Below are 115,343 nucleotides of genomic sequence, written 5' to 3'. Positions count from 1 at the left end.
CCTGCAGAACATTCAGGCTCGTGTGCGGGCTCCTGCCATCTGGATGCTGGCCAATATCAGAAACGCCTTGTTGCTGGCGACTTCTAACCGAAGCGAGGCAGCGGTGGGCTACGCCACCATGGATGGCGACACGGCTGGCAGTATTTCCCCGATTGCAGGTATAGACAAAGCTTTTATCCGCCAGTTCCTGATCTGGATGCAGGAGGAGCTGGGCTATCTGGGGCTGGACTATGTGAACAACCTGCAGCCAACCGCCGAACTGCGCCCTTCTTCCGAAAACCAGACAGACGAGAAGGACCTGATGCCATACGAAATCCTGAATATGATCGAGCGCCTGGCCTGGTACGACCGTCTATCGCCGCAGCAGGTGATGGACCAACTGGAGAAAGAGAACGTAGCGCCTGTTCAATCGCTGAAGGAGTATGTGCACAAGTTCTATACCTTGTGGTCGCGCAACCAGTGGAAACGCGAGCGCTACGCCCCGGGCTTCCACCTCGACGACTACAACCTGGACCCGCGCAGTTGGTTGCGTTATCCGATCCTGAGCGGTGGATTTCGGGAGGAGCTGAGCAAGCTGAAATAGAAGCAGAAACTTATACCTGTAAAAGGCACCAACCTACACCTGTGAGCGCAGGCAAGTGTGGTGCCTTTTGATTTTGTGGCTATACCTGTGGATAAAAATACCTATACCTGTCAGATGCTGATTTTTTCGCTTTGCTAAATATTGTAACTTTGGCAGAACCATACCGCTGTATATGAGCATTCTGAATTATATAACCTGGGATGTAAGTCCCTCCATCTTTTCCATTGGCTCTTTTGAAGTGCGCTGGTACGGGCTCCTGTTCGCGCTGGCTTTTGTGTTCGGGCAACGCATCCTGACCAAAATTTACGTAGCCGAAGGACGCACAGAAGGGGATGTGGACATCATCACCCTGTACATGATCGTTGGTACGGTAGTAGGCGCTCGCCTGGGCCATACCCTGTTTTACCAGCCTGAGTACTACCTGAGCAATCCGATCGAGATTCTCAAAATATGGGAAGGCGGACTGGCCAGCCATGGCGCTACAATCGGTATACTACTGGCTTTGTGGCTGTTCAGCCGCAAGCATCATTTTGATTACATGTGGGTGCTGGACCGGATCGTGATCGTGGTGGCGCTGGGTGGCGCACTTATCCGACTGGGCAACCTGATGAATTCTGAGATTTTCGGCAGACCTACTGATCTGCCTTGGGGCTTTATATTTGTGCGTCAGAGCGAATACTCCCACGTGCCGCGACACCCGACGCAGTTATACGAATCATTCAGTGTGTTCCTGCTGTTCGTGCTGCTTTACTGGCTCTGGAAGAAATACAAAGAGGCACTGCCAAAGGGTTTGCTGTTCGGCATTTTCGTGACGGCTCTGTTCACTTTCCGTTTCCTGGTAGAGTTCCTGAAAGAGGTGCAGGTAGAAAAAGAGGCGACAATGGCGCTGAACATCGGTCAGCAGTTGAGTATCCCCCTGATCATTATCGGTTTGATCATACTCTTCAGGGTATGGCGCAATCCTAAGCCGGCCCTGCCTGGCGGGAAGCCTGCCCGGGAAGTAGCCCGGAAGTAAATTTTTGTATAGAAACAGAAACGGCCAGCAATCATTGCTGGCCGTTTCTGTTTTAATAGGTTCATGCAGTTAGTTGAGGCTATACCTGAACAAGCCACCGTCTTCGCTGGTGATCACAAGGGTGTTTTCATTTTCAAATGCCACCGCCTCGGTTTGCCCGGCTTGCTTGATATTCACCTTCTGGTAGTCGCCTTTGTAGAAAGCAGCCGGATCGCTCACGTTTTGGAAAATGTGCAAGCCACCCTCACTTACAAGTGCCACCGTGCTGCCATCAGCGCTGCTGCCTGCGCCGGTCACCGGTACACCCAGTTTGTGACTGCCTAGCAGCCTGGCCTTGTACTCGCCACCGTTGTCCGGCAGTTCGTATACCTTGGCTGTCTCTTTCATGCCTCTGTCCTTCGATACCAGGTATAGCTTGCCACCATGCCAGAAAATGGCTTCCACATCATAATTCATGTCTTTTTTAGAAGGTGGGAAAGCCTTCTGGTCTTCGTAGGTGAACCGGATGGCCTCTATTTTATCGGGTTTGTCTAGCTGGACTTTGTAAATGGCCAGTTCTTTTCGCTTGTTGTTGTTATTGCCCGTATCGGCGATGTAGATGTTCCCGTCACTGTCGCGCGCCAGGTCTTCCCAGTCCACGTTGGGCAGATTCAATTTGATAGTTTCCATTAATTTGCCTTTACGGTCGACTATGTAGAGGTGCGGTTTATTTCCTGCGTCGTTATGGGTGATATAAGCGTCCCGTTCAGGTATAAACTCAACGCCGGAGCTTTCGCTGATTGGGGAAGGAAGTTTTGCCAGCCTGACTAGCTTGCTGGTTGCAGCTTCTGAATTGGTAACGGTATCGGCAGGTCGCCCCAAAAAGTAAAAGAGGGCTACCAGCACAGGTATAAAAAAGGCAAGAATTTTCAGCATGAGCTTCATAGAGGTTTTTTAACGCAGTAGACGCATTATGATATAACGGAAAGCAAAAGCACTGTGGTTGCGTACAAACTGGAAATACCTGCTTTTTTGCCGGTTTATGGTTTTTAAAGCGAAGCGATGGAGATAAAGAAGATAAAAGAAACCTGCCTTTACATAGCAGACCTGGAGCGCAGCCGCCAGTTTTACAATGAAAAGTTGGGACTGCCTGTGATCGGGGAGGTGAAGGACCGGCACATTTTTTTCAGAGCCGGAGGTTCGGTGCTGCTCTGCTTTTTAGCAGAGGCTTCCAGAAAAGGAGGGACGCTGCCACCCCACTTTGGCTCCGGCCAGCTGCACCTGGCTTTTGAGGTAAGCAGGGAAGAGTATGGCGGCTGGAAAAGCAAAGTTGAGAAGGCAGGTATACCTGTTGTGCAGGAGTACGATTGGGGAGGTGGCTTCCTGTCGTTCTACTTTCGCGACCCTGACCAGCACTTGCTGGAGGTGGTGATGGAAGGGATGTGGGAAAAAGACTGATACCTCACGGCCCAGGTATAGCCTGTAAATAAACAAAGCCCCGGCATGTTGGCCGGGGCTTTGTCGTGTCTCAAGATAAGGAAATGACTTACTGCAGTCGCGCCTGAATCTCCTCGATCAGACCGTCGTAGCGCTTCAGCAGACGACCCCAGTCTTTGAAGTCTTCATCGTCTTTCACACTAATGTTGCGCGCTGTGTTGTTCTCACGCTCATGGCGCTGGCTTACGATCTTCACCACATACGTCAGGTCGTTGGAGTTACCGCCGCTGCTTACGATCACACGGGTGCGGATCATGTTGGCGCCGTTGAAGTTTTGCACCTGCCAGGCGCTGGTCAGGTAACCTGTATTGTAGTCCACCGTCTCCAGCACATCAAAACGCTTGGTGATGATCGAGCTCAATATTCTCCAGGCATCTGCCGGGTCTACGGTTTTGTTTATAGGGATTGTGATGCGCACATTGGCCATATCCGAAGAAATAGAAGAGGTATAGGCCTCGTCCACTGCCAACTCCACAAACTCGGTAGGCTCCGGAGCCTGCATGTTTTCCTGGTTGCAGTAGTTTTTGATGTAGCGCAGGAAACCGTCTTTGGTCACGCGCACTTCCACACAGCCGTTCTTAGGTACTTTCAAATCATATTTTCCTACACCAACCACCTTGCCGGCTACTTCGATGTTGGCATCAGCGGGGGAGGAGGTGATTTTCACCAGTCGGTCCTCGAGCAAGGCGCGGCTGCGAAGTGGAGGAAGCGGGTCGGTGGCTGGCTTGTTGCAGTATACCTGCACCACTTCAGCAAATCCTTCTTTTGTGACGGTCACCGTTACGCACGTGCCGAAAGGTACGCTCACATCGGTATTGCCACGGCCGTTTACCACCCCGTTCAGCGCTACCGAAGCATCTGCCGGAATTACCTCCAGGCGCACCTGGCGATCTTTTAATTCAAAAAAGTCTTTTACAGGAGGCGCTTCCCGGTCCTTCTGGTTATAGTACACCTTGGTTTGCGGTGCAAAGCCAGGCTTCTTTACTTCCACGTTCAGGAACTTGTCTTTCTCCACGATCAGGTTGATGCGCTTCGTGCCAGCCAGGCGACCGTCCACATAAATTTCCGCGTCGTAAGGCTCCACGCTTATGTCGATCAGGCGGTTAGCCAGCTCCACCTTCTGTTCTTTATCCCACTTCATGGTGCGGGGAAACTCACGGATCACCGGCTCGTAGCCTTCTTTCACGATCGCAATGCGATTACGGGAGTCTTTGTTTAGCTTCAGCTCAATACTTCCGACGCCAAGCTCAGTTACAGTGCTGTTGTCTGCATCGTTGAGCAAAAAGAATTTAGCATCAGGAAAGTTAGCCGCGACATTGATCTTGCTCTGTGCGAACGCAGAAAATGCCAGGAAACAGAAAAGAAAGGATAAGTAGAGAATTCTCCTCATAGGAATAGAGTAAAGTGGGTGGAAATATAAAATAGGTTGGTAGCGGTTTATCGCCACAAATTTAAATAAAACTTATTAAAATTTATATATAACGATTTGTACATCCCTAAAAATACCCAGAAGTGGGTATTCCATGATCGTCCTTGATGCAAGTGCAGGGGATGTTACGGGTGTGATATAGATAGAAAGTAAGCGTGGGGGTACGTTTGGATAAGCGCATGTTTGGCAGATTCCGCCTTATGACTTTAACTTTTGCAGCAGCTCTGGGAAAATAGTGTGTCCTCCTTCGTAGGTATGGACTTGGGGCGAAATGCCGAGGCCCTGCATGATATCCTGTTGGTGCTGGAGCTTCTCTGGTGTGATAAACTCGTCCTGTGTGCCATACACCACATCCACCGCTATACCTTCAAACGCCGCTTTGCCTGATTCAAAAGCAATGTCCTCAGGAAAGGAGGCAGCCCAGAGCATAAGGTGTTGGCATGGCACTTTATTGGTAGCAAGCCAGCGGCATACTGTAGCGCCCCCTTGCGAAAAGCCCAGCACATGCACCCGCACGCCAACTGGTACTTGCTGCAGGAGTTTCTGTAGTAGTAAGTTCAGGTAGGTCGATTGGTCCTCTATTTCAGAGAGCCGGTCTTCCTTCGTCATCCAGGTAGCGCCGACCCGTCCCGAAAAGCCATCCAGGTAAAAGCGGGAAAGTGCCTCTGGTGCCACGACCACGGTATTGCCATCATCCAGCACGGCAAAGTGGCGCAGAAAATAACGGGCCAGCTGACCATAGCCATGGCATACCACCCACAAGTCGCGTGTCTGCTCTGAGGGCGTTCCCAAGGTATAGTAGCGGGCTGTACGCGGCACTATCAGCTTATGCTCCATGGTGGAATTGATTGAGTGATTTAGTGATTTAGTGAATGAGTGGTGGAGTGATTTTTAGATTGTTGAATGGTTAAATTGTTGAGGGTTGGGTGCACGATTCGAACAGGTTGCGATTTGCCTCCACAAGTGTTTACGTTTGCTATACCTGCCCTCGAGGCCGTTGGCTACCCTCACAAGACGTTATGGTATAACGTCGCTACAATTAAACTCTCAAACTCCTCAACTCTCCAACCCCCAAACTTACAAATGTTCTTTATTGAACTGGAAGGGCAGCAGGTCGCCTACAGAGCGGAGGCGGTAGAATTTACCTTCGGGGCCCTGCAGTAGTACAGGTATGGGATCTCCCTGTTTGTGCTCATACTCGGCCATCACCTGGCGACAGGCACCGCATGGCATGGCTGGGAGGAAATGCTGTTCGCTTCTGCGACGGGCAGTCACGGCGATCAGCTTTATTTTTTTGTTCGGATAATGGGCGCTCATGGCGAACAGGGCAGTACGCTCAGCGCAGAGGCCGGAAGGGTAGGCGGCATTCTCCTGGTTGCTGCCTTTGAACATGGTGTCGTCTTCCAGGACCAAAGCGGCGCCGACCAAAAAGTTAGAGTAAGGGGCGTAGGCATCGTTTGCCGTTTCTTGAGCAAGCACTATCGCGTCGCGCTCCTGTTGGGTAAGTTCTTCTGCCGAGTCCAGTACGTCAATGCAGATATGTATATTCAGCTCACTTGCCATTTAAGACCTTGTAGGTATAAAAATTAGAAAAGGGCTATAAATTTAACGGAATATTCTGATAAAACAATGCAAAAGGTTGGCCTTGCAGGTGGTTATTGCTAAATTCAAACGCAACGACACGAATGCTATGAAAAAAATACTCCTACTCGGGGCCGGTCGCTCCGCCTCTTCACTTATCCAGTACCTGTTACAAAACGCGCCTTCCGAAAACTGGCACATCACCATCGGCGATATCAACGTGGATCATCTTCGGGACAGGATCGCGCAGCTAGACTTTGCAGAGGCAATTGTTTTTAACGTGCACGACGAGGCGCAACGGGCTGCTGAGGTAAGCAAAGCCGACCTCGTGATATCGCTTCTGCCAGCGATCTTTCACATTGAGGTTGCCCGTGAGTGTATGAAGCAGGAGAAGCATTTGATCACCGCCTCCTACGTTTCGCCGGAATTCAGGGAACTGCATGAAGAGGCCAAACAAAAGAACCTCACCATTCTGATGGAGTCGGGTTTAGACCCAGGTATAGACCACATGTCGGCAATGGCGGTGATTCGGCGGGTGCAAGGGATGGGTGGCAAAATAACTTCCTTCAAATCGTATACTGGCGGACTGGTGGCGCCTGAATCAGATAACAACCCCTGGAACTACAAGTTTAGCTGGAACCCGCGAAACGTGGTGCTGGCAGGGCAGGGGACAGCCAAATACATCAAGAACGGTGAATACAAGTACATTCCGTATCACCAGCTATTCAAACGCACCGATGAACTGTACGTGGAGGGCTACGGCCACTTCGATGGCTACGCCAACCGCGACTCGCTCAGCTACCGGGAACATTATGGTCTAATGGACATCCCGACCATGCTGCGGGGTACGCTGCGCCGTATTGGCTATTGCGCCGCCTGGGATGTGTTTGTGCAACTGGGCCTCACCGACGACAGCTATGACTTGGAAGGTGTGGACAGCATGACGCACCGCAGTTACCTGGAGGCTTTCCTTCCGCCGGCTGCCTTTGCTGAAGAGACACCGCAGCAGCGGCTGTGCCGCTACATAGGTATAGCCCCTGAGGGTGAGATCATCAGTAAACTGGAGTGGCTCGGTTTGTTTGAAGAAACGCCCCTCGGGATGCAAGCCGCCACACCGGCGCAGGTGTTAGAAAAGATACTGGTTGGCAAATGGAAACTGGAAACCGGCGACAAAGACATGATCGTGATGCAGCACCTATTTGAATACGAACTGGACGGTGAGCAGCACGAACTCACTTCTTCGCTGGTCGTGTTGGGCGACGACGAGGTGCAGACTGCCATGGCCAAAACCGTGGGTCTGCCGGTAGGTATACTGGCAAAACTCCTGCTGCAAGGTAAAATCGACCGTCGGGGAGTCGTTATCCCCATCTACCCGGACTTATACGAGCCTGTGCTGGAAGAACTCAAGGCGTATGGGATTGACTTTGTGGAAGTCGAAAAGGTAAAAGCAACCCATTAGCAGGTATAGCTTCTGGCTGTTTTAGAAGATCAGGTAGTAGTCCCGTAGCAGTGCTATAAAGTCTGCGGTATAGGTTTTCCCGTCTTCTTTGCGGATGTTGAGGGTTTTAGTAACTGCCTGCCTTGTCGGCTCGAAGGTATAAGCCTGGACATGGCGAATGCACTTGCCGCCAGTGCGGGTATATACCTCCAGGGTTTCGGCCAGGTATAGCGCGTGCGCTTTGGCAATGTCCGCAAAGTGATTTGCCTCTGCTGGCGGGAGTAACAGGTATAGCCTTCCTTCCGGCGCCAGGTGTTTTTGTGCAAAGGCCAGAATGTCTTCAAAGAGCAGGTCACCGGTATGTTTGGCCGTGTTCTTAGCGGCATCATCAGACTTGAGCGAAGCCAGAAAAAAAGGCGGGTTCGACATAACCACATCGTATTGCTGGGTGCAGCTTTTTGCAAAGTCCTGCAAGGGCATGGGATGCAGTTTCAGACGTTCCGGCCATGGGCTTTCGGCAAAGTTCTGTGCTGCCTGTACCTGCGCCCCCGGGTTTATCTCTACGGCTTCCACCACTGCCTCCGACCGCTGCGCCACCATCAGCGCCAACAAGCCCGTTCCCGCTCCGATATCTAATATCTGTTTCGCCTGACGCGCCTGCACATAGGCCCCAAACACACAGGAGTCCGTGCAGACCTTCATCGCGCACTGGTCCTGGTTGATTCGGAACTGTTTGAATTGGAAGTAGATATTGGGCAAGGCTTATTAATGAACAGTGGGTAATGATTAATGAGTAGTTGTGAGGGCAAAGATAGGGGGTTTCTACTTTCTTTTGTCAGAATCAGGATTCACAGGATTAAAGGATTTTCAGGATTTTCTTGCACGATTGACATTCCCCTACCCCCTTTTTTGTCGAGGGCCCATACCCCCAAGGGCGACTTCTGCTACTAACAATTTCTCTTTGTCATCCTGAAAGGATCTTGGTTGAAGGGAGGTTAAGCAGTTGCTATTACACACCCCTGCCCCTCTCAAGAGGGGAATCTCCTGCCACTGTCATTGCTAAGATGTAAGCCCGATGGTTTCTGTTGCAAATACCGGGTCCAACCACCCCTAACCCCTCCTTGTCTAAGGCGGGGAATCTGTAGCTGCTATTTCAAAGGTATAAGCGCTGTAGTTCACAGGTATAAGTGCTGTTGTTTCCTCTACTACACACCACTGTCAGGTATAACAAGGCTTACTTGCACGCCCACGACGAAAACATAGCTGTGCCAAGTGTACAAACGACGATTTTGTGTTGGGGGTGCAGGGGTCCCCTGTCAAGAGCGTTCAGCGAGTGGGGGGAGGGGCCCCGATTTGGAGTGTATTGATTTTTTGCCTACTGAAGGGGGCCCCTTTCTTTCCATCAAGGAAAAAAGTAGGTGACCGCCGCACAGGCGAAGCGATAGATGGTATACCTGCAACAGCAGTTACTATAAAGCAATACAGATCGCTATACCTGAAAAGCCACCGCTACGCCAGTTGCAAACCCAGCTAAAGCAAAAAGTTTACTATTTTGAATTAAACTGCCCCGACTCAAACCCCTCGTCTATCAGCAAATTCGGAGACAGGGCACTGGCAACCGCTAGTTCATCGCAACGCTCGTTCTCGGGATGGCCGGCGTGTCCTCTAATCCAGACGAAGCGGACGTTGTGTTTGGCGTATACCCGTAGGAAACGTGCCCAAAGGTCGCCGTTGGCTTTGCCGGAAAAGCCCTTCTTCTGCCAGCCAAAGACCCAGCGCTTTTCCACGGCATCCACCACATATTTAGAGTCAGAGTAGACTGTGACAGGTATGCCCGGCTTGGTGATCGCTTCGAGCCCCACAATCACAGCGAGCAATTCCATGCGGTTGTTCGTGGTTTTGCGAAAGCCGGCAGTCAGTTCCTTCTCGTGGTTTTTCCAACGCAGTATGGTCCCATACCCACCCGGACCCGGATTCCCTCGTGATGCACCGTCTGTAAAAAGCTCGATCATGTTTTAATTTTTGAATGAGTGATTGTGTGGATGAGTGAGTTTCTATTTAGTGAGTTAGCGGTTGAGTGAATGAGTGGGGGATTTGATTGTGTGAATAACGCCAGGTCTGGGAGTGTGGAGTTATTTTCTAATGGATGAATCATCAAGACATCATTAAAAGAATTAAATCACTCATCCACTCCATCACTCATTCAAAAATTAATAACAATCAATCATTCACTTAATCACTAATTTAAACAGGGAGGTTCGTTTTGAATAGTTTGATGGCGATGGCCAGCAAGATAACGCCGAACACTTTGCGGAGCACGTTGGCACCCGCCTTGCCAAGCTTGCGTTCCAGCCAGGGCGAAGCTTTTAGAACGATGTAGACGAACATGAGGTTCAGGACGATACCTACCAGCACGTTCGGCAGCGAGTAGGCTGCTCGTAAGGACAGTAGCGTGGTCATGGTGCCGGCCCCTACAATAAGCGGGAAAGCCAGCGGCACGATGGAGCCGCTCTTCACCTCCGGGTCGGAGTGGAACAGGTCTTTCCCCAAAATCATCTCCAAACCGATGAGGAAGATGATGATAGCACCTGCCATTGCAAAAGACTCAAAATCGATGCCGAAGAGCTTCAGGATGCCATCGCCCACAAATAGAAAAGCGATCATCAGAACACCTGAAATGATCGTAGCTTTCTCAGACTCAATCTTGCCTTCGCGCTTGCGGAGGTCGATGATGATGGGAATGGAGCCGAGGATGTCGATTACCGCGAATAGTATAAGTGTGACAGACGCGATTTCCTTGAAACTGAACATTTCCTGAATCATTGCTTTGTTAGTTGTTAAACTGTTTGAAACACAAACAATTAGGTGTAGGTATACACTGAACTGCTACTAGCAATTCAGCTAACAAGCCGCAAAGGTATGATTCCTAGGCGTAATAATGCAGGAAAAAGCGCTTAAGCTCTTCGTACTCCTCGTTGCCGATGGCTGGGAAGTTGGCCACCCGGAAGGTGTTGCGCTGCCATGGCCCGTAGCCGTTGCCCAGCCGGATGTTGTGATGCAAGGCCCTTTTTTTGATGTCCTCCACCAGCCGCTCGTTTGCTTCCAGTACCAGTACTGTTTTAGAGCGCACCTCTTCGTTTTCAATCAGCAGCTTGAAGTCAGTAAACTGCCCGAAAAACTCATACAACGCATTGGCTCGGTCAATCAGGTCAATGTCGAGTTGCTTGATGAAAGGCCTGTCCTCGAGCATGCGCTTGAGCAAGTAGATGTTGAGTGTGTTCGGCGTGTGCACCGTCTGGTAGTTCAGCATTTTCTCGTAGAGCGACACCAGGCTGTTGTAGTGGTTGCGCTCATTCATTTGCTTGGCCCGGAAGATGGCACGCGGCGAGCAAATGAGTATACCCAAGCCCGGCGGCAATCCAAAACACTTCTGCACAGAGGCAAACCAGATGTCAGCTTTTATGTACTTGAGGTTAAGGCCCGCCATGGAAGAGGTGGCATCCACGGCCGTAAGCGTATCGCGGAAGCGGTTGTGCAGGTTAAGAATTGAAGCTGCCGTTACCTGCGTCCCGTTGGAGGTTTCGTTTTGGGTAATACAGATCAGTTCGGTATCGGTGCCGATGTTAAGTTCTTCCACTGGCATAGCTTCGTTGATGCCAAAACGCACGCCAGCTGCCTCCGGACGAATTTTTTTGGCGTACTCAAACCATTTTTCGCCAAAAGAGCCATTGTAAATGTGGAAGCTCTTCTTTTTGGTTAGGCTTTGGATCAGGACCTCCCAGCACTCAGTGGCAGAGGAGGTAAAGAAAATAGAGTAGTCCTGCGGAATGTTAAGCCGGCGCTTGAGCGAGCCCACCACGGCACGGGAAAGCTGTACAAACTGTTCTCCGCGGTGCGGAGCATCCATAATCCCCTCGTCGTACGCATCTGTCAGGTAGCTGCGCACTTCCGGGTATATCTTCGACGGTCCTGGAAAGAAATTCAACATGGAGGGTAATATAAAGAATTATAGTAAGGCTACTATAGCAAAAGGTAAATATTTAGTGAACGGAATCCGCGTGTAAGAACACTATTTTTTAGACCCAAAACCGATTTGCTTGGGCTTCATGCGCTCAAAATACTGCAGTGCCAGTCGATAACTCTCCAGTCCAAAACCCGTGATCACCCCTTTGCAGAAAGGCGCCAGCATGCTTTTGTGGCGAAAAGCGTCGCGGGCGTACACGTTGGAAATGTGCACTTCAATTACCGAAGCTTCGATCGCCTTAATGGCGTCAGAAAGAGCCAGGGAGGTATGGGTGTAGGCACCACCGTTAAACACGATGCCTTTGTAACTGAAACCAACTTCATGCAGCTTGTCGATCAGCACGCCTTCTGTGTTTGATTGGAAATAGGACAACTCCATGGCCGGGAAAGCCTCCTTGAGTTCTTCAAAGTAGGACTCGAACGATTCAGAACCGTAGACAGATTTCTCGCGGACGCCTAAAAGATTCAGGTTGGGACCGTTCAGGATGAGGATTTTCATAGTATTGAGGTGAAGTTGTGATTCTGGTGCAATTAAGCGGTTGCAATTTAAGGATTAACTATCTTTGCTTTGATTTTTTGACAAAAGAAAGTTTTTGTCAGCTACTCTTTTGCCTTAATACCAACCTATGAAGTGGTCCATCTGCATTACCCAGTTTGAACAGTATTTGCGCCTCGAAAAGTCGCTTTCAGGGAATTCTGTTGAAGCATACCTGCGCGATATCCGGAAGCTGACAGATTTTATGGATATAAAAGGTATAACGGTGCAGCCCGAGCAAATGACGCCGCCTATACTTCGTGAGTTTCTGGAGTGGGTAGCCGAGTTGGGGATGACGCCACATTCGCAGGCACGCACGCTGTCAGGTATACGGGCCTTCTACAAGTTCCTGATCATGGAAGACATGCTCACTGCCGACCCGACCGAGACCATCGAAGCCCCGAAACTGAGCCGCAAGCTACCCGACACGCTGCACTTCCACGAGATCGAGCAACTGCTGGCCGCCATCGACTTGTCCACACCGGAGGGGACGCGCAACAGGGCCATGCTGGAGACACTCTATAGCTCCGGACTGCGTGTATCGGAGTTGCTGGACCTGAAGCTAAGCAATCTTTACGAAGACATGGGCTTCCTGAAAGTGGCCGGTAAAGGCGACAAAGAACGACTGGTTCCCATCGGGCGCGATGCGCTCAAGCACATCCAGCTTTACCGCGAAGGCGTGCGCTGTCACCTCACCATCAAGAAAGGCCACGAAGATTATGTGTTCCTGAACCGACGCGGCGCCAAACTCACGCGGGTAATGGTGTTCACCATCATCAAAGATCTGGCCGCCAAGGCAGGTATACAGAAGACGGTGAGCCCCCATACCTTCCGTCACTCCTTCGCTACACACCTGATCGAAGGTGGTGCCGACCTGCGGGCCGTGCAGGAGATGCTAGGCCACGAGTCCATCACCACCACCGAAATCTATACACACCTCGACCGCGATTACCTCAAGCAGGTGATCAAGGATTACCATCCGAGAAGCTAGGGAGATTAGGAATTGGAGAGTTGAGGAGTTTGGGAAGTATAGTTTGCCGGGACAGATCGTGATCCTCGGCCTTCCACTTCAGAATCGAATAAGCTAAGGTGTCATCTCAAAAGAATGGAGGGATTGGAGCTATTTCAGGGTTTCACATTGTTACAGATTTCTCTCAAAACGAAGGCCCCAGGGTCAAAATGACATAAGCATATTAAGTTGTCGGCACTTAAACACACTGCTCTTTCGGATTTATCAATCCGAAAGTAAACTGTAGGGGATTTCCTAATCCCCGTTTGCAGGTATACGCGGGTTAATGGCCCGAATCAACTATTCAATACCAAAGCCATTAAACCAAGCGTTCCACCAGCAGTCAATTGACAACATTTCACAATCATCCACATGCGATCTACCTTTTATATAATACTTACTACTACACTACTTTCCCTGTCCATACCTTTCCTTAGTGGTGCTCAATCCGTCGACGACGTCACGCCTATACCTGTAGAGGTGATCAAAGAGGGCAGAGGGCACGTCACAATTGATGGGAAAACCCAGATCGTGTTCGACAAACAGTATGGAGCCCAGGCCGAATTCATGCGGGAGATGCTCGCCGCACAGACCGGGCTGAACTTGCCCGTATACCCGAATACAGCAACCAAGCCCAAAGCCAGTCACCACATCCGACTGGTTTTCGATAGCAAGGCCATTGACAAAGACGAGATGTATACCTTAACAGTATCCGGCAAAGACGTGACCATACGCGCCAAAGATACCGGCGGCATGGTATACGGCATCCAGACCTTGCTGCAACTCTTCCCTGTTAAGCAGGTGCGTGAAGTGAAGATCCCGGATGTGCAGATCAAAGACTATCCGCGTTTCGCTTACCGGGGCATGCACCTGGATGTGGTGCGGCACATGTTTCCCGTGGAGTTCATCAAGAAGTACATCGACTACCTGTCGTTCCATAAGTTCAACACCTTCCACTGGCACCTCACTGACGACCAGGGCTGGCGTATCGAGATCGAATCATACCCGAAATTGAACACAGTTGGCTCCTGGCGTAAAGAAACGCTCATCGGGCATTTCAAAGACCAGCCAGCCCGGTATGACGGAACCCGCTACGGTGGCTACTATACCAAGGACGAAATACTGGAGGTGATTAACTATGCCTCCGTGCGGGGCATCGACATCATACCTGAGATCGACATACCCGGCCACAGTCGTGCCACCATTGCCGCTTATCCGGAGCTCAGTACCCGCCCCGATACCACCTGGGACGTGGCCACTACCTGGGGCATGTACAACCGCCAGAACAACGTGCTGCAGCCAAATCCGGCCACTTTCCAGTTTCTGGAGACGGTATTTCAGGAAGTAGCGGACCTGTTCCCTTCGGAGTATTTTCATTTGGGCGGCGACGAAACCAGCAAGATATGGTGGAAGGCCGATCCGGTGTCGCAAGCTTTCATTAAAGAACACAATTTGAAAGATGAGAAAGGCCTGCAAACTTATTTTGTGGAGCAGGTAGCCAGCTACCTCGCCGCGAAGGGTAAGAAAGTTATTGGTTGGCACGAGATTTTGGAAGGTGACCTGAGCAAGTCCACGCTTATCATGAACTGGGGAGGGGAGAAGGAAGGTATAGCTGCCGCCAGGCGTGGCCATCAGGTGATCATGTCGCCGGGTAAGCCATTGTACTTCGACCACTACCAGTCCAAAGACCCGAACGACAGCCTGGCCATACACGGCTACAATCCCTTGGATGCGGTGTACGCTTTCGAACCGGTGCCTAAAGCCCTGCGCGAGCAGAAACTGGGCCACTACATCATTGGTGCGCAGGGAAATTTGTGGACAGAGTACATCGGCAGCCAGGCCAAAGTGCAGTACATGATCTTCCCGCGCATGACGGCCCTGAGCGAGGTGCTTTGGTCACCGGTTGAAAAAAGGAACTACACCGATTTTAAAAGCAGGCTGAAAAGCGCCATTATTCCGCGCTATACCTTCTGGGAGGCAAGTTACTTCCCTCACTATGAGCAGTGGACGGCTGAGAAATAGAGTTGAAAAATTTGTAAAAAAAAAAGGTAGATATAGTTAATAACTGAAATTTACTATATTTAATAGCTGTAATAACACAGGCTGTGTTCTATGCATGGCCTGTGTTATTTTTTTCAATCATTTTTAACCTATTTCCAGGCTTTTATGACAACAACTTTACTCGAAAAAGAAAAGCAGACTACCCACTTTTCATTCACCGGCAGAGGCTCCGAATACTTTGCCATCGAAATTGTAAACCTCCTGCTCACAGTTTTTACGCTCGGGCTTTACTATCCTTGGGCAAAGGCCAAATCGATGCAGTACCTGTACCGCAAAACCGAGCTGGCCGGCACGCCGTTCGTTTTCCATGGCACCGGCAAAGAGATGTTTATCGGCTTCATCAAAGGAGTAGGTGCGTTTATTCTGCTCTACGCCGTTCTGATGTATGGTGTCATTTCAGAGGATCTTAGCACACTGCTGATCACATATGCTGTGTTTATACTAGGTTTCCTGGCGCTGATCCCTGTGGCATTGCACGGCATGATGCGCTACCGCACGTCCCGCACGAGCTGGCGAGGCATCCACCTGGGCTACCGGGGCGAACTATCCGACATGTATTCAACCTACCTGATCGGTTTCTTCCTCACCATTCTTACATTTGGCATCTACGGCTCGTGGTTTGTGGTGAAGCTGCGCAAACAGATGATCGATAACGTGCGCTTTGGTAACGCGAGCCTCCGCTACGTGGGCGATGGAGGTGACCTGTTCCTGATTCATCTCAAAGGCTACTTCCTGTCTATCTTTACGTTGGGAATTTACCTTTTCTGGTATACCAAAAATCTGCTGCACTTCTATGTGAACAACATTGTGGTGCTGCAGGAAGACGGCAGCTACAGTCGCCTGCAGTGCGATGTTTCTGGCTGGGATGTGCTGAAGCTGACGGTTGGCAACATTTTGATCGTTGTATTTACGCTGGGCTTGGGTATACCGCTCACAACCACCCGCACGATGTCACTCATCATGAACAACACCGTTATGCGCGGGGACTTCGATGCCGACGCCCTGGTGCAGACCGAAGAAGCCTATGATTCGGCTACCTACGAGAGCATGACGGATATGATGGACATCGGTGTGATCTAACATGACATTTGAAGGGAAATACTATAACGGGCAAAGCTCCAAAGGCATGCCGGCGCATATTGCTTTGCTGCCAGATGGGCTGCGCATCGACTACTGCGCAGATGAGGCATGTGGCTCGGTGCATTGGGAGTTGGCAGGTATACACCAGTCGGAGTTCAACGATGCGACCACGCTGCTGCGTTTTGGAAAATTCCCGCAACAGAGTATTTCAGTTGTAGACAAAGGATTTAAGGAAGCGCTGCAACAGCAGTACCGCGGGGCAGCCTTCCTGAAGTCCGGCTACAACAGTGTGTTAAATTTGGGCTTCTCAGGTATAGCCCTTATGGCCTTGGGCCTGCTGGGGCTGCTGGTGGCCTTTGTGATCTGGGGTGTGCCGGCGCTTGCCGACCGGGTGGCCATGCACTTTCCGCAAAGTTACGAGCGCACTTTGGGAGAGCAACTCTACACAAAAATGCTGCAGGGCTACCAGGTGAATGAGGAGAAAACAGCTGCATTAAACGATTACCTGCACGCACTGGACACCGACCTCGATTACCCGATAACGGCCGCCGTTGTGAGCAGCGAAGAGGTAAACGCCTTTGCCATACCGGGTGGCTATGTGGTAGTGTATGAAGGTATACTCGATAAAATGGAGCATCACGAGGAGCTAGCCGCCTTGATGGGACACGAACTGGCGCATATCCAAAACCGACATTCCCTACGTGCCATGGCCCGCAGTTTATCTTATTACATGCTGGCCTCGGTACTCTTCGGTGATGTGAGCGGAGTGGCCGCCGTGCTGGTAGATAATGCCTCGGCGCTACGCAACCTGGAGTACAGTCGCAGCCTGGAGCTGGAGGCCGACCGGGAGGGACTGGAACTGCTGCGCCGAAACGAGTTGAATCAACAAGGCATCGTCTTGTTGATGGAGCGTCTGCATATGGGAAGTGAATATGAAATGCTTGCTTTTGTAAGTACGCATCCCAACACAGGAGACCGCATCAAAGTGTTAAATGAATTGATAGGGGAGCGAAACCAGCCTTATAAGAAGAACCCGGAACTGCAGCGCCATTGGGAAAAGTTGACACGCTAACCATAGTGTGCCGACAAAGACCTTGCAGTCTGCGCAGCACCTGCGAGGAGCTAAATCAATGATAGAAGGTCCCCGGAAACAAGGTATAGCTGTTGCTCTCACACGTGACCCCCACGAGTGTAAGTGCCTGTGAGCTCAATATAAAACCTCACGCCAGAATTCTCAAGCGTTGTATGGTTTCGCTTTCTATCTTTGCGGGCAGCAAACCTTAACCAAACCCGCCCGTGTATAAGAGCCTCCTTCGTCCGCTGCTTTTCAAACTAGACCCCGAGAAAGTTCACTACCTCACCACCGACGCCCTGCGCATGGCTTTTAGTCTGCCCTTTACCAAGAGCATCAGCCGTGGCATGTTCCGGGTCGAGGACAAGCGATTGGAGCGGGAGCTGTTCGGCCTGAAATTTCCCAACCCGGTAGGCCTAGCCGCTGGTTTCGATAAGGATGCCAAGCTAGTAGACGAGTTGGCAGAGCTTGGTTTTGGCTTCATCGAGATTGGGACGCTTACCCCAAAACCACAGGAGGGCAACCCAAAGCCACGTCTCTTCCGCTTGCCCGAAGACCAGGCCATCATCAACCGGATGGGTTTTAACAACGAGGGCGTAGAGGCGGCTGTGAAGCGCCTGCGGGAGCGCAAGAGCAACATCATCGTAGGCGGCAACATCGGCAAAAACAAAGTCACTCCAAACGAGGAAGCGCTCAACGACTACCTTTACTGCTTCAAGGCGCTGTATGATGTAGTGGATTACTTTGTAGTGAACGTGAGCTCCCCCAACACCCCCGACCTGCGTGCCTTGCAGGAAAAAGAGCCGCTGCAGCAGTTATTGATGGCGCTGCAGGAGTTGAACAGCTCAATGCCAAAAGCCAAACCCCTGCTTTTGAAAATCGCCCCGGATCTGAACGAAGCTCAGTTAAATGATATAATCGAGATTGCCATAGCGGCCAAGCTGAGTGGTATTATTGCCACCAACACTACGATCAGCCGAGACGGGCTGCACACCTCTCCTAACCGCGTTTCAGAGATCGGAGCAGGAGGCCTGAGCGGCAAACCCCTTACCAAGCAAGCCACCGAGATTATCCGCTACCTCCGACAGCACCTGCCGCAGCACATCAAGCTCATCGGTGTAGGTGGTATTATGACGGCTGAGGATGCCCAGGAGAAACTGGATGCCGGTGCCGATCTGGTGCAGTTGTACACTGGTTTTATTTATGAAGGTCCGGCGCTGGTTGCAGCGATTAACAAAAGTTTACTTGGGAAGTAAGGACTGTTCACAACTTATTGTGATCGGCAGTTCTTAACTGGCGTAGCTTCAGCTGCTACAGGTATAGCGAACTGCTTTGTTTCATTGCTTCGCCTGTGCGGCGGGCACTCACTTTTTTCCTTGATGAAAAAAGTAAGCAAAAAAATCAAGACGCTCCAAACTCGCTGAACGCTCGAACAGTGGAGCGCCGCAAAGTGCACCTGGCTAATGCTGTTTGTTTTGTAGTCCAAGGGGCAAGTTAGCCTTGCTATACCTGCCGGGGGTTGTATGCTACAGCGCTTATACCTGCAAGTTGGCAGTTACAGACTCCCCTCCTTGGATAAGGAGGGGCAGGGGTGGTTGGATCCGGTACAGCAAAGCATGACCTGTAACCACGAAACTTATACCTACCAATTGGTAGCGGCGGCAATTACCCTCTGGGGGTAGGGGCCCTATATGTAAAGTCAGACAATTATCCAGGCAACTACAACCTCCTTCTCTTCAGCCTCTTCCTCTAAACAGCTCTATTTTCCAAACTTTCTGGCTTATCACTTCTTATTCTTAATTTTTAGCACATTTCCTGAAAAGCCTTCGGATTTGCTGAGCGGCGTGTGCCGAAAAAATGTAAATTTGGAATCTTAATTAGTCGAAGGGTATGGCAAAGAACACTTACAGAAACGATGCGGTGAGCACGGGAAGGGCGAGGAATGAGGTGCGTGGACGTAATGAACCACGCGGCACTGCCTCTACCACTGAAAAAACCAAACAGAAGAAACCAAAGAAGCCTTTTTTTAAGCTGCCGTCTTTCCGGTTCAGCCTAAAGGCGCCCGCTTTTCTGACGGACCGCCGATTTAAGCTGTTCATTGGCTTCTCCTTTCTGCTCATCGCCTTCTTCATGACCATCGCGTTCGTATCCTACCTGTTCACAGGGCAGGCTGATCAGAGTGTTGTAGAGTCGGTGCAGGGCACGGGGCTGAAGGAATCAGGGCAGGAGGCTGAGAACTGGTTGGGACTGTTTGGTGCCTGGGTTTCCCATTATTTTATCTATGACCTTCTCGGCGTCGGGGCTTTTTTCCTGATCCCGATTGCTTTCTTTGCCGGCAGCCGTATCGTGTTTCGCTGGAAGTCCATCTCAATGTCCTATGTGCTGGGTCTCTGCACCTTCTCGATGCTGTGGCTGAGCCTGACACTGGGCTATATCGTGCTCACGACAGGCATGGTAGGCAAATTGGGCTTTTTGGGCGGAGGCATCGGTATCGAAACTGCCACCTGGCTAAGCAGTCTGATTGGTTGGGGCAGCGGCCTGTTACTGGGCTTCCTGTTGCTTGTCTTCCTGGTGTTCTTCTTCAATATTACGAGCATCAACTGGAGCAAACCTACTGCTGAAGAAGCCGGTGATGTAGAAGTTGAACGTGGTAGTGCTTCGTCGCTGCGCGATGTGGTGCACGGATCAGCCCGCAACATCAACCATAATGCTGACCCGACGGCTTCGCTGGATGCCGAGGAAGAGGAGGACCTATACCTGGCCGAAGAGGAGGAAGAGGCGATCAACCGTGCCCTGGAAATGGAGCTGAGTGCGCTTAAGCCAGAGCCGCCAAAGTCTCCTACACCTGCTCCAGCGCCTACATTGGAACTCGACATAGAAACTGAGCTGGACGAAGAACTGGCAGAGGCAGAGTTTGATACCGCTGAGGGCGAAGAAGAGCTCGACCTGCAGATTGAAAAGACGCCGGAAGAGGAAGCGGCCGACGTGCTGGCCACCGAAAACTACGACCCAACACTGGATTTAGCCCGTTACCAGTACCCGACCATCGACCTGCTTAACGACTACGGCGCCACTAAAGTGTCGGTAACCAAAGAAGAACTAGAAGCGAACAAAGACAAAATCGTGGCCACGCTTGGTCACTACAATATAGGTATAGCGAGCATCAAAGCAACCATCGGCCCGACGGTGACGCTCTACGAAATCGTGCCGGATGCGGGTGTTCGTATCTCCAAGATCAAGAACCTGGAAGACGACATCGCCCTGAGCCTGGCAGCACTAGGTATACGCATTATCGCGCCTATACCGGGCAAGGGCACGATTGGTATAGAAGTGCCAAACACCAAAAAGGAAATGGTTTCGATCAAGTCGATCCTGTCCACAGAGAAGTTTATGAAGAGCGAGATGGACCTGCCGATAGCTTTTGGTAAGACCATTACGAACGAGGTGTTCATCACCGACCTGGCTAAAATGCCGCACTTGCTGATGGCGGGTGCCACGGGTCAGGGTAAGTCTGTTGGCCTCAATGCCATCCTCACCTCACTGCTGTACAAACGCCATCCTTCGCAACTCAAATTTGTACTCGTGGACCCGAAGAAGGTGGAATTGTCGCTGTTCAACAAGATAGAGCGCCACTTCCTGGCCAAACTGCCGGACACTGACGAGGCCATCATCACGGATACCAAAAAGGTAGTGAACACGCTTAACTCGCTCTGTATGGAGATGGACATGCGCTATGACTTGCTCAAAGATGCTGGCTGCCGTAACCTGAAGGAGTACAACCGCAAGTTCGTGGAGCGCAAGCTCAACCCGAAAAAGGGGCACAAGTTTATGCCCTACATCGTGCTGGTGATAGACGAATTGGCCGACCTGATGATGACAGCCGGAAAAGAGGTGGAGACACCGATTGCCCGTCTGGCGCAGCTGGCCCGTGCCATTGGTATACACTTGGTAGTAGCTACGCAGCGACCGTCGGTGAACGTAATCACCGGTATTATCAAAGCCAACTTCCCGGCGCGAATTTCCTTTAAAGTGACTTCTAAAATCGACTCGCGCACCATTCTGGATGCCGGTGGTGCGGACCAGCTGATTGGCCAGGGGGACATGCTCTTCTCGATCGGTTCGGACATGATCCGTATTCAGTGTGCCTTCGTGGACACGCCGGAGGTGGACCGCATTTGCGACTTCATTGGCGAGCAGCAGGGCTACAGCGACGCCTACCTGTTGCCTGAGTTTGTGGGCGATGAGAGCGGTAATGAGAAAGCTGACTTCGATTCGAGTTCTAAAGACCCGATGTTTGAAGAGGCAGCCCGCATTATTGTGCAGCACCAGCAGGGCAGTACCTCACTGTTGCAGCGTCGCCTCAAGCTGGGCTACAACCGTGCAGGCCGTCTGATTGACCAATTGGAATCGGCAGGTATAGTGGGCCCGTTTGAGGGGAGCAAGGCCCGCGAAGTTTTAATTCCGGACGAGTACAGTTTGGAACAGTTATTGAATACGCTGTAGAAAGAACGAAACAAGACACCTAATAACATGAAACGAGTACTATCCCTATTGCTGGCCGTAATGCTGTTTGCTAACCTGGCGCATGCGCAACAGGACCCCAAAGCAGGCAAGATACTGGACCAGATGAGCCAGAAGTACAGAAGTATGAAAGCTTTTAAAGCAACTTTTGCACAGACACTGGAGAATCCTTCTTCTAAGGTAAAGGAAACTATGGAGGGCGACATCCTGGTGAGCGGCCCCAAATACAGACTGGCTGTAAGCGGACAGGAGATTATCAGCGACGGTAAACTGATGTGGACCTACCTGAAAGAGGTAAATGAAGTGACCATCACGGAGACCGACGCAGAGGCTGAGGCCATGGCACCGAGCAAGATTTTCGATATGTACAAGAAGGGCTACAAGTATGCCTACGCCGGCACAGAGAAGCAAGGCGCTGATACGTATGATGTGATCGAACTGGCGCCGGAAGACCGCAGCAACCCGATCTTTAAGGTCCGTCTGCACATCAACCAAAAGGACAAATCGCTGAAAAGCTGGCAGATGTTCCGCAATAACGGCAACCGCTATACCTATACCATCAAGAATTTCCAGGCCAACCCGGAGCTGGCTTCCGATGCCTTTAGCTTCAACAAAGCCAAGTACAAAGGCGTGCAGGTGATAGACTTACGATAACCCAACCAATTTATGATAAAAGGAAAGAGCTGCTCTGTTGGGCAGCTCTTTTTTGTTGCTGGTTTACAAAGATGCTTAAGGGGCCCCGACTTCTATGATTTTGGTAATGAACCCCACTTGAGGGGTGGAGCGGAGCCTGAAGGTATAGGTTCCTGCTTCGGTCGGGCTGAAGGTATAAGTGGCCATACGGATAGGCAGATCATCGGTGCAGATATTTCCCTTATACTTTGCCACAACCCGTATGACCGTTTCTTTGCCGGAAGAATTTACATCAAAAGAGCCAAACTCACCACAGCCTCCGTTAACCTGAAAGTAAACATCAATAGTCACGGTTTTCCCTACCTGTGCCGTTGCAGGAGCTTCTACACGTATAACGGGAGCTGGCCGCTCCTGTACTGCAGGTTCAGCATCCTCCTTAGTACAGCCGGAAGCGAACATTAGAATGAAAGCGAAGAGGCACAGAAGTCGTTTCATGGTGTTTTATGAGATGTGTCTACTATACCGAGCCGTTTTATGATAAAATGGTTGCAAGGCATGGCAGATTTAGCAATGCGATTCAATTAGTGCTTGGAGCTGGTATAAAAAATTTGTAGCTGCCTCTAAATAAACTAGCTTTGCTATACCTGAACCTAAGCTCCTATACCTATCATGACCAGAGAAAAGCTGTTTGAGCAAATACTCCAGAAAAAGTCCTACCTGTGCATCGGCCTCGACACCGACCCCAAACGCCTGCCCGAGCACCTGCTCGACCACGAAGACCCGGTGTTTGAGTTCAACCGCCAGATAGTGGAGGCGACCGCCGACCTTTGTGTGGCCTACAAGCCAAATATTGCTTTTTATGAAGCGCAGGGACCTAAGGGTTGGGTGAGTCTGGAGAAAACGCTGGAAGTTATACCTGAAGAAATATTTACCATAGCTGACGCCAAGCGCGGTGACATTGGCAATACCTCGGAGCTTTATGCCCGTGCCTTTTTCGAAACCATGAACTTCAACGCCGTGACAGTAGCACCTTACATGGGCTCCGATTCGGTGAAGCCTTTCCTGGTGCAGCCGGGCCGTTGGGTTATTTTGCTAGCACTCACGTCTAACCCGGGCAGCAAGGATTTCCAGATGCTGAAGCTGTCGGACGGCAACGAGGAATATCTGTTTGAACAGGTGCTACGCGAAAGTGCCAACTGGGCCAGCGTAGGGCAAATGATGTATGTAGTTGGTGCCACGCAGGGCGAGTACATTGAGCGGGTGCGGGCCATCGTGCCAAACCACTTCCTGCTGGTACCGGGCGTTGGTGCTCAGGGCGGCAGCCTCGAAGAAATTTCCCGCTTAGGTATGAACCAGCAGTGTGGCCTTTTGGTCAACTCTTCGCGCGCCATCATCTACGCCTCCTCCGGCCACGATTTCGCTGACAAAGCCAGAAAAGCTGCCCTGGAAGTGCAAAAAGAGATGGAACAGTATCTGGAGCAGTATGTGACGCATTTGTAGGATGATACAATTTAATTAGAAACCGTCATCTCCATACTCGGCTACGCCTCATTCGTAGTAAGTACTAATCTGTTAGAGAGAATAAACACAAGCGTTTGAAAAAATCAAAAGTCAATAACAGGCAAATCTTTTTAGAGGCTTTCTTCAGCGCTTTAGGTGCACGTGAGATTCTATGGATTTTTCAGGATGAGGCCTGCATTGCTGGTACGGTTGTATATGACCCCGCGAATCCCGATGAGCGGCAAGACTTTATTTGGTACATTGAAGAAGATAAAACCCCAGGAGAGGATGCAAGGACTTTACTCAACCACCTGCAAGAGTATAATCTCCTGCACATGGACAAACTCAAATTTCCTGTATCAGCTTTAGTCATTCCAGGTATGAACGCACAGACGAAACAGAAAGCCTTTGACGAACTTACAAAGGTACAGGTCAGCACGGTAGATGATGGCGAAGAGTCCGGTTATTACCGAATACACGAATAGGCAAAACCTAAGTCAACAGAAGGCAACTTTTGCATCAAGTTTATCCCAATACACCCTACTATAAAACGAAGAGGGCTATACCTACAGGTATAGCCCTCTTCGTTCTTAGCGGTACAGTCAGCTATTACTTTGTAGCAGACCTTTCAATCTCCCGTAGGTTCTCCATTTTTTTGTTTTTGAGGAAGCCATTGATGTCCTCGAAGTGCTCGCGCACCCGCTTGTTACCGAACTCAAATACCTTGTCGGCCAGCCCGTCCAAGAAATCGCGGTCGTGCGACACGAGTATGATAGTGCCGTCGAAAGCCTTCAGCGCATCTTTCAGGATGTCTTTGGTTTTGATGTCGAGGTGGTTGGTCGGTTCGTCGAGGATGAGCAGGTTAACTGGTTGCAGCAACAGCTTGATCATGGCAAGGCGTGTCTTCTCACCTCCTGAGAGTACCTTCACCTTCTTCTCGATGGTGTCGCCGCTGAACATGAAGGCACCCAGCAGGTCTTTTACACGGGTACGGGCATCACCTACGGCAATCTCGTCGATGGTCTGGAATACGGTCAGTTCGCCATCGAGCAGGGCGGCCTGGTTCTGGGCAAAGTAGCCGATCAGGCAGTTGTGGCCCAGTTGCAGCTTGCCTTCAAAATCGATCTCGCCCATGATGGCTTTTACCATCGTCGACTTACCCTCGCCGTTCTTCCCTACAAAAGCTACTTTCTCACCTCGGTTAATGGTCATGGAAGCATCTTTGAACACCGTATAGTCACCGTACTTTTTGGTGAGTTCCTCCACGATAACAGGATAGTTGCCCGAGCGCGGCGCTGGTGGGAACTTGACATTCAGAGCCGAGGTATCTACTTCGTCTACCTCCACAATCTCCATCTTCTCCAGCATCTTCACACGAGACTGCACCTGCAGGGTTTTAGAGTAGGTGCCCTTGAAGCGGTCAATGAAAGTTTGGATATCGGCAATCTCTTTCTGCTGGTCGTCAAACTGCTTTTGCTGCTGCTCACGGCGCTCTTTGCGCAGTTGCAGGTATTGGCTGTAAGTAACCTTGTAGTCGTAAATGCGGCCCATCGTCACTTCAATGGTGCGGTTGGTGATATTGTCCACGAATGTCTTGTCGTGCGAGATCACGATTACGGCCTTGGCGTTGTTCACCAGAAAATCCTCGAGCCACTGGATGGACTCGATGTCAAGGTGGTTGGTTGGCTCGTCCAGCAGGATCAGGTCCGGCTTCTGTAGCAGGATCTTGGCCAGCTCGATGCGCATGCGCCAGCCACCGCTAAACTCGGTGGTAGAACGCGTAAAGTCTTCACGGGTAAAGCCTAGCCCTTTTAGGGTAACCTCTACCTCCGCATCGAAGTTGATCTCTTCGATGGAGTAATATTTTTCGCCCAGTTCCGATACCTGCTCGATGATCTTGTAATAGTCGTCGGAGTCATAGTCGGTGCGGGTTTCCAGTTCAGCATTGAGGGCATCCATCTGCTTTTTCATGTCGAGGACCTTGGCAAAGGCTTTGGAGGCCTCCTCGAACACGGTGCAGTTGTCTTCGGTGAGCAGGTGCTGCGGCAGGTAGGCGATCACGGCATCCTTCGGGGCCGACACCTTGCCACGGGTAGGCTTGCTGGCACCCGCTATAATTTTGAGCAGAGTAGACTTTCCCGCTCCGTTTTTCCCCATGAGGGCAATGCGGTCGTTCTCGTTGATGTTGAAAGAAACATTGCTGAAAAGGGCCGCACCATTGAACTCCACGCTCACCGCGTCAACTGAAATCATAATCGTTTAATTTTAAGGGGGCAAAGATAATGAAGTTTGGGAGTTAACTCCCAAACTTCTAAACTCGTAAAACTTTCCCAACCACAACCAAGGCGCATGAAAGAAGAGTTCCTGCACTACATCTGGCAGCATCAGTATTTCGACAAGACTAACTTATTGACGGTAGAAGGGGAACCGGTGCAGGTGCTGCGGGTGGGGATGTACAACACCGATGCAGGCCCTGATTTCAAGGAAGCAATTATCAGAGTAGGAGAGGTGGATTGGTCGGGCAGTGTGGAGATTCACCTGCGTGGCTCAGACTGGCGGCGGCACCAGCACCAGCTCGACTTCAAGTATAATCAGGTGGTGCTGCATGTGGTGTGGGAAGCCGACGAAGCCGTGCGCCGCACCGATGGCACGCTTATACCTACGCTGGAGTTGAAAGCCAGAGTAAACCTGGCTATGCTGCAAACCTACGAGCAGCTGCGACGGGCACCCTACGCTATACCTTGCGCCATCTTCTGGCCACAGGTTCCTGACATCACCAAAACCATGATGCTGGGCCGCGCCCTCACCGAGCGACTCGAACTTAAAGGAGAAGAGGTACTGCAGGTATACCGTCAGTTGGGCAATGACTGGGAGGCCACTGCTTTTCAGGTGCTCTGCAAAGCCTTTGGGTTTAAGATTAACCAGGAGCCTTTTGAACGACTGGCCCGGGCACTGCCCATGCAAGTGGTGCGCAAGCATCAGCACGACTTATTTCAGCTGGAGGCCCTGCTTTTCGGACAGTCTGGCTTTCTGACAGAGCCTGTGGACGATTATAGTGCTAAACTGGCCAATGAACATACCTATCTCAGCCATAAGTACAATCTGCAGGAACTGGCGATGCCCCGTCACCACTGGAACTTCCTGCGCATGCGCCCCGCTAACTTTCCAACCGTGCGGCTGGCGCAACTGGCGGCCTTGCTTCATAAGCACAAAAGCCTCTTTTCCACCATTATCCAAACCGAGGGAGTCAAAAACTACGATGCGCTGTGGCAGGCGCCCGTGTCGGCTTATTGGCAAAAACATTATACCTTTGGAGCGGAGTCGAAGGCGGTGCAGGTACAACTGGGCAAGTCGAGTGCGCAGAATCTGACGATCAATGTGGCTGCGCCCTTCTTAGCAGCCTATGCTGTGCACACTGATCAGCAGGAGCATCTGGATAAAGCGGTTGATCTGCTCGAAAAGGTAAAGGAAGCCAGTAACCGCATCACGCGGCAGTACGAGGAACTGGGCTGGAAAGCCGCCTCGGCCGCCGACAACCAAGCAGCCCTCGGACTCTACAAGCGCTATTGCCAGCCAGTCAATTGCCTGCGCTGCGCTATTGGCAACAAGATTATGAAGCAAAATCTACCAACTACGTGAGTATACTGATCTACGGCCTGAACCTGCTGGTGCTGGCTGGGCTAATCTGGTGGCTCTGGAAACAGAACTGGAACGCCAAATTGCGTCCTTACTTTTTCCCGACGCTGCTGCTCAAACTGGCCTGCGGTCTGCTGATCGGGGTGTTGAGCTTTTACGTGTTCTACAAAGGCGGACACGCAGCTTTACTACAAGCGGGCCCTCCTGATGACCGACCTGGCCCACGAGCAAGGTATAGGCACTTACCTGCATTATCTTCTCTTTAACGACCCAGCAGGCACACCGCTCCAGGGACTGCAGAAGCCATTTTACGAAAGCGCCTGGAACATGCCGCGCTTGCTGAGCGTGCCCATGCTGCTAACGGACGGCAACTACTACCTCAGTTCGATCTACCTGTCACTGTTTAGTTTTGCCGGGCTTTGGCTCTTTGTGAATGCCCTGGCCCGGTATTTTCCAACAACCGCTATACCTGCCGTAGTGGCTTTTCTGGTGTTCCCCTCTGTGGTATACTGGTCGTCGGGCGTGCTAAAAGAGAGTGTGTTAATGGGAGGGATGGGGCTGCTGCTGGGTAGTAGCCTATACCTGCTGTTCGGGAAACTGAGACGCAAGCCGGTGCTATGCCTGTTGCTGGCATTGCTGGGCCTATACCTGATTTGGCTCGTGAAATACTTTGTGGCCGTGGCGATTGCGTTGACGCTGGCTTTGGCCCTGCTCCTGAGGCTGATCTTCTACAACCCAAAGCTGGCGCACATCCACTGGCTGCTGAAGGGATTGGCCATACTGGTGCTAATTTCAGGTATAGCCTGGCTCGGTACGCAACTCAATCCTAATCTGAACCTGGAGGTACTGCCGGATGTGGTCTACAAAAACTACCAGGTCAGTCTGCTGGCCTCGCAGGGCAAACCCCGTATCGATTTTCCATTCCTGGAGCCGACTTATCTGAGCTTTGCCCTTCACTCGCAACTGGCCTTTATCGGCATGCTGTTCCGTCCCTTTATCTGGGAGGTATACAATGTGCGCACGTTTGTGGCAGCGCTCGAAAATACGCTGCTGCTGCTGTTGGCTTTCGGTTTTTTGCGCGACCTTTTTGAAGCGGGTCGGGTGAAGTGGCGCTTTGGTTTCCTGCTCACGGCACTGCTTGTTTATGTGCTTGTGATGGGCGTTTTGTTGGCGTACAGTATGCCGAACCTGGGCACACTCAACAGGTATAGGGTAGCGGTGCTGCCTTTTGTGGTATACCTGCTGCTGCTCTGCAAAACCAACAGTCACCTGCTCCGCTACCTGATACCTGCTCGTCAGCACGAAGAAGACGAACCTGCACAAATCGCTGCAGATTAGCGCTAATCTTCGTACATTTGCACCTTATTTGAAATAGGCTATGCAAAATCCAGTGATCATACTTGGTGCCCAAAAACTGGGTACGGCAGCTCTCGATATTTTCAACAGCAACAACGTGGTGGTGTACTGCTTCCTCGACGACAGCAAGGAACTGCAGCAGCAGGAACTGAACAACGTGTCGGTGATGAGCAGCACAGAAGACAATGAATTCCTGAAACTGATCGGTAAGAAATGCGACGTGTTTGTGGCCGTAGAGGACTCAGCCGCCCGCAAAGGTCTGATCAAGATGCTGAAAGACGAATACAAAGTGGTGCCTGTCAACGCCATTCACAAATTCAGTGCCGTGTCAGAGTTTGCCTGGCTCGGCCACGGTAACATGGTTGGCGCAGGAGCGATCGTAAACAACAATACCAAAATTGGCAACTACAACATCATCGAATCCCGTGCGCTGGTAGATACCAAAGCCGAAATTGGTGACAACGTGCATATCGGTGCGGGCGCCGTGATTAACTCGGAAGTGGTTGTAGAAGACGGAGCCTTCGTCGGTACAGGCGCTGTGATTGTGTCTGGTGTGAAGATCGGCAAGAACGCCCGCGTAGGCGCAGGCTCTGTAGTAGTAGCCAACGTGCCTGCCAAAGCCACCGTGTTCGGCAACCCTGCCGCTCCGGTAAAGTAATTTTATACCTGTCCTGTTTTCGAAAACCGAACTGACTAAAGTCATTTTTGGTTAAAAAGAAAAGCAGGAAGTTTGACGTCAGTTAAAAAGGCAGAAGGGTATAGGTTAGAAAGTTGACTTGTAGGGATAGGTCGCGACCTGTCCAATCGTGCACAAACAACAATTTAACCATCAACAATCAAACAATTTAAATCAAACACTTAGCTGAAACTAAGCAGTTATGAACAAACCATACAGCATACTACTGTACTATTGCTACACACCGATAGCAGATCCTGAAGCGTTCCGGGAGGAGCACCATTTACTTTGCCTGGAGCTGAATCTGCTCGGCCGCATCATCATCTCTAAAGAGGGCTTAAACGGCACCGTGTCTGGTCTCAAAGAGGACTGCGAGAAGTACATGGAGATCGTAAAAGCCGACCCACGCTTCGCCAAAGTTGACTTCAAAGTAGACGAATCAGACAAACATGCTTTTGCGAAGCTTCATGTGCGCACCAAAGCCGAGATCGTACACTCCGGCCTGCTGCACATCGACCCGAATGTGCGCACGGGTATACACCTGGAACCAAAGGAGTTTAAGGAAATGAAAGACCGCGACGATGTGGTGGTAATGGACATGCGTTCGGATTACGAGTACAGTGTAGGCCGTTTCAGAAACGCTGTTACGCTGGACATCGAGAACTTCCGTGAGTTTCCGGAGAAGATCGACGCCCTGAAAGAAGAGCTGAAAGGCAAGAAGATATTGACCTATTGCACAGGTGGCATCAAATGTGAAAAAGCCAGTGCCTTCCTGTTGGAGCAGGGTTTTGAGGACGTGTACCAGCTGCATGGCGGCATCATCAAGTATGGCAAAGAAGCCGGTGGCGAAGACTTTGAGGGCAAATGCTATGTGTTCGATAACCGTGTGGCAGTGGAGGTGAACTCAGTGAATCCAACGGTAATTTCGACCTGCCACGTATGCGGCACTGTGGAAGACCGCATGGTGAACTGCGCCAACCCGGTATGTAACCTGCACGTACCGATCTGTGAGAAATGCGGATGGGAACTGGAAGGAGCCTGCTCTAGCGAATGCAAAGAGCACCCTGAAAAACGTGCTTACGACGGCACAGGCTATTACCAAAAGAACCTGAATGGTTACAATCCGCTCAAAGGGTTCAACCGTCGTAAGACTTCTGCCGTATCTAAGTAAGTATTCTCTAAAGCAAGGAAAAGCGTGTGCTCATCGGCCACGCTTTTCTTCGTTTCTAACATAACCAATCCTATGGCAATTCCAGCATCAGAACTGATCATCAATAAAAACGGCACCATTTACCACCTCAACCTACAGCCGGAACATATTTCAGACACCATCATCACCGTAGGCGACCCCGACCGCGTACCCATGGTGAGCAAGTATTTCGACGAGATCGAGGTTCAGATCACAAAGCGGGAGTTCGTAACCCACACGGGCTACTATAAAGGCAAGCGCCTCACCGTCATCTCGACAGGTATGGGTACTGACAACATCGACATCCTGATGAACGAGTTGGATGCCTTGGTAAACATTGATTTCCAGTCGCGTGAGCCTAATGAGGAGAAAATATCGCTGAAGATCGTGCGCATCGGTACGTCGGGTTCGCTGCAGTCAGATATACCGCTTGGTAGTCACTTGGCATCGCACCACGGTATAGGCCTGGACTCACTGATGGAGTTTTATCCGTTGGAGCAGGATGAAAATGAGCAAAGCATTTCGAAAGCCCTGCAAGAGCAATTGGGTGTTGGTTTTCGCCCATACGTGGTGAACGGCTCCAGGAGTCTGATCGAGAAGATCGCCTTTGATATGATTCCGGGTAACACACTCACCTGCCCGGGCTTCTACGCCCCACAAGGCCGTGTGCTCCGCGGTGGCCTCCGCAATCCGGATTTGCTACAGGTATACCAGAACTTCAAGGTGTGCGACTTCCGTTTGACGAATTTTGAAATGGAAACAGCCGGCTACTATGCCATGGGTCGTTTGCTGGGCCACGAAATGTTATCGCTCAATGCCATTGTAGCCAACCGTATTTCGCAGGAGTTTGCCACGAATGCTGAGGAGGTGATCGATAGTTTGATTGTGAAAGTGCTGGAGAGAATCTAGAAAGTTTAGGAGTTAGAGAGTTGGAGAGTTAGAGAAATAGAAAGTTTGGACTGGCAGTAGGGGCAGGTTGCGACCCGTCCGAATCATGTACAGGTATAGTTTTTAGTCCAGTCAAATGATACCGCAGCTAAATAACCAAAACAGCCCGCAGCGAAGTTTTCTCTTCGTGTGCGGGCTGTTATGCTTTATGCGTGTTGTGGTTACTGAGATAGTGGTGCTTTAGGTGAGTAGTTCGTTGCGCCATTAGCTGTTCTCGATCTTTAGGATGGATTTTAGTGGTAGAAACGTCCCCGATTTTAGTAGTACAAAATTGTCGTCGTAGCACCAAACGGTAGTCTCTACTTGCTTCACATCGCCGTCTTCAGTACAAAAGGTGATGATAGCCTTATTGCGGTAGGCGTTGCCTAAGATGGTAGCGCGATTTGCCTCGTAGTTGCGTATACTGCGGGCCGTGGGGTCTTTTAGCACATCTTCGTGACTAAAATGGAGCATCGGAATATGCTCTTTTTCGATTAGACTGGCTCTCTTCTCGGTCCTCTTCATAGTCGTAAAATTTTAGTGTTGGCAGGCCTATAACCACAAAACATGCCACACCGTGATTTTGGTTCTATGAAGGAGCCGGTTTCAGCAGCCATAGGCTATACCTACAGCCCTTGCAAAAACGCCATCGTATCCACGCCATCAGCATAATCCCACGGCATGGGGCATTGGGCATCGCCGAAAGGTATGCTGCCCTCTAGCCAGCCGTGCGCGGAAACTACGCACTGTGTCTTTTCTTTCACGTCGGCTAGTTTGTGGCGCAGGTCGGGGAGGGAGGTGAAAGTCTCGTAAAAAAGCACTGAAATAGGGGATACCAATTGGGAACTCTCTTGTACCAGCAGGAAGCCGTTGTCAAAATGGGGCACGCGGTTGACGAGCAGGATCGACTTGTTGTAGTCGTAGTTGTTCTGGTATTTATGATGGACTAGAATCGTTTTGTGGTGCTCGTTGGCCTCGTACAGCTTGTCAAAGGTATAGCCCTCGGGTACGTATACCTTGGAAACGTTGCGACAGCCTAAACCATAATACTGGAAGATGTCGTTGCCCAGGGCACGTAGGTCTTCGGCTTCTTCATGGCCGGTGAGTATACCTATGCTGGTGCGGTTCTTCCGGATGATGTGTGGGCGCTTGGCGAAATAGTACTCAAAGTAGCGGGCCGTGTTGTCGGAGCCCGTCGCGATGATGGCATCGGCTTCTTTGAGCATGTCCACGAACTCAAAATGATTGGCAAAGGCCGGCTCTATACCTACCAGCATGCTGGCAAGGCGACGCATGAGCACATCATCGTCCGAACTCAGCTTGGCCAACAGGAAGTGTCCGCTCAGCAAAACCGACAGAAAATCATGGAAACCGACCATTGGGATGTTGCCCGCCATGACAACGCCAACTTTTTTAGGTGTAACCTGTTTGAGGTGGTACGGGTAAAGCCATTCACGGAGATACTGTTCATCGAGCAGGGTGGTGATGCCCTGCAGGGCAGCGGAAACATTGTTCTCGTCAAACCACGGGTTTTTGGCCTGGGCAATCAAGGACAATGCCTTGCGCTCTTCCGGCGTCATGTCCTGCAGTTGCTTCCCCAACTTCACAAAAGCTTCGATTCTGTTCTCTAATGTCATGGCTAGCCGCTGTGTTAAAAATTATTTGATAAGGATACTTAATGTTCCTAATTTTGTTCGGTAAATAAAGCGATACAAAAGTACTAAAAATATACAGGAGATACGATTATGGCGATAATGATCACTGATGAATGTATAAACTGTGGCGCCTGCGAACCAGAATGTCCGAACACTGCCATTTACGAAGGCGGTGCGGAGTGGACCTGGGGCGGCGGTACGGCTCTGAAAGAAGTTGAGATCGATGGTGGTGAGATCATCCCCGGCGATGCGGCACAGCCTCCAATTTCGGACGAGTTCTATTACATTGTGTCAGATAAGTGTACTGAGTGCATGGGCTTCCACGAAGAGCCTCAGTGTGCCGCTGTCTGCCCGGTGGATTGCTGCGTCGATGACCCAGACTACCGCGAGACAGAAGAAGAGCTATTGGCGAAGAAAGACTGGCTGCACCAGGCCAGCTAAGGTATAACCAACACCAAAAGCACAAAAAACCTGTCTTTAACGGCAGGTTTTTTTATTTTCGTTTACCTGAAATACCCATGGAAGAGCAACTGCACCAGGACAAGACGTTCGAAAAGATCATCTACCCAAACAAAGCCATCAAAGGCAGAGAGTTTGAGGACTGCATCTTCAAGAACTGCGATTTCTCAAACGGCGATTTCTCCAGCAACCGCTTCACCGACTGCGAGTTCATTGGCTGCAACCTGGCCATGCTGAAGCTGCGTGGGGCAACTCTGAACAACGTAACCTTTAAGGAGTGCAAGCTCACAGGTATAAACTTCGGAGAGAGTGAGGAGTTTCTGTTCACAGTCGGTTTCGTGAGCTGCCTGATGGACTATACCTCTTTTCTAAGGCGTAAAATGCCGAAAACACATTTTATAGATTGTTCCTTGAAAAACGCTGTGTTCGAGCAAGCCACGCTCACAAAGGCGAAGTTTGACAATACGGACCTTGCCGGATCTGTTTTTGAGCGCACCAACCTGAGCGAAGCTGATCTGGTCACGGCTTACAACTACATCATCGATCCGGAACTGAACAACATTAAAAAAGCGAAGTTTTCGCAAAATGGTCTGGCGGGCTTGCTTACCAGGTATGATATCCGAGTCGAGTAAGGTAATAGGCAGTTTTTCACTGCGCAGGTATAGAGGAAGCCCTCCGTGCTGTTAACCCAGGAATTGAAAGCTCTTGATGCATTTCTGCCAATGGCCGGAATGAGAAAAGGCTTTGGTTGAGAGCACCAGGTATAGATCTCTGTTGGAACATAGGGCACTACACCTAGTCTATACCTGCAAGCTTCTGGATTGAGCAAATTCAGGAATAGCCAATAACAATCAGCAATTAGCAATCAACAATTACGGCAAAATCCCTAATTTTGCCTTTTAGCGCGAAAAGCAGAATAAACCAGTATAAGATGTCGATTTCAACGAAATATAACCCCAGAGAAGTAGAGGAGAAGTGGTACAGCAGCTGGATGCAGCGCGGCTTTTTCCGTTCTACGCCTAACCCGAAAAAGGAGCCTTACACCATCGTGATCCCGCCGCCAAACGTGACGGGCGTGCTGCACATGGGCCACATGCTCAACAACACGATTCAGGATGTGCTGATTCGCCGCGCGCGCATGAAGGGCAAGGAGGCTTGCTGGGTACCGGGCACCGACCACGCTTCCATCGCCACGGAGGCGAAAGTAGTGGCCATGCTCAAGGAAAGAGGCATTGAGAAGAAAGATATTTCCCGCGAGGAGTTCCTAACCTATGCCTGGGAGTGGAAAGAGAAGTACGGCGGCATCATCCTGGAGCAGCTCAAGAAACTGGGCGCTTCCTGCGACTGGGACCGTACCCGCTTTACGATGGAAGACGATCTGAGCGCAGCCGTGATCGAGGTGTTTGTGGACTTATACCGCAAAGGCCAGATCTACCGCGGTGTGCGCATGGTGAACTGGGATCCGCTGGGTCGTACTGCCCTTTCGGATGAAGAAGTGGTGCCCAAAGACACCATGGCCAAAATGTACCACCTGAACTACGAAGTAGTGGGTGGCGCAGAGCCAACGTACATCACCGTAGCGACCTCACGTCCGGAAACGATCATGGCCGACGTAGCTGTGGCGGTGAACCCGAACGACGAGCGCTATACCCATTTACATGGCAAGTCCGTGCGTATACCTTTGCTCGGCAAGGAAATCCCGGTAATTCTGGACGAGTACGTGTCGATTGAGTTCGGTACGGGTGCCCTGAAAGTGACGCCGGCGCATGACCTGAACGACTACGAACTGGGCCAGAAGCACAACCTGCCGACCATCGACATCCTGAACGACGACGGTACGCTGAATGAAAAGGCGCAGCTATACGTTGGTCAGGACCGCTTCGTGGCGCGTCGCAACATCGTGAAAGACCTGCAGGAAGCTGGTTTGCTGGTGAAGGTAGATGAGTATGCAAGTGTGCTGCAAACATCGGAGCGTACGGGCGCCGTAATTGAGCCACGCTTGTCGATGCAGTGGTGGTGCAAGATGGAGGAGATGGCCAAACCAGCCCTCGACGCCGTAATGAACGACGAGATTCGCCTGCACCCGCCGAAGTTCAAGAACATGTACCGCTCCTGGATGGAGGGCATCCGCGACTGGTGTATCTCGCGCCAGCTGTGGTGGGGACAGCGTATACCTGCCTACTACCTGCCAGACGGCTCATTTGTAGTAGCAACCACGCCTGAAGACGCACTGGAACTGGCCCGTAAGCAAAGCGGCAACGCGAATCTGCAAGTCGAAGACCTGCGCCAGGACGATGACGTACTCGATACCTGGTTTTCGTCGTGGCTGTGGCCGATCTCAGTTTTCGACGGTTTCAAAGACCCGGACAACAAAGACATCCTGTACTACTATCCGACCAATGACCTGGTGACGGCTCCGGAGATTTTGTTCTTCTGGGTAGCGCGTATGATCATGGCCGGTTACGAGTTCCGCAGGGAAGCGCCGTTCCGCAATGTATACCTAACCGGTATCGTGCGTGATGCGCAGGGCCGTAAAATGTCCAAATCGCTGGGCAACTCACCAGACCCACTCGATCTGATCGACCAGTACGGCGCTGACGGCGTGCGTGCCGGTATGCTCTTCAGTTCGCCGGCTGGTAACGACCTCTTGTTCGACGAAAAACTGGTGGAGCAGGGCCGTAACTTCAGCAACAAGATCTGGAATGCTTACCGCCTGATCAAAGGTTGGGAAGTGGACGAGAACCTGCCGTGCCCGAACGAAACGGCCATGCAGTGGTTCGACTCCCGTTTCAACGAGGCCTTCGTGCAGCTAGAAGACCACTTCAGCAAATTCCGTATTTCGGACGCTTTGCTGACTGTGTACAAACTGGTATGGGACGACTTCTGTTCAAGCTATCTTGAGATGATCAAGCCCGCCTACCAGCAGCCGATCGACAAGCAGACGCTCGATACGACCATCGTATACCTTGAGAAGATCCTGAAAGTGCTGCATCCGTTCATGCCATTCATTACTGAAGAGATCTGGCAAGACCTGAAAGAGCGCAAAGACAAGGAGTACCTGATTGTGGCTCCATGGCCAAAGCAGGACAAGTTCGACAAGGAACTGACGGAGAAAATGGAGAGCGTACTCAAAATCGTAGCTGCTATCCGCAACATTCGTAACTCGAAGAACATATCACCGAACAAATCGCTTGATTTGGCGATCAAGGTGATGAACCAGGACGGGTACGATAAGTTCATCAGCATCATCCGCAAGCTGGCCAACATCAACGAAATAACCCTTGTGCAGGAGAACGTAGAAGGCGCTATCAGCTTCGTAGAGGCCGGCGACGAGTTCTTCATCCCAATGGAGGGCAACATTGATGTGGAAGCTGAGCGGGAGCGTTTGGAGAAGGAGCTAGAGTACACCAGAGGCTTTCTGAACTCAGTGGTGAAGAAGCTTAGTAACGAGCGCTTTGTAAGCGGTGCCCCGGAAACAGTGATTGCCAACGAGCGCAAGAAGCAAGCAGATGCCGAAGCCAAGATTCATGCGATTGAGCAGAGTCTGGCCTCACTGTAAGGTATAGCTTTTATAAATGGCAGCGGCCGTTCTCGTGAGGGAACGGCCGCTGTTGTTTTATTGCTTGCTCAACGCTACTACTAACTGATCCAATTCATCTTTCACTTTTGGTATCAGATCGCTCAGGCCTACTTTCTTCTTCGGATACACGAGTTCCACGTGGCGATCGTCGATTTTGTATTCGAGCAAGCCTTGCTCATCTTCAGTGAGATAGTAGAGTTTGATAAGGGCATCTGCGGTAGAAACGGCGTAGGTGCGGAATTTGAAATTGTTTTGGATGCGCTGCTGCGTCGGTGCCCGGTTCTCGAGGTAGCGCTGCGTGACAACCGTATCGAGCGCCATAGTGGTTTCGATCTGGTGAATAGCCTTGATATTTCCCTCGTTGAAACGCCAGGTCTGCACATGGTGTTTGCCTTGCTGCCGGGCACTGTATTTACTTTGTGAAAGGTTGATGCTGGCCATCACATAGAACAGTTCCAGGTCGCTTTCGACGGTCCGCATGGAGGGGCTCAGCGTAGCGTTATCGCTGATAAAGACCGAAGTGTTGGCCAATATCTTGGAGTCTTTGCTGAGATCCTGACCCAATTGCAAATTACTGTCTTGACTCAGGATGAAAGAAAAGAGTATAGGAAACAGGAAGGAAAGTGGCGTCATAGTGCTTTGGTTTATACCTGTTTCCCTATACTCAAATATCGTGCAGAAGGCTACAAATTGGAGCTATCGACTACTCTCCAGGTGATATTGCCGTTGTTTACTTCGTATTTCAAGATCATATAGCCGCCGATGTGGCCGTCTTCATAATAAGCCATGGCGTAGCGGTCGTTCAGGATGCGGCTGTCGCGGATGGTCATCGTGCCGCCTACTACGCCCTCTTTAGGTATAAGCTGCCCTTGCTTGCGGTTCAAGTCGTTCATCAGGTCCACTTCTGGATTGCGCAGGCCTTTTTTGCGTAGCTTTTGTATGTCGCTCTCGCTCAGGCTACCCATCTCATCCACAAACTCCACACCGCTCGGAGGCACGACGCTCATGGTGTCAGGCGGCAGCATCATATCCTCAAGAGAATCCGTTTCAGCCGTCTCTTGCTCCAGTTGCTGACCGGTCTCGGCTAGTTTGTTATCGGCTATGCGCAAGCGGCTTTCGGCATCATTTTTCTTCCAGTAGAAATAAACGGCTGCAAACAGGAATACGGCAGCCAGAATCCAGGCAATGACAATTCTCATAGTTTTAATATGTTACTTTTTGTGATTAAAATCCTAATATAATTTAGATCAAATTTAAAAAAAAAGAGTATGGATTTGATAGATTATAATAAAAATTAAAAAAATTATAGTTACTTATCTGTCAATATATTCTTATTCTATATTTAATAGGTTATATATATTGCATAGGCATTCATTTAAGTGGATATATTAATGTGTTTTGAATTTTATATTTAATCTAAATAAGAGAAGTGTATGAAACAACTTCAGTTTTTGTTTTCATTTTTAATGATATTTATTTATATGGATGTCATAAAGATGATATTGATACCCTCGAACTTAAAACAGACTCGACTCAAGCAGTAGGTAATGATCATTTGAACGCTTTGAGAGAAAGCTTTGAGGGAAAAGGTTATAATGAATTTTTATCCGAAAATTTTTTTAGCGGTGATAGTATTTTGTATTGGAAAGCTCATTGGGCCGGTTACTCTTACCGAATAGATACAGTAGTTACTACTTATGTGCCGCTAACTCCAAGCTTAGATGAAAATAAAATAGATATTGGTAAAAAAGAGATAAAAGTTCAAGGTTTTAGAAAGTTTATCGTATTTGTTGAAAGCAGTAGGAGTACTGAATATTTTATAGTTACTTATATTTCTGACAACCCAGATCATAGTCAAAAACCATTTAATTTCAATAGTTTTACTGGAACTGTTCTAGTTAATGATTTAAAATTTAATAAAGTATCGCTTCTAAAGTATAAAGGTGGTAAAATTTCTCGAAAAGGCGATAAGGGGGCGAATGGTGAAATAATGGCAACTGCTTGTACTACTTCACAAGTATGTAGTTGGGGTGGGAGTTGTGATAGTGGATTGACAATTACCTACACTTCTGGAAATGTTGAAGGCGGTGGTTGCTCTTATCCAAGTGGGGTAAGTGGCTGTGGTAATAATACAGAATGGTATTTGTCATACTCTTATTTTGATACAGACTGTTCATCAGGTACTTACAATCCAGGTGTTCCTTCAGGTGGAGGTGAAGGACCTGGAGGATCTAGCGGTGGAGATCCCGGCGGACCTTCTAACCCAGGAGATGGTGAAATGACTCCAGCCCCTGAAACATTTACACCTGCAGAGGTACCAGAATTAGATCCAGAAGATTTAAATTGCAATCAACTATCTAATTTTCATAATGATCCTACACGAGACTTGAATGATTTCGTGAATCAAAACTTTGGTCTTACACGTGATCAAATAATATCTCAGAGAGGAGATTTAAGTATAACTTTGTGGCATTCTCAGCCTGGAGGTCCTAACATTCGCTACATTACTGATCCACTAGTGCCTAGTGCCGTAATTGACTTGAGACATATGCTAGTTATTGGTTATTACGGAGCGGTAGTTGGGAATAGTGTAGAGATGTTGCAGTGGGTAGCTTTGAATGAGAGCGGAATGGATCATCAAGACTATTACTCAAATCAGTTAGGCTACGATTTTTATAATCAATATGGTACTGACATCAAACATAATCCTAGTGGTTTCTTGGATTATTTAATCACATTTCTTTATTCTGGGAACCGTTCAGCTTTAAATAATCCATCCAGAGTAAAATCAAGATGTCCCTAATATTTAAGATGATGAAGAAAGTAATAATAGTTTCCTTTTTAATATTAGTAGTGACTTTGTTGTTATATGTAACTTTTGGGAAAGGCCCAAGAAATTATCGTTTTTTTAAAAAAGTGGAGATTGGGATGAGTAAATCAGATGTAGTAGAGCATATGGGACAACCAGGGCATATTGTAATTAACGAGCAAAATCAAACTTACATTTACTTGTATCAACCCCCTCTGATTTATGTCTCTGACCAAATTGAAATTGTATTTGATGAATCAGACGATAGGGTTATAAAGCTATCCGATCCACAATAGTTATTAAAAGTAGTAAGTACCAATGAAAAAAATAATTCTATCAATTCTAGTAATCATTTGTATAGGTTTGTATAGCTGCGATGCTCAAAGCCAGACGAATTCGATTTTGCCAGATTTAATAGCACCATCAGCAGTGGCTATTAGGATTAATAAGGAAACAAATCCCATATTTAAATTAACTGATAGCCCTACAATATTAACTTCGGTTTTAGGAAAACCTAAAAGTATTGACAATATAAACTCTGAGCAAGACACTAAGATTTACAAAGAGTATATATACGATAATGCAAGCTTTTATTTTGATGCTGACAAATTAACAAGCATTCATATAAAGACAAGCTCATTTATCCTGAGTCTTAATGGTCTACATCATATAAGGGTAGGGGATAATATCAGTGGCCTGCAAGATATTTTCCCGAACTCCTATCATCTGAAAGAAGACGGCCAGCTATTTGTAAATTTCAAAACAAGCAATGGGACAGCAACAGATGAGGCAATTCTTTTTGAGTATGACTCAACTGGTGTACTCACTAATATTATTATTTAGCTTATAACTGCTAAACCTTATCCCTACAAAAAAGCCTGCCCCAATTTCTGGAGGCAGGCTTTCTGTTTATACCTGAAGTCTTTCGTCGAAAAACTCCTTTGTAAAAAATTAGATCGTCTGGTTTACGTCGAAGTTCTCGAGGTAATCAGCCACACGGCGCACGAACATGCCACCTAGTGAGCCGTCCACTACACGGTGGTCGTAAGAGTGCGACAGGAACATGAAGTGACGAACACCAATCAGGTCGCCTTCAGGCGTCTCGATTACTGCAGGCTTCTTCTTGATAGCACCCACGGCCATAATAGCTACTTGCGGCTGCATGATAATCGGTGTGCCCATCACGTTGCCAAATGATCCCACGTTCGATACGGTATAAGTACCGCCCGCTAGATCGTCTGGTGTCAGTTTGTTGATGCGGCCACGGTTAGCCAGGTCGTTCACCTTTTTGGTCAGGCCGTTCAGGTTCAGCTGGTCGGCGTTCTTGATGTTCGGTACGATCAGGTTACCGCTTGGCAGGGCCACGGCCATCCCGATGTTGATGTCTTTGTGACGAATGATATTACCACCGTCCACCGACACGTTGATCATCGGGAAATCCTTGATCGCTTTGGCAATTGCATCGATGAAGATCGGGGTGAAGGTCAGGTTTTCGCCTTCGCGACGCTTGTAGTCGTTCTTCCACTTGTTGCGCCAATTCACGATGTTGGTCACATCGGCCTCCACGAAAGAAGTCACGTGCGGCGATACGCGCTTGCTGTCCACCATGCGGTCGGCAATCATTTTGCGCATGCGGTCCATCTCGATGATTTCCACGTTTCCGCTGTAAGAAGCGGCTGGCTTGGAGGCGGCAGGGGCAGCCTGAGCCTGTGGCTGAGCAGCTGGTGCCGGAGCGGCCTGTGGCGCTGCGGCAGGTGCTTGTGCCTGTGGCTGAGCCTGTGGAGCGGCAGCTTGCTGTGGTGCGTTTTTGCGGCTCTCTACGTAAGTCAGGATATCTTTCTTCGACACGCGACCTTCTTTGCCTGTGCCCGGTACGTACTCCAGTTCCTGCATCGAGATGCCTTCTTCGCGGGCGATGTTGAGCACGAGCGGAGAGTAGAAACGGCCGGAGGCTGGCTGGTCGAGTTTGGCTACGGCACCGTCAGAAGAAGCGGCTGCAGGCTGTGCAACTGCCTGTGGCGCCGGAGCGGCGGCAGGAGTTTCTGCAGCGGCAGGGGCAGGAGCGGCAGTGTCTTCGCCGTTGGTAGAGATGATGGCAATCGGGGCACCCACGGCTACCACGTCACCTTCCTGTACCAGTATCTCCTTCAGCACACCGCCCTGAATAGCAGGTACTTCCGTGTCCACTTTGTCTGTAGCTACTTCCAGCACCGATTCGTCCTGCTCAATCGTGTCACCCACGTTTTTGAGCCATTTCAGAACGGTACCTTCCATGATACTCTCACCCATTTTGGGCATAATCATTTCTACAAGTGCCATATTTTGTTTATTCGTTGTTCTATTAAGGGACAGTTTTAGGGCCGCAGGAAACAGAAAAGCAAAGCCACGCTATACCTGGCGACCCGAATTTGCAAACAAAGTTAAGGATTTTAGCCTATTCATCAACGGCTATATTCAAACTTTGGCGTACGAGGTTGAGCACAGCCAAGGCAGTATACTCAATATTGAGCTGACGGTTTTTATTGTACTGCAAAAGTTTCGCGCGGCTGCCATGCTGGTCGGCATAGGCGATCCAGATGGTACCGACCGGCTTTTCGGGGGTGCCGCCGTCCGGTCCGGCGATGCCGCTGGTGGCCACTCCGATGTCGGTATTGAGCTTCTGGCGCACGTTTTGGGCCATCTCCAGCACCGTGGCCTCGCTCACGGCGCCGTGCTCTTGCAGTGTTTCCGGCTTTACGCCGAGCACCTGCATTTTCACGCTGTTGTCGTAGGCCACCACGCCGCCCATGAAATAAGCCGAACTGCCGGGCACGCTGGTAAAGCGATGAGCCAGGTAACCGCCCGTGCAGCTTTCGGCAACGGAGATCGTGAGGCCGCGTTCCTTCAAGAGCTGTCCCAACGCCTCCTCCAGAGGTACTTCGCCGTAGGCAAAAATGTGCTTCGGAACGAGGGCCGTCAGCTTGCCTACTTCCGTTTCCAGTTCCTGTTCCAGCTGTTGGGCATTGTCGCTGGTGCCCGTCAGACGCAGGCGCACGCCGCCGAGGTGGGGCAGGTAGGCCAACCGGATGTGCGGAGGCAAACCGATTTCCCATTCGTCCAACTTCTCGGCCAGCATCGACTCGGGTATACCTACCGTCTGAATCACTTTATGTATGATGTGCGGCGGTTTAAAATAAGCCTTCAGTTGAGGCAGCACAATGTCCGTCATCATGCGTTTCATCTCATAGGGCACCCCCGGCATCGATACGTATACCTTGCCTTCGTCCTCAAACCACATACCCGGCGCCGTGCCCAGCACGTTGCGCACAGCCTTGCACGTGGCCGGTAGAAAGGCCTGCTGGCGGTTGAGTTCCGTCAATTCGTAGCCGCGGCTTTTGAACAGTTCTGTCACATCGGCCAGCGATTGCTCGTCGAGTTTGAGCTCGGTATGGAAATAATCAGCTAGTACGTTTTTGGTCAGGTCGTCTTTGGTGGGGCCGAGGCCACCGGTCATCAAAATGATATCGGCGCGGGTTTTGGCACTGTCGAGTGCCTCCACAATGTGGCTCGCCTCGTCCGATACCGACGTGATTTGCTTTACCCGTATACCTATTTTGGCCAGTTCGGTGCCCATCCAGGCCGAGTTGGTGTCCACGATCTGACCGTACAGAATCTCATCGCCTACCGTAATTATTTCTGCGTATACCGCTTTCATCGTAAATTTTTTGGTCTGATTTGTGTGTTGGTCTGGAAAACCATTTCAAGTTAAAGATGTTCGCTCAAACTGAAGCATAGCTGCGTTTATTTTCTGTATTTTCGACCCGGCTGACAGGTATAGGCCTGCATCTTTGTGAATTTAACTCTAAACCCATGAAAAAATTACTCTACACCTCCCTTGTAGCCCTGACCCTTGGCGCCTCGGCTTGTACGGTGGCCGACATTCAGCGGACCGTTGATGGCGTAATGGCCGGAACCGGAACTGCTGTTACCCGCGATGAAGTAGCTTCCGGCCTGAAACAGGCGTTGGAAGTAGGCATCACCAAAGGTTCCAACCAGGCATCTCAAACGGATGGATTTTATAAGAACTCGCTGATCCGAATCCCTTTCCCGCCAGATGTGCAGAAGGTGGAAAACACGCTGCGTCAGGTAGGTTTGGGCAAAGAGGTAGACCGCTTTGTGATGACCCTGAACCGTGGAGCTGAAGACGCCGCCAAGAGTGCCGTGCCTATTTTCGTGAACGCTATCAAGCAAATGACGATACAGGATGCCTGGGGCATCTTGAAAGGCGACAAAGACGCGGCTACGCAGTACCTCAAGCGCACAACTTCTACGCAACTGCAAGCCGCCTTTATGCCGGTTATTCAGAAATCGCTGGAGAAGACGAACGCCACCCGCTACTATACCGACCTGGTGACCCAGTATAACCAGATTCCGCTGGTGCAGAAGGTGAATCCGAACCTCGACGAGTATGCCACGCAAAAAGCGATGGACGGCCTGTTTCAGCTAGTTGCCCAGGAAGAGGCTAACATACGCGAGAACCCGATTGCCCGCACCACAGAGCTGCTGCGCAGGGTGTTTGCCAAGGAAAATCAGTCATAAGCTATACCTGCTATACCGCTTCTGAAAGCCCGCTGTATCGTTTGGTACGGCGGGCTTTCTTTTTTGCAAAACATTAAAACCGGATTGAAAGTACAATACACAAAATTTTAAGAGTGAGTTAGATACACTTTTATCGCCCCTGTCACCTATGGAAAACAAACGTTTCAAATACAGTCCGATTACGAAAGAAAAAGACCTGGATGTACTGATTGAGGAAATTGGTGACGCCCGGGTCGTGATGTTGGGAGAGGCTTCGCATGGTACATCGGAGTACTATACCTGGCGCACGGCCATCTCGAAACGTTTGATTGAAGACAAAGGCTTCTGTTTCATATCCGTTGAGGGCGACTGGCCGGAGTGCTACGCTGTGAACCGCTTCGTGAAAGGCTACCAGAACTCAGGCCGCAAGATTGCCGAAGTGCTGGAGGTATACCGCCGCTGGCCTACCTGGATGTGGGCTAACTGGGAGGTGGCCGCCCTGGTGGAGTGGATTCGGGACTTCAACCACCTGCGGCAGGTGCAGGAGAAAATAGGTTTTTACGGACTGGATGTATACAGTCTGTGGGAGTCGCTGGAACAGGTGCTCAAATACATGGAACAATACAATGGCAAAGCAGCTGAGGCTGCCCGTGCAGCAGTGCGTTGCTTTGAGCCTTACCACCGCGATCCGCAAACCTACGCACAAGCCACCGCCTTTGTGCCTACCGACTGCCATGATGAAGTGGTGCAGATGCTCGAGCAGGTTTCGCGCCGCCCCGTATACCCCGATGACCCGGAGCACGAGTTCAGCATGACCCAAAATGCATTGGTGGCCGTGAATGCTGAGAAATATTACCGCGCCATGATCAGGGGAGGGGCAGGCTCCTGGAACGTGCGCGACACGCACATGATGGAAACCCTTGACCGCCTGTTGGAACTTCACGGCCCGAATGCCAAAGCGATAGTATGGGAGCACAACACCCACATTGGCGATGCGCAGTACACGGATATGGCCGACGATGGCATGTTCAACATCGGTCAGCTGGCCCGCGAGCGATACGGTCGTGAACAGGTGAAGCTGGTCGGCTTTGGCAGTTACCAGGGCAATGTGATAGCGAGCCGCTCCTGGGGCGCACCCATGCAGAAAATGGACATGCCAGCTGCCCGCGAGGGGAGTTGGGAACACCTGCTGCACGAGCTAAGCACCGACGACAAGATCATCCTTTCCAAAGACCTGAAAGCTATACCTGAGCTGCAGCAGCCCATCCCGCACCGTGCCATCGGCGTGGTATACGACCCCAAAATGGAACACCTCGGCAACTATGTGCCTACTGTCATACCTGAGCGTTACGATGCCTTCCTGTACTTTGACGAAACCGAGGGTGTGCACCCACTGCACATGAAGGTGCGCGGAGGCAAAGAGCCGGAGCTGTACCCGTGGAATTATTAGAAGTTTAGGAGTTTAAGAGTTGGGGTATTTAGGAGGTGTTTTCCCTGTAGGGACAGGTCGCGACCTGCCCGAATCGTGCACCGACATTTGTCCAGATCATGCGGCAGCTACTTAAACGTTTTCTGTCATTTCGACAGTCGGGAGAAATCTGAGTTATCCCCTTAATCTTTAATAATCCAGTTCTCTCCATCCTGTCGAGATGACAGGTTTGATTTACTATCTCCCAACTCAGGCACAGGTATAGCTATTCGCAATTTTTCGTCTTTTGTCAAACAGCCCTTTATCTAAAATGTAACTGCCCATCTATCCATAACACAAGTGCTCCTTTTTCTATAACAACTGCGTCTTATCGGGGTTAGATTTGAAATATGCTTTGAATTGTGGATATTCAAAGTCTCAAATGACACAGCCTGATTGTGAAACGTTTTGCTTTCATCTTTCTCCTTTTTCTATTCCTCTGCCACTCAATCTTTGCGCAGGTGAAGGGAGAAGGCGTTCCCTATATCAAGAATTACTCACTTAAGGAATACCAGGCTTCGCCTCAAAACTGGGCCGTGGTGCAGGACCATCGGGGCATCATGTACTTTGGTAATAACTATGGTGTGCTGGAGTTTGATGGCAATCACTGGCGTAGACTCGGTCTTCCAAATAGATCTACGGTACACTCGCTTGCTGTAAATAAAGAAGGACGCGTGTATGTGGGCGGTCAGGATGAGTTTGGCTACCTGCGACCTGATGATTCGGGTGTAATGGCCTACGTATCTCTTAAGCCCCTTATCAACAGCGATGATAAGTCTTTTGCCGATGTCTGGAATATCTTTACCAAAGATGACGAGGTTTTTTTCTGTACCGTTTCTGGTGTTTACCATTTCGATGGAGACAGTGTAGAAGTATACAAGACGCCTTACGAACCGACAGGCTTTCCTTTCTATGTGCAGGGCAGATTGCTGGTACCTGTACTGGGGCAGGGGATTTACGAACTTAAAGATAGGCGACTGGTGCGTATACCGGGGAGCGAACAAATTTCAGCGTATAACATCGCATCTATCCTGCCTTATCCCGGCGGAAAAGCGCTGATCCTGACAGAAGAGAGAGGTGTTTATATTTATGACGGGTATAACGGCTTTAGCCAGAGCCATTGGCCTGTAGAAGAATTCCTGATCAGAAACAAAGTTAATACGGCCACCGCCCTGACAGAAGGTTATGCCATCGGGACACTCTTGAACGGCCTTGTGGTTATTGATATGGACGGTCGGCCGACGCAGCACCTGAATAGCAGCAAAGGTCTGCAAAACAGTACTGTCCGAAGCATCTACCAGGATCACAAAGAAAACCTTTGGCTGGCACTCAATTACGGCATCGACTATGTGGAGGTCAACTCACCTTTCAAAGTTTTCAACGGACGATTGGGTCTGCCGGGAACTGGTTATGCGTCCCTGGTGAACCAATCGACGCTCTATCTGGGCACCAGTGACGGCTTATTTTACAAACCCATTGACGATGACGAAAACCCACTGAACCCCCTGCCGCTTAAACGGGTCGATAACACAGAGGGACAGGTATACAACCTACAGGAGATAGGTGGCAAAATTATTCTCTCTCATCACAATGGTCCTTTTGAACTGGTTGACAATAAAGCAGTCAGACTGGCGGAACACAGGGGGGCTTGGCTTTTCCTTCCGCTGAAGTCACGGCCGGGCTATTATATCTGTGGTACCTACCACGGCCTGATGCTTTACAAGATGATAGCGGGTAAGCTGGTTTTTCAAAACAGGCTAGCAGGTTTCGACGAGTCGTCGCGGGTGATGGAAGAAGACAGTGAGGGCAATATATGGGTGGCGCACGGCTACATCGGGCTATTCAAGCTAAAGCTGTCTGAGGACCTGCAGAAGGTGGCACAGGCTACTTTTTATGGCGAAAAGGACGGACTGCCTTCTAACCTGGGCATCAATGTATATAAAATAAACGGCAAGCTTGTCTTTACGGGGCTGCATGGGGTATACGTATACAACAACAGAACCGACCGCTTTGAGCTCTACGAGGAACTAAACAAGCTTTTCAGCCCCAATGTACAGGTCCGTAAACTGGTCGAAGACAAAGAGGGCAATATCTGGTTCTCGGCAGGCGATGAGATGGGCCTGATCCGGAAGTTGAGCAATGGCAGCTACGAAGTCATCAAAAATGTGTTCAACAAGCTGGAAGGGAAACTGGTTGGGGGCTTTGAGCATATAGCCTACTACAATAACCAGAACGTGCTCATCGGAATAGACGAAGGCTTTGTGCAGTACCAACCGAACTTTCTGCAGAAAAACAGCTTGCAGGAGAAGTTCTATACCTTGATCCGACAGGTAGAAGTCCGTAAACAGGCCTCCGACTCCCTGATCTACGGCGGTTCGTTTGTTAATAACAGCCTAATCGATAACACGCAGCTTGTCCATAGCATCCCTACTTTGCCATATGCGCTCAACTCTTTGAAATTCACGTTCGGGGCCATCCTATACGAGGGAATTGATGACGTGCAGTACCGCTACTTTTTAGAAGGTTTTGATGCCGATTGGTCGTCTTGGGGCGGCACTTTGCAAAAGGAGTATACCAATTTAAGGGAGGGCACTTATACCTTCCGCGTAAAGGCTCGGAATGTGTATAACCAGGAAAGCGAAGAGGCGGCTTATACATTTACAGTTGCCCCACCATGGTACAGGTCAGTCTGGGCATACGCGATCTATTTACTGTTGGGGTTACTTCTAGCGTACTTTATTTGGAAGATAATGGACCGTCGGGTGCACCTGGCCAAAATAAAGCTTCAACAGGAACAGGAAAAGGCACTACGATTACAAGAGGCGCAGCATACTGAGGAAGTGTTGAAAGCTGAGAAAGAGATTATCCGACTCAACAACGAAAAACTGGAGAGCGAACTTAATCATAAAACCCAGGAATTGACCTCCTCAGCCTTACACGTAATGCAAAACATGGAGGCGGTGCATAAAGTGAAAGAGCAATTGCAGCGCCTGATGGACGAGGTGAATGAGAAAGAAACACGACTGCAGCTACGTAAAATCCTGCGGGCTGTGGAGGAGGAAATCAAGATCGAAAATAACTGGGAGCAGTTTGAGAGCCACTTCAACCAGGTGCACCAGGATTTCCTCAAGCGCCTCAGCATTGACTACCCGGAACTTACCCACAAAGACCTGAAAATGTGCGCCTACCTCAGGCTTAACCTGTCCAGCAAAGACATTGCCTCGCTGCTTAAGCTGTCTCTAAGAGGGGTAGAAACCAGCAGGTATAGAATCCGGAAGAAGATGAACCTCGAGCAGGAGGAGAACCTGACAGATGTGATTATGCGCTATTAGGCGGCAGTTTTATACCTAAAAAGATTGAACTCTTACTTTCATTTTGATCGCAATGAGGAATCTGGATTAAAGGTAGCTCTTACGCTAATTCAGAATTCCCAGCGCTACGATTTTCGATTCATGTCTTAAGTATGTTCAAAACGAGAAGGTATTCTTAATTCAGCAAACAGTATACCTATACAAAAAAGAGAGCGCCCGGCAGAACCAGGCGCTTTCTTTTATCAATATACTCACTAAAATTAATCTATATCTTTAGCGTGTTAGCCTTAGTTGGATACTCTGGCATCGGGATCCAATAGCGTAAACTTCTTCACCAGATCGCCGATACGCACCTCAAACTCGCCGGCTTCCGTTACCTTTTTTCCGTCCCGGTTGGTGTAGCTTAGGTCGTCAGCGGTGAGCGTAAAGGTGAGGGTTTTGCTCTCCTGTGGCTTCAAATTGATTTTCTCGAAGCGGCGCAGGCGTTTCACGTCTGGCGTTATACCTGAAGCATACAGGTCGGAGGTATAGAGGTGCACTGATTCTTTTCCTTCGCGTTTGCCTGTATTGGTCACTTTGATGCTTACCTCAATCGGCTCGCCTATCTTGATGCTCTCTTTCAGCGTCAGGCTCTCATACTTAAAAGTGGTATAGCTCAAGCCATGACCAAATTCATACTGTGGGTTGTAATCGGCTTCGTAGTTGTACACACCTTCTGCCTTGCGCTGCTCCGCCGATGGCTTATGGATGTAAGGCACCAGTGCATTGGGGTAGCGTGGGTAGTTGTATGGCAACTTGCCCGAAGGGTTCACGTCACCAAACAGCACATCGGCTAGGGCGTCGCCACCGAAATTGCCTGGCTGGTAGATTTGTACGATGCCCTGCATTTGCTGCTCAAATTTGCTGATTACACGTGGACGACCTTCGTTCAGCACCAGGATCACCGGCTTGCCTGTCTGGGCCATCTTCTTGGCTAACTCAGTTTGTATTTCTGAAATGTAGATATCGTTGATGTTGCCTGGCGTTTCGGTAGAGGTGTTTTCACCAAGGGCTAGAATAATCACGTCAGCCTTTTTGGCGGCGGCAACAGCCTGCTCCATTTTGTCAGCATATTCTTCGTAGTAGAAGCCATCCATTTTATAGCTCACGCCCGGTACAAAGGTCACATTGGCTTTCCCGACTTCGTTTTGCAGCGCTTCCACAATGGTGTTATACCTGCCGGCAAACTCTTCCACTTTTTCGCCCTGCCACGAATAAGTCCAGGCGCCGTTCAGGGTGCGCATACTGTTGGCGTTCGGACCCGTGACAAACACTTTCATGTTCTTGCGAAGCGGCAGCACGTTGTTCTCGTTCTTGAGCAAAGTAATTGACTCAGCAGCCATTTGGTAAGCGGCTTCTTCAAACTCCTTGCTGCCGAATTTCGGATAATCCTTCGGGTTGGTGGTCGGTTTTTCGAACAGGTTCAGGTTGTGCTTCACACGCAGAATGCGGCGCACGGCATCATCTATGCGCTCCTGCTTTACTCTACCTTCTTTCACAAGTTCTACCAAGCCCTCGCAGAACGGCTCATACTGGTAGGCGATCATCGACATATCCACACCGGCATTGATGGCCATTGCGATAGCATCCTTCATAGTCGGGGCTACTTTGTCGCGGGTATGCAGGTACTCAATATCGCCCCAGTCTGTAACTACTAACCCTTTAAAGCCAAGTTCTTCTTTCAGCAGCTTCGTCAGGATGTCGGGATTGGAGTGCACGGGCACGCCGTTGATAATGCCTGAGTTGATCATGATCGTTTGGGAACCTGCTTCAATCGCAGCCTTGAATGGCGGTAGGTGGTATTCACGCAGTGCCTCCTCAGATATATAAGTCGGGGTGCGGTCTTTGCCGGAAGTCGGTACCTGATAGCCCAGGAAGTGCTTCATACAAGAGGCCACATGCTCGTGGTGCCCGATATCGTTATGCTCACCTTCGTAGCCTTTGATCATTTCCAGACCGAGTTCAGTGATCAGGTAAGGATCTTCGCCAAAGGTCTCGAACTGGCGAGAGAAGCGTGGGTCGGGGCCAAGGTCCAGCACAGGGGAGAAGTTCCAGGGAATGGAACTGGCACGTGTTTCGTAAGCAGTTATCTCAGCACCACGACGCACGAGTTCGCGGTTGCGGCTTGCTGCCTGTCCGATCTGTTGCGGGAACATGGTGCCGCCCGCTGTGTAGGTTGCCCCATGGATCTGATCCACCCCGTAGATCACCGGAATCTTCATGCGGGTCTGATTGATGGCCATGTCCTGTATCTGGCTGATGACAGCATACCACTGCTCCGGCGTGCGGGCGCGGTTGTTGGCCGTGTTCAGGATCGAGCCTATTTTGTAGTCAACCAATGCTTTGCGCAGCTCTGCCATATCCAGCTCAAACGGCTCGAAACTGCTGAACCTGTTTTCTCCTTTGCCCACCACATCCAGCGTAATCTGGGCCATCTGACCTACTTTCTCCTCCAGTGTCATCTTACTGAGCATGTCTTCGATCTTCCGGTCTGTCTCGGATAGCGGCGGAGCTGCCTGCACGCTTGTGGTCGTGGTCTCAGCGGACTCAGCGGCTGGCTTTGGTGTCTGGCAAGCCAGCAGCAAGCAAGCTGCAAAAGCTGTCAGTGTCATGTTCTTTACTTTCATGCTGTGTCTTTTTGTAAGCGTATTTTAATGGACGTTTGGGTTTGTCGCACGGCTTGTACTCAGGCTATGCGATTGGTGCTGTTTCTTCCTCTAACTTTTGGTTGGGCTGTAATTCAACTCGTTTCGGCGATTTAGATTTCACTTTGGACCCTTGCGGGAAAGAGCAAAAGTGATTCGTTTTGTTCGTGCTGGCGGGTTTCCAATTCCGGACTGTTTTTGAGCGATGCTTTACCATACATAAGTGCCTACTGCCCCTCTTGCGAGGCTGGTGGTAACTGATTTTCCGTTGAACTGGATGTTGAAAGTCATAGTGGTTTGACCATCGTTCAGCACGATAAGTACCTTTTGACCACTTGGACTTCTGAAAGCTACATTAGGCAAAGCGGAAGGTAAGTTGGAGGCGACACGCACAGAACCATCCCGCACAAACTTAGCTGCATGCGCCACCACGTAGTAAGCTGGGTTGCGGGTTATACCTTTGTTGTCAATGGTGATGGCACCGAGGCATTCAGTGCAGCCACCTTCGGTATGCGGATCCTGATTTGCATCAGCTGCCAGATTCCACTCCAACACCGTTTTGCACCAGTTGCGTGTCGCGCCTATGATTAGGTTTTTGGTATGCCAGTGTAGGTCGCCGGCCAGGTTGCCCGGTGCACCCACCCACTGCTCTGTGAAGTACAGGTTTTTGTCAGGGTGTGCCTCGTATACCTGGCTCAGCGCATCGATGCTGCCGCCATACAGGTGGAAGGCCGATCCGTCAATGTACTGCCTGGCCTCCGGGTCGTTGAGGATGCTGATCGGGTAGTCGACACGGTCGGCATTGTGGTCGTAAATGATGATCTTCGTGTTGATTCCAGCAGTCCTGAAAGCAGGGCCGAGGCTTTGCTTGATAAATTGCGCCTGCTCAGGTGCCAGCATCAGCAAACTCGGGTTGTTGCCGGGGTGCAGCGGCTCATTTTGTATTGTGATGGCGTCAATCCGAATGCCTTCAGCAGCCATCTCCTGCACATACCTGACAAAATACCTGGCATACGCATCGTAAAACTCCGGCTTCAGACTACCGCCAATGGAGCCGTTGTTGGTCTTCATCCAGGTAGGGGGGGACCAGGGGGAGCCCATCAGCTTAATATCGGGGTTGATCGCCAGAATTTCCTTCAGCACAGGTATAAGGTCGGCACGGTCCGGGCCCAGGTCAAACTTGTTCATGTTGGGGTCAGTTTGTCCGGCAGGCAGATCATTGTAAGAGAATACAGAATTGCTCAGGTCAGAAGCGCCGATACTGAGCCGCAGGTAGTTCACGCCAATACCAGTACCCTCCGTCGAAAAGAGCTCCTGGAGTAGCTTGGTTCTGTCTGCGGCCGACATCCTGTTCAGCAACATGGCGCTGCCACCGGTCAAGGTATAGCCAAAGCCATCCATTGTCTGGAAAGTCTCTGAGGTATCCACCGTAATGTTAGGGTGCTGATTAGCCGTTTCTCCGAAAATAAGCTGCGTGCTCTGTTGCTTGAACAGTACCGCATTGGCAGGGTCTGTTAGCCACAAATCAACTTTGCCGGCTTCGGTTTTTTCTGCTAAATCGCCTTCATGTTCCGCCTGTGCTACTTCCTTTTTGCAGGAGACCAGCAGGGGCATAAGCAACATGAGCAGGAAGCTTTTTATGGCAAAGTGTTTCATGAACAAAGCGTTGATTTGTTGTCTTGCAGGTATAGCCGGATCTTTTGAATGCAAGCTGCAGGTATAGATGACTAGTCGTTTATTTCGTGATCATCTTGTAAACACGTACATAGTCTACTTCCATGGTCTGTGGGTATACACTTGGGTCCACGCCCTGTGCACCGCCCCAGTTACCGCCCACGGCTATGTTCATAAGCAGGTGGAAGCGCTTGTCAAATGGCCAGTAATCAGCGCCCTTGCCCTCATTGATGAACTCAAACACAGGTATGTTGTCAATGTAGCCTCTGATAGCGTAAGGCGTCCAGTCCACACGGTAAAGGTGAAAGTCTGTACTGGCTGTTTCTATTATTTTGCTTTTCCCTTTCTGGGTGTTTTTGCTGTGGTTGTAAGCCTCTGTGTGAACGGTAATGTGCACATTGTTCTGGTCGTATCCCACGTGCTCCATCACGTCTATCTCACCGGATTTTGGCCAGCCGCCATAAGCCCAGTCCGTTGGCAGCATCCAGATGGCAGGCCAGGTACCTCGTCCGGTCGGGAGCTTGGCCTTGAACTCGAACCTGCCGTACAGAAAGTCGCCTTTGTTTTTGGTAACCAGTCGGGCAGAGGAGTACTCCCGGTTTTCTGTGGTCTCTTTTAGGGCCGTGATTTTTAAAATGCCATTTTCAACACTTGCATTGCTGAGGCGGTCGGTATAGTACTGTAGTTCGTTATTGCCCCAACCTGTACCGCCTATATCATAGCCCCACTTTTCTGGGTTAGGCTTGCCTGTATAGTCAAACTCATCGGACCAGACAGGAGTGCTTTCAAATTGCCAGTTCAGGTCCTGGGGTGCTTTGGGTTGCGAAATAAATGGCTGCGGTTCCTCTTTGGAGGATGAGCACGAGCACATCGTAAAAGAAAGGAAGCAGGCAATGGCTGCTATTAATGCATGCATGGGTATAATAGTGTAAGTGTAAAGTATTTGGCTGCTCCCAGGGAGGCCAATGCATGGGGTAGGTAGGATGCGGTTAGGGGCGTAGTGTTAAAAGTCAGCCAGTGAAACAGCGATCACTGGCTGCTTTTAAACATCACTACTACTATTCTAACCTAAAGTCATCAATGAAGAAGATGCCTGGTATGAAGTGGCCCTCACCGCCAATCTGTATCACGATCCTGTTCAGGTCTTTTCTGTTAGCGTATGGCGAGAAGTCAAAAGTCAACTCCACCCACTTATCCAGCTGGGTTACTTCCTTTTTGATCTCTACCTGCGTTTCCCAAGGTGCACCCAAAGTGCCGTCCTGCAACTTCACTGATACCTGCTTCAGCATAGTCTTGATCGCCCAGTCATACCCAGCCATTGTGGTGAAGTCGTTGTAGCCTGGCATGAATACTTTCAGCTTAAATACATTGCGTGTCGTCAGGTCAAAGTTGTAGGCATAGTCTGCAAACAGGTTGGCAAATGCATAAGGCTCTCCTTCCTGCTTGATGTACATGGCTACCTTAGGGGAGGTGTTGATCGGGAGCGGGGCCGGGTTGTCGTAGCTCTCGTTAAAGGTCAGCTGATCTTTCTTCCAGACCATATTGCCATTCCCGTCAAAGCTGTCGAACATATTCTCCATCTTAAGCTCGCGTGGCTTTACCGGATGCTCGTAGCCTTTTGGCACCAGGCGCAACCACCAGGCATTGGCAGCATTGGCGCCGTCACCAGCTTTTAGGTATAGCTCGTTCTCGGTGAGTTTCAAAATTTCGTAACGCGACACGCCGGTGTAGTAACCGATGAAGCCATTGTTCGAAAGCACCAGGAATTTCTTGCCGCCTTCATCTGAAATGCTCCAGGTCATGTTGGCCGGCGGGGTATGCGACAAGGTATAGTCGGCACCCTGCACAGCGCCACCCAGCCCTGCGGCGTTTGCACCGTTCACAAAGGTGTTGCCATTGTTTTGGTAGGTATAGGCAAAGCCATTCAGGTTAAAGGTCATCTCGTCGTCATACAGACCCTCAGATGCTTTGTCGTTCGGCGGCGCTGACCACCAGATAGGAGAGGTTTCCTCAGCAGGTCCTACCCCCATGTGCCCCGGTTGGGTACGGTCGATCACCCAGGTTTTGCCATCGGCATTGGAGGCTCCTCCACCTGTCAGCGTATTGTAGTCCTCGCGGTCTAGCATGCTCACGTTAGTCTGGGCGATGTTGATGGTTTGTGTGTTGGATGCAAAGCCACCATTCGTGATAATCGTCAGCTTTACGGTATAGCTGCCTTCCACAGGGAACGACCCGCTTACCTGATTACCTTCCGCTGAGCTGCCGTTGCCAAAATCCCAAATCGATCTGAAAGCACCGGGAGTAGTGTTCGTAAACGTAATGATGTTCGGGTTGTCTGCTGTCGGGGTGGCGGTGAACTGCACCATCTCTGATTTTGGTGCCGGTGCCAGACCACCTTCTATTTCATCTGGCGTACAGGCCGTATGGCTTACCGCCGTCAGTGCAATTGCCAGGTAAAAGCAAAGGCCTGTTATGATCTTCGTATATTTCATGATGTTTTGCTTTTTAGTAGCTGACTATTATCTATACTCGGGGTTCTGCACCAGCTTGGTGTTGATCAACTCGTTCTGCGGAATCGGCAACACCTCGTGCTTACCCGCCACAAAGCCCATTGGTCCTAAAACAGTGGCCGCTCTGCCTGTGCGCACCAGGTCGTAGAAGCGGTGGCCTTCGGTAGCCAGTTCCAGACGGCGCTCCCGGTAGATGTTCTCCAGCGTAGGGGCTACAGCGGCAAGTCCCACACGGGCACGAACTGCATTGAGCAATTCACCTGCTCTGGTGCTATTGCCACCAGCCTGTACCAGCGCCTCGGCTTCCATCAGGTAGGTGTCCGCCAGGCGGATCTCGATGTAGTTGTTCGGGTAGTTCAGGATGATGTCGCCGCCTCCGGTGCTCAGCCATTCGGTTGTTGGAGCATACTTCTTTACAAAATAGCCAGTGTCGTCGAAGCTTGGCTCGTACGTGGCGCCAGGTATGCTCTTGATGTCCAGCACGGTGTGCTCGTAGCGCGGGTCACCTGTCAGGGCGTTCACCAGGTCTGTGGTGAGTGGGTTAAAGCCCCAGCCTGCCTCGTAAGTTGGGCCAGAGTAGCCGCGTGGTCCGAACATAAGCACCGCAATGTTGCCATCGAAGTTCGGCCAGGTTCCCCAGCCTGCATTGCCCAGTGAGGTATGCACGATCTCAAAAATATTTTCGCTGTTGAATTTGTTGGCTGGGCTGAAAATGGCGCCGTAATCTTGCAGCAGTCTGTAGCCATACATGCTGGTGCCCCCTGGCGTGCCGTTTACATCAGCCAACTGCGTGGCGGCGTCGGCCCATTTTTTCTGATAGAGGTATACTTTGCCCAAAAGCGCCTTGCCAGCACCCTGCGTTACACGACCACCTTCTGTCGAGGCAGGCACTGTGTTCGGTAAGTTCGGGATAGCCTCTGTCAGGTCTTTTTCAATTTGAGCGTATACCTGCTCTGGCGTAGACTGTACCTGGTTAAATAGTTCTGCTGTTTCTAGTGGAGCCGTAAACAAAGGCACGTCGCGGAACAGGCGTACTAAGTCGAAGTAATAATAAGCACGCAGGAATTTTGCCTCCGCAATAAACCGTGCCGTCATGGCTTCCGACATACCTGGCACACCGGCCTCCACTTTAGATAGGATCGTATTGGCGCGTGACACGCCTCTGAAGTTTCGGTTCCAGTACTCTTCCTGTGGGCCAATGGCCGGGTTCAGCGTGAATCTGTTCCATACCTGCCATGTGTTCATGTCCGATGGACCGCCACCGCCGGCGTGAGCGTCGTCTGATGCAGCATTTACTGCCCCGAAGTTGTGGTAAGTGTTACTAGCCTGCCAGCCAAGCGGATCGTAAGCAGCCACCAGACCAGCATAGGCTTCTTCCGGGTTCTTATAGTAGTTAGACTCCAGTATGGTGCCCTTCGGGTCTACATCCAGAAAGTCGTCTTCGCAGGAGCTCAATAGGGGCAAACCCAGTACGAGGCATGCCATGTAAGTGAGATATCTCTTTTTCATATTGCTATGCTTCTAAATTCAGTCAGATTAAAAACCAATGTTAATGCCAGCCATCAGGGTTCGGGCCTGTGGGTAAAATGCGCGGTCAACACCCATGATATTGCCACCGATCTCAGGGTCGTAACCTGTGTAGTTGGTGAAAGTGAGCAAGTTGTTAGCGCTTACATAGAACCTGGCTTTCTGCAATGAGATCTTATCAGTCAAGACGCTCGGCAAGGTATAGCCGATCTGGAATGTCTTGATTCTAAAGTAGTCGCCGTCTTCTAAGTAAAAGTCTGATGGGTTGGAGAAGTTGTTGTTCGGGTCGCTTGTTGAAAGGCGCGGATAGTCATTGGAAGTGCCTTCGCCCGTCCAGCGGCCCAATGCTCTTGTCTGCCAGTTGGCGTTTGCCACGTCCAGTCTGCGCAGACCCTGGAAGATCTGGTTACCAGTCACGCCCTGTCCGAATACCATCAGGTCGAAGTTTTTCCAGGCCGCGTTGAAAGTCACACCAAAGGTCCAGTCTGGAAGCGGCTTGCCGAGCACCATGCGGTCGTCGGCATCAATTACACCGTCATCGTTCAGGTCTACCCAACGGAAGTCGCCTGGGCGGGCGTTTGGCTGGATCACCTGGCCGGCTGAGTTTACATAGCTGGCCACATCTTCTACAGTCTGGAAAATACCGTTTGTCTTGTAGCCGTAGAATGTGCCGTAAGGGTGGTCTACGATCATGCGGTTCAGGCGACCGTTGAAGGTATGGATAGAGGCAGCGCCGTCTTCCGTGAACTCTTTGCCACCCTCCAGTGAGAGGATTTTATTCTTCACGTAAGAAGCATTGCCAGTTAAGCCAAAGCTGAAATCACCTACCTGGCGGTTGTAGCCCAACTCCAGTTCGATGCCACGGTTCTGCATGTCTGCAATGTTTGCCACCGGGAAGCCCGTTGAACCAACATAGCCTGGTATCTCCAAAGGTCTCAGAATGCCGGATGTCTTTTTGTTATACCAGTCGATGGTCAGGTTGATGGCATTGAAGAGGGTCGTTTCGAAGCCGATGTTTGTCTGGGCAGTTTCTTCCCAGCGCAGGTCAGGGTTTGCCGGGGCGTTCGGGCTGTAACCGATGGTATAGCCTTCGTTGCCGAAGGTATAGTTTCTGCCAGCGCCTACTGTCGACACGAAAGCGAAGTTGCCGGTGTTGTCGTTACCCACTACACCATAAGAACCACGCACTTTCAGAAAGTCAACCACCGGATTGGTAGGCCAGAAAGTTTCGTTGGAGGCTACCCAGCCCAGTGAGATAGAAGGGAAGTAACCATACTTGTTATTATCACCGAATCGGGAGGACCCGTCTCGTCTGATAATGCCAGTCAGGAGGTACTTCTCCTTGTAGTCATAAGTCACACGGCTGAACAGCGAGCTGATCGTGTGCGCAATATTGTCGTAGCCGTACGCCGTGATGTTGGCCGTAGGCACTTGCAGGTTGAATGAAGCATCGCCAAAGTTGGTGGCAGGTATAGCGTTGTACGACACACCCAATCCGTCAACCTCGCCGTCTTTGTAAGCGCCTTGCCCCAGCATAACAGAAAAGTTGTGGCCATTGATGGCACGCGCATAAGAGATGGTATTTTCAATGTTGTAATCCAGCACCATGTTTCTGTCGCGGCTTCTGGCAGTTTGAGGGCTCACAGTAGAAGCATTGAGGTAGTAGATTGGTCTGAAACTCTCGCCGCCCCAGTAGGCTAGCTTACCGCCCAGGCTAGAGCGTACACGCAATCCTGTCACAGGCTCAACCTCTACAAAAGCATTGCCTACAATGTTATCGGACCAGCCATAGTTACCAAGTTGTGTCTGCACATAGGCAAGCGGGTTGGTCATTTCCTGCTGCACCGTATTGGAGATACCGTAAGGGAAGCCCTGGGCGTTTCTTACAACAGGCTGTCTGTTGTATACGCTTTCAGGATTGTTGAGAATCTCAGGATCTGTGATGATCACTGGTGTAGTAGGATCGAGGTTAATCGCTGAGCTGAGCGGACCGCCAAACTCTGTGTTCGGGTTAAGTCCTCCTTTGCTTTTAATGTGCGAATAACCCAGGGTCTGTCCAATAGTCAGCCATTTGGTCGCCTTATGGGTAGAGTTAAGGCGAACGTTGTGGCGCTCAAAGCTTGATATAGCCGTGGTCACGATACCTTCCTGGTTCAGATAGCCATATGAGGCATAAAAAGTAGACTTGTCGTTGCCGCCGCTCAAGGCGAAGTCGTGGTTCTGAATAAGCGCATTGTCGTTAAAAACGGTTGACTGCCAATCAGTGCCTTCGCCTAAGGCCTGAGGATCAGGGTAAGGCAGCGCAAAAGGCTGGCCCGGCTGCCAGCCTGCTGAATAGGCCTCGTTACGAAGTGTCGCATACTGCGTCGCATTCAAGAGGTCCAGCTTTCTGACAGGTGCCTGCGTGCCGATATAGGCATTGTAGTTAATCCTGACACTTCCCTGACGACCTTTTTTGGTTGTTACCAGAATAACACCTGCCGCACCGCGTGTACCGTAAATTGCCGCCGAGGCGGCGTCTTTCAATAGTTCGATGGATTCAATGTCAGATTGATTCAGGTAATCGATGCCGCCACTTACTACAACACCGTCCACTACATAAAGCGGTTCGTTGCTGTTCAGGGTTGTGATACCGCGAACCCTTACTGTAGACGCTGCACCCGGTGCACCTGAGTTAGAGGCCACGGTTACACCTGAGGTTCGTCCTTGTATAGCTTGCTCTACCCGGGTAATCTGCTGGTTTTCAAGGTCTGTAGCGCGTACACTGGAAATGGCGCCCGTCACCACGCTTTTCTTCTGCACTCCGTATCCGATCACAACCACTTCCTCCAGCGCCTTGGCATCTGTCTGCAAAACTATATTGACAGTAGTGCGGTCATTTATCGGTACTTCCTGCTGCAAAAAGCCAATGTAAGTTACCACCAACACACCTCCCTCGTCAGGCACGGTAATAGAGAAACTGCCGTTTATATCGGTCACGGCACCTGTGGTCGTGCCTTTTAAGGAAACACTAGCACCGATCAGGGGCTCGCCTGCGTCTGAGGTTACCGTGCCAGTTATCGTTTTGGCATAGAACCGCTCTTTGTTCAGCCTTACCATACCTGCTTTTTCTGCATAGGTTGCATAAGGTATGCAGGTAGCCATGGTGAGACAAACCACAGAGGTGTATAGATACTTTCTCATAAATTATTTGGTTAAATAATTAAACTCAATTTATATAGGTGAGAAATGGTAATTGCATTTAACCTATCGCTACAAGATCCGGGTCGAACGTTGGATTGACGTGGTCTGGATGAAGAGCGAAACCCATGTATTATACTTCGGCTACATGGTGTTATAATTTTAAACAACTTAGTCACGAAGTCATAAAAAGTAGCCACTACATGGCTGCTTTTCGACTACGTCAAAACTACGTCAATTTTAAAATATGTTGGCAAGTTGTTGATTTATAGGTATAAGTGTGATGTAAGAGGCGCTTCTAAAGGAGTTTTTGTAAAAGAAAGCGGAGAGGATCTTCATGCTGAATTCGTAAAAAACAGGGTAGAAAAGGAAAGCACTTTATCAAAATGAAAAAACCAGGTGGGCATTTTTATGAAAATGATTATCCATTCGAGATGATGGATTTATAAGAGGTATAAGCAGAATTGTACTTTACCATATAAAAGAGAGGCCCGCTGCTAGCAGCGGGCCTCTCTTTTATATGGCAAGGTTTTACTTTACTATCCTCTCTGCACCAGAAATACAATGTAGGCAACATAAATAGCCAGAAAGAGGATGCCGTTCCAGCGATCGATGGTGTTCTTCTTCCCGATAGGTATAACGATGATCAACAGCGTGCTGGCGAAGATCATCATAACAATGTCGGAGTTGCTCACCACGTTGAAGGGCAGCGGGTTGATGAGCGCGCTTATACCTAGTATCCAGAGCAGGTTGAAGATATTAGAGCCGATCACGTTACCGATGGCAATGTCGATGTTCTTACGGAAGGCGGCCATGGCGGAGGTAACCAGCTCGGGTAGTGAAGTTCCGATAGCCACTACGGTCAGGCCGATAAAAGACTCGCTCAGACCGAACGATTGTGCAATGGCTACGGCTCCGTCTACCACCCATTTACCGCCCAGGAATAAGCCTGCGCCACCCAATACAATGTACAGCACCGATTTCGGAATCGTCATCATCGGTTCTTCCATTTCCTCAATTACTTCATCCTTGTTTGTTTTGGCGATGTTCCAGATGTAAGCCATAAACAGCACGAAGAAGAACAGCAGAATACCCCCATCAACACGGCTGATGTAAAGAGACGTTTTGTCGCCGAACAGCACCGCATTGGCCAGAAAACCAACGAGTAAAGTAGCAATCAGCGAAAAGGGAATCTCGGTGAGGATGGTGTTGCGCTTGATGGGAAGCGGGCAGATGATGGCTGCTATACCTATAATTAAGAGCAAGTTGGCCACATTACTGCCAAACACATTGCCTATCGCCAATTCTGACTGCCCCTGCATACTCGACATAATGTTGATGATGAGTTCAGGCAGAGAGGTTCCAAACGAAACGATCGTCAGACCAACCACCATGTCAGATATGTTGAAACGCTTCGCAATGGAAGAGGCGCCGGATACCAACATGTCAGCCCCTTTTATCAGAAGCGCAAAACCAAGTATGAACAGTATGTATAGCAGCATAGGCGGGTAAGGGTGTGTCACAAAAAGAAAGGCTGTCTATACAATGCCAGACAGCCTTCCACTATACTTTAATGCGAGGCGAGGGGTTATGCCATGTTGTGGTAAACCGCCTGCACGTCGTCGTCTTCTTCAATTTTCTCTACCAGGTTTTCGATCTCCTCGGCCTGCTCGTCTGTCAGTTCCATGCGGGTATTCGGCACACGCTGCAGCTCGGCGCTGACCACGTTCAAACCTTTCTCCTCCAGTGCTTTCTGCATGGCACCAAAATCGGTAAAGGCGGTCTCCACGATGATCTCACCCTCGTGCTCGTAGATGTCTTCTGCACCGGCATCGATCAGTTCCAGTTCCAGTTCTTCGATGTCGAGACCCTCAGCGGCGATCTTAAAAATACCTTTGCGGGTGAAAATAAAATCCAGAGAACCTGTTTTGCCTACGGCGCCACCTGCACGCGAAAAGTATACGCGCATGTTGGCAATGGTACGGTTGAGGTTGTCTGTGGCGGTTTCTACCAGAATGGCGATGCCGTGCGGACCGTAGCCCTCGTATACTACTTCTTCGTAATCTTTTTCTTCTTTGGAGGAGGCACGCTTGATGGCCGCTTCTACGCGGTCTTTCGGCATGTTCACACCCTTGGCGTTATTGATGGCCGTGCGCAGGCGGGAGTTGGTTTCCGGGTTTGGGCCAGCTTCCTTCACCGCCATCACAATCTCTTTGCCGAGGCGCGTAAAAGCCTTCGACATCTTGTCCCAACGCTTAAACTTACGGGCCTTTCTAAATTCAAATGCTCTTCCCATGGTATCTGGTTACGTATTTCTATTACAAATTTAGGGAGCTAAAATGTAAATTGGTAACATTTTCGTTTTGAACAACTAATAACGGTCAACGAGCTATTACTACCTCGCTGATCTTGGCTGTTTGGCCTGTACGTGGTAATCGGTAATGTAAAGGTGCTGATCGCAGAAATTATACTCGTGCACAATGTTAGAACCGACAATGATCAAACGGCCCTCCTTGTTTGCCGCTACATGCTCCTGGTACCAGCTCACGCCTTCCTGGTCGAGATTGGTGGTAGGCTCATCGAGCACCAACAGTTTGGTGTCGGAGTAAATAGCCAGCCCCAGTTTCAGGCGCTGTTTCATACCTGACGAGAAATCCTTTACATACTTGTTGCGCGACTTCTGGAGGCCCATACGCTCTACCAGTTCTTCATGCGAAAGGTTATTACGTAGCGGCTTAAAACGGGTATGGAAGGCGATCATCTCGAGGAGCGTAAATTCCTCTACCAATTCAAGGTAGGGCGCTGTAAGCGATAGCTCACGATAGGCCCTGTCCGGCGCGACTTCCTTACCATCGATCAGGTAAGTGATCTCGCCCTCGGAGTGCAGGTTATGACCGGCTATAACAGTAAGAAGAGTGGATTTGCCGGACCCGTTATGCCCCAGTATAGCATATGAGGTGCCTGACTCCAGGGTATAGGTCAGGTTCCGGAAAATCCACTCGTAATTGTAACGTTTACCTAAGTTGCTTAGGTTAATTTGCATCTTTAGAGAAGTAGCTCTTTATAATTCCACGTCCGGAGTCACGCACAAAATTGATGATCTCGTCACGCTCACGGCTAGGGGCCATTTCCAGTTCAATTTTGTCCAGTGCTTCGGTTGTGTTGTAGCCGCTCATGAACAGGATGCGGTAAATTTGCTGTACCTCGTTGATCTGTTCGCTGTTGAAGCCTCTGCGGCGTAAACCGATAGAGTTGATACCGGAATAGGTAAGGGGCTCACGCGCCGCCTTTACAAAAGGAGGCACGTCCTTGCGAACCAGCGAACCACCCGAAATCATGGCGTGGGCACCGATCTTCACGAACTGGTGCACGGCGCTCGAACCTCCGATAATGGCATAGTCGCCCATCTCGACGTGACCGGCCATTTGCACGGCGTTCACCACAATGCAATTGTTCCCCACGATGCAGTCGTGCGCTATGTGAGCGTAGGACATGATCAGGCAGTTGCTGCCCACCACGGTTTTCATCTTGTCGATGGTGCCGCGGCTGATGGTCACGCACTCTCTGATTACGGTGTTGTCACCGATGATGGCGGTTGTCTCTTCGCCAGCGAACTTCAGGTCCTGTGGCACAGAGGAGATAACGGCGCCCGGGTATATTTTACAGTTCTTGCCAATGCGGGCGCCTTCCATGATGGTCACGTTGGGGCCAATCCAGGTACCTTCTCCGATCTCAACGTTCTTGTAAATAGTCGAAAAGGGCTCTACGACCACATTCTGGGCAATCTTAGCCTCTGGGTGGATGTATGCTAACGGCTGATTCATGCGTCTTTCTTTACTATACTTGCCGACATCTCTGCCTCCATTACCAGTTGGCCGCCCACAAAGGCCTGACCAGACATCTTGGCAATACCCCGTTTCACAGGGGCAAGCAATTCACATTTAAATATGATGGTATCGCCCGGTATTACCTTGCGCTTAAAGCGGCAGCGGTCTATACCCAGGAAATAAGTCCAATAGTCTTCCGGATTCTCTACCGTGTTCAGCACCAGTATACCGCCCGTTTGGGCCATCGCCTCGATCTGGATCACGCCCGGCAGCACAGGATTGCCCGGGAAATGGCCCTGGAAGAATGGCTCGTTCATGGTCACGTTCTTAACGCCCGTTACCGTGGTTTCGTCTAGGTGAATGATTTTATCGATAAGCAGGAAAGGGTAACGGTGCGGCAAAGTGGCCGCGATCTGGTTGATGTCCATCACCGGTGGCTTCTTCGGATCGTACGTTGGTACGGTCTTGATCGAAGCTTCCTGAATCAGTTTCTTGACACGGCGCGCAAAAGCGATGTTAGCGGCGTGTCCAGGCCTTGCAGCCAGGATCTGCCCTTTTATCGGACGGCCAATCAGGGCGAGGTCGCCCATCAGGTCCAGCAGCTTGTGGCGGGCCATCTCGTTTTTGAAGCGGAGCTCCGTATTGTTCAGGATGCCCTCTTCTTCTACGGTTACTTTTTTCTTGCCCAGCAAATCGGCTAGGTAAGATAGTTCACCCTCTTCCACTACGCGATCCACGATCACAATGGCGTTGTCCAGGTCACCGCCTTTGATCAGGTTCTGCTTGTAGAGTGCCTCCAGCTCGTGCAGGAAACAGAACGTGCGGCAAGGCGCGATCTCTCCTTCAAACTGGCTCATGTCCGTAATGGAAGCGTGCTGGCTGCCCAGAACAGGCGAGTTGTAGTCTACCATTACGGTTAGGCGATAGTCGTCGAGGGGCAGGGCGGCGATCTCAACGCCACGGCTGTCGTCTTTGTAGCTAATGCCTTCGGTGATCTCAAAGTAGTTGCGCAGGGCATTTTGCTCTTGCAGTCCTACTTCCAAGAGGGCTTTCACGAATTCGATGGAAGAGCCGTCCATGATCGGAGGTTCCGGACCGTCGAGTTCTATCAGCACGTTGTCGATCTGCAGGCCTACCAGTGCGGCCAGGGTATGCTCCACCGTGTTCACGCGGGCACCGTTCTGTTCGATGGTCGTGCCACGCGAAAGGTCCACCACATTGTCCACGTCTACGTTCACGATCGGCTGACCCTCAAGGTCAATGCGCTGAAATTTGTAGCCGTGGTTTGCAGAAGCCGGCTTGAAAGTCATGTTAGACACGACACCCGTATGCAATCCAATGCCCGATACGGTTACCGGACCTTTGATGGTGTGCTGCTTATAATTCATTAATGTATGGTTATTTACTGCTGGCGATGCTTTTCCAGTCGTAGCGCACAGAGTATGAGCGGAATTACAGTGGAGGGAGCATTGCGACTGCAAACTTAAGATTTTATACACTGCCTGCCAATTTTAATTGAGGGCACAGGTATAGGAGGCGGTAAAAACTTAGATTTTCTCTCTTAGCTCTTCTAGTTCGCGCTGTATTTCAGGCAATTTGCGGAAAACGGTGATGGCTTTGAGGTTCTGCTTGTAGTCGAAGGCTGGGGAGCCCTGTATGATGGTGCCTGATTCTTTCACGGTCTTGGATACACCTGACTGTGCACCGATCGTGGTCTTGTCAGCAATGCTGATATGACCCACGATGCCTACCTGCCCGGCAATGACGCACTGGTTGCCTATTTTGGTAGATCCGGATATGCCTGTCTGCGAGGCGATTACGGTGTGTTGACCCACTTCCACATTGTGTGCGATCTGCACGAGGTTGTCGATCTTGGTGCCTTTACGGATAACGGTGGAACCCATGGTAGCGCAGTCAATGGTAGTGTTGGCGCCGATGTTCACGTCGTCTTCCAGTACTACGTTGCCGATCTGCGGCACATTCTTATAGGTGCCATCCGGCTGAGGGGCAAAGCCGAACCCGTCGCTGCCCAGCACTACACCAGCATGCAGGGTGCAGTTAGCACCCACCACGGTATTGGCGTATAGCTTCACGCCCGCGAAAATAGTGGTGTTGTCGCCAATGGTCACATTGTCGCCGATGTATACCTGCGGGTAGACGCGCACATTCTGGCCGATTTTGCAATTGTTGCCGATGTAAGAAAAAGCACCCCGGTAGTGGCCATCGCCTATTTCGCTGCCAGCACCCATAAAGCAGGGTTCTTCCACACCTACTTTTGAGGCAAGAACAGCCTGATGGTAATAAGCTAATAAAGTAGAAAAACTGGAGTAGGGATCGGTTACGCGGACAAGAGAAGCAGAAACGGGCTTTTTTAGCTCCAGTTTGTCTGACACGATCACCGCACTTGCTCCGGTTGTATAAAGATATGGTTCATATTTTGGATTAGACAAAAAAGCGAGAGCCCCTGTTTGAGCTTCTTCGATTTTGGCTAATGTGCTGACCTTTACTGTATTGTCTCCTTCAACTTCTCCCTTCAAAAGGTCCGCAATCTGTTGAATAGTGAATTCCATCTTGTAAAATTAGAGCAAAAAATAAAATGTGCTACCCATCGGGGGCGCAAACTTACTAAAAACTTTACGCTGCGCCGTCACATTCGTGCGCATATTCCGGAGAGGACAAGCAAATCCCGTGCAAATCCTATGGCCGGTTTCTACAAAGCGGCTACTTCTTTCGGGTAACACACAAAGTATTTTTCCACTTTGGTGCTTAATGCTTGTATGTTGGGCAGGTCTGAGGCGTCGGCCGCATTCACCACATAGCCGGTTTTGGTCAGCACATCAATCGACTGCCCTTCGGCCTGGTAGGCGTTGTTGCTGATGCGTCCCGAGATCATCAGGTATTTCACATCTTCCGGATGCACCTGGAAGCGGTCCTGCACCAGTTCGCTTATACCGAGCATCATTTCCTCGTCAATCGGCTTACTGGAAATATATACCTTGAACAGCCTGCGGTTCAGGATGCTTTTAGAAAGATAAGAGATAACAGGGTCAGGGTGAGAAGCCCACTCTTTGATGCCGCTCCATACATCATGGTCGTCCAGCGAAATGAAGCGCTCTAGGATGCTGTTGTCTCGCTGGAAGTCTTCCATGCTGAGGTTGGAGGACAGAAAGAACTTGAGGCAGGGGCTGGTTGGCACGTCTATACCTTGCTGCAGGAGCTCGCGGGCACGCTGCACTGCTCGCAGCACCATGTGCTCGGCGCTGATCACAGTCTTGTGCAAGTATACCTGCCAGTACATCAGGCGGCGGCTCACCAGGAAATTCTCGATGCTGTAAATGGCTTTCTCTTCCACCACTAATTTGTCGTTGGCCACGTCCAGCATTTTGATCAGACGGTCGGCACCGATCTTTCCTTCGTATACACCAGTATAGAAGCTGTCGCGGTTGAGGTAGTCGAGGCGGTCCACGTCGAGCTGGCTTGATACCAACTGGTGGAAAAAGCGACGCTCGTAGGTATCTGTGAAGATTTTAATGGCTAGGCTCAATCTGCCACCGAACTCTTCGTTAAGCAAGTGCATGATGTGCAGCGAAAGATGTTCGTGGTGCACTTCCTGAAAGATGGCCGTCTCCAAAGCATGCGAAAAAGGCCCGTGGCCCACGTCGTGCAAGAGAATGGCGATAAGGGAGGCCTCAATCTCGGCATCAGATATCTCGTTGTTCTTGCCGCGCAGCGTGCTCAGGGCCAGGTTCATGAGGTGCATGGCCCCCAGGGCGTGGTGAAAGCGGGTATGCAAGGCGCCCGGGTATACCATCTCGGTCAGCCCCAGCTGCTTGATCCGGCGGAGACGCTGAAAGTAGGGGTGGTCGATGATGTCGAACAGTAATTCGGACGGCACCGTGATGAAACCGTATACAGGGTCGTTTAATATTTTTTTCTTATTCACAAAAACCGAGGTTTTTAATTGTTAAATTGCTAATCATTAATCGGTTGCTCAAGCAAGAGCCAGGCCTACCCTGAGCATCAACTGCCATCCGTACGCCTATGTTTACGTTCAGGTAATCGGTAACTTTCGGGTGCAGGTATAGTAAACAAATTATACCTTTTTAGGCTTGTTGTTTTGTAACCAATTAATACCAAGCTATTTAGTAACAGCGCGCAACAAATAAAACTATGCAAAGATATACGATTTTATGGGCCGATGACGAAATCGACCTACTCAAGCCACACATTCTTTTCCTCGAAGAGAGAGGCTACGACATTACCCCCGTGAACAGCGGCACAGACGCCATTGAAAAAGTGCAGGAGCAAGCCTACGACGTGGTATTCCTCGACGAAAACATGCCCGGCATCAGCGGTTTGGAGACGCTGAACGAGATCAAAACCATCCGTCCGGCCATGCCCGTGATCATGATCACCAAGAGTGAGGAGGAGCACATCATGGAGGAGGCCATTGGCTCTAAAATATCCGATTACCTGATCAAGCCGCTCAACCCAAGCCAGATCCTGCTTTCTGTTAAAAAGACGCTGGAGAACAAGCGTCTGGTGTCAGAAAAAACCAACATGAGCTACCAGCGCGACTTCCGCCAGTTAGGTATGGCCTTCGGCGAGCGCCTGAGCCCGGGAGAGTGGGCTGACATCTACAAGAAACTGGTATACTGGGAGCTGGAGATTGACGAGACCGAGAACAAAAGCATGGCCGATGTGATCAACATGCAGAAGGACGAGGCCAACTCCAACTTTGCCAAGTTCATCATGGACAATTACGAAGACTGGATCAACAAGGAATCGGATGATGCGCCGCTTATGTCGCACCAGCTGTTCCGCGAGCGGGTTTTGCCAATGATGAAGGAGTCAGACAGGCCGGTGTACTTTGTGCTGATCGATAACCTACGCTACGACCAGTGGAAAGTGCTGGAGCCGCTTATCTCGGAGTATTTCACAGTGGACACAGAGGAGATGTTCTACTCGATTCTGCCTACGACCACAGCCTATGCCCGTAATGCGATCTTCTCAGGGATGATGCCAACTGAGATCATCAAAAAGTACCCGAACCTGTGGGTGAGCGATGACGAAGAAGAAGGCAAGAACCTGCACGAACAGGATTTTCTGGAAATTCAGCTGCAGCAAAACCGCGTTACCGATAAGCACAGCTACCATAAGATCACGAACCCGGCTGCAGGCAAGGACCTGAACGGCAAGTTCAACAACCTCGACAACAACAAACTGAACGTGATCGTGTACAACTTTGTGGATATGCTCTCGCATGCCCGCACGGACAGCAACATGGTACGTGAACTGGCACCAGACGAGTCGGCCTACCGCTCTATTACGCGCTCATGGTTCATCCACTCACCTTTGTTCGAGATGCTGAAGCTGATCGCCGACCGCAAGGCCCGCCTGATCATCACAACAGACCACGGCACCATCCGGGTGAAGCGACCGTTTAAGATCATCGGCGACCGCCAGACGAACACTAACTTAAGGTATAAGCACGGTAAGAACCTCGGTTACACTGACAAAGATGTGTTCACGGTGCGCAAGCCCGAACGATTTTTCTTGCCAAAGGCCAACGTTTCCACTACGTTTGTATTTGCGATCGAAGACTACTTCTTCGCATACCCGAACAACTATAATTATTACGTGAACTACTACAAAGACACCTTCCAGCATGGAGGGGTGTCGCTGGAAGAGTGTATTATACCTTTTATTACGCTGACGCCTAAGAATGCATAACACAGGAGTGGAGAAGGCAAGTATCAAGATGTCGTCGTTGGCTGATCTGCCGGCGGCGGCTTCTGTGCTTTTGGAGGAGGCCCGCGAGGAGCCCATTATTTTGTTTGAAGGCCCGATGGGAGCCGGAAAGACAACGCTGATAAAAGAGCTCTGCCGCCAGATGGGCGTGCAGGAGAACGTGAGTAGCCCGACCTTCGCGCTGGTGAACGAGTACGAAACAGCTAAAGGGAACCTAATTTACCATTTTGACTTTTATAGGATTAACCAGGAGCGTGAGGCGCTCGGCATTGGGGCGCTGGAGTACTTTGACTCTGGCCGTACCTGCCTGATCGAGTGGCCGTCTATGATCCCAAACCTGTTACCGGAGCATTACCTGCTGGTAAAGCTGCAGCCCGCCGCTGAAGGTGAGGAACGCACCATGACCATAAACCAAGTATGAGCATGACGGAGAGATTCGCCGTTGAATTAGGAAAGCTGGCGGCCAGTCAGGCCCTTTACCCAAAGGAGTCTATGCTGGCTGTGGAGGAACGATACAAGAGCCTGTTTATCGGGCTTCCGAAGGAGTCGTCGTTTCAGGAAAACCGCATTGGCCTCACCCCGAACGCCGTTAAACAGCTAACTGACCAAGGCCACGAAATTTGGGTTGAAACCGGAGCCGGCGGTCCGTCCAAATACTCCGACAACGATTATTCCGAAGCCGGTGCCCGCATTGTCTATTCCTGCAAAGAGGTATACGAGGCCGGCATCATCCTTAAAATCGCACCGCCCACTTACGACGAGATCGAGTACCTGCGCCCTGGCCAGACACTGATTTCTGCCCTGCATTTCGGCAACCTGACTTCTGACTACATCAATGCCCTTCTACGCAAAAAGATAAACGCCATTTCCTTCGAGCTGATCCGCGACAAGTCGGAGTCGAAGCCGGTGGTACGTGCCATGAGCGAGATTGCCGGCAGCTCATCGATGCTGATTGCGGCCGAGTATTTGAGCAGTAGTAACGATGGCAAGGGTATTATTCTGGGAGGTATAACCGGTGTGGCTCCGTCTAAAGTGGTGATTATGGGTGCCGGTACCGTGGCCGAATACGCCGCCCGCGCTGCCCTGGGGCTGGGTGCAGAAGTGAAAGTTTTTGATAACCACATCTACAAGCTGCGCCGCCTGAAGCACAACATAGGTCAGCCGATTTTTACTTCCACGCTTGACAAGACCATCCTGCACAACGAACTCAAAAATGCTGATGTCGTAATTGGTGCTCTGGTAGCGGAAGAAGGACGCATGGCTTGTATGGTAGAGGAGGAGGTAGTCGCCCAGATGAATCCGGGATCCATCATCATCGACGTCTGTATTGACCAGGGAGGCTGTTTTGCGACTTCTGAACTGACCTCACACAGCCGCCCGATCTTCCGCAAATACGACATCATCCATTACTGTGTACCGAACATCGCCTCGCGTGTGCCCCGCACCGCATCCACGGCGCTGAGCAATATCTTTACACCGATTTTTACTGAGATTTCCAAGTTCGGAGGCATCAACGAGGTGCTGTTTATGAATGAGCACTACCGTAGCGGCGTGTACATCTACAAAGGCAGTCTGACGAATTCGCAGATCGCGAAGAAATTTGGGATGCGGTATAAGGAGCTGGGGTTGATGATTGCAGTAAGGAATTAAGGCGTAGACAAGGTATAAAAGCAAAGGTCCCACTTAGTTAAAAGTGGGACCTTTGCTTTTCTGAGGTGCTTGGTCTATTTCACCAAGGCCTTATCAACCCGCATCGGCGTATCCTCACCCGACACAACTCCTTGAGCGGCCAGCGCAATCGCGCGGATCATGCTGTTGAAGTGTGGCATATCCAGCAGTTCGAACTCGTCTTTTACAGTGTGGTAGGTTTTGTCCTGGTCGATCTGCACCGACGAAATGGTATGTGCTGGTACGCCCAGGCGGGCCAGTGTGGCATTGTCGGAGCGGTAAAATAGGTTTTGCTCCGGGTATGGGTCGGGGTGGATGCTGTAGGTGGTGCCTTCCAGACGCTTCTGCATCATTTTGCCTAAGTCAGACTTCTCGTAACCGGTGAGGTAGGCGCTGTTTGGACCGAACTTTGAAGGCTTGCCTACCATCTCGATGTTGAACATGGCCACAATCTGGTCGGGGTTAAGTTGCTCAGAGAAGTAGCGTGAGCCGTGGCCACCGATCTCCTCGGCTGTGAAGGCGGCGAAGATCAGGGTGCGCTCCGGTTGCGGTTGCTCTTTGTAGTAGCGGGCCAGCATCATCATGGCGGTGGTGCCGGAGGCGTCGTCGTCTGCACCGTTGGCAATGCTGTCACCGTCGATGGTGTGGTGAAAACCGATGTGGTCATAGTGACCTGAGAACACCACGAACTCGTCTTTGCGCTTGCCTTCGATCATGCCTACTACGTTAGAGAGTGGCAGTTTCTCAATTTTGTTGGCAAATTTCACTTCATACTTCTTTGGCGCCGCCTGATCGGTGAGCACGTATACCTTGCTGCTGCCGGTGCCTACTTCCTTCTTCACGCCACCTTTGGCAAAATAGCCCCGGTAGTTGGCAAAAGCTTCGGCATGGCTTGGGTGGATCAGCACGATGGCATCTTTTTCGTGCGAGTTGGCTTTCACAAAAGCATTCCGGAAGTTCTCGCCCTCCGGTATGGTGATAATGTTTAGCTTGTTTTTCTGTTTCCAGTTCAATGCTTCGTGGGCAGTGTTGACAAACAGGTGCTCCGTTGCAATTTTCTTTTTGCCCAGCGTCACCTCTGTCTGGTTAGGCGTGAGACGGTGCACATAAAAGGTCTGGCGGTAGGAGGGTACCTGGCTTGAACTGGTGCCATTGAGCGGTAAAAGACCTGCCGCATGAAATTCTTCTTCGATAAAATCAGCTGCTTTTTCTATACCTGTCGAGAAGGCGGCGCGGCCCTGCATGTTGTCGTGGCTGAGGGTTTGCAGCATGCGGGTGGCCTCCTGTTGGTTGATAACGGAGAGGTCCTGGGCAGAAAGCGAAGCGCTGAGTAAGAGAGAAAAGGCAGTAGCAAAAAGCTTTTGGCGTGTCATGGGTATAGCGGTGTATACGATTAGGAAATTGATGTTTTTTTGGGAATATTGTCGAGGTAACTGTTGCCTCAAAAAGTAGTTGTACGGAAACGGCAACCCAATATAGCGAAATATGGAAAAGAGCTCCAAAGTAAACTGGCTAAAGTTGCTGCAATACGTTTTGCTGGTGGCAGCCTTGCTATACTTTGGGCGTACGCTTTTTGTTCCGCTAAGCTTTTCCCTCCTGATCAGCTTTATACTTTACCCCGTGGTGAAGTGGATGGAAGACCGTGGCTGGAGCCGCTGGAGCGCGATTTTACTGTGCCTGTTGACGATGCTTATAGTCGTGGGCGCACTGAGCTGGCTGCTGGTGCGGCAAATGATCAGTTTCGGGCAGGAGTGGCCTATGCTGCAGGAAAAGCTGCTGCAGGCCTGGCAGCAGTTCGGGCTATACCTGGAGCGGCAGTTTGGCGTGGACGACGTGCAGCGCAGCAACTGGATGGAAGGGATCGTAAAAGATGCGACTTCGGCTGTGTTAAATGCGGTGCAGGGCGTGCTGTACGCTTCCGTGACAACGGTCGTTCTTTTCCTGCTTATTCCGCTCTATGCGGCCCTTATCCTTTACAACCGTGAACAGTTGGCAGGGGCGCTTTTCTCGATGTTCTCAAGTACGGAGCACAGCAAGATCCATAGCATCCTGCGGGAAACCATCACGACCTATTACAATTTCATCAAAGGCATGATCATCGTATATGCAGTGGTAGGTCTGCTGAATAGTGTCGGGCTCCTGCTGCTAGGTATACCGCATGCCGTCTTCTTCGGTATTGTCGCTTCTATTCTCACTTTTATACCTTATGTGGGCATCTCCATCGGAGCAATTTTGCCAATGGCCGTTGCCTGGATCACGTATGACTCTGTCTGGTACCCGGTTGGGGTGATCTTCGTGTTTTCGGTGGTGCAGTACCTGGAGGCGAACCTGATTTTTCCGTTGGCGGTGAGTTTCCGGCTGCAAGTGAACATGCTCTTTACCTTGCTGGCGATTGTGGCGGGCGGCATCCTTTGGGGCGCATCCGGCATGATCTTGTTCGTGCCCTTTGTCGCCATTCTGAAACTGATTGCTGACAAGCACGAGGAACTGCGGCCGGTATCGTTGCTGCTGGGCACAGGTAGGTCATCTGCCAAGGCTGCACCAAAACCGAAGCTTAAGATCGGCCGCTTTCGCCGGGGTCAAAATTAGGAGGGCTCTCCGACCATTCCCGTTTCAGCAAACTGTATACCTCCAGGTCGATAAACCGGCCTTGCAGCCATTCGCCATCACGCTCTATACCTTCCAGTTTAAAACCCAACTGCTGTGGAATGCGGCTGCTTTTGCTGTTGCCCACACCTACCTTTATCTGAATGCGGTTCATGCTCAGCTGCTCAAAAGCCTGTGTAATTAAGGCGGCGCAGCATCGGATCATGATGCCCTTCCTTTGAAATTCCTCGCCCAGCCAATAGCCGATTTCCAGCTTACTGTTCAAGCGGTCTATGGTTTTATAGCCAATGATGCCAGCCACCCTGTTCTGAAACCGGATGGTGTATACCTGGTCCTGCAGGTTGCCAGGCGTGGTGACGCTGCGCAGGTATAGTTCGGTGTCAGTGGCGGATTGACTGAAGTCGATAAAGGGTAGCCACTCCCGCAGGTATGGCCGGCCGCTATCGATCAACTGGTAGAGGGCAGAGGCATCACTTACCTGGGCTTCGTGCAGGGTTATACCTGGTGCTACGATCAGGGGTTGTGCTGTTGGGGCAGATCTCATGCTATAGGGAGCTGCTACTGTAACGTTCTGAAAATAGGTGAGTTAAACATACAAGCCGGAAAATCAGTTAAATGGATTAGGGTCGGTTTATGCCGATCTATTATGAACGCATTTATTTTACACATGACTATGAAAAACGCGCTACTACTATTGCTTTTTTTAAGCATTGCTTTTACAGCCGCCGCACAAGACTCCAACATCGATCTGGGTGCTAAGATAGGTTTTAATGTCTCCAACATCAGCAAAGATCCTACTTTGGTGGAAAAATCAGCGGGAGTGGGAACAGAATTAGGAGCTTTTGCCCGCATCGGTGACCGCTTTTATGTGCAGCCGGGCATTGATTTTGTGAACAATAAGCTAACCATCCAACGCACGGTGCAGCCGCGATCTGGCGAGAACGATGAGGTTCGTTTCCGCTATTTCAGGGCGCCGGTGCTGCTTGGTTTTGAAAGCTCCTATAAAAAGCGCAGGGGCGGTACGATGCCTTTTCGGATGATGGTGGGGCCCTCTTTTGCCTACAACATAGGGGTGAGCGACAATAACCTGGACGTGCGCCGTCGCGATGTGCGCAATGCCCAGTTTGCGCTGCACGGCGGTATCGGCATCAGATTCCTCCGCCTGGTAGAACTGGACCTGATGTATAACCACGGCCTCACCAGTGTGTTCAATGAGAACGCAGCTGACGGCAAGTTCAGGAATGTATCACTGACTGTGGGTTTCAGTATTTAGCTCTGAGCGAATTCAAAATTTGAAATGACAGGCAGGTGAACCGCTTTCGATCCTAAACGCCTGTTTGTCTCCTTAGATCAATCTGATGAGCCCATCAGACACAAAACAAAAGGTATAGGGTTCCCCCAAAACACAAGATCCTGAAAAAGCAGAAGTGTGCTCTTTCAGGATCTTGTGTTTCGTAGCTATAGCTGATTGCTTAGCTGCGTTCGTTTCGTTCTTCCCTTATCGGAACTGGGGCAGATTCTTTCTCTTTCCCTGGTTTTCGCCTTCTGGCTACGCTGCGGCGCTTCACATACACCGCCGACGAACCTTTGTCGTCTTCCTTGCGGATGGTGAACAGGTCTTTGTGCGCCTTAATCAACTGGATCAACTGGCTATACCCAAAGGTACGCGGGTCGAAGGCCGGGTCAAGGGTGCGCAGGCTGGTGCCTATACCTCCCAAATGCGCCCAGCCATCTTCGCCCACCGCCATTTCAAATGCCTCTTTCAGCATCGGCACCGGATTTGGACGAGGATTTTCTTTTCCGTTGGGCATGGTTTTGTCTGCTGCGGCTATCTGCTTCTCGCCAATATCGTCGGTCAGGTTTTCGGTATAGATAAAGATATTACAGGCGTTCACAAACGGCTTCGGCGTTTTGCGCTGCCCGATGCCCATCACAAAAATGCCCGCTTCGCGTATGCGGGTCGCCAGTCGGGTATAGTCGCTGTCTGAAGACACAATGCAGAAGCCGTCTACCAGGTGACTGTGCAGCAGGTCCATCGCGTCGATGATCATGGCGCTGTCGGTAGCGTTTTTACCGACAGTATAGCGGAACTGCTGGATGGGCTGTATGGCGTGGTTGTTCAGGCAGTCTTTCCAGCCGTTCATCTGCGGGGTGGTCCAGTCGCCGTAAATGCGGCGGATGGTGGTTTGTCCGTATTTGCCGGCCTCGGCCAGTATTTTTACAATAAGGGCAGGTTGCGCGTTATCGCCATCTATCAGCATGGCCATGCGCTGTTGTTTTTTCTCGTGGAGGGGTTTGCTCATATAATGATTTGCGCCGGGTCTTGTTGCCCTTAAACGCTGAATTTGTTCTGTTATACTTCTGAAATGTAGATGGGTTGTTAGAAGGTAGGGAATTCCCTATATAAGGAGAGATTGAGTATATTGTGGTGTAATTTAAGGATTTTAAAATCAAAAGGATAGGGGTAGGGGAGATTACTTTGGGTTTTAGAAATATTTACTAAGGCAGGAACTATCTGAACACCCGATTTTGACTGAGTTGGTTTTAAACGTTTTGTGTTGACTATACACTACTAATCGATGTCGAATAAATTTGAATTAGAGAAAAGAGTGACTGATGCTTTTCTGAAAAGTAAAGGGCTTGCACAGTACGAACTAATTGAACCTGAGAATGACCCTCCAGATGTTGTTGCTCAAATCGGTGATAAGTTAATTGGAATAGAAGTGACATCAATTCATAGTAGTAAGTCACAATTAATCCTTGAATCTAATTTTAATTTAATATTCTCTAGAGCTAAAGAATTATTAAACGAATCAGGTATAGATAACTTAGTTATAAGAATTGAGCCAGAAAAGAATATAAGGTTACAGAGGGAGAAGTGTGCTAAAGCTATTGTTAATGCATGTACAGTAAATTTAAATCAGATTGGATTTCGCAGAACTGAATTATCAAAGAATCCTTTACCTGGTATAAAAAAGATTGTTGCATTTAGGACAGTAGAAAAGGGAATAATTATAACATTTGATTCAAGAAGTAATTTATACGGTCCATTACGAAGCAGTAGAATAGAATCTGTTATTGAGGGTAAAATCAATAAGCTAAATAAAGCAAGACAAGGAGCACCAAAACAACATAGATTTTTAAATGAAAATTGGCTTTTGATGACTATTGCAGGGACATTTTATTCAAACTACGCTGGAGTAGCCGACGATGAAATCTTAATTAGATTAGAAAACTGTTATGACAGAATCTTTGTCTATCATGAAAGGAAGGGTTGGATTCAACAACTAAATGTCGTACAAAATGCTGTGTAAATTTTGAGTATAAAACATTAATACCTAGATAGTAATATATGCTTATTTTCTAAACTCTATCGGAGCAATTAGAAACTGATTCCTGTTAAACCCTGTACAACTCACCATGAAAAAACTATTCTCCATACTAACCCTCCTTCTTACCGTGACACATTTTTCAGCACAGGCGCAGGTGTTTAAAAGTGAAGAGCCCCTGGCCCATACCTATTCGATTGTAGCCCGTGACGCGAAGACCGGCGAGATGGCCGTGGGTGTGCAAAGCCATTGGTTCTCAGTAGGCACCGCCGTGCCTTGGGTAGAGGCAGGCGTAGGTGTGGTGGCTACCCAGTCGTTTGTGAACAAGTCGTTTGGCTTGCGCGGGCTTGCTTTACTGAAAGAGGGCAAGTCGCCGCAAGAAGCACTGGATATTCTGCTGGCCGAGGACGAGGGCCGCGAGGTTAGGCAGGTGTCGATACTGGATGCGCAGGGCCGGGTGGCGACGCATACCGGTAAGCAGTGTATTCGCTATGCGGGGCACACCGTGGGTGCCAATTTCTCGGTGCAGGCCAATATGATGCTTACCGACAAGGTATGGCCGGCCATGGCCAAGGCTTTTGAGACGAGCGCCGGCAAGCCATTGGCCGAACGGGTGTTGCTCGCTATGCAGGCGGCTGAGCGCGAAGGTGGCGACATCCGGGGCAAGCAATCGGCGGCACTAGTGGTGGTGCGCGGTGAGGTTACCGGTCAGCCTTGGGATGACAAGTCCATCGACTTACGGGTAGATGATCACGAGAAACCACTGGACGAACTGGAGCGCCTGCTCAAAGTATACCGCGCCTACGAGCACATGAACAATGGCGACCTGGCCGTGGAGAAAGGACAAATGGAGAAGGCCATGGAAGAATATGGCAAAGCAGAAGCCATGTTCCCGAACAACCTCGAAATGAAGTACTGGCACGCCATCACATTAGCTAACAACGGCGACGTAAACGGAGCGAGCAAACTCCTGAAAGAGGTATACAAAAAAGACAAGAACTGGAAAGAACTGACCGAACGTCTGCCTGAGGTAGGCTTACTTACCCTGAGTCCGCAGGACCTGCAAAAGCTTTTGCAGGTGAAGTAGGTATAGCGGAAACTGTGGCAATTGTTGTCTATACTTAAAATAGATTGCTTATATTAAAGCCGCAAACTAATCTAAACGAACCTTTCAAGCATTATTCACCTGATGATGTTACTTAAACACAAATTACGCGCTTTGGTGGCGGGAGCAGCAATGTTGGCTGCTATACCTGCCATGGCGCAGCAAAACACCTACAAGTCCGACTCGACCGTCATCCGCAAGTTTTACGACGATGCCCTCACCAGCTACGAGAGCTACGAGAACCTGCGCTTCCTCACCAAGAACATCGGTGCCCGCCTGAGCGGTTCGCCACAAGCCGCCGCCGCCGTGGAGTGGAGCCGACAGGTGATGGAGGAGATGGGCCTCGACCGCGTTTACCTGCAGGAGGTAATGGTGCCTTACTGGGTGCGCGGCGACAAAGAAATCGGCCGTATCCTGAGTGGTCGCAATGGCAGCCAGGAAGTAAATATTCTAGCCTTGGGTAGTTCAGTAGGCACCGGCACACAGGGCTTGAGCGCTGAAGTAGTGGAAGTGCAGAACTTCGAAGAACTTGAGAAACTGGGCAAGAAGAAAGTAAAAGGCAAAATCGTCTTCTTCAACCGTCCGTTCGATAACAGGCATGTCGTAACAGGCGCTGCCTATGGCGGTGCTGTCGATCAACGTGGAGGCGGCGCGGTAGCAGCTGCAAAACTCGGTGCTGTAGGCGTGCTGGTGCGCTCCATGACCAACGACATTCAGGATGTAGCCCATACCGGCAACATGCGTTACGAAGATGGCGTGGAGAAAATTCCGGCGGCTGCCATCAGCACAAAAGGAGCGGATGAGTTGAGCGCCATGCTGAAAAACGACGCGAACTTGAAATTCTACATGCGCATGACCTGCGAAACCCGTCCGGATGTACTGTCTTACAACGTAATCGGTGAGATCAAAGGCTCTGAGAAGCCAGAAGAGATCATTGTAGTAGGTGGTCACCTGGACTCCTGGGATGTAGGCGAGGGTGCACATGACGACGGTACCGGCTGTGTGCAGTCCATAGAGGTGCTGCGTTTGCTTAAAGCGCAAGGTATAAAGCCGAAGCGCACCATCCGTGCCGTGATGTTCATGAACGAAGAGAACGGTCTGCGCGGCGGTCGTAAGTATGCCGAGGAAGCCAAAGCCAAAAACGAAAAGCACGTAGCGGCCATCGAGTCGGATGCAGGAGGCTTTACCCCACGTGGCTTCGGTTTTGATGCGAACGACCAGCAATATGCGCAGATTCTAACGTGGCAACCTTTGCTGGCTCCTTACGGTCTGCACGAACTGAACCGTGGCGGCGGTGGCGCTGACATTGGTCCGCTCAAAGGCCAGAACAATGTTGTGCTGATCGGCCTGCGCCCTGACTCACAGCGCTACTTCGATTACCACCACACGCACATCGATACTTTTGAGACAGTGAACCGACGCGAGATGCAGCTCGGTTCGGCAGGTATGGCCGCATTGGTATACCTGATTTCGGAGCACGGTCTGAATGGCGGCAGCGCTAAGGCCGGAAAGTAATTTTTGATTGCCAATTAAAAAGCCAGCTCTATATCTGAATAGAGCTGGCTTTTTTGTTTAGTAAGACGATCACAGCTATGGAAGCCTGTCCCGGTACTGTGAGGACGATGCAATATTAAGGCAGCAAGAGCGAGCTGTCGCCGTAGCTCAGGAAACGATAGCCATTGCTTAGAGCGTGACGGTAAACCTGTTTCCAATCTTCACCTATCAAAGCGGCAACCAGTAACAAGAGCGTACTTTCTGGCTGATGGAAGTTAGTCACCAATCCGCTGCAAACCCGGAAGGTATAGCCCGGCGCAATAATGATCTGCGTGCTGGTATGCAGGTGTTCGGTCTGGTGCCGTTCCATGTAATCGAGCAAGGTTTGAAGAGCTTCTGCAGCGGCTGGAGGTGTGCTGGTTTCGTAGGGCAGCCACTGCGTTACGTGCAGTTCCTCGGGTCTTAAATCTGGCTGCTGCAAAAGCAACGTCCCCAACCAAAACAGGCTTTCCAGACTGCGCATGGAGGTGGTGCCGACAGGTATTAGCGGCCGGCCGTAATGCTGCAAAAGCTGTTTTACGACCTGCTTCGATACCATTAATTGCTCGGCGTGCATTTCATGGGTCTCCATGGTGTCGGCCTTTACCGGTTTGAATGTGCCAGCGCCCACGTGTAGGGTAAGGTAGTTGCTTTCTATACCTTTGGCCTGCAGCTGCTTCATCACCTTGTCCGTGAAATGCAGTCCGGCGGTGGGGGCAGCCACGGCACCTTCGTTGCGTGCATAGATGGTCTGGTAGCGGGTTCGGTCCTCGGGGGTAAGCTCCCGGTTCAGGTAGGGGGGCAGGGGGAGCCGTCCGCAGCGCTCCAGCACTTCGGCAAAAGTCAGTTCGGCAGGTGTCCAGGTAAAGCGAATGAGGAAGTGCCCGTCCTGCTGTGCCTCGCGCTCTGCTGTTACCACGCCACCCTCAAAAAATATCTTCAGCGAACCCTCTTTCCAGCGCTTGTTGTTGCCAACCAAGCATTTCCACGTGCAACTGCGCGTCTGCTGCATTGCCAACTGCACTTCGCGGTGCGGTTTCACTGGCTCCAGACAAAATATTTCCACTGCACCACCAGTCGGTTTGCGGAAAATCAATCTGGCCTGCACCACTTTGGTGTTATTGAACACCAGCAAACTGCCCGCTGGCAAAAGGTCCGGCAGATCCGTGAAGGTGTGATCGGCTATATGGTGGCTTTTATAATAGAGTAGCTTAGACTGGTCGCGCTCCGGCAGCGGAAATTTAGCAATGCGCTCATCTGGCAGCTCGTACACAAAATCCTTTATAGCCAGATGTTTCGGGTTGGTATGCATTTAAAATCGAGTTAAGCTTTTAAAGTTAGGACCTAAGCAAGTGGATGTGCACTTGGTCTTTTGATTTTCCTAACTTTTAACTAATGAAGGGCAAAGGTACTCAATCCGGGAAAAAAACGCTTTGCTTTAAGGTATATACCTTATCAGTATGCAGGAGGTATAACAACTGGGCCACGATAGGCATGAAGTAACAGCGGTATAGCTGCCTTTCAGAGAAATTTCCTGGGGATTGATTGAGACGTGAGGAGTTTACTGTGCCGTCGTCTCTTCTAAATCATCCAGCTCCAACTCCAGCGCCTTTACCGATATTTGGATTTCACGCAGAGCCAGTGCCAGCGAAATCATCAATAGCAAAAGGCTCAGGCCGAAAGTATACTTACCAACAGTGCTATACCCTGCAAAAAGGATAAACATGCAAAACACGCAGCCGAACATACTGGCAATGCCGAACGCCTGCATGTTCCGAATCAAGACCAATCGAATGCGCAGGTTTTCAATCTGTCCGTATACCAGTCGGCTCTGTGTGGAGGCATACCGGGTTTTCAGGCTGCGAATCAAATTGGCAAGCGCCATAAAACGGTTGGTATATGCCAGTAGCAAAAGCGAGATAGCCGGAAACAGAAGGGCAGGGGTGGTAAGGGTGATTTCCATAGACCCGAAGGAGGCATGAATTTACTGAATGCTTTTCAGGAAGTCTTCGTCGAGAGGCTCGTCATCGTCGTCGGGTTGTGGGGCGTCAAAGTCGATTTCCTGCAGTGCTTCCAGACCTTCCAGTATCAGTTCATCTAACTCTTCTTTAGACGTAGCGTCCAGGATTTGCTCAAAAAGGGCCAGCAGGTGCTCACGCTGCTCGTTCACAAATATTTCGTGGTACAGGTTGTCAAATAACCCGATCTTCTTCTGGATGATCTTATCGATTTCGCGCGTATTTTTGGCCTTCACAGCCTCCTGAAGCAAGCCAAGTACATCTTTGGCTCCTTCGTTGTCGGCCAGGCGGGCATAAGCCTTGATCAGGGCAATGGCCACACCCAGGCGCAGGCGTTCAAACCGGAAGCCCACCTCTTCTGCCACTTTCCCTCCCTGGGCACGTGAGTTCCTCAGAGCCTGCTCCAACTGCTGGTATACAACCGTGGAAGGCTCCTCAAATACCTGCGGCTTTTCTGGTGCAAAGGCAGTCTGGAGTAATAGCTCAAAGCTCTTGGCGCTCATATAGAATCTATCTTAAGTGAGAGATGGACAAAGGTAATATTTTGTGACAGGTTTTTCTAAAGTATACTTTTTCTGCTACGCTCATAACATTTAATAAACTGTGAAAATACATAGAATGGATTAATGTATCGTGATAGGTCTATATTTTAGTATGAACTTTGAAAAAGTATAGTTACCTTTTATTTGTTTAATCCTTTCTGTTAAATAAAATTTGCATAGTTTTGACAAGCTAATATTCTCATAGTAGGTCTTGTTGAGGCATAAACATGTGGTAGATAAGCGGAATGCGCCAATATGGGCATCTAGATCAAGAGGTTATTTGCTTGCTGCATTGTGTTATTTATGACCAGTTGACTTTGATTTATTCTCTATAAAATTTAATTAGTTCATTTTTATTTAAAATGTATACTGATAAAGTAATATTTAACATTTAAAGGATGATCCTAAGTGCGTGTTACTTTATTTAGTTTAAGCCAATTTCCCAAAATATGAAGACCCTTAAATCAGTTGAAACATTAACCCTGCCTATATGGAAATAAACTTTACTCAAAAAATTTCCCACCTTCTTGCGATTTTACTCTTAGGGATGTTACAGCTGGTAGCATCCCCTGATGTGTTTGCGCAAGGGAATAATAATCAGGTGCCCACCTATACCATTGACCTGACAGGTAAGCCTAATGGGTATTGGCAGTCACCTGAGGTTAAAAGAAATGGCATCGCTTGTAATGTTGATAAAGGTGAATGTATACAGTTTATCATCATCTTAGACAAGGACGCTGCTCAGGTAGAACTGGATGTGGTTTCAGGAGCGGAGTCTGGTGGTTCGATGGGTTATACAGTTGATTGCGGCACGCAGGTGTTCCCTGTTGGGGTGGCAATGTGTATCCCAAGGACAAACAGTAAATATTTGACGCTAACCATATGTAAACCTGGTGGCAATGCCAATGTTTACTCCATTACATCGCTAGCTGCTTTTGAACCACAGGGTGATATATCTGTAGTAGGTGGTTGTTCTGCACAACTTAGGGCGCCAGCCACTTTTCTGGATGATGACAAAATTGTTTGGCAAGATATTTCTGGACGTGGGTTCGAAAAGTTTTTGAGTGATGTAAATATCCTAAATCCAATAGTTACACCAGATGAAACAGCCCCGGAGTATGTAGATTATAGAGTTAGTGGCTCAGTTATGCCAAGTGAGTGCGCTACTACTTCTTCTCACTACGATGAGATTAGAGTATACTTTTATCCCGAACCCGTTGTCACCGTTGGTCCAGAACCAGCCATTATCTGTCCGGGAGGAAGCAGTGTGCAGCTTACAGGTAGCGTAACAGGTGGTGATCAGGCAGCTGGTTTTGACTACTTCTGGTATGGTCCTGATGGAAGCGTTGTTAGCAATAATATTACATACACAGCAAATGCCATTGGCATCTACAAATTCGCAGCGGTCCCAAAAAACACTAATAACATCAACTGTAAAGAGTTCTCGGCCACCGTAGAAGTCGTGACCAACCTTACTGCGAACGCCGGTGCAGATCAACTGGTCTGTTCTTCAGGCACGGTGCAATTGGCCGGAACCGTAACAGCGGCCTTAGGTGGTCGTTGGAGCACAAGCGGTAGCGGTACTTTCTCCAACAGAGACGATCTGAACGCGATTTACACGCCTTCGGCAGCAGATATCAGCGCGGGTTCTGTGCAACTCACCCTGACTTCTACCGGCAATGGCAGCTGTTCTCCTGTGAGTGACGAAGTACTGATCACCTTTTATAGCATGGTGGTGACACTAGATGGCACTCCTGTTATTTGTAACGGCACGAAGGGTACGATTACAGCTAATGTGACAGGTACTGAAGGTGCTTTAAGTTATTTGTGGAGTAATGGTGCTACTACAGCTTCAATCAATGGATTATCTGCCGGTTCTTACTCAGTGACTGTAACTGACGAAAAAGGCTGTGCTATTACACAGTCGTTTACAGTGACGCAGGTAAATGGCCCGGCTGACTTCACAGCCACACCAACCAACACTACTTGTGGCAATGCCAACGGGCAGATTGTTGTCAATAATGTGACAGGCGGAACGGCCAACTATACCTACAGCAAGGACGGAACGAACTTCCAGACGAGCAATACCTTTACAGGACTTGCAGTGGGCAACCACACCATCACGGTGCGTGACAAAAACGGCTGTATCTTTGCCAAATCCTTCACGCTGACCAATACACCTGGTCCGACTGCAGTTGCGGCCACGTCAAATCCTGCCAGCTGTCTTAACAACGACGGCACCATTACAGCGGGTGATGTAACGGGTGGCACAGGAACCAAAACCTACTCCATCAACGGCACCAATTTCCAGGCAGGTACCACCTTCACAGGCCTCGCTTCCGGTGACTATACCCTGACGGCAAAGGATGCCAATGGCTGTACCGTTACCACTTCGGTAACAGTGGCGCAGGCTTCCATCACCAACTTTACAGCTACACCAGCTTCCTCTACCTGCGGCAATCCGAACGGTACTGTAACGATCTCCGGTGTAGTAGGAGGCGTAGGCGCACTGGAGTACAGTAAGAATGGCCAAACCTACCAGTTATCTACGCTCCTCACCGGCTTTGCTGCCGGTACGCACACGGTTTGGGTGAGAGATTCGAAAGGCTGCGTACTGAGCAAATCAGTGACTGTGCAGAACGTGCCAGGCCCGACCAACTTCACCGCTACGCCAACTTCTTCTACTTGTGGCAACAGCAACGGGCAGATCGTGGTAAGCAACGTGGTTTCCAGCGGAAACAAAACCTTCACTTATTCTATCAACGGTGGAGCTTACCAGTCATCCGCTACTTTTACAGGCTTGGCTGCGGGTACTTATAATGTGTCGGTACAGGATGCCAACGGCTGTACTTACTCAAAGTCTGTTACGCTGACGAATGTAGCCGGCCCTACAGCAGTAGCAGCTACTTCCACTTCTGCCAGCTGCCGCAACAACGACGGTACCATTACGGCAGGAGCGGTAACAGGCGGCACGGGTACAAAGACCTATTCTATCAACGGCACCAATTTCCAGGAAAACACCACCTTTACAGGCCTGGCTTCCGGAAACTATACCTTGACGGTGAAAGATGCCAATGGCTGTACGACCACTACTTCAGTGAGAGTAGAGCAGGTGATGCCGACAGACTTCACGCTGACTCCGACTGCAGCCACCTGCGGCAACCCGAACGGCACTGTGCAGGTGAGCAACATTGTAGGAGGTGTTTCTCCTTATAAGTATAGTAAGAACGGCACCACGTTCCAGGACGATGCGATACTGACTGGCTTTGCAGAAGGCACTTACACCATCACGGTGCAGGATGCCCGCGGCTGTACCATCTCAAAAACGGTGAGCATCACCAACGTGCCAGGCCCATCTGATTTTGCTTTCACTGCGGCATCCTCTACCTGCGGCGGCACCAACGGTAGCATTACAGTAGGAACTGTAACAGGCGGAACGGGCACGAAGACCTACGCCATTAACGGCGGTAGCTTCCAGAACTCCAATATCTTCTCTGGTTTGCGTGCCGATAAGTATAGCATCACTGTAAAAGATGCTAACGGCTGTACGTTCACAAAAGAAGTAACAGTGGGCGACGTGGCTGGTCCTAGCAACTTTGCCGCCACCGTGGACAACACCACCTGTGGTGCTACGAATGGACAGATCACGGTAACCGGTGTGACAGGCGGAACGGGCACCTATACCTACAGCAAAGACGGTGTGAACTTCCAGAACTCAGCTGTTTTCTCTGGTCTGGCGGTAGGCAACCATACCATTACTGTAAAAGACGTCAACAACTGCCGCTTCTCCAGAACCTTCACGCTTACGAACGTGGCCGGTCCAACCGCGGTAACGGCTACAACACAGGCGGCCAGCTGCCAAAACAACGACGGTACCATCACGGTAGGAACCGTGACAGGTGGTACCGGCACCATGACTTACTCCATTAACGGCACTACTTTCCAGGCTGGTAAGGTGTTTAGCGGACTTGCTGCAGGACCTTATACCGTAACAGCGAAGGATGCCAATGGCTGTACCGTGACCAGGTCGGTGACGGTGGGTACGAACGTGCCAACAAACTTTGCCTTCACCACCAATCCATCTACCTGCGGCAACAGCAACGGTACGATTTCGGTGGGTACGGTAACAGGCGGTTCAGGTACCTATACCTATAGTAAAGACAACGTAACCTATCAGACAAGCCCGACACTAACCGGCTTCTCCGCCACTACGCATACTGTTTGGGTGAAAGACTCAAAAGGCTGTGTGGTATCGCGTCAGATAGCGGTAAGCAACGTAGCAGGTCCTTCTGATCTGGTAGCCACGGCTACAGCATCGAGCTGCGGTAATCCGAATGGTGCGCTTACGGTAACAGGTGTGACGGGTGGAACAGAAGACTATACCTATAGTATAGATGGTACCAACTTCCAAGCTTCGGCTACATTCACGACACTGACTGCCAGAACCTACAACGTAACGGTGAAAGACGCCAATGGCTGTACTTACACCGAAGCGGTGGTAGTGTCGGATGTGGCGGGCCCTTCTGATTTTACGGCTTCTGTGACTACAACCTCTTGCGGTCGCAACAACGGCAGTATCCGGGTAACAGCTGTTGCGGGCGGTACGTCAGGTTATACCTACAGCATCAACGGCGGAACGTTCCAGACGTCTAACAACTTCGGAACGCTGAGAGCGGGTACTTACAATATCGCCGTGAAGGATGCGAAGGGTTGTACTTTCGCGAAAAATGTGGTGGTAGAAGACGTAGCCGGACCAACAGATTTTGTGCTGACAGCTAATACCGCTACTTGTGGTGGCAGCAATGGCTCCATCGTAGTAGGTGCGGTAACAGGTGGCACATCCGGCTATACCTATAGCAAGGACGGCACCAACTTCCAGGTCTCTGCTACTTTCGAAGCTTTGGCAGAAGGCACGTACACCATCACAGTAAAAGACAAAAACGGCTGTACTGTTGCAAAACAGATAGCTGTTACCAACATTGCCGGCCCTACGGATTTCACGGCTACGCTGAAAGCGACTACTTGCGGCGCGGCGAACGGTGAAATCACAGTAACTGGCGTGACGGGCAACACCACGAGCTATACCTACAGCAAAGACGGTGTAAACTTCCAGACTTCGGCTACCTTCACAGGTTTGACGGCAGGCGCCCACAGCATTACGGTGAAGGATGCGAATGGCTGTACGTTCGCCAAGTCGTTTACGCTGACCAATGTGGCTGGCCCTACGGCAGTGGCGGCTACTTCAGCTGCGGCGAGCTGCGCCAATAGCGATGGTTCTATTACGGCCGGTGCAGTTACAGGCGGCACTTCTCCTTATATCTACTCAATTAACGGTACGACCTTCCAGAGCGAAACGGCTTTCACAGGCCTGGCTTCTGGTAACTATACCTTGACGGCGAAAGACGCCAACGGGTGTACGGTAACCAGAACAGTCAATGTAACCAAGAACATCCCAATCAACTTTGCCTCTACGACTAAAGCCTCTACTTGCGGAAGCAACAATGGCTCGATCACGGTAGGTGCAATAACGGGAGGTTTCGCTCCTTATACCTACAGCAAGGACGGTGTGAACTTCCAGACGGCATCTACGCTGACTGGCTTTGTGGCCGGAACGCACACCATCACGGTGAAGGATGCCAAAGGCTGTACCATCGCCCGCCAGATCGCAGTAAGCGATGTGGCCGGACCATCTAACCTGACTGCCTCTGCCACTTCCTCGACTTGCGGTAATCCGAACGGTCAGCTGACGGTGACGAATGTAAGCGGTGGCGTGGAGCCTTATACCTACAGTATCAACGGCGGCACTTTCCAGACCTCGGCTACCTTCACGGGCCTGGCGGAAGGTACGTACAGCATTTCGGTGCGCGATGCCAACGGCTGTACCTTTGCCAAAGACGTGGCGGTGAGTAACATTGCCGGTCCGAACTTTACAGCTACGGCGCAGGCCTCTACCTGTGGCGCCAGCAACGGACGCATCAGCGTGAGCGAGGTAAACGGCGGTACGACACCTTATACCTACAGCATCAACGGTGGTACTTTCCAGAGTGGCACAAGCTTCACAAATCTGGCGGCTGGCACTTACACGATTGCAGTGAAAGACGCCAACGGCTGTACAGCTACCCGCGAGGTGGAAGTGACCGATATCGCCGGTCCATCAGACCTGACACTCGCTTCGAAAGCCTCTACCTGCGGCAGCGCGAACGGTTCTGTTTCTGTAAATAATGTGGCAGACGGTACGGCTCCTTATACTTATAGTATAGACGGTACCAACTTCCAGGCTACAGCTTCTTTCGGAACGGTGCTGGCGGGTACTTATACCATCACGGTGAAAGACGCCAACGGCTGTACGTTCAGCAAAGCGATTGTAGTAGAAGATATCGCCGGTCCAACTGACCTGACTGCCACAACCAAAGCGACTACCTGCGGCACCAGCAATGGTGAGATTACAGTAACTGGTGTGACAGGCGGAGCAACCGGCTATATCTACAGCAAAGACGGTGTGAACTTCCAGGCTGAAACGACCCTGACAGGTTTTGCAGCAGGCACTCATACAATCACCGTGCGCGATGCTAACGGCTGTACTTTCACTAAGTCAGTTACAGTAGCCAACATTGGCGGACCAACGGCAGTGGCGGCTTCGACAACTCCAGCCAGCTGTAACGACAACGACGGCTCGATCACAGCCGGTGCGGTAACGGGTGGCACAGCTCCTTATACCTACAGCATCAACGGCACCAACTTCCAGAGCACAACAGCTTTTACAGGACTGGCTTCCGGAAGCTATACCTTGTCGGCGAAGGATGCCAACGGCTGTATCGTGACACGCACGGTGACAGTAGGCGAGAACGTGCCAACTAACTTTGCACACACGACAGTGCCATCTACCTGCGGTCGCAGCGACGGCAGCATCACGGTGGGCACGGTTACAGGTGGTACGGGTACCTATACCTATAGCATCAACAACGGCAGCTTCCAGACGGGCACCACTTTCACTGGACTGGCAGCAGGCGCTCACCGCATCACAGTACGCGATGCGAAAGGCTGTACATTCACCAAATCAGTTACGCTGGAAAATGTGGCAGGTCCACAGTTCACAGCCTCGACAAAAGCCAGTACCTGCGGTGCCAGCAACGGCAACATTTCGGTAGGCGCAGTAACTGGCGGTGTGGCTCCATATACCTACAGCATCGACGGCACCACTTTCCAGAGCACGACTACTTTTGCCAATGTAAAGGCAGGGGAGTACGCAGTGTCGGTGAAGGATGCCAATGGCTGTATCGGCACGGTAAAGGTTATAGTACAGGACATTGCCGGACCAGCTGACTTTACGCTGGTTGGTGCTTCTTCTACTTGCGGAAGCAGCAATGCGAGCATCAGCGTGAGCAATGTGGTGGGTGGCACAGCGCCGTATACCTACAGCAAGGACGGATCTACCTTTCAGACCTCAGCCAACTTCGGTTCGCTGGCGGCAGGGGAGTACACGATCACGGTGAAGGACGTCAACGGCTGTTTGATCGCCAAGACCATCGAGGTAACCGACATCCCGGGACCAAGCGAACTGACCCTGGCCAGCACAGCCTCTACCTGCGGCAGCGCCAACGGTGTGGTATCCGTGAATGGCGTGATGGGCGGAACAGCTCCTTATACCTACTCCATCAACGGCACTACTTTCCAGGCCGGAACTAGCTTTGAGTCAATGCTGGCTGGAAAGTATACAGTGACGGTAAAGGACGCCAACGGCTGTACCCTGAGCAGAGAGATCACCGTGACGGACATCGCAGGTCCTTCTGATCTGGCAGCCACTGCCAAAGCGGCTACTTGTGGCGCGGCAAACGGCGAACTGACCATCACCGGTACAACTGGCGGAACAGCGCCTTACCAGTACAGCAAAGACGGTGTGAACTTCCAGTCTGAACTGACACTTACTAGTTTTGCAGCAGGTTCGCACACCATCACCGTGCGCGACGCCAACGGCTGTATTTTCGAGAAGGCATTTGATGTCACCAACATCGGCGGACCTACTGCGGTGGCGGCTACGTCAGGGGCAGCGAGTTGCGCCGACAATGACGGCTCGATCACGGCAGGTACGGTAACCGGCGGAACTGCTCCTTATCAGTATAGCATCAACGGTACTACTTTCCAGAGCGCAACAGCCTTTAATGGCCTCGCCTCCGGAAGTTATACTTTGACGGTGCGTGACGCCAACGGCTGTACAGTAACCAGAGCCGTAACGATCAACAAGAACATCCCAACCAACTTTGCCACAACAACCACCGCCACCACTTGCGGAAGCAACAACGGCACGATCACAGTGGGTGAAGTAACCGGCGGATTTGCTCCTTATACCTACAGCAAGGACGGCACGACCTTCCAGGCTTCCGCTATGCTGACTGGCTTTGTGGCCGGAACGCACACCATCACGGTGAAGGACGCCAAAGGCTGTACCTACGCAGCACAGGTGCAGGTGAGCGACATTGCAGGTCCGTCTGAACTGGCGATTGCTCCGAAAGCGAGCACCTGCGGCGATTCGAACGCTTCATTCAGTATTAATGGGGTGACGGGGGGCACAGCGCCTTATACCTACAGCATCGACGGTGCCAACTTCCAGAGCGCGACTACTTTTGCTGCGCTGGCTGCAGGCTCCTATCAGGTGACGGTGAAAGACGCCAACGGCTGTACCTATACACAGGCGGTAACGCTGGAGAACATCCCGGGTCCGTCTGACTTCGTAGCCACTGCCCAGTCTTCGAGCTGCGGTCGTGCGAATGGTTCCATTACCGTGGCTTCAGTAGAAGAAGGTACAGCACCTTATACCTTCAGCACCGATGGTACCAACTTCCAGTCTTCAGCCACGCTGACAGGACTAATAGCCGGTGAGCATACCATCACGGTAAAAGACGCCAACGGTTGTGTGATCTCGCAAGTAGTGACGATAGAAGATGTGGCCGGTCCAAGCAACATGACGCTAACCAGCACTTCGTCTACCTGCGGCAGCGCTAACGGTACTATTACCGTAACAGGTGTGACAGGCGGCACAGCCGGCTATACCTACTCGATCAACGGTAACAGCTTCCAAGCTTTAACAACCTTCGAGGCGGTGCTGGCTGGAACTTATACGGTGACCGTGAAGGATGCCAACGGCTGTACTTTCAGCAAGGAGATCGTGGTGAATGACATCGCTGGACCATCCGACTTGACTGCTTCAGCCAAAGCTTCTACTTGCGGTGCGGCGAACGGTGAACTGACCCTGACGAATGTTTCAGGTGGAACCGCTCCTTACAGCTACTCGATTGACGGTACGAACTTCCAAGCCGCGGCTACCTTCACAGGTCTGCTTGCTGGAAGCCACACCATCACGGTGAAAGACGCCAACGGCTGTACGTTTGCCAAAGCCTTCACGGTAACGGATATCGCAGGTCCTTCTGCGGTAGCGGCGAGTGCGCAAGCGGCAACCTGTGCCGACAACGACGGCCGCGTGACAGTGGGCACGGTGACAGGCGGCACGGCCCCTTATACCTACAGCCTGAACGGTGGTGCCTTCCAGACTAGCACAGCTTTCACAGCACTGGCTTCCGGAGAGTATACCCTGACGGTACGCGACGTCAACGGCTGCGAAACAACCACGACAGTAAAAGTTGAGAAAGACGGACCGGGCAGCTTTGTTGCCTCAACCAGCTACTCGACCTGCGGTAGCGACAATGGCAGCATCCGTATTACTTCCGTAGAGGGCGGCGTGGCTCCTTATACCTACAGCCTGAACGGAGGCGCCTTCCAAAGCGCAGCCAGCTTCTCAGGTCTGATGGCAGGGGCATACACTGTAACAGTAAAAGACGCCAACAACTGTACGCACACCGAAACCATCACGATCAACAACGTGGCCGGTCCATCTGATCTCACTGCCTCTGCCCAGAACACCACTTGCGGCAACAGCAACGGACAGATCAGCGTGAGCAACGTGACAGGCGGCACGGCCCCTTATACCTACAGCATCAACGGCACCAACTTCCAGACATCAGCCAGCTTTACAGGCTTGGCCGCTGGCGAGTATCAGGTGACGGTGAAGGATGCTAACGGTTGTACTTTCGCGAAAGCGGTGACGGTAACGAACACCGACGGTCCTGAAGGTTTTGCAACCACAACCAAAGCCTCTACCTGCGGTGCCAGCAACGGCAGCGTGACAATAGGTGCGGTAACCGGAGGCCAAGCCCCTTATACCTACAGCAAAGACGGATCTGACTTCCAGACTTCGGCTGAACTGACAGGTATGGCGGCAGGTAACCACACGGTGTACATCAAAGACGCCAACGGCTGTACCTTCAGCAAAGCAGTAGTCATTGAGAACATTGCCGGTCCGACTGAATTTGCGCTGACTACCTCTACAGCAACCTGCGGCGAAGCCAACGGCGGCATTGTGGCAAGCGGCGTGAAAGGCGGAACAGCTCCTTATACCTACAGCCTGAACGGCGGTGCCTTCCAGAGCGAAGCGGCATTTGTTTCGGTAGCGGCTGGCGAGCATACCATTACCGTGCGCGATGCCAACGGCTGTACGATCGAGAAGAAAGTAGTAGTGGACAACGTAGCGGGTCCTTCGGCCCTGACTGCAACTGCAACTGCTGCATCTTGCGACGCAAATGACGGAGCGATCACGGTAGGCCAGGTAACTGGCGGTGTAGCACCTTATACCTACTCTATCAACGGGACTACTTTCCAGGCTTCAGCTGCATTTGCATCGCTGGCTCCGGGTGAGTACGAGGTGATGGTGAAGGATGCCAACGGTTGCAGCGTGGTAACGACTGTAACGGTGGACCAGAAAGGTCCGAAGGAAGCGACAATAACTGCTCAACAAGCGGCCTGTGGCGAAGCAAACGGTTCGATCATGGTAACGGCTGTAAACGGGGGCACAGCCCCTTATACCTACAGCCTGAACGGAGGTAGCTTCCAAGCCTCGGCTACTTTCGCTAACCTGTCAGCAGGTGCTTATACTATCACGATCAAAGACGCCGAAGGCTGTGCCATTACGGTTGAGCAGTCGGTGACAACGAGCGGTGGCGTGGAAAGCTTCGCGGCGACTGGCACCGATGCCAGTTGCGGTGAGCGCAACGGCCGCATCGCCATCAGCGAGATCGTGGGTGGTACCGCGCCTTATACCTACAGCATCGACGGAACCAACTTCGTGACTGAAGCAAGCTTCACCGGTTTGGCCGAAGGCGAGTACACCGTGTATGTGAAAGACGCCAGCGGCTGTATGCTGACAGAAACGGTAACGCTACAGAACAGCCCAATGCTGACCGATGCGAAATTCACAGTATCAGCTGCCACATGTGGCGATAAAGCCGGAGAGGTGACAGTAACGGATGTAACGGGAGGCACAGCGCCTTATACCTACTCACTGGATGGTACTAACTTCTCTGCTTCAGCCACACTGGCCAACGTAGCGGCCGGAAGCTATACCCTGATCGTGAAAGACGCCAAGGGCTGTACCTTCTCAGTGCCGGTAACAGTTGCTGGTCTATCAAGCAAAGTAGCGAACGTAAGCCACATCAGCTGCTACGGCGACAAGAATGGGGTAATCCTGATCGAGGCGACCGGAGGCGATGCGAACACAGAGTACAGCATCGACAACGGCAAAACCTTCCAGAAAAATCCAGAGTTCACGGGACTGGCCAAAGGCACTTACCAGGTGCTCACGCGATTCTCTTCTACCTGCACCATTACATTGGGTGCCGTGGAGATAAAAGAGCCAACTCCACTACAAGTAGAGATGGCAGTGAACGATGGTGTGCCAGGCAAGCCTAACTCCGGCAGCGCTAAAGTGAGTGCGATCAGCGGAGGTACGGCGCCATACGTCTACTCACTGAACGGAGGAGAGTTTGTAACCGAGTCGGAGTTCCCGAACCTGCGCGGTGGCAAGCACTACCTGAAAGTGCGCGATGCGAGTGGCTGTATCACAGAGGTTGAGTTTGATGTAACAAGCTTAGGCGAGTTGGACATCCCGAATGGTTTCACACCAAACGGCGACGGCATCAACGACACCTGGGTGCTTCGCAACCTGCCGGAAACTTACCCTAACTGCAGAGTAACGGTTTACAACCGCTGGGGTAGCCCGGTATTCGAGTCGAGAGGATATGGCAAAGAGTGGGACGGTACCCACAACGGCAAGCGACTGCCAGATGGTACCTACTACGCCATCATCGAGTTCGGTGACGATACGCCGGCTGTCAAGACTTCAGTGACCATCATGCGTTAAGTTTCGCCATTTTAGAAAGAGACCGTTATGAAAAATAATATATTAATACTCTTCTTTCTGCTGATCGCCTTCACTGCTTCGGCCCAGCAGAAAGCCCTTTACTCCCAGTACATGACCAATTACTTCATTCTCAACCCGGCAGTAGCCGGGTTTGAGAAAGATGTAAGCATCAAAATGGGCTACCGCAATCAATGGGTTGGCTTCGAGGGGGCTCCCAAAACCTTTTACCTGAGCGGAGAAGGTGCCTTATTTAACAAGCACCTGAAACGCAGCCGCAAGGCGCAAGGCTACCATGGGGCAGGCGGTATGGTCTATACTGACCAGACGGGTCCAACCACCCGTACCGGTGCGCTGGCTTCCTACGCTTACCACGTGCCTTTGAACCGGAGCATCTTCCTGTCGTCTGGCTTCTCTGCCGGCTTCCAGCAGTTCCGCTTCGACCCGGCCAAAGTGCGTTTGGCAGACGGCTCCAACGAGCGTGATCCTGTAACGAACCACGGCCGCGTGGATGCCTTTATGCCAGACCTGACGCTGGGCACTTTCATGCATTCAGAAGACTTTTACTTTGGGATTTCCCTTTTTCAGGTGCTTGGCAACAAGATACACGAAGTGGATGGGGGAGAGGAAGTGAGCCGCCTGTCCCGCCACTGGTTTGTGTCTGGTGGGTACAACTTTGATGTGCACGACAAGATACGACTGATGCCTTCTGCTTTGCTGAAGTATGTGCAGGGCGCACCGGCTCAGGCCGATTTTAACCTGAAGGCCGCCTACCACATGAGCAAGCGCCGCCAGAAATCAGTGTATGACGATCAGGTATGGGCAGGCGTTTCTTACCGCACGCAGGATGCCATCGTGGGACTGGTCGGAGTGCAGTTTCAGGAGCAGTTCCAGCTGAGCTATACCTACGATATCACCGTGTCGCGCATGCGCCACCAAAGTGCCGGTTCACACGAAATCGTTCTAGGTTACCGCTTCAAATAAGATCCAAGTCCATCGTTCACAAAGCAGAAAGGCCAGCGCATTTGCGCTGGCCTTTCTGCTTTAAGGAATAGTTTATGGACTTGATGCATGGCCTATCCTGTTTTGAAGCAAATAATATCTGCTGCTAGTAACCTATGTTGTACTATTGTTACGTTTTTGCGGCAGACAGGTGGTATAGCTGCTGTCTAGCTATACCTTGCACTAGGTTGTTTTATAGCTTGGCCTGTCCGGCCGGGACCTACTTTTTGTCTTGACACAAAAAGTAGGCAAAAAAGTCAAGACTCCCCAAACTCGCTGACCGCTCGAACAGTGGGTAGTCGTTTTGTGCACCGTGCGCAGCTTTCTGCTTCGTAGTAGACGTGCAAGTTAGCCTTACTATACCTGCCAGCGGCGCGTGAGGTATGTGTCAAATCCTACAGCGCTTATACCTGACTATGGCAATGGCTTAGAGTCCCCCTTTAAAGGGGGCAGGGTCGTTTCATTCTAAGAAAACACGCTCAGATTTACTGTCATTCTGTTAAGAAACTTGGTTAAAGGGAGGTTAAGCCAATACTATTTGCTACCAAGATCCTTCCAGGATGACAAAAAAGTAGAATGAAACGGCCCTGCTCTTTAGAGGGGCAGGGGTATATTTAAATGTACTAGAGCACTGACTGAAACTACGCAGCTATACATGAAAAATATCATCAGCGGAAATGTTCTCCTTAGCTGAGTGAAGGGTCGAGCATTTCCTCTTGTTAGTCCAATAAAAAAGGCCGATGCACATGCACAGGCCTTCCTTTCATGAATAGGCTATACCTTGTTAATGGGCTGCTTCTTCAGCACGGGCGGAGCCTCCGCTAATGATCTGGCCGAAGAAGATGCTGTTGAGGAACAACTTGTTGGTGCCGAACCAGAAGGCGCGGAAGTTCGGGTTGTCCGTCATGCCGATCACTTTGCCACCGCCTAAAGCTGACACTGAAATGGCAGCTGTATTGCCAAGTTGCTTCAGGTTTGGCTTTGAGATATAACCGCTCATCAGCGGCTTGGCGGTATATACCACCGGGTTGGCATAAGGGCTTTTGGAAGGCTCCATGAACAAGCGGTTGTCGCGGAACACGGGTAGTTTGCTGTTGTAGTAGCCATAGCCTAGCGGATGCGTCAGGTCGAGGTTGGTTTCGAAGATAGCACCGCCTATCACCTGTGCACCGGTCGTGTTGCTCATGCTGGCGTATGGCAGGCGGGTAGTGTCAGATTTCTCACCCTGCTTAAAGCTGAAGTTGCCGATCTTGTTATCCGCAAGCCAGCGCGTGGCATTGCCCATGCCTATCAGCGTGCCGCCCTGCTGCACCCAGGTGCGCAGTCTCGTTTTGCCCATCTCCGAAATGCTGCCATAAGATCCATCTGCCATCACGATCACATTGTAGCGGCTCAGGTCAATGCGGTTCACAGACTCGGCGTTGACGAGGCTAGTGTTGATATCGAAGCGATGGTCGAGCAGGTGCCAGGCTTCGCCGGCATCGTTGCTGTTCACGCCGTCCCCGATTAGCATGGCCAGCTTCGGTTGCTGCAAGGTATAGATGCCCGGGCTACCTAGGTTGATGCCTTCTGTAAACCCAGTGGTCATGGCGTGAACTGTAATGCCGTTGTCTTTTGCGATCTGAGCCATCAGCTCGTGTATGCGCTCGGCACTGTGTGGCTGGCCTACTACCGGAATCAGGATGGTGCCGTAGTCGAACTGCTTGCCATCGCCTGTAAACTTATTCGTAGCCACTCTGGCTTGCAAACCATGGTTGAAGAGCGTGTTGAGGGCTCTTGGGGCATAGTAGCCGTGCCACTCAAAAGCGTAGGCATAAGCGCTGTTGCCACCCACTATCTGGCCTGCCGGAAAGTCGACAGAAGAGAGTTTCTGGCCCAGCATATTGCGTTTGAACTGGCGTGCAGTCAGGTTGGCGTGCTCCAGGTTAAAAGCAAGTGGCAGCGTCCAGGCTGATACGTCGTAAAACAAACTGTCCTGAAACGAGGTGCGGCGCTCGAACATACCTTCGATTAGTTTGTACTGTGGCTGGTTGGTAGGCACGATGTAGCTGTTCTCCGGGGTATACGTCACATTGTTAACCGTGAATTTTTCCTGCGGACGGTAGATGTCGATCTGGTGCTGGTGGATGATCTCGGCCAGGTGATAAGCGCGGGCCGGGTCTTTTTCGGCACTGAACACATAGCCGCCAAACGGAGCCTTGGCAGATTCTTTCAAGGCATCACGGTAAAAGTCACGTTGGTGGCTGAGCAGCTCTTCGCGCATGTTCTGCACCGCCTCTAAAGTCGAAAGGGTAGTCGTGAACTGGTTGCGGATGGTGAAAGGGAAAGTGAGCACACCGTTCACGCTCTCCTGCGCATGCCCTCTGGAGCTCGCCTGCTCAAACAAGATGCCGATGGCACCATTCACATCCGGGTAGGTGGAGCCTTTGCCGTAGTAAAAGTCATCGAAGCTTTCTTCGGTATAGTAGAACGACCCAATCTTGTCGAGGGCCTTGGCATGGAAGCCGGCTATCTTTTTGGTCAGGTCGTAATTGCGGGCCGGTGTGAGCGGGTGGTTGCGGCTAGGTATACCTGGTTGGAAAAAGAAAGTGGAGTTGGTGCCCATTTCGTGGTGGTCAGTCAGCACGTTCGGCTTCCACTCGTGGAACTTCACCAGTCTGCCTCTCGACTCCGGGTGCTGGAGCGGCAACCAGTCGCGGTTCAGGTCAAACCAGTAGTGGTTGGTGCGACCACGTGGCCAGGCCTCGGCAAACTCCTCGCTGTTCGGGTCAGTCACCAGGTTTTTACCACGGTGCGTGTTCACCCAGCTGGCGAAGCGATTCAGCCCGTCCGGGTTGATGGAAGGGTCGATCAAGATAACCGTTTCGCTCAGCAGCTTGTCAATTTCAGGGCCCTGCGCGGCGGCCAGGTAGTATACGGCCAGCAAAGAGGCATTGCTGCCGCTTGGTTCGTTGCCGTGCACACTGTAGCCCATCCACACCACGCCCGGCATATGCTTGATGTCGAGCTTACCCGATGCATTCGGGTCGGTCAGCTGGCGGTGCTGCTCCTTTATGCGCTGAATATTTTTGTGGTTCTCGGGGGAGGTGATGGTGAGCAGGTATAGCGGGCGGTTTTCGTGCGTGCGCGCATACTCCTCAATGGTGATGCGATCGGATAGCTCTGCCATTTGCCGCATGTACATCGCCAGCTGGTCGTGGCTTACATGCCATTCGCCTACGTTGTAGCCCAGTATGTCTTTGGGTGTCGGAAACTCTTTGTTGTAGGTTACATCCTGCGGGAGGTAATAGGAGAGATCTGCCTGCGCCATGGTCCACTGGCTTAAGAAGACCAGTGCCGCTGTGGCGAGCGCATAAATTTTTCTCATGTGTAAGGTGGTTTTAAGGGTGATCGTGAAATAAGGTTAGGTATGCAATTTCCCTTTTTGCTTCGCCTTTTCCAAAAATAAAAGCCCTACCGGTGAGGGCAAGGCTTGGATTGTTGGCGAATGAAAATCAATGCAACCTCCGCCGGCACTGAAAAGAGTCGCATAGGCAGCATAGGATAGAACGACAGAACAGATGATGTTTTGGTGCGGTAAAAAGGAAATGATCAATTGAAATCAATGCTGAAGGTTGTGCCTTCATCCTCTTGGGAGCTTACTTGCAGTGACAGGTGGTGGAAGTCGGCGATGATTTTGACAATGGAAAGGCCCAGGCCATAACTTTCGCCGTCGGGCTTATGGAAGCGCTCGAATCTGTTGAAAATTCGCTCCAGCTTTTGTTCTGAGATGCCCTCACCCTTGTCCAGCACCTGCAATTGATACCCCTTCTCCAGTGGCCGGCCTTTGATGGCGATGGCACCGCCTGGAGGACTGTACTTGATGGCATTGTTCACAATGTTGAAAAGCATAGTAAAAAGCAGCGCTTTGTTTGCGTGGTTCTGTACATAGTCTTCTTCCAACTGCACACAAAGCCGCAATTCTTTGGCCTCAGCCCGGTCAATGGCCTCTTCTACTACTTCCTGCACCAGTTCTCTTACCGATACCGCTTCTTCCCGGCCATATTGCTCGTTCTCAATCTTGGAGATGAACAGCAGGGAGTTGATGATGTTCTTCAGGCGGTTGAGGGTCTTTTGCGACTCCACTATCTTGCGCATGCTTTCCTGGCTCAGGTTTTTCTCCTGCAGAATGTTCTCAAGCCGGTGCTGCATCACCGATACCGGCGTAAGCAGCTCGTGCGATACATTACTGATGAACTCCCGCTCTTTCCGGAAAGCCGAGTCAATCTGCGTCATCATCTGGTTGATGCTGCTATCGAGCAGTTGAAAGTCGGTGGTGCTGGTTTTGATGACCGGGTAGGGTGGTGAAGTAGGGTACTGGATGTGCTGCAGTTTGGTCTTGATAATCTTTTTGAGTGGTTTTAGTAACGCCTGCGCGAAGGCAGAGTCGGTGATAAAGGTAACTAGGATGACTACAAACATTAGGTAGAAGGAGAAGCGCTGCAAAGTGCGGCTAATCTCTGCAATGGTAGTCGTGCTGCGGCCAATCTCCAACAGGTAGTACTCTTCGTCTATGGTGAAGGTATAGCTCAGCACCCTGTAGTCCACCACCTCGCCTTCCACAGCCCGTTGTGCGTCCTCTATACTATGTACCGTTTCCTCCGGCTCTATCTGTTCCAGCGAGATGAACTCCTCCTTTAAGATATTGTAACTGCCATAGCCACCCTCATCGCCTTCCTGAAGGAAGCTCCCAATGCCTTGCTCAGCAATAATAGTCAATACTGTCTCCTGCTGTCGTTGCAGGCGCTCATCGGTACTGGTGATAGCGAAGTGGCGCACCAGCCAGGGCAGCAAAAGCGCAAATAGCAGCAGAATAGCAATTTTAGAGCCTGCATTGAACAGGGCCAGTTTTGTGCTTAGCTTCATTATGCTGAATTAGAGGCTTATACGGTACCCAACACCGCGCACTGTCTCCAGCCAGTCGGTAAGCTTATGCGCAGCCAGTTTTTTTCGGATGTTCTTGATATGCACGTCTATATAATTGGAGTCGTAGTCATCTTCGAGTATGTTGCCCCAAATGTGCTCACTGAGCTGCAAACGGGTAAGCACCCTGTTCTTGTGGAGCAGCAGATAGGTAAGCAGGTCAAACTCCTTTTTCGTGAGGGACACCACCTGCCCCTTGTGTCGGACCTCCCTGTTTTGGATGTCCACTTCAAAGTCGTGCAAGGGCACCACCTGACTTCTCACCCCAAACTTTCGCCGTATGATGGCTTGCATGCGGGAGTGCAGTTCCAGCAGTGAAAAGGGCTTTGGCAGGTAATCATCTGCACCCAGGTTCAGACCGTTCACACGATCTTCCACCGCACCTCTGGCACTTAGTATGATCACGCTTGCATCAGCATTTAAATCCTGCCTGGCCTCTTGCAACAGATCGAGCCCATCATAATCGGGCAAACCCAGGTCCAGCAGGATAAAGTCGTAGGGTGTGACGGCCATCTTCTCAGAAGCATCGCTACCCGTGTTGGCCACTTCGCATAAGTAGTGCTCCTTCTCCAGGAAGTGCCTCAGTTCTTCAGCCAGACTCAATTCATCTTCAACTACAAGTATATTCATGGGAATGCTGAGTTATCCTACAAGTTATGTTATTAGAACGTGTAGTAAAGGTGAGAGCCAAAAAAAGGGCTTGCTTTTGATGTATCATCAGGCAGGAGGTTCACGGGAACCGCATACCGAGCATAAGGCTCAAAAGTGAACCTGCCCCGCAGGTATAGCAATGCCAGATTGAATTCGTAGTTCATAATCTGCAGGCCTGTGCTGCTGGTTGTAGTTGTCGTCTTGGTCGTAGTGCCGCCTCCCCCGATGGGAGGCTTCTTCCCGGGGCCTGCGCCTCCTTTAACCGGGTTGTTTACTGTCTGACTATAAGTGGTGGCAAAATGCTGTGTTCCTGCCGCTATACTGACTTTCGGCTCTATATACAAGCCCTTGATAGACGGAAGCAGTGCAGTCAGGGGCATGCAACGGGAATTCGATAATATCAGGAGATGGTCGTTGGACTGCCCAAAAATATACCCATAAGTTAGGGAGGAGTAAACGTACTGCCAGTCTAGGGAGCTGCTGGCGCTCAGCATGTTGGAGGTAGAGGCATTTACCAGTACACTGTCAGAGGCGAAGAAGAACTTGGTGTAGTTCAGGGAGTTTGTGACTTTTTTGGCAACTGTAAAGTCAACCCCAGCTGCCAACTCTGCCTGGTCGATGGTGCTGCCAGAGCCGAATACCTGGTAAGTAGCCGCCGCAAGCCATAGCCCTTGTTTGGTTTTATAGGTGAGGTCTGTAAAAACAAAGGGAGTTTTGGCGGCGCTGGTTCTGCCCAGAAAAGACATGCGATTGCCTAAGGTGGCAGTAAGTACCAGTTTGTTTTTTTGCACAACAGCTGAATCTGCTGTGGCGGCAGTAGTGTCAGAAATGGCCAAACCGCTTGCAACCGGTTTGGCCCAGGTGGCAAATGAGATGAACAGCAGCGCCAGAGGTGACAGGCACAATGCTCTCACAGGAAAAACAATGCGTTGCAGCATGGTGTAGACGAAAACAGGTCTATGCATAAACTAAAAAATCTTTACCTGTGCCCGGTCGGGAACAGGTAAAGATGAAAAGCGGTTTGATTGCTATTGGCCTCTGCCAGCACCGGTAGGACGTCCGACACCTGTTGGCCTGCCAGCGCCAGTTGGTCTGCCTGCACCAGCCGGGCGTACTGCATCTGTTGGACGCCCGGCACCTGCTGGTCTACCGACAGTGGCAGGTTTGCCGGCGCTCCTGGGCTTAGAGGCAGCTCCTACTTTTTCTGGCTTTGCCTGGGCTTTGCTGGTAGCCACTTCTTTTACTGCCTGTCCTTTGGCAACTTCCTGCTCTGTTTGGGCAGTCGGCTTCACTTCCTGGCTATGAGCGCCAGGAACAGCAGCAGCTGCCTCAGCAGGCTTAGTTTCTCTTGTGTTTTCAGACTTACCCTTGGATTTTTGCTCCTGGCCTTTTTCGGCTTTTGCTTTGGCTGACTGCTCTTGGCCGTTGACAACCTTTGCTTTGGCAACCTCCGAAACTAGCTGGCCCTTCTCAACTGAGCCGGGTGTGGTCTGTGATACAGTGCTGACAGTCTCGCCTTGCGTTTCTTTTTGGGCTTCTTCTGTCTGGGCAAATGCAGTGGTGGCAAAAAATCCACAGACTGCTATGAGTAATACATTTTTCATGAATCTTTCTGTTAGCATGGTTGAATCTATGGCTCAAATTTCATACAGCAACATGAAGCCAAGATGAAGAAACCGTATTATCTAAAAATTATTTTTTCAGTAGATGGCGGGATGGCCTGGTGATGCGGCGTACCGTCTGCGAACTGGCATAGTAAAGGACAAAACCAGACAAGATCGTCACGATGCCTGCGATGGAAAACACACGCAGTAGCATGTTCCCGAAGTTATCGCGACCCTGGTAGTCCATGGTATGCAGCATCCAGAGGAAGTCGAACACGCGCCATTTATCATTTCGGAACTTCGTAACCACACCCTGTTCGGCGGCTACATAGACGGTGGTCTGGCTCGGATGCTCCATCGTAATGGCCCAGGCTGGGAGGGCGCTGCCCCGGTATTCGTGGTGGCCAGTCATGTTCTCTTGTGTGATATACGCCACCTTAGCCACAGCGACGGAGTCCACAAAGCTTTGGCGGGCGAGCATGATAGCCTCCCGCTCGTTTAGTGCAGGGCGTAATTCGCCGGTGGCTGCAACAGCAAGCTGTGTATGTGTCGCTGCCTGTCCATGATCGTGGCCAGCCATGTGTGAAGCCTGTTCGTCAGGCACATTGTAGGCGATTTGGTAATGCGGTGTACCCATGATGTCGATCAGTTTGAGGGATGTAATCATGGCAGCACCCGGCAGCTGTGCCATTACCGCCGTAGGGGATGCTAACTCCACATCGCTTTCTAAAACCATGCCGCCAGGCTTTCGCTGATGGTCGCCGTGGATCTCGTCGAGGTCGCTGAAGCTAAAATAGATACCGCCGATGGTCCACATAACAAACTGTATACCTGTAATCAGGCCCAGATAGCGGTGTGTTTTGCGGATGCGAAGATGGGTCGTTCTTTTCATAAAGTAATTTGTGCCAGCTATCAATATACAGCATGAAAATGCTTCTTACAAGCGCAGCTTATGTCAAGATACAATCATCTAGCTGAGTTTGCATAAACTTTTAACAGTGAGTTGGTTATAAGTCTGTCTTGTCAAGACCAGGAAAAGCAGTGCAATTTATAAATAGTACTAAGGTATATATATGTATTCATATTTAGGCTTGTTGTATTAACAGGGGCTTTTTTTATTAATGCCTTCAGTTGTAGAATATTTAACAAGAGGTGAACTAGAGTACAATTTATAAAACTATACTATTATAATTTTTAATTTTTTTAATTTATTTTTATTATAATTATACCTTAAGTATGAAACTTTTACATTTAATAAAGGTATCATAGCTAAATACGCTACCCTAACTAGTAAAGCCTGTGAGTAATTTAGCCGAAAGTTTGCCAGGACCAAGCCTGTTCAAAACAGTTGGTCTATGCGAGTCAGTAATACCTGGCTCATCAGTGCCCTTCATCCCCCCACCACAATGACAAAGCCCGGCTAACTGCGCCTGCTGGGTCAGCAAAAGCCTTTTTTAATACCAGGTAACTCTTTCAGAGAAGCCTAATCCTCCTTCCGAAGCTCGTTTTGAGGCTTCGCATGATCCCTATTGTCTTTTGTAACCGAAAACAAGCACCGAAACCCTAATAGCGTGCTCTTCGCTCACCTTAACCTTTGAGTATATGAGAAAGAATTTTACACAATTGATTACGAAAGTAAATTCGATAAAATGGCGACCTCAGATAGTGGGGTTGCTTTTGCTGTTTCTGATGCTCGTCTCGCAGACGGCGGTAGGGCAGACGGTAAGTTCTATAAGCCCTACCTGTAAAACTGCTGGTGAGGGAGACTTTGTATTAACAATAAATGGTTCTGATTTCAATGGAAACCCAATAGTAACATTTAATGGAACAACAGTAAGTTTCACAGTAAGTAGTAATAATACAGTTATTACAGCTCAGATTCCTGCCACTCTTATTGCAACGGCAGGAAATTATGAAGTAAGAGTAACCAAAGGCAATACTTCATCAAGTAGAAACTTATTAGTGGCGCCACGAACAAATGCAGGTTCAATTACAACTAGTCAAACTAATGTTTGTGAAGGCAGCCAAGGTGTAATTTATTCCATCGCTGCAGTGGCTGGTGCACAAAGCTATTCTTGGACAGTTCCGAGTGGTGCAACTATAGTGTCTGGGGCAACGACTAATCAAATTACCGTAAACTTTGGCACCAATGCTTCATCTGGTACAGTAACCGTAGCAGCCCGAAATGCATGCGGAACATTAGGAACAACTTCAACCTTAAGCGTTACAGTTAACCCACTTCCCACTGCCCCTACAACAACATCTAACTCCCGATGCGGTACAGGTATAGTACAGTTATCAGCTTCAGGGGCGCCAACCGATGGAAGTTACCGCTGGTATACGTCTGGAGGTACTGTGATAAGCGGTGCTACGGCGGCTACTTATACAACACCTAGTATCAGTACAACTACATCTTATTGGGTCAGCACAGTTAGTGCTGCTGGCTGCGAAAGTGTGTCAAGAACAGAAGTTGTAGCAACGATTAATGCGATACCTGATGCTCCTACTACCACTTCCAATAGTCGTTGTGGTGCCGGTATCGTGGAACTTTCTGCCTCCAGTCCACTAAGCAATGTAAGCTATCGTTGGTATACCGTATCTAGTGGTGGAACAGCGATCAGCAATGTTACAGGACCCACCTATTCTCCAAATTTAACAACTACTACAACTTACTGGGTAAGCGTGGTAAGTGCTGCTGGCTGTGAGAGCACGAGTCGGACTGCCGTTACGGCGACTGTCAATGAAGTGCCCTTGGCACCTAGCACAACCTCAGATGACCGCTGTGGAGCTGGTACTGTAACATTATCCGCCTCCGGTACACCAAGCGGAGGCAGTTACCGTTGGTACACCTTAGCCAACGGTGGTACCGCCATAACTGGTGCCACTGGCGCCACCTATTCCCCAAATGTTACGGAAACCACGACTTATTATGTGTCTGCTGTAAGTGCAGCTGATTGTGAAGGCCCGAGAACTGCTGTAATAGCCACCGTCAATCCTGTGCCTACAGTACAAATTACAAACCCGGAGGCAGTTTGCACCCCAAGTACGGTGAATCTGCAGGCTGCAACAGTTACAGCAGGAAGCACTAGTGGCTTGACCTATACCTACTGGCGAGATGCAGGAGCAACCCTGATACTGTTGAACCCTGATCAGGTTTCTACGAGCGGCACCTATTATATTAAAGGTACCACTCCTGAAGGCTGCTTTGATATCAAGCCTGTGGCTGTTGTGGTGAACCAGACGCCCAATGCTCCTACTCTAGCTAATACACCAAATGAAATTTGCGGTAGTGGAACCACCCAATTGTCAGTTTCTGGGACACCCACGGGAGGACGCTACCAATGGTATACAAGTGAGACAGGTGCTACAGCCATAGCGGGTGCTGAAAGTAGCACCTACACGACTCCTACAATTAGTGTCACCACGACTTATTACGTGTCTTCAATAAGCGCGGAAGGTTGCGAGAGCGCTACACGCACGGCTGTGACAGCTGTTGTGAACCCAATTCCGGGTGCAGCGACCGTGTCTACACCCGAAGCGCGTTGCGGCGCTGGCCCTGTCAGTATGACTGCCACGGAAGGTACAAATGCTAACTCCGCTAGATGGTATTCTGCTGCCAATGGAGGCACACTATTGTTTACAGGTTTGACTTATGCACCTACCAATGTAAGCGCTACCACCACATTTTATGTAAGCAGCTACAATACTGAGACTGGTTGCGAAAGTACCACGCGCACGGCTGTTACCGCAACAGTAATCACTCCTCCTACAGTTACTGCCACTACCACCACTCCAACTACTTTCTGTGTAGGGGGCTCCGTTATGCTATCAGCACAGGTGTCTCCTGCTACTCCTGAACAAGGCAACTATACCTACCAATGGAGAAAAAATGGAATTAACATAACTAGTACAGGTGCAACCAATGCAACTTTCACAGCAACTGAAACTGGTGATTACACAGTAGTTGTCTCAACCAATGTAGGAGGGTGTGTAAGTGCTCCTTCAAACCAAGTAACAGTAACAGTGCTTCCGCAGCCAACGGCAAGTGTAAGCGGAGGGAATCAAGCTAAGTGTATTGGTGCAAACAACAGCACTAGTTTTACAGTAAGCGGCACGTTTGCGAATGGCAATGCCCAATGGACTTCTTCTAATTCGAGTTTCTCAATTCAAAATCCCAGCTATAATACTACAACAGGTATTGCTACAGCAACTGTAGTAGCTACCGGCACTGGCAGTTCAACTATTAAACTTACCACTAGCAACGCCAATGCTTCCTGTAATGATGCAAGCAGTGAAATAACGCTAACGGTGAATCCGCTACCTGTTGCATCTATTGTGCCTACAGGACCTACTACTTTTTGCGAAGGCGAATATGTAGTGCTTGAAGCTACAGAAGCACCTGTTGGACAAACATATAGCTATGAGTGGTTCATAAACAATGGCTCTCAGGTTATTGGTACAGATCAGACTTATGAAGCTAGTGTTACAGGTAGTTACACGGTTAGAATTACTACTCAAGCAGGTTGTTCTGCTACATCGAGCCCAATCGCTGTTAAAGTGGACCAGCTGACAGTCGCTACTGTTTCTGTTACAGGGGCAACCACTTTTTGTGAGGGAGGTTCTGTTAGATTAGATGCAGTAAAAGCACCTTCCGGACAGACTGCCTATGCTTACCAATGGTACAGAGGTAATGAAACGGTGGGTACTAACAGTAGTACCTACATAGCAGAGGCTACAGGGGAATACTATGTAGTGGTTAGCGCACAAGGCTGTGATAAAACTTCGGATATTATTTCCGTTACTGTGCTGCCTCAACCAACTGCTAGTATAACTGCGCCTGCAGAAAGTGCACGTACTGTTTGTCAGGACACTGATGGGGTAACAACTTTTACAGTTAGTGGGACATTCTCAGGAGGCGAAGCTGCTTGGACATCCAGCAACTCTAGTTTCGTGATCAGTGGCAGAAATGACGTGCTGAATTCTTCAACAGGTATAACTACCTCTACTATTACGGTAACAGTCTCTGGCGTATTAACAAGCACAATAAGCTCTACTATAAATCTTCGGACTACCAATCCAGCCGCTTCCTGCGCTCCTGCAAACAGTAGCATTAGTCTTACTGTGAATCCGATTCCAATAGCTACAATCACTCCTAGTAGTGATACTGAGTTCTGCGCTGGTAACTCTATCACGCTTACTGCCAGTGAAGGAAGCAGCTATCTCTGGAGCACTGGCGCGACCACACGTGTTATTACAGTAAGTATAAGCGGAGATTACTCCGTAACTGTAACCAACAGTAGTGGTTGCTCCATAACATCACCAGTTACTGCTGTCAAAGTGAACCCGCTACCTGAGGTAACTCTAGCTGCTTTCGAGCCGGTTTGTAAGGACCAAGAAGCCTTTACACTTTCAGGGGGATTACCAGCGGGTGGTACCTATACCATAAATGGAGTAGTAGTTACGGAATTTAATCCTGCATCATTTACTGTAGGGAACCATACCATTGTATATACCTACACAGATGGTAATAACTGCTCAGCTTCAGCAAGTCAAACCATACAAGTTAAGGCTGTTCCTGTTGTTACGCTAGCAGCCTTTGCGGATCGCTGTATCGATGCTGGTCCTCTGACGCTTACTGGTGGCTCTCCGACAGGTGGTACTTACAGCGGGACAGGTGTAACAAATGGTGTGTTTAATCCAGCTACTGCGGGTGTTGGTGTACATACCATTACTTACTCTTATACCGAAAATGGCTGTACAAAAACTGCAACGAATACGATTGAAGTAACACCTACTCCGGTCGTCACATTGGCAGCTTTTAACAATGTCTGTGTAAACGCTACGGCGTTCGCATTAACAGGTGGCATGCCTGCAGGGGGTACTTATAGCGGTACAGGTGTGAGCAACGGACAATTTAACCCCGCAGCGGCAGGGGTGGGGCCACATACCATCACCTATACTTACAGTGAAAATGGTTGCACTAGATCAGCTACCAACACTATCACTGTAAATCCATTACCTACAGCAAGCGCAGGAACCTATGGAGCACAATGTGTAGGTGCCGGAAACCAGACAGTCTTCAATTTAACAGGGGGCAGCATTAGTAATGGTACACCTACATGGGCATTTGTTAGTGGTACAAATGGCGCAACAGCTACTATAGCCAATGCAAATACGATGTCACCAACTGTAACCGTAACTGGTACGGGTGCAGTAACAATCCGCCTGACTGCAGCTAGCGATCAAACGCCTGGCTGTACTCCATCTGCAACTAGTGAAACGACACTGACTGTTAATGCTCTTCCGGTAGTAAGTATAACAAGTCCGGTGAATGATAGCTATTGTACAGCTCAAGGATCAATTCCACTTACAGGCAATCCTACAGGAGGTAGCTTCACGGTGAACGGCGTGACTGCTACATCCTTCAATCCCTCAACGTTAGGTGCAGGTTCGTATACCATTATCTATACCTACACAAATAGCAGTGGCTGCACAAACACAGCTACAAAATCAGTGATAGTCTTCCCAACCCCTACAGTGGATGCCATTGCCAACAGAACGCACTGCAATACTGAATCTGGTACGGCGATCAATTTCGGTAGCTCTGTGACTGGATCTACTTATAGGTGGACATCTACAGTAGATGTAGGCTTCGGTACGGGAGGCACAGGTAATATCTTGGCCTATACAGCCAAAAACACTGGCGCAACCGCTGTGACTGCAACCGTGAGCGTGTGGGCTACTACGGCTAATGATTGTGAAAGCTCCGTAAGAACCTTTACCGTGACAGTAAACCCAACGCCAACAGTCAATTCTATCACCAACAGGGTGCACTGTAATTCAGATGCTGGCACGTCCATTACTTTCGGCGGCTCAGTGAGTGGAGCCGAGTACGCTTGGACTTCCACGGCAGACGTAGGCTTTGGCACGAGCGGTACAGGTAATATAGGTGCCTACACAGCCAAGAATACAGGAACAACGGCTGTCACTGCCACGGTGACGGTGAGGGCCACGGCCAATAACTGCCAAGGACCAGCACAGACCTTTTCAGTGACAGTTAACCCGACACCAGTGGCCACCTTTAGCGGGGTTACGGATGGGCAGGTGGTCTTATCGGATGGCGGAAATATCACACTTATTCCAACAGTAACCGGAGGTGCTTTTTCTATTGTGGCTCCATCTGGCACTACTGGCCTGACTGCAGGAGGCGTTTTGACTCCTTGTACAGCTCTTGGTACAGAAACTGAAAAGGAAATCACCATCCGCTACACTGTTTCTCCATCCTCTAATGGGGTTACTTGTACTGCTTATGAGGAAAAGAAAGTGGTTCTGAAGCGGTCTAAGTACGTTGTAGTTATTGAAGCAGTTCCTTTCCCAACCTGTAGAGGCCAAAATACAACTTACAGAGCCGTTGTGTACAAGGATCCAGAGTCTGTTACTTACCCGTACTTGGTTAATGATGATGGACAACCAGTAGATAATAGTGGGAACTTGTTAGGTGCTAATACATATCCTATACCTAACCCGAATTATCCTTTCCCAGCAAATGCCCCTCAAATATTGAAGGACAATGCCTACAGATATTATCAACCTATAGTGAAGGGTGGTGTGAGAGTCAATGATGGAAATAATGCGAGCAACTTCACCTATCGCTGGACTAAAAACTTTGATGTGTATCCCTTCGGAAATACGGTAGAAGCCGGGAACGCGGGTCTTTCATCTGAAGACTACTATGCAGTTTCTATCACTGCTGGTCCTGCGAATAGCTGTATTACCCCTATTACAACGGGCGGCATGTGGTCGAATAGAACCTATACAGCGGCTCCTATTAACTATGTGGTTGATTTGGCCGCTGATAGAACTACCATCTGTCAAGGAGGCTCAGTAACCATGACTGCAAACCTAGATGCCGCATTTGGTTTCTGGGAAGACATAGAGCTCACGCTCTATTGGATGCACAGACGTGGTACTACTATCACCGAACTTGATGCAACAGTTTACAACACAGGAAACACAGTGCAATATACAACTACTGGTCCTAGTGGGGGGCTACAGAGTGGAGACGTATTATATGTTGAGTTTAGCTCTGTAATAGATAAGCAAAACGATGTGAACAGCAAGTGCTCCAGAGGCTTTACAACTAACGAAGTTGCTATCACAGTAGTTGGCACACAAACAATGGCTGGAGGAGGCGCCTTCTGTGCAGGAGGAGCAGGTGTTCCAGTTAGCATTGCCGGATCTCAGCAGAATGTGTTCTACCAGTTGAAGCGCGATGGTGTGGCCGTCGGAACCCCAAGAGCAGGAACAGGCAATGGCATTAGTTTCGGAAACCAGACAGTGGCTGGTGCTTACACTGTAGAAGCGTTAGCCGCTACAGGTGAAACTGCCTGCTTAACTTATGGACCAGTGAATGTGTATGTGACCCCGCTGCCTGTTGTGCAGACACTGAATGGAGGAGGCGCTTACTGTGCAGGAGGAGCAGGTGTGCCGGTTACTTTAGTCAATTCTCAAACGGGGGTTAAGTACCAGCTAAGAAGAACAGTGAACGGAACTACCTCTAATGTCGGATTAGAAGTACTTGGAAGCGATGGGCAGCCAATACCATTTGGCAACCAAACAGTGGCAGGCATTTACTCGGTGCTCGCCACTACACTTCCTTCGACTGGTACTATAGCTGCCTGTCCGCAGACGATGGGCAGTGTCACCGTGACAGTGAATCCGCTGCCTCTTGCGCAGACCCTAACCGGAGGTGGCAGCTATTGCGCTGGTGGAGCAGGTATGCCGGTAGGTTTGCAGAGTTCCCAGTCAGGTATAACCTATAGACTGAAAGACGCTACTGGCCAAGTAGTAGCGACAATGACAGGTACGGGTAGCGCCATCTCATTCGGCAGCTTCCCGGCAGGTAGCTATACAGCAGAGGCTGAAAATGGAACCACTACTTGTTCGAATGCCATGACGGGTAGTATCACCGTGACAGAAATTGCGCTGCCAACAGTATACAGTATGACCGGAGGAGGAAGCTACTGCGCAGATATCAACGGTGTTCCAGTAGGCTTGGGTGGTTCCCAGATAGGGATAAACTATCAACTCCGCCGTACGGTAGGTAGTACTACTGAAAACGTAGGTAGCCCAGTCGCTGGTACGGGAAGCACCATCAGCTTCGGTAACCAGACAGAAGCTGGCACTTACAGTATTCTAGCTACTACTGTAGCCACTCCAGGGTGTCCTCAGGAAATGGGAAGCGTAGACGTGACCATCAATGCCTTACCATTGGCCGACAGGATAGTAAACAACCAATCGTACTGCTCACTTGTTAGTAATGGCGCTAGGATAGTGATGGAAAATCCTGAGGCTGGAGTTACTTATCAACTGGTTGGTACAGATCCCCCGAGGAGCTTTAGTACAGATGCAAATGGTAACCTTAGTATAGATGAAGTACCTGCGGGCACTTATACTATCCAAGGTGTGAACAACGTTACCGGTTGTACAACTCCTTCTGTAGGCACTGTAACAGTAACTGATACTAGGGCAATTACAGATGTCATCGGTGAGATGACCTATAAGTGGGTTGGGGCAGATAAATGGGAACTCACAGCTTTACCTGAGACTACTAATCCTTCAACGGCAATTCCAGCGGACGCGATCTACGAATGGTATGTTAAAGAGCCAGGAGAAGGTACAGTCTTTGAACTGTATACTAAAGGAGAATCCAAGACTATCATTGTTACAGGCCTTCCACAGGGTACCGAAATAGTGGCTAGAGTTTCATTGATAGACGGAATGTGCCAACTAGTGCAATTCGTCCCTGGTGAAATCATCCCACTCCCAGTAGAACTCCTCTACTTCAACGCGACCAAACGCGGCAGCGACGTGGTGCTGGATTGGGCGACGGCTTCGGAACTGGACAACAAGGGCTTCGAGGTGCAGGTGTCGAGTGATGCGAAAAACTTCAGAGCGCTGGGCTTTGTGGAGTCGAAGGTGAATACGACAAGCTTGAAGCAACTCTATACCTTCGTAGACAAAGAGAATGGCAAGCAAGGAGTTCGTTACTACCGACTGAAGCAGGTGGACCTGGATGGCACATTTGAGATATTCAACATCAGGGCGGTGCACTTCGATGAAGTGTCAGCGAACAAGGTGAAGGCTTATCCGAACCCATTCCATTCAGAAGTGGAACTGAGCATCGATGCGGAGCTGGACGGAGAACTTCAGATTACAGTAACCACGGCCACAGGCCAGCAGTTGCTGCAACGAACCGTTCAGGTGGCGAAGGGTACCAACATCGAGAAGCTCACACTCGATCCGAACCTGCCGCGAGGAGTGTACATCATCTCTACCCGCATGGGCGATTTCAACAATCATTTCAAATTACTCAAACAATAGACTATTAGGGTTTAATAAGAAAACCCCGGGTATTTTACCCGGGGCTTTTATTTTTTATACCTATAGGACTTGCTTAGAGCACCTTCACCTTCAGACTGGTTGGGTGTTGTGGTGAGTGGTATACCTTGTGGGTAGCCTTGATGAAGTCTTCTTCGTTGGCTTCAAAAATATTGTCCACGTATTTCTGCGGATTGCGGTCAACCAGCGGGAACCAGGTGCTCTGGATCTGTACCATGATGCGGTGGCCTTTTTTGAAGGTATAGAGCACATCCTGCAGCTCCACGTTTACCTGCGCTACCTGGTTTGGCACAAAAGGCTCCGGCTTCTCAAAACTGTTACGGAAGCGGCCACGGAATACTTCGCTGCGCACCATCTGCTGATAGCCACCCATGGCCTTGCCGGGCTGGTGTGCATGTGCTGCTGCCGTATCCGGGTATACGTCGATCAGCTTCACTACCCAGTCAGCGTCGGTGCCGGTAGTGGCAACTTTGAGCTGCGCCAATATCTCGCCTGCCAGCGTCATGTCTTCGGTTAGCACGTCGGTTTGGAAAGTAAGTACATCGGGGCGACGGCTTGCGAAGCGCTGGTCATCGGTCATGTACTCGCGGGTCATGCCGGTGGCAATGGCTTCGGTGAACGGTACCGGCTTGGCTGGGTCACTGATGTACTCACTGGCTTCGGCTATACCTGCTTTGGGCGCTTCAAAACTCAGCTTGCCGTTGGCGTGCAGGTATAGCGTTTTCTCCTGAGCAGCTTTTGGTGGCCAGGTTTCAAATTCTCGCCACTGGTTAGTGCCGCCCTCAAACATGATGGCTTCCGGCAGATTAACCGGGGTCTTGGCATCATTCTTTAGATAATGGGTAAAGAATCTGGCCTCCACATCCTGCTGGTACCAGGGTGAGTGCGCCTGTCCGAAATGCACATTGCCGATGCTGCTGCCGTCGCCGCGAGCCCAGCCGCCGT

At 50.4% G+C, this 115,343-nt stretch carries 83 protein-coding genes (2 of these 83 cut by a window edge); 40 read left to right on the top strand and 43 right to left on the bottom strand.

Annotation, left to right across the window (positions count from 1 at the left end):
* Together nadE and lgt are read left to right on the top strand one after the other, a co-directional pair.
* A protein-coding gene (nadE, locus tag C8E01_RS07815; protein WP_116542810.1) for an NAD(+) synthase crosses the window boundary here: on the top strand, positions 1–583 show its 3' end. Its footprint begins 1,298 nt before the window's first position; 583 of the gene's 1,881 nt are visible here — the last part of the coding sequence; the start codon falls outside the window, past its left edge; the stop codon is at positions 581–583.
* A gap of 172 nt (positions 584–755) precedes the next feature.
* Entirely contained in the window at positions 756–1,598 is an 843-nt protein-coding gene (gene lgt / locus C8E01_RS07810) for a prolipoprotein diacylglyceryl transferase (protein ID WP_116542809.1), read from the top strand.
* 69 nt (positions 1,599–1,667) lie between these two features.
* Here the strand turns inward: lgt and C8E01_RS07805 are convergent, their stop codons facing one another.
* Positions 1,668–2,513: an NHL repeat-containing protein gene (locus C8E01_RS07805; RefSeq protein ID WP_243409474.1), complete on the bottom strand. Its 846-nt coding sequence runs from the start codon at positions 2,511–2,513 to the stop codon at positions 1,668–1,670.
* A 126-nt stretch (positions 2,514–2,639) separates the two neighbouring features.
* Between C8E01_RS07805 and C8E01_RS07800 the strand changes: the two genes are divergently transcribed.
* Complete coding sequence (locus tag C8E01_RS07800) at positions 2,640–3,035, top strand: VOC family protein (RefSeq protein ID WP_116542807.1); 396 nt, start codon at positions 2,640–2,642, stop codon at positions 3,033–3,035.
* An 88-nt stretch (positions 3,036–3,123) separates the two neighbouring features.
* On the opposite strand, the gene C8E01_RS07795 is transcribed toward C8E01_RS07800, so the two are convergent.
* The 3 genes from C8E01_RS07795 to cdd form a co-directional block, all read right to left on the bottom strand.
* The gene (locus C8E01_RS07795) at positions 3,124–4,464 is read right to left on the bottom strand and encodes a hypothetical protein (protein WP_116542806.1); all 1,341 of its coding nucleotides are present in this window, start codon (positions 4,462–4,464) and stop codon (positions 3,124–3,126) included.
* A gap of 237 nt (positions 4,465–4,701) precedes the next feature.
* Entirely contained in the window at positions 4,702–5,340 is a 639-nt protein-coding gene (locus C8E01_RS07790; RefSeq protein WP_116542805.1) for an alpha/beta hydrolase, read from the bottom strand.
* A gap of 240 nt (positions 5,341–5,580) precedes the next feature.
* Positions 5,581–6,066, bottom strand: coding sequence for a cytidine deaminase (gene cdd, locus C8E01_RS07785; protein WP_116542804.1), 486 nt, complete (start codon positions 6,064–6,066; stop codon positions 5,581–5,583).
* 127 nt (positions 6,067–6,193) lie between these two features.
* Here cdd and C8E01_RS07780 point away from each other — a divergent pair, with 127 nt between their 5' ends.
* On the top strand, positions 6,194–7,543 hold the full coding sequence (locus tag C8E01_RS07780; RefSeq protein WP_116543025.1) for a saccharopine dehydrogenase family protein: 1,350 nt from the start codon (positions 6,194–6,196) through the stop codon (positions 7,541–7,543).
* A 21-nt stretch (positions 7,544–7,564) separates the two neighbouring features.
* On the opposite strand, the gene C8E01_RS07775 is transcribed toward C8E01_RS07780, so the two are convergent.
* From C8E01_RS07775 to aroQ, 5 genes are all read right to left on the bottom strand, one after another.
* Positions 7,565–8,281, bottom strand: coding sequence for a tRNA1(Val) (adenine(37)-N6)-methyltransferase (locus C8E01_RS07775; RefSeq protein WP_116542803.1), 717 nt, complete (start codon positions 8,279–8,281; stop codon positions 7,565–7,567).
* 788 nt (positions 8,282–9,069) lie between these two features.
* On the bottom strand, positions 9,070–9,534 hold the full coding sequence (rnhA, locus tag C8E01_RS07770; RefSeq protein WP_116542802.1) for a ribonuclease HI: 465 nt from the start codon (positions 9,532–9,534) through the stop codon (positions 9,070–9,072).
* 232 nt (positions 9,535–9,766) lie between these two features.
* Positions 9,767–10,333: a MarC family protein gene (locus C8E01_RS07765; protein WP_116543024.1), complete on the bottom strand. Its 567-nt coding sequence runs from the start codon at positions 10,331–10,333 to the stop codon at positions 9,767–9,769.
* 115 nt (positions 10,334–10,448) lie between these two features.
* On the bottom strand, positions 10,449–11,510 hold the full coding sequence (locus C8E01_RS07760) for an aminotransferase class V-fold PLP-dependent enzyme (protein ID WP_116542801.1): 1,062 nt from the start codon (positions 11,508–11,510) through the stop codon (positions 10,449–10,451).
* A gap of 81 nt (positions 11,511–11,591) precedes the next feature.
* Positions 11,592–12,044 carry a type II 3-dehydroquinate dehydratase gene (gene aroQ, locus C8E01_RS07755; RefSeq protein ID WP_116542800.1) on the bottom strand — a complete coding sequence of 151 codons (453 nt, stop codon included), beginning with the start codon at positions 12,042–12,044 and terminating at the stop codon, positions 11,592–11,594.
* A gap of 127 nt (positions 12,045–12,171) precedes the next feature.
* Between aroQ and xerD the strand changes: the two genes are divergently transcribed.
* From xerD to C8E01_RS07720, 8 genes are all read left to right on the top strand, one after another.
* Positions 12,172–13,071 carry a site-specific tyrosine recombinase XerD gene (xerD, locus tag C8E01_RS07750; RefSeq protein ID WP_116542799.1) on the top strand — a complete coding sequence of 300 codons (900 nt, stop codon included), beginning with the start codon at positions 12,172–12,174 and terminating at the stop codon, positions 13,069–13,071.
* A 390-nt stretch (positions 13,072–13,461) separates the two neighbouring features.
* The gene (locus C8E01_RS07745) at positions 13,462–15,111 is read left to right on the top strand and encodes a beta-N-acetylhexosaminidase (protein ID WP_116542798.1); all 1,650 of its coding nucleotides are present in this window, start codon (positions 13,462–13,464) and stop codon (positions 15,109–15,111) included.
* 144 nt (positions 15,112–15,255) lie between these two features.
* Positions 15,256–16,230 (top strand): YjgN family protein, encoded by a 975-nt coding sequence (locus tag C8E01_RS07740; protein ID WP_165820594.1) that lies wholly within the window; start codon positions 15,256–15,258, stop codon positions 16,228–16,230.
* A 1-nt stretch (position 16,231) separates the two neighbouring features.
* Positions 16,232–17,302 (top strand): M48 family metallopeptidase, encoded by a 1,071-nt coding sequence (locus C8E01_RS07735; RefSeq protein ID WP_116542796.1) that lies wholly within the window; start codon positions 16,232–16,234, stop codon positions 17,300–17,302.
* Positions 17,303–17,526: 224 nt separating this feature from the next.
* Positions 17,527–18,558, top strand: coding sequence for a quinone-dependent dihydroorotate dehydrogenase (locus tag C8E01_RS07730; protein ID WP_116542795.1), 1,032 nt, complete (start codon positions 17,527–17,529; stop codon positions 18,556–18,558).
* Between the two features lie 267 nt (positions 18,559–18,825).
* Entirely contained in the window at positions 18,826–18,984 is a 159-nt protein-coding gene (locus C8E01_RS21620) for a hypothetical protein (RefSeq protein ID WP_165820593.1), read from the top strand.
* Between the two features lie 208 nt (positions 18,985–19,192).
* Positions 19,193–21,805, top strand: coding sequence for an FtsK/SpoIIIE family DNA translocase (locus C8E01_RS07725; protein WP_116542794.1), 2,613 nt, complete (start codon positions 19,193–19,195; stop codon positions 21,803–21,805).
* Positions 21,806–21,832: 27 nt separating this feature from the next.
* Positions 21,833–22,477 carry a LolA family protein gene (locus C8E01_RS07720; protein ID WP_116542793.1) on the top strand — a complete coding sequence of 215 codons (645 nt, stop codon included), beginning with the start codon at positions 21,833–21,835 and terminating at the stop codon, positions 22,475–22,477.
* A 75-nt stretch (positions 22,478–22,552) separates the two neighbouring features.
* Here C8E01_RS07720 and C8E01_RS07715 read toward each other — a convergent pair whose 3' ends face one another.
* Complete coding sequence (locus C8E01_RS07715; RefSeq protein WP_116542792.1) at positions 22,553–22,951, bottom strand: hypothetical protein; 399 nt, start codon at positions 22,949–22,951, stop codon at positions 22,553–22,555.
* Between the two features lie 174 nt (positions 22,952–23,125).
* Here C8E01_RS07715 and pyrF point away from each other — a divergent pair, with 174 nt between their 5' ends.
* Both pyrF and C8E01_RS07705 read left to right on the top strand, forming a co-directional pair.
* Positions 23,126–23,956, top strand: coding sequence for an orotidine-5'-phosphate decarboxylase (gene pyrF, locus C8E01_RS07710; RefSeq protein WP_116542791.1), 831 nt, complete (start codon positions 23,126–23,128; stop codon positions 23,954–23,956).
* A gap of 95 nt (positions 23,957–24,051) precedes the next feature.
* Positions 24,052–24,441: a hypothetical protein gene (locus C8E01_RS07705; RefSeq protein ID WP_116542790.1), complete on the top strand. Its 390-nt coding sequence runs from the start codon at positions 24,052–24,054 to the stop codon at positions 24,439–24,441.
* 124 nt (positions 24,442–24,565) lie between these two features.
* Here the strand turns inward: C8E01_RS07705 and C8E01_RS07700 are convergent, their stop codons facing one another.
* Positions 24,566–26,209, bottom strand: coding sequence for an ABC-F family ATP-binding cassette domain-containing protein (locus C8E01_RS07700; RefSeq protein ID WP_116542789.1), 1,644 nt, complete (start codon positions 26,207–26,209; stop codon positions 24,566–24,568).
* Between the two features lie 96 nt (positions 26,210–26,305).
* Here C8E01_RS07700 and C8E01_RS07695 point away from each other — a divergent pair, with 96 nt between their 5' ends.
* The 6 genes from C8E01_RS07695 to C8E01_RS07675 all read left to right on the top strand — a co-directional run bounded on the left by C8E01_RS07695 (position 26,306) and on the right by C8E01_RS07675 (position 31,722).
* A complete protein-coding gene (locus C8E01_RS07695; RefSeq protein WP_116542788.1) occupies positions 26,306–27,595 on the top strand; it encodes a DUF2851 family protein in 1,290 nt (429 codons plus the stop codon).
* Positions 27,592–27,858, top strand: coding sequence for a hypothetical protein (locus C8E01_RS21900; protein ID WP_243409473.1), 267 nt, complete (start codon positions 27,592–27,594; stop codon positions 27,856–27,858). The genes C8E01_RS07695 and C8E01_RS21900 overlap by 4 nt, the downstream gene beginning before the upstream one ends.
* Entirely contained in the window at positions 27,800–28,930 is a 1,131-nt protein-coding gene (locus C8E01_RS07690; protein WP_243409472.1) for a hypothetical protein, read from the top strand. Before C8E01_RS21900 ends, C8E01_RS07690 begins: the two co-directional genes overlap by 59 nt.
* A gap of 40 nt (positions 28,931–28,970) precedes the next feature.
* Entirely contained in the window at positions 28,971–29,606 is a 636-nt protein-coding gene (locus tag C8E01_RS07685) for a NeuD/PglB/VioB family sugar acetyltransferase (protein WP_116542787.1), read from the top strand.
* 220 nt (positions 29,607–29,826) lie between these two features.
* A complete protein-coding gene (gene trhO, locus C8E01_RS07680; protein ID WP_116542786.1) occupies positions 29,827–30,795 on the top strand; it encodes an oxygen-dependent tRNA uridine(34) hydroxylase TrhO in 969 nt (322 codons plus the stop codon).
* Positions 30,796–30,867: 72 nt separating this feature from the next.
* The gene (locus C8E01_RS07675) at positions 30,868–31,722 is read left to right on the top strand and encodes a nucleoside phosphorylase (protein WP_116542785.1); all 855 of its coding nucleotides are present in this window, start codon (positions 30,868–30,870) and stop codon (positions 31,720–31,722) included.
* A 243-nt stretch (positions 31,723–31,965) separates the two neighbouring features.
* On the opposite strand, the gene C8E01_RS07670 is transcribed toward C8E01_RS07675, so the two are convergent.
* On the bottom strand, positions 31,966–32,265 hold the full coding sequence (locus C8E01_RS07670; RefSeq protein WP_116542784.1) for a hypothetical protein: 300 nt from the start codon (positions 32,263–32,265) through the stop codon (positions 31,966–31,968).
* A gap of 101 nt (positions 32,266–32,366) precedes the next feature.
* Positions 32,367–33,377, bottom strand: coding sequence for an acyl-CoA reductase (locus C8E01_RS07665; protein ID WP_116542783.1), 1,011 nt, complete (start codon positions 33,375–33,377; stop codon positions 32,367–32,369).
* 108 nt (positions 33,378–33,485) lie between these two features.
* On the opposite strand from C8E01_RS07665, the gene C8E01_RS07660 reads away from it, so the two are divergent.
* The 3 genes from C8E01_RS07660 (at position 33,486) to C8E01_RS07650 (ending at position 37,413) form a co-directional block, all read left to right on the top strand.
* Positions 33,486–33,836, top strand: a complete 351-nt coding sequence (locus C8E01_RS07660) for a 4Fe-4S dicluster domain-containing protein (protein WP_116542782.1) — start codon at positions 33,486–33,488, stop codon at positions 33,834–33,836.
* Between the two features lie 77 nt (positions 33,837–33,913).
* The gene (locus C8E01_RS07655; RefSeq protein ID WP_116542781.1) at positions 33,914–34,486 is read left to right on the top strand and encodes a pentapeptide repeat-containing protein; all 573 of its coding nucleotides are present in this window, start codon (positions 33,914–33,916) and stop codon (positions 34,484–34,486) included.
* A 299-nt stretch (positions 34,487–34,785) separates the two neighbouring features.
* Positions 34,786–37,413: a valine--tRNA ligase gene (locus C8E01_RS07650; RefSeq protein ID WP_116542780.1), complete on the top strand. Its 2,628-nt coding sequence runs from the start codon at positions 34,786–34,788 to the stop codon at positions 37,411–37,413.
* A 57-nt stretch (positions 37,414–37,470) separates the two neighbouring features.
* Here the strand turns inward: C8E01_RS07650 and C8E01_RS07645 are convergent, their stop codons facing one another.
* A complete protein-coding gene (locus tag C8E01_RS07645; protein WP_116542779.1) occupies positions 37,471–38,067 on the bottom strand; it encodes a hypothetical protein in 597 nt (198 codons plus the stop codon).
* A 50-nt stretch (positions 38,068–38,117) separates the two neighbouring features.
* Positions 38,118–38,633: a hypothetical protein gene (locus tag C8E01_RS07640; RefSeq protein WP_116542778.1), complete on the bottom strand. Its 516-nt coding sequence runs from the start codon at positions 38,631–38,633 to the stop codon at positions 38,118–38,120.
* Positions 38,634–38,863: 230 nt separating this feature from the next.
* Here C8E01_RS07640 and C8E01_RS21615 point away from each other — a divergent pair, with 230 nt between their 5' ends.
* Genes C8E01_RS21615 through C8E01_RS07630 form a run of 3 tightly spaced genes read left to right on the top strand, consistent with a single transcriptional unit; the run spans position 38,864 to position 41,086 of the window.
* Entirely contained in the window at positions 38,864–40,237 is a 1,374-nt protein-coding gene (locus C8E01_RS21615; RefSeq protein ID WP_165820592.1) for a hypothetical protein, read from the top strand.
* A gap of 8 nt (positions 40,238–40,245) precedes the next feature.
* Positions 40,246–40,539 carry a hypothetical protein gene (locus C8E01_RS07635; RefSeq protein ID WP_133242742.1) on the top strand — a complete coding sequence of 98 codons (294 nt, stop codon included), beginning with the start codon at positions 40,246–40,248 and terminating at the stop codon, positions 40,537–40,539.
* A gap of 22 nt (positions 40,540–40,561) precedes the next feature.
* Positions 40,562–41,086 carry a hypothetical protein gene (locus tag C8E01_RS07630; protein WP_116542776.1) on the top strand — a complete coding sequence of 175 codons (525 nt, stop codon included), beginning with the start codon at positions 40,562–40,564 and terminating at the stop codon, positions 41,084–41,086.
* A gap of 108 nt (positions 41,087–41,194) precedes the next feature.
* On the opposite strand, the gene C8E01_RS07625 is transcribed toward C8E01_RS07630, so the two are convergent.
* On the bottom strand, positions 41,195–42,562 hold the full coding sequence (locus C8E01_RS07625; protein ID WP_116542775.1) for a dihydrolipoamide acetyltransferase family protein: 1,368 nt from the start codon (positions 42,560–42,562) through the stop codon (positions 41,195–41,197).
* A 115-nt stretch (positions 42,563–42,677) separates the two neighbouring features.
* A complete protein-coding gene (locus C8E01_RS07620; protein ID WP_116542774.1) occupies positions 42,678–43,937 on the bottom strand; it encodes a competence/damage-inducible protein A in 1,260 nt (419 codons plus the stop codon).
* 155 nt (positions 43,938–44,092) lie between these two features.
* Between C8E01_RS07620 and C8E01_RS07615 the strand changes: the two genes are divergently transcribed.
* From C8E01_RS07615 to C8E01_RS07605, 3 genes are all read left to right on the top strand, one after another.
* Positions 44,093–44,821: a DUF4197 domain-containing protein gene (locus tag C8E01_RS07615; protein WP_116542773.1), complete on the top strand. Its 729-nt coding sequence runs from the start codon at positions 44,093–44,095 to the stop codon at positions 44,819–44,821.
* Between the two features lie 148 nt (positions 44,822–44,969).
* Positions 44,970–46,250, top strand: coding sequence for an erythromycin esterase family protein (locus C8E01_RS07610; RefSeq protein WP_116542772.1), 1,281 nt, complete (start codon positions 44,970–44,972; stop codon positions 46,248–46,250).
* A gap of 416 nt (positions 46,251–46,666) precedes the next feature.
* A complete protein-coding gene (locus C8E01_RS07605; protein ID WP_116542771.1) occupies positions 46,667–49,600 on the top strand; it encodes a triple tyrosine motif-containing protein in 2,934 nt (977 codons plus the stop codon).
* A 266-nt stretch (positions 49,601–49,866) separates the two neighbouring features.
* Here C8E01_RS07605 and C8E01_RS07600 read toward each other — a convergent pair whose 3' ends face one another.
* The 13 genes from C8E01_RS07600 to C8E01_RS07540 form a co-directional block, all read right to left on the bottom strand.
* Positions 49,867–52,245 carry a glycoside hydrolase family 3 N-terminal domain-containing protein gene (locus tag C8E01_RS07600; protein WP_116542770.1) on the bottom strand — a complete coding sequence of 793 codons (2,379 nt, stop codon included), beginning with the start codon at positions 52,243–52,245 and terminating at the stop codon, positions 49,867–49,869.
* Positions 52,246–52,473: 228 nt separating this feature from the next.
* Positions 52,474–53,877 carry a glycoside hydrolase family 30 protein gene (locus C8E01_RS07595; RefSeq protein WP_243409492.1) on the bottom strand — a complete coding sequence of 468 codons (1,404 nt, stop codon included), beginning with the start codon at positions 53,875–53,877 and terminating at the stop codon, positions 52,474–52,476.
* Positions 53,878–53,998: 121 nt separating this feature from the next.
* Positions 53,999–54,853 carry a glycoside hydrolase family 16 protein gene (locus tag C8E01_RS07590; RefSeq protein WP_116542769.1) on the bottom strand — a complete coding sequence of 285 codons (855 nt, stop codon included), beginning with the start codon at positions 54,851–54,853 and terminating at the stop codon, positions 53,999–54,001.
* A gap of 142 nt (positions 54,854–54,995) precedes the next feature.
* Positions 54,996–56,429 (bottom strand): PKD domain-containing protein, encoded by a 1,434-nt coding sequence (locus C8E01_RS07585; protein ID WP_116542768.1) that lies wholly within the window; start codon positions 56,427–56,429, stop codon positions 54,996–54,998.
* 27 nt (positions 56,430–56,456) lie between these two features.
* Positions 56,457–57,956: a RagB/SusD family nutrient uptake outer membrane protein gene (locus C8E01_RS07580; protein WP_116542767.1), complete on the bottom strand. Its 1,500-nt coding sequence runs from the start codon at positions 57,954–57,956 to the stop codon at positions 56,457–56,459.
* A gap of 27 nt (positions 57,957–57,983) precedes the next feature.
* On the bottom strand, positions 57,984–61,157 hold the full coding sequence (locus C8E01_RS07575; protein ID WP_243409471.1) for a SusC/RagA family TonB-linked outer membrane protein: 3,174 nt from the start codon (positions 61,155–61,157) through the stop codon (positions 57,984–57,986).
* A 536-nt stretch (positions 61,158–61,693) separates the two neighbouring features.
* Positions 61,694–62,656 (bottom strand): calcium/sodium antiporter, encoded by a 963-nt coding sequence (locus C8E01_RS07570; protein ID WP_116542766.1) that lies wholly within the window; start codon positions 62,654–62,656, stop codon positions 61,694–61,696.
* 86 nt (positions 62,657–62,742) lie between these two features.
* Positions 62,743–63,450 carry a YebC/PmpR family DNA-binding transcriptional regulator gene (locus C8E01_RS07565; protein ID WP_116542765.1) on the bottom strand — a complete coding sequence of 236 codons (708 nt, stop codon included), beginning with the start codon at positions 63,448–63,450 and terminating at the stop codon, positions 62,743–62,745.
* Between the two features lie 99 nt (positions 63,451–63,549).
* A complete protein-coding gene (locus tag C8E01_RS07560; RefSeq protein ID WP_116542764.1) occupies positions 63,550–64,197 on the bottom strand; it encodes an ABC transporter ATP-binding protein in 648 nt (215 codons plus the stop codon).
* Positions 64,187–64,978 (bottom strand): acyl-ACP--UDP-N-acetylglucosamine O-acyltransferase, encoded by a 792-nt coding sequence (lpxA, locus tag C8E01_RS07555; RefSeq protein ID WP_116542763.1) that lies wholly within the window; start codon positions 64,976–64,978, stop codon positions 64,187–64,189. Before lpxA ends, C8E01_RS07560 begins: the two co-directional genes overlap by 11 nt.
* Positions 64,975–66,369 (bottom strand): bifunctional UDP-3-O-[3-hydroxymyristoyl] N-acetylglucosamine deacetylase/3-hydroxyacyl-ACP dehydratase, encoded by a 1,395-nt coding sequence (locus C8E01_RS07550; RefSeq protein ID WP_116542762.1) that lies wholly within the window; start codon positions 66,367–66,369, stop codon positions 64,975–64,977. Before C8E01_RS07550 ends, lpxA begins: the two co-directional genes overlap by 4 nt.
* A gap of 159 nt (positions 66,370–66,528) precedes the next feature.
* A complete protein-coding gene (gene lpxD / locus C8E01_RS07545; protein ID WP_116542761.1) occupies positions 66,529–67,551 on the bottom strand; it encodes a UDP-3-O-(3-hydroxymyristoyl)glucosamine N-acyltransferase in 1,023 nt (340 codons plus the stop codon).
* A 140-nt stretch (positions 67,552–67,691) separates the two neighbouring features.
* On the bottom strand, positions 67,692–68,924 hold the full coding sequence (locus C8E01_RS07540; RefSeq protein ID WP_116542760.1) for an HD domain-containing protein: 1,233 nt from the start codon (positions 68,922–68,924) through the stop codon (positions 67,692–67,694).
* A 227-nt stretch (positions 68,925–69,151) separates the two neighbouring features.
* Between C8E01_RS07540 and porX the strand changes: the two genes are divergently transcribed.
* Genes porX through C8E01_RS07525 form a run of 3 tightly spaced genes read left to right on the top strand, consistent with a single transcriptional unit; the run spans position 69,152 to position 72,382 of the window.
* A complete protein-coding gene (gene porX, locus C8E01_RS07535; protein WP_116542759.1) occupies positions 69,152–70,714 on the top strand; it encodes a T9SS response regulator signal transducer PorX in 1,563 nt (520 codons plus the stop codon).
* The gene (gene tsaE, locus C8E01_RS07530; RefSeq protein ID WP_394342106.1) at positions 70,707–71,153 is read left to right on the top strand and encodes a tRNA (adenosine(37)-N6)-threonylcarbamoyltransferase complex ATPase subunit type 1 TsaE; all 447 of its coding nucleotides are present in this window, start codon (positions 70,707–70,709) and stop codon (positions 71,151–71,153) included. The genes porX and tsaE overlap by 8 nt, the downstream gene beginning before the upstream one ends.
* 2 nt (positions 71,154–71,155) lie before the next feature.
* Positions 71,156–72,382: an alanine dehydrogenase gene (locus C8E01_RS07525; RefSeq protein WP_165820591.1), complete on the top strand. Its 1,227-nt coding sequence runs from the start codon at positions 71,156–71,158 to the stop codon at positions 72,380–72,382.
* 74 nt (positions 72,383–72,456) lie between these two features.
* Here the strand turns inward: C8E01_RS07525 and C8E01_RS07520 are convergent, their stop codons facing one another.
* Entirely contained in the window at positions 72,457–73,773 is a 1,317-nt protein-coding gene (locus C8E01_RS07520; protein ID WP_116542757.1) for a M20/M25/M40 family metallo-hydrolase, read from the bottom strand.
* Positions 73,774–73,885: 112 nt separating this feature from the next.
* Here C8E01_RS07520 and C8E01_RS07515 point away from each other — a divergent pair, with 112 nt between their 5' ends.
* The gene (locus C8E01_RS07515) at positions 73,886–74,989 is read left to right on the top strand and encodes an AI-2E family transporter (RefSeq protein WP_116542756.1); all 1,104 of its coding nucleotides are present in this window, start codon (positions 73,886–73,888) and stop codon (positions 74,987–74,989) included.
* Here C8E01_RS07515 and C8E01_RS07510 read toward each other — a convergent pair.
* Positions 74,955–75,551: a GNAT family N-acetyltransferase gene (locus C8E01_RS07510; RefSeq protein WP_116542755.1), complete on the bottom strand. Its 597-nt coding sequence runs from the start codon at positions 75,549–75,551 to the stop codon at positions 74,955–74,957. The genes C8E01_RS07515 and C8E01_RS07510 overlap by 35 nt on opposite strands.
* A 129-nt stretch (positions 75,552–75,680) precedes the next feature.
* Between C8E01_RS07510 and C8E01_RS07505 the strand changes: the two genes are divergently transcribed.
* Positions 75,681–76,280: a porin family protein gene (locus C8E01_RS07505; protein WP_165820590.1), complete on the top strand. Its 600-nt coding sequence runs from the start codon at positions 75,681–75,683 to the stop codon at positions 76,278–76,280.
* A gap of 199 nt (positions 76,281–76,479) precedes the next feature.
* On the opposite strand, the gene C8E01_RS07500 is transcribed toward C8E01_RS07505, so the two are convergent.
* A complete protein-coding gene (locus tag C8E01_RS07500; protein ID WP_116542753.1) occupies positions 76,480–77,310 on the bottom strand; it encodes an NYN domain-containing protein in 831 nt (276 codons plus the stop codon).
* Between the two features lie 276 nt (positions 77,311–77,586).
* On the opposite strand from C8E01_RS07500, the gene C8E01_RS07495 reads away from it, so the two are divergent.
* The 3 genes from C8E01_RS07495 (at position 77,587) to C8E01_RS07485 (ending at position 80,956) form a co-directional block, all read left to right on the top strand.
* A complete protein-coding gene (locus C8E01_RS07495) occupies positions 77,587–78,321 on the top strand; it encodes a hypothetical protein (RefSeq protein WP_116542752.1) in 735 nt (244 codons plus the stop codon).
* Between the two features lie 106 nt (positions 78,322–78,427).
* On the top strand, positions 78,428–79,423 hold the full coding sequence (locus tag C8E01_RS07490) for a DUF1028 domain-containing protein (RefSeq protein WP_116542751.1): 996 nt from the start codon (positions 78,428–78,430) through the stop codon (positions 79,421–79,423).
* Positions 79,424–79,528: 105 nt separating this feature from the next.
* Positions 79,529–80,956, top strand: coding sequence for a M20/M25/M40 family metallo-hydrolase (locus C8E01_RS07485; protein WP_116543020.1), 1,428 nt, complete (start codon positions 79,529–79,531; stop codon positions 80,954–80,956).
* Positions 80,957–81,071: 115 nt separating this feature from the next.
* Here the strand turns inward: C8E01_RS07485 and C8E01_RS07480 are convergent, their stop codons facing one another.
* The 3 genes from C8E01_RS07480 to C8E01_RS07470 form a co-directional block, all read right to left on the bottom strand.
* A complete protein-coding gene (locus C8E01_RS07480; protein WP_116542750.1) occupies positions 81,072–82,286 on the bottom strand; it encodes an S-adenosylmethionine:tRNA ribosyltransferase-isomerase in 1,215 nt (404 codons plus the stop codon).
* Between the two features lie 249 nt (positions 82,287–82,535).
* Positions 82,536–82,937, bottom strand: a complete 402-nt coding sequence (locus C8E01_RS07475; RefSeq protein ID WP_116542749.1) for a DUF2721 domain-containing protein — start codon at positions 82,935–82,937, stop codon at positions 82,536–82,538.
* A 21-nt stretch (positions 82,938–82,958) separates the two neighbouring features.
* On the bottom strand, positions 82,959–83,495 hold the full coding sequence (locus tag C8E01_RS07470; RefSeq protein WP_116542748.1) for a hypothetical protein: 537 nt from the start codon (positions 83,493–83,495) through the stop codon (positions 82,959–82,961).
* Between the two features lie 1,186 nt (positions 83,496–84,681).
* On the opposite strand from C8E01_RS07470, the gene C8E01_RS07465 reads away from it, so the two are divergent.
* On the top strand, positions 84,682–95,781 hold the full coding sequence (locus tag C8E01_RS07465) for a gliding motility-associated C-terminal domain-containing protein (protein ID WP_165820589.1): 11,100 nt from the start codon (positions 84,682–84,684) through the stop codon (positions 95,779–95,781).
* 27 nt (positions 95,782–95,808) lie between these two features.
* Complete coding sequence (locus tag C8E01_RS07460) at positions 95,809–96,762, top strand: PorP/SprF family type IX secretion system membrane protein (RefSeq protein WP_116542746.1); 954 nt, start codon at positions 95,809–95,811, stop codon at positions 96,760–96,762.
* An 802-nt stretch (positions 96,763–97,564) separates the two neighbouring features.
* Here the strand turns inward: C8E01_RS07460 and C8E01_RS07455 are convergent.
* The 6 genes from C8E01_RS07455 to C8E01_RS07430 all read right to left on the bottom strand — a co-directional run bounded on the left by C8E01_RS07455 (position 97,565) and on the right by C8E01_RS07430 (position 104,889).
* Positions 97,565–100,147, bottom strand: a complete 2,583-nt coding sequence (locus tag C8E01_RS07455; RefSeq protein WP_116542745.1) for a M14 family metallopeptidase — start codon at positions 100,145–100,147, stop codon at positions 97,565–97,567.
* Positions 100,148–100,371: 224 nt separating this feature from the next.
* Entirely contained in the window at positions 100,372–101,685 is a 1,314-nt protein-coding gene (locus C8E01_RS07450) for a sensor histidine kinase (RefSeq protein WP_116542744.1), read from the bottom strand.
* 9 nt (positions 101,686–101,694) lie between these two features.
* Entirely contained in the window at positions 101,695–102,372 is a 678-nt protein-coding gene (locus C8E01_RS07445; RefSeq protein ID WP_116542743.1) for a response regulator transcription factor, read from the bottom strand.
* A 32-nt stretch (positions 102,373–102,404) separates the two neighbouring features.
* Positions 102,405–103,358, bottom strand: a complete 954-nt coding sequence (locus C8E01_RS07440; protein WP_133242741.1) for a hypothetical protein — start codon at positions 103,356–103,358, stop codon at positions 102,405–102,407.
* Between the two features lie 63 nt (positions 103,359–103,421).
* Positions 103,422–103,997: a hypothetical protein gene (locus C8E01_RS07435; protein WP_116542741.1), complete on the bottom strand. Its 576-nt coding sequence runs from the start codon at positions 103,995–103,997 to the stop codon at positions 103,422–103,424.
* Positions 103,998–104,085: 88 nt separating this feature from the next.
* Positions 104,086–104,889, bottom strand: a complete 804-nt coding sequence (locus C8E01_RS07430) for a PepSY domain-containing protein (RefSeq protein WP_116543019.1) — start codon at positions 104,887–104,889, stop codon at positions 104,086–104,088.
* Between the two features lie 710 nt (positions 104,890–105,599).
* Here C8E01_RS07430 and C8E01_RS07425 point away from each other — a divergent pair.
* Complete coding sequence (locus C8E01_RS07425; RefSeq protein WP_133242740.1) at positions 105,600–114,380, top strand: Ig-like domain-containing protein; 8,781 nt, start codon at positions 105,600–105,602, stop codon at positions 114,378–114,380.
* 73 nt (positions 114,381–114,453) lie between these two features.
* Here C8E01_RS07425 and C8E01_RS07420 read toward each other — a convergent pair whose 3' ends face one another.
* Positions 114,454–115,343 carry the 3' portion of a CocE/NonD family hydrolase gene (locus C8E01_RS07420; protein WP_116542739.1) on the bottom strand. It continues 1,000 nt past the right edge of the window, so only the last 890 of its 1,890 coding nucleotides appear in the window; its start codon lies off the right edge, out of view; its stop codon occupies positions 114,454–114,456.

This window comes from Pontibacter virosus (assembly GCF_003096355.1).
In the GTDB taxonomy this organism is placed as follows: Bacteria; Bacteroidota; Bacteroidia; order Cytophagales; family Hymenobacteraceae; genus Pontibacter; species Pontibacter virosus.
The sequence above is the reverse complement of the archived record's forward strand: the minus strand, read 5'-3'. Positions and strand labels throughout refer to the sequence as shown.

Bases quoted from the DNA above. Each gene is read 5' to 3' on its own strand.
- C8E01_RS07575 (WP_243409471.1), bottom strand. From the start codon at position 61,157: ATGAGAAAGTATCTATACACCTCTGTGGTTTGTCTCACCATGGCTACC.
- C8E01_RS07425 (WP_133242740.1), top strand. From the start codon at position 105,600: ATGAGAAAGAATTTTACACAATTGATTACGAAAGTAAATTCGATAAAA.
- C8E01_RS07525 (WP_165820591.1), top strand. From the start codon at position 71,156: ATGACGGAGAGATTCGCCGTTGAATTAGGAAAGCTGGCGGCCAGTCAG.
- C8E01_RS07645 (WP_116542779.1), bottom strand. From the start codon at position 38,067: ATGACGCCACTTTCCTTCCTGTTTCCTATACTCTTTTCTTTCATCCTG.
- C8E01_RS07430 (WP_116543019.1), bottom strand. From the start codon at position 104,889: ATGAAAAGAACGACCCATCTTCGCATCCGCAAAACACACCGCTATCTG.
- C8E01_RS07635 (WP_133242742.1), top strand. From the start codon at position 40,246: ATGATGAAGAAAGTAATAATAGTTTCCTTTTTAATATTAGTAGTGACT.
- lgt (WP_116542809.1), top strand. From the start codon at position 756: ATGAGCATTCTGAATTATATAACCTGGGATGTAAGTCCCTCCATCTTT.
- C8E01_RS07650 (WP_116542780.1), top strand. From the start codon at position 34,786: ATGTCGATTTCAACGAAATATAACCCCAGAGAAGTAGAGGAGAAGTGG.
- C8E01_RS07735 (WP_116542796.1), top strand. From the start codon at position 16,232: ATGACATTTGAAGGGAAATACTATAACGGGCAAAGCTCCAAAGGCATG.
- C8E01_RS07780 (WP_116543025.1), top strand. From the start codon at position 6,194: ATGAAAAAAATACTCCTACTCGGGGCCGGTCGCTCCGCCTCTTCACTT.
- C8E01_RS07800 (WP_116542807.1), top strand. From the start codon at position 2,640: ATGGAGATAAAGAAGATAAAAGAAACCTGCCTTTACATAGCAGACCTG.
- C8E01_RS07490 (WP_116542751.1), top strand. From the start codon at position 78,428: ATGAAAAAACTATTCTCCATACTAACCCTCCTTCTTACCGTGACACAT.
- pyrF (WP_116542791.1), top strand. From the start codon at position 23,126: ATGACCAGAGAAAAGCTGTTTGAGCAAATACTCCAGAAAAAGTCCTAC.
- C8E01_RS07510 (WP_116542755.1), bottom strand. From the start codon at position 75,551: ATGAGATCTGCCCCAACAGCACAACCCCTGATCGTAGCACCAGGTATA.
- C8E01_RS07435 (WP_116542741.1), bottom strand. From the start codon at position 103,997: ATGAAAAATGTATTACTCATAGCAGTCTGTGGATTTTTTGCCACCACT.
- C8E01_RS07675 (WP_116542785.1), top strand. From the start codon at position 30,868: ATGGCAATTCCAGCATCAGAACTGATCATCAATAAAAACGGCACCATT.
- aroQ (WP_116542800.1), bottom strand. From the start codon at position 12,044: ATGAAAATCCTCATCCTGAACGGTCCCAACCTGAATCTTTTAGGCGTC.
- C8E01_RS07445 (WP_116542743.1), bottom strand. From the start codon at position 102,372: ATGAATATACTTGTAGTTGAAGATGAATTGAGTCTGGCTGAAGAACTG.
- C8E01_RS07725 (WP_116542794.1), top strand. From the start codon at position 19,193: ATGGCAAAGAACACTTACAGAAACGATGCGGTGAGCACGGGAAGGGCG.
- C8E01_RS07610 (WP_116542772.1), top strand. From the start codon at position 44,970: ATGGAAAACAAACGTTTCAAATACAGTCCGATTACGAAAGAAAAAGAC.
- xerD (WP_116542799.1), top strand. From the start codon at position 12,172: ATGAAGTGGTCCATCTGCATTACCCAGTTTGAACAGTATTTGCGCCTC.
- C8E01_RS07765 (WP_116543024.1), bottom strand. From the start codon at position 10,333: ATGTTCAGTTTCAAGGAAATCGCGTCTGTCACACTTATACTATTCGCG.
- C8E01_RS07475 (WP_116542749.1), bottom strand. From the start codon at position 82,937: ATGGAAATCACCCTTACCACCCCTGCCCTTCTGTTTCCGGCTATCTCG.
- C8E01_RS07495 (WP_116542752.1), top strand. From the start codon at position 77,587: ATGTCGAATAAATTTGAATTAGAGAAAAGAGTGACTGATGCTTTTCTG.
- C8E01_RS07550 (WP_116542762.1), bottom strand. From the start codon at position 66,369: ATGAATTATAAGCAGCACACCATCAAAGGTCCGGTAACCGTATCGGGC.
- C8E01_RS07615 (WP_116542773.1), top strand. From the start codon at position 44,093: ATGAAAAAATTACTCTACACCTCCCTTGTAGCCCTGACCCTTGGCGCC.
- C8E01_RS07500 (WP_116542753.1), bottom strand. From the start codon at position 77,310: ATGAGCAAACCCCTCCACGAGAAAAAACAACAGCGCATGGCCATGCTG.
- C8E01_RS07805 (WP_243409474.1), bottom strand. From the start codon at position 2,513: ATGCTGAAAATTCTTGCCTTTTTTATACCTGTGCTGGTAGCCCTCTTT.
- C8E01_RS07465 (WP_165820589.1), top strand. From the start codon at position 84,682: ATGCCAAGTGAGTGCGCTACTACTTCTTCTCACTACGATGAGATTAGA.
- C8E01_RS07595 (WP_243409492.1), bottom strand. From the start codon at position 53,877: ATGCCCCTGCTGGTCTCCTGCAAAAAGGAAGTAGCACAGGCGGAACAT.
- C8E01_RS07480 (WP_116542750.1), bottom strand. From the start codon at position 82,286: ATGCATACCAACCCGAAACATCTGGCTATAAAGGATTTTGTGTACGAG.
- C8E01_RS07460 (WP_116542746.1), top strand. From the start codon at position 95,809: ATGAAAAATAATATATTAATACTCTTCTTTCTGCTGATCGCCTTCACT.
- C8E01_RS07560 (WP_116542764.1), bottom strand. From the start codon at position 64,197: ATGCAAATTAACCTAAGCAACTTAGGTAAACGTTACAATTACGAGTGG.
- C8E01_RS07585 (WP_116542768.1), bottom strand. From the start codon at position 56,429: ATGAAATATACGAAGATCATAACAGGCCTTTGCTTTTACCTGGCAATT.
- C8E01_RS07600 (WP_116542770.1), bottom strand. From the start codon at position 52,245: ATGAAAGTAAAGAACATGACACTGACAGCTTTTGCAGCTTGCTTGCTG.
- trhO (WP_116542786.1), top strand. From the start codon at position 29,827: ATGAACAAACCATACAGCATACTACTGTACTATTGCTACACACCGATA.
- C8E01_RS07695 (WP_116542788.1), top strand. From the start codon at position 26,306: ATGAAAGAAGAGTTCCTGCACTACATCTGGCAGCATCAGTATTTCGAC.
- C8E01_RS07590 (WP_116542769.1), bottom strand. From the start codon at position 54,853: ATGCATGCATTAATAGCAGCCATTGCCTGCTTCCTTTCTTTTACGATG.
- C8E01_RS07795 (WP_116542806.1), bottom strand. From the start codon at position 4,464: ATGAGGAGAATTCTCTACTTATCCTTTCTTTTCTGTTTCCTGGCATTT.
- C8E01_RS07485 (WP_116543020.1), top strand. From the start codon at position 79,529: ATGTTACTTAAACACAAATTACGCGCTTTGGTGGCGGGAGCAGCAATG.
- C8E01_RS07565 (WP_116542765.1), bottom strand. From the start codon at position 63,450: ATGGGAAGAGCATTTGAATTTAGAAAGGCCCGTAAGTTTAAGCGTTGG.
- porX (WP_116542759.1), top strand. From the start codon at position 69,152: ATGCAAAGATATACGATTTTATGGGCCGATGACGAAATCGACCTACTC.
- lpxD (WP_116542761.1), bottom strand. From the start codon at position 67,551: ATGGAATTCACTATTCAACAGATTGCGGACCTTTTGAAGGGAGAAGTT.
- C8E01_RS07685 (WP_116542787.1), top strand. From the start codon at position 28,971: ATGCAAAATCCAGTGATCATACTTGGTGCCCAAAAACTGGGTACGGCA.
- C8E01_RS07720 (WP_116542793.1), top strand. From the start codon at position 21,833: ATGAAACGAGTACTATCCCTATTGCTGGCCGTAATGCTGTTTGCTAAC.
- C8E01_RS07515 (WP_116542756.1), top strand. From the start codon at position 73,886: ATGGAAAAGAGCTCCAAAGTAAACTGGCTAAAGTTGCTGCAATACGTT.
- rnhA (WP_116542802.1), bottom strand. From the start codon at position 9,534: ATGATCGAGCTTTTTACAGACGGTGCATCACGAGGGAATCCGGGTCCG.
- cdd (WP_116542804.1), bottom strand. From the start codon at position 6,066: ATGGCAAGTGAGCTGAATATACATATCTGCATTGACGTACTGGACTCG.
- C8E01_RS07505 (WP_165820590.1), top strand. From the start codon at position 75,681: ATGAAAAACGCGCTACTACTATTGCTTTTTTTAAGCATTGCTTTTACA.
- C8E01_RS07655 (WP_116542781.1), top strand. From the start codon at position 33,914: ATGGAAGAGCAACTGCACCAGGACAAGACGTTCGAAAAGATCATCTAC.
- C8E01_RS07580 (WP_116542767.1), bottom strand. From the start codon at position 57,956: ATGAAAAAGAGATATCTCACTTACATGGCATGCCTCGTACTGGGTTTG.
- C8E01_RS07640 (WP_116542778.1), bottom strand. From the start codon at position 38,633: ATGAGAATTGTCATTGCCTGGATTCTGGCTGCCGTATTCCTGTTTGCA.
- C8E01_RS07520 (WP_116542757.1), bottom strand. From the start codon at position 73,773: ATGACACGCCAAAAGCTTTTTGCTACTGCCTTTTCTCTCTTACTCAGC.
- C8E01_RS07700 (WP_116542789.1), bottom strand. From the start codon at position 26,209: ATGATTTCAGTTGACGCGGTGAGCGTGGAGTTCAATGGTGCGGCCCTT.
- C8E01_RS07440 (WP_133242741.1), bottom strand. From the start codon at position 103,358: ATGCATAGACCTGTTTTCGTCTACACCATGCTGCAACGCATTGTTTTT.
- C8E01_RS07670 (WP_116542784.1), bottom strand. From the start codon at position 32,265: ATGAAGAGGACCGAGAAGAGAGCCAGTCTAATCGAAAAAGAGCATATT.
- C8E01_RS07690 (WP_243409472.1), top strand. From the start codon at position 27,800: ATGACCGACCTGGCCCACGAGCAAGGTATAGGCACTTACCTGCATTAT.
- C8E01_RS07470 (WP_116542748.1), bottom strand. From the start codon at position 83,495: ATGAGCGCCAAGAGCTTTGAGCTATTACTCCAGACTGCCTTTGCACCA.
- C8E01_RS07625 (WP_116542775.1), bottom strand. From the start codon at position 42,562: ATGGCACTTGTAGAAATGATTATGCCCAAAATGGGTGAGAGTATCATG.
- lpxA (WP_116542763.1), bottom strand. From the start codon at position 64,978: ATGAATCAGCCGTTAGCATACATCCACCCAGAGGCTAAGATTGCCCAG.
- C8E01_RS07715 (WP_116542792.1), bottom strand. From the start codon at position 22,951: ATGAAACGACTTCTGTGCCTCTTCGCTTTCATTCTAATGTTCGCTTCC.
- C8E01_RS21620 (WP_165820593.1), top strand. From the start codon at position 18,826: ATGCTACAGCGCTTATACCTGCAAGTTGGCAGTTACAGACTCCCCTCC.
- C8E01_RS07660 (WP_116542782.1), top strand. From the start codon at position 33,486: ATGGCGATAATGATCACTGATGAATGTATAAACTGTGGCGCCTGCGAA.
- tsaE (WP_394342106.1), top strand. From the start codon at position 70,707: ATGCATAACACAGGAGTGGAGAAGGCAAGTATCAAGATGTCGTCGTTG.
- C8E01_RS07760 (WP_116542801.1), bottom strand. From the start codon at position 11,510: ATGTTGAATTTCTTTCCAGGACCGTCGAAGATATACCCGGAAGTGCGC.
- C8E01_RS07630 (WP_116542776.1), top strand. From the start codon at position 40,562: ATGAAAAAAATAATTCTATCAATTCTAGTAATCATTTGTATAGGTTTG.
- C8E01_RS07620 (WP_116542774.1), bottom strand. From the start codon at position 43,937: ATGAAAGCGGTATACGCAGAAATAATTACGGTAGGCGATGAGATTCTG.
- C8E01_RS07455 (WP_116542745.1), bottom strand. From the start codon at position 100,147: ATGAGAAAAATTTATGCGCTCGCCACAGCGGCACTGGTCTTCTTAAGC.
- C8E01_RS07790 (WP_116542805.1), bottom strand. From the start codon at position 5,340: ATGGAGCATAAGCTGATAGTGCCGCGTACAGCCCGCTACTATACCTTG.
- C8E01_RS07745 (WP_116542798.1), top strand. From the start codon at position 13,462: ATGCGATCTACCTTTTATATAATACTTACTACTACACTACTTTCCCTG.
- C8E01_RS07450 (WP_116542744.1), bottom strand. From the start codon at position 101,685: ATGAAGCTAAGCACAAAACTGGCCCTGTTCAATGCAGGCTCTAAAATT.
- C8E01_RS07665 (WP_116542783.1), bottom strand. From the start codon at position 33,377: ATGACATTAGAGAACAGAATCGAAGCTTTTGTGAAGTTGGGGAAGCAA.
- C8E01_RS07570 (WP_116542766.1), bottom strand. From the start codon at position 62,656: ATGCTGCTATACATACTGTTCATACTTGGTTTTGCGCTTCTGATAAAA.
- C8E01_RS07740 (WP_165820594.1), top strand. From the start codon at position 15,256: ATGACAACAACTTTACTCGAAAAAGAAAAGCAGACTACCCACTTTTCA.